Source organism: Streptococcus cristatus ATCC 51100, from assembly GCF_000222765.1.
In the GTDB taxonomy this organism is placed as follows: domain Bacteria; phylum Bacillota; class Bacilli; order Lactobacillales; family Streptococcaceae; genus Streptococcus; species Streptococcus cristatus.
In genome coordinates, this window is sequence record NZ_AFUE01000006.1 from 173,015 (window position 1) to 288,357 (window position 115,343).

108 protein-coding genes, 2 tRNA genes, 3 pseudogenes and 1 other annotated feature (2 of these 114 running past the window's edge) are annotated in these 115,343 nt (G+C 43.1%); of the genes and pseudogenes, 17 read left to right on the plus strand and 96 right to left on the minus strand.

The genetic code is table 11. The features are described 5' to 3' along the window. From murA to HMPREF9960_RS04400, 16 genes are all read right to left on the minus strand, one after another. A protein-coding gene (gene murA, locus HMPREF9960_RS04325) for a UDP-N-acetylglucosamine 1-carboxyvinyltransferase (RefSeq protein WP_005589744.1) crosses the window boundary here: on the minus strand, window positions 1-136 show its 5' end (the start). It extends 1,145 nt beyond the left edge of the window; only the first 136 of its 1,281 coding nucleotides appear in the window; the start codon lies at window positions 134-136; the stop codon falls past the left edge of the window. Between the two features lie 68 nt (window positions 137-204). Beyond that, complete coding sequence (locus HMPREF9960_RS04330) at window positions 205-435, minus strand: DUF1146 family protein (RefSeq protein WP_005589742.1); 231 nt, start codon at window positions 433-435, stop codon at window positions 205-207. An 87-nt stretch (window positions 436-522) separates the two neighbouring features. Beyond that, window positions 523-945, minus strand: coding sequence for a F0F1 ATP synthase subunit epsilon (locus HMPREF9960_RS04335; protein ID WP_005589741.1), 423 nt, complete (start codon window positions 943-945; stop codon window positions 523-525). Window positions 946-952: 7 nt separating this feature from the next. Further along, window positions 953-2,359, minus strand: a complete 1,407-nt coding sequence (atpD, locus tag HMPREF9960_RS04340; protein ID WP_005589740.1) for a F0F1 ATP synthase subunit beta — start codon at window positions 2,357-2,359, stop codon at window positions 953-955. Window positions 2,360-2,396: 37 nt separating this feature from the next. Further along, a complete protein-coding gene (locus HMPREF9960_RS04345; protein WP_005589739.1) occupies window positions 2,397-3,275 on the minus strand; it encodes a F0F1 ATP synthase subunit gamma in 879 nt (292 codons plus the stop codon). 15 nt (window positions 3,276-3,290) lie between these two features. After that, on the minus strand, window positions 3,291-4,796 hold the full coding sequence (atpA, locus tag HMPREF9960_RS04350) for a F0F1 ATP synthase subunit alpha (RefSeq protein ID WP_005589738.1): 1,506 nt from the start codon (window positions 4,794-4,796) through the stop codon (window positions 3,291-3,293). 15 nt (window positions 4,797-4,811) lie between these two features. Further along, complete coding sequence (locus tag HMPREF9960_RS04355; RefSeq protein ID WP_005589737.1) at window positions 4,812-5,348, minus strand: F0F1 ATP synthase subunit delta; 537 nt, start codon at window positions 5,346-5,348, stop codon at window positions 4,812-4,814. Continuing rightward, window positions 5,348-5,842 (minus strand): F0F1 ATP synthase subunit B, encoded by a 495-nt coding sequence (gene atpF / locus HMPREF9960_RS04360; protein WP_005589735.1) that lies wholly within the window; start codon window positions 5,840-5,842, stop codon window positions 5,348-5,350. Before atpF ends, HMPREF9960_RS04355 begins: the two co-directional genes overlap by 1 nt. A gap of 22 nt (window positions 5,843-5,864) precedes the next feature. Further along, window positions 5,865-6,578, minus strand: a complete 714-nt coding sequence (atpB, locus tag HMPREF9960_RS04365; protein WP_005589734.1) for a F0F1 ATP synthase subunit A — start codon at window positions 6,576-6,578, stop codon at window positions 5,865-5,867. Between the two features lie 33 nt (window positions 6,579-6,611). Further along, on the minus strand, window positions 6,612-6,812 hold the full coding sequence (locus HMPREF9960_RS04370) for a F0F1 ATP synthase subunit C (RefSeq protein ID WP_005589732.1): 201 nt from the start codon (window positions 6,810-6,812) through the stop codon (window positions 6,612-6,614). Window positions 6,813-7,162: 350 nt separating this feature from the next. Beyond that, window positions 7,163-8,539: a sensor histidine kinase gene (locus HMPREF9960_RS04375; protein ID WP_005589731.1), complete on the minus strand. Its 1,377-nt coding sequence runs from the start codon at window positions 8,537-8,539 to the stop codon at window positions 7,163-7,165. Next, the gene (locus HMPREF9960_RS04380; protein ID WP_005589730.1) at window positions 8,536-9,192 is read right to left on the minus strand and encodes a response regulator transcription factor; all 657 of its coding nucleotides are present in this window, start codon (window positions 9,190-9,192) and stop codon (window positions 8,536-8,538) included. Before HMPREF9960_RS04380 ends, HMPREF9960_RS04375 begins: the two co-directional genes overlap by 4 nt. 21 nt (window positions 9,193-9,213) lie before the next feature. Continuing rightward, window positions 9,214-10,431, minus strand: coding sequence for an ABC transporter permease (locus tag HMPREF9960_RS04385; protein WP_005589729.1), 1,218 nt, complete (start codon window positions 10,429-10,431; stop codon window positions 9,214-9,216). An 11-nt stretch (window positions 10,432-10,442) separates the two neighbouring features. Next, window positions 10,443-11,117, minus strand: coding sequence for an ABC transporter ATP-binding protein (locus HMPREF9960_RS04390; protein ID WP_005589728.1), 675 nt, complete (start codon window positions 11,115-11,117; stop codon window positions 10,443-10,445). Then, the gene (locus tag HMPREF9960_RS04395; protein ID WP_005589727.1) at window positions 11,104-12,369 is read right to left on the minus strand and encodes an efflux RND transporter periplasmic adaptor subunit; all 1,266 of its coding nucleotides are present in this window, start codon (window positions 12,367-12,369) and stop codon (window positions 11,104-11,106) included. Before HMPREF9960_RS04395 ends, HMPREF9960_RS04390 begins: the two co-directional genes overlap by 14 nt. Window positions 12,370-12,397: 28 nt before the next feature. Beyond that, entirely contained in the window at window positions 12,398-12,664 is a 267-nt protein-coding gene (locus HMPREF9960_RS04400; protein ID WP_005592220.1) for a hypothetical protein, read from the minus strand. A gap of 238 nt (window positions 12,665-12,902) precedes the next feature. On the opposite strand from HMPREF9960_RS04400, the gene HMPREF9960_RS04405 reads away from it, so the two are divergent. Continuing rightward, entirely contained in the window at window positions 12,903-13,913 is a 1,011-nt protein-coding gene (locus tag HMPREF9960_RS04405; protein ID WP_005589724.1) for a lactonase family protein, read from the plus strand. A 73-nt stretch (window positions 13,914-13,986) separates the two neighbouring features. Then, window positions 13,987-14,172: a hypothetical protein gene (locus HMPREF9960_RS04410; RefSeq protein WP_005589722.1), complete on the plus strand. Its 186-nt coding sequence runs from the start codon at window positions 13,987-13,989 to the stop codon at window positions 14,170-14,172. 58 nt (window positions 14,173-14,230) lie between these two features. On the opposite strand, the gene HMPREF9960_RS04415 is transcribed toward HMPREF9960_RS04410, so the two are convergent. Both HMPREF9960_RS04415 and eno read right to left on the minus strand, forming a co-directional pair. Beyond that, window positions 14,231-14,815 (minus strand): hypothetical protein, encoded by a 585-nt coding sequence (locus tag HMPREF9960_RS04415; protein WP_005589721.1) that lies wholly within the window; start codon window positions 14,813-14,815, stop codon window positions 14,231-14,233. Window positions 14,816-14,891: 76 nt separating this feature from the next. Next, the gene (eno, locus tag HMPREF9960_RS04420) at window positions 14,892-16,196 is read right to left on the minus strand and encodes a surface-displayed alpha-enolase (RefSeq protein ID WP_005589720.1); all 1,305 of its coding nucleotides are present in this window, start codon (window positions 16,194-16,196) and stop codon (window positions 14,892-14,894) included. 184 nt (window positions 16,197-16,380) lie between these two features. Between eno and HMPREF9960_RS04425 the strand changes: the two genes are divergently transcribed. Both HMPREF9960_RS04425 and HMPREF9960_RS04430 read left to right on the plus strand, forming a co-directional pair. Then, window positions 16,381-16,839: a DUF1694 domain-containing protein gene (locus HMPREF9960_RS04425; protein ID WP_005589719.1), complete on the plus strand. Its 459-nt coding sequence runs from the start codon at window positions 16,381-16,383 to the stop codon at window positions 16,837-16,839. Continuing rightward, window positions 16,836-17,186, plus strand: a complete 351-nt coding sequence (locus HMPREF9960_RS04430; RefSeq protein WP_005589718.1) for a nuclear transport factor 2-like protein — start codon at window positions 16,836-16,838, stop codon at window positions 17,184-17,186. Before HMPREF9960_RS04425 ends, HMPREF9960_RS04430 begins: the two co-directional genes overlap by 4 nt. A 130-nt stretch (window positions 17,187-17,316) precedes the next feature. On the opposite strand, the gene HMPREF9960_RS04435 is transcribed toward HMPREF9960_RS04430, so the two are convergent. From HMPREF9960_RS04435 to HMPREF9960_RS04475, 9 genes are all read right to left on the minus strand, one after another. Continuing rightward, complete coding sequence (locus HMPREF9960_RS04435) at window positions 17,317-18,450, minus strand: glycerate kinase (protein WP_005589716.1); 1,134 nt, start codon at window positions 18,448-18,450, stop codon at window positions 17,317-17,319. Between the two features lie 14 nt (window positions 18,451-18,464). Then, window positions 18,465-19,106: a phosphoserine phosphatase SerB gene (gene serB, locus HMPREF9960_RS04440; protein WP_005589714.1), complete on the minus strand. Its 642-nt coding sequence runs from the start codon at window positions 19,104-19,106 to the stop codon at window positions 18,465-18,467. Window positions 19,107-19,205: 99 nt separating this feature from the next. Then, the gene (ezrA, locus tag HMPREF9960_RS04445) at window positions 19,206-20,930 is read right to left on the minus strand and encodes a septation ring formation regulator EzrA (RefSeq protein WP_005592227.1); all 1,725 of its coding nucleotides are present in this window, start codon (window positions 20,928-20,930) and stop codon (window positions 19,206-19,208) included. 85 nt (window positions 20,931-21,015) lie between these two features. Continuing rightward, a complete protein-coding gene (gyrB, locus tag HMPREF9960_RS04450; RefSeq protein WP_005589710.1) occupies window positions 21,016-22,965 on the minus strand; it encodes a DNA topoisomerase (ATP-hydrolyzing) subunit B in 1,950 nt (649 codons plus the stop codon). A gap of 1 nt (window position 22,966) precedes the next feature. Then, on the minus strand, window positions 22,967-23,545 hold the full coding sequence (locus HMPREF9960_RS04455; RefSeq protein ID WP_005589709.1) for an HAD-IA family hydrolase: 579 nt from the start codon (window positions 23,543-23,545) through the stop codon (window positions 22,967-22,969). A gap of 122 nt (window positions 23,546-23,667) precedes the next feature. Beyond that, window positions 23,668-24,216, minus strand: coding sequence for a DJ-1 family glyoxalase III (locus HMPREF9960_RS04460; RefSeq protein ID WP_005589708.1), 549 nt, complete (start codon window positions 24,214-24,216; stop codon window positions 23,668-23,670). Between the two features lie 41 nt (window positions 24,217-24,257). After that, window positions 24,258-25,490: an FtsW/RodA/SpoVE family cell cycle protein gene (locus HMPREF9960_RS04465; protein WP_005589707.1), complete on the minus strand. Its 1,233-nt coding sequence runs from the start codon at window positions 25,488-25,490 to the stop codon at window positions 24,258-24,260. A gap of 12 nt (window positions 25,491-25,502) precedes the next feature. Continuing rightward, window positions 25,503-26,477, minus strand: a complete 975-nt coding sequence (locus HMPREF9960_RS04470; protein ID WP_005589706.1) for a YeiH family protein — start codon at window positions 26,475-26,477, stop codon at window positions 25,503-25,505. Between the two features lie 114 nt (window positions 26,478-26,591). Continuing rightward, a complete protein-coding gene (locus HMPREF9960_RS04475) occupies window positions 26,592-29,036 on the minus strand; it encodes a bifunctional DnaQ family exonuclease/ATP-dependent helicase (RefSeq protein ID WP_005592146.1) in 2,445 nt (814 codons plus the stop codon). A 132-nt stretch (window positions 29,037-29,168) separates the two neighbouring features. On the opposite strand from HMPREF9960_RS04475, the gene HMPREF9960_RS04480 reads away from it, so the two are divergent. Both HMPREF9960_RS04480 and HMPREF9960_RS04485 read left to right on the plus strand, forming a co-directional pair. Continuing rightward, window positions 29,169-29,804, plus strand: coding sequence for an MBL fold metallo-hydrolase (locus HMPREF9960_RS04480; RefSeq protein WP_005589702.1), 636 nt, complete (start codon window positions 29,169-29,171; stop codon window positions 29,802-29,804). A gap of 187 nt (window positions 29,805-29,991) precedes the next feature. Continuing rightward, entirely contained in the window at window positions 29,992-30,189 is a 198-nt protein-coding gene (locus tag HMPREF9960_RS04485) for a hypothetical protein (RefSeq protein WP_005592257.1), read from the plus strand. 133 nt (window positions 30,190-30,322) lie between these two features. Here HMPREF9960_RS04485 and ftsX read toward each other — a convergent pair whose 3' ends face one another. From ftsX to prfB, 3 genes are all read right to left on the minus strand, one after another. Beyond that, window positions 30,323-31,249, minus strand: a complete 927-nt coding sequence (gene ftsX, locus HMPREF9960_RS04490) for a permease-like cell division protein FtsX (protein WP_005589699.1) — start codon at window positions 31,247-31,249, stop codon at window positions 30,323-30,325. Beyond that, entirely contained in the window at window positions 31,242-31,934 is a 693-nt protein-coding gene (gene ftsE, locus HMPREF9960_RS04495) for a cell division ATP-binding protein FtsE (protein ID WP_005589698.1), read from the minus strand. The genes ftsX and ftsE overlap by 8 nt, the downstream gene beginning before the upstream one ends. 54 nt (window positions 31,935-31,988) lie before the next feature. Continuing rightward, window positions 31,989-33,084 (minus strand): peptide chain release factor 2 gene (gene prfB, locus HMPREF9960_RS04500; protein WP_111705360.1). Its coding sequence is split into 2 segments (ribosomal slippage): window positions 31,989-33,011 and window positions 33,013-33,084, totalling 1,095 coding nucleotides; the frame shifts between segments, so codons are not numbered across the junction. 280 nt (window positions 33,085-33,364) lie between these two features. Between prfB and HMPREF9960_RS04505 the strand changes: the two genes are divergently transcribed. Then, complete coding sequence (locus tag HMPREF9960_RS04505; protein WP_005589696.1) at window positions 33,365-34,225, plus strand: metallophosphoesterase; 861 nt, start codon at window positions 33,365-33,367, stop codon at window positions 34,223-34,225. Here the strand turns inward: HMPREF9960_RS04505 and HMPREF9960_RS04510 are convergent. From HMPREF9960_RS04510 to HMPREF9960_RS04520, 3 genes are all read right to left on the minus strand, one after another. After that, window positions 34,219-35,010 carry a DUF2785 domain-containing protein gene (locus HMPREF9960_RS04510; RefSeq protein WP_005589695.1) on the minus strand — a complete coding sequence of 264 codons (792 nt, stop codon included), beginning with the start codon at window positions 35,008-35,010 and terminating at the stop codon, window positions 34,219-34,221. The genes HMPREF9960_RS04505 and HMPREF9960_RS04510 overlap by 7 nt on opposite strands. A gap of 88 nt (window positions 35,011-35,098) precedes the next feature. Further along, entirely contained in the window at window positions 35,099-37,795 is a 2,697-nt protein-coding gene (locus tag HMPREF9960_RS04515; protein WP_005589694.1) for a cation-translocating P-type ATPase, read from the minus strand. A gap of 191 nt (window positions 37,796-37,986) precedes the next feature. Further along, window positions 37,987-38,391: a YwiB family protein gene (locus HMPREF9960_RS04520; RefSeq protein WP_037586177.1), complete on the minus strand. Its 405-nt coding sequence runs from the start codon at window positions 38,389-38,391 to the stop codon at window positions 37,987-37,989. Between the two features lie 117 nt (window positions 38,392-38,508). Here HMPREF9960_RS04520 and HMPREF9960_RS04525 point away from each other — a divergent pair, with 117 nt between their 5' ends. Genes HMPREF9960_RS04525 through HMPREF9960_RS04540 form a run of 4 tightly spaced genes read left to right on the plus strand, consistent with a single transcriptional unit; the run spans window position 38,509 to window position 43,085 of the window. Then, on the plus strand, window positions 38,509-39,810 hold the full coding sequence (locus tag HMPREF9960_RS04525; RefSeq protein ID WP_005589692.1) for an HD domain-containing protein: 1,302 nt from the start codon (window positions 38,509-38,511) through the stop codon (window positions 39,808-39,810). 1 nt (window position 39,811) lies between these two features. Continuing rightward, on the plus strand, window positions 39,812-40,621 hold the full coding sequence (yidA, locus tag HMPREF9960_RS04530; protein WP_005589691.1) for a sugar-phosphatase: 810 nt from the start codon (window positions 39,812-39,814) through the stop codon (window positions 40,619-40,621). Next, the gene (locus tag HMPREF9960_RS04535; RefSeq protein ID WP_005589690.1) at window positions 40,621-41,835 is read left to right on the plus strand and encodes an aminoacyltransferase; all 1,215 of its coding nucleotides are present in this window, start codon (window positions 40,621-40,623) and stop codon (window positions 41,833-41,835) included. Before yidA ends, HMPREF9960_RS04535 begins: the two co-directional genes overlap by 1 nt. A gap of 14 nt (window positions 41,836-41,849) precedes the next feature. Continuing rightward, on the plus strand, window positions 41,850-43,085 hold the full coding sequence (locus tag HMPREF9960_RS04540) for an aminoacyltransferase (protein WP_005589689.1): 1,236 nt from the start codon (window positions 41,850-41,852) through the stop codon (window positions 43,083-43,085). A gap of 32 nt (window positions 43,086-43,117) precedes the next feature. Here HMPREF9960_RS04540 and HMPREF9960_RS04545 read toward each other — a convergent pair whose 3' ends face one another. From HMPREF9960_RS04545 to parE, 22 genes and pseudogenes are all read right to left on the minus strand, one after another. Beyond that, a complete protein-coding gene (locus tag HMPREF9960_RS04545) occupies window positions 43,118-46,633 on the minus strand; it encodes a GBS Bsp-like repeat-containing protein (protein ID WP_037586179.1) in 3,516 nt (1,171 codons plus the stop codon). Between the two features lie 64 nt (window positions 46,634-46,697). After that, window positions 46,698-47,456 (minus strand): triose-phosphate isomerase, encoded by a 759-nt coding sequence (gene tpiA / locus HMPREF9960_RS04550; RefSeq protein ID WP_005589685.1) that lies wholly within the window; start codon window positions 47,454-47,456, stop codon window positions 46,698-46,700. A gap of 158 nt (window positions 47,457-47,614) precedes the next feature. Then, a complete protein-coding gene (locus HMPREF9960_RS04555; RefSeq protein WP_005589683.1) occupies window positions 47,615-48,376 on the minus strand; it encodes an HAD family hydrolase in 762 nt (253 codons plus the stop codon). Further along, window positions 48,357-48,761: a PaaI family thioesterase gene (locus HMPREF9960_RS04560; protein ID WP_005589681.1), complete on the minus strand. Its 405-nt coding sequence runs from the start codon at window positions 48,759-48,761 to the stop codon at window positions 48,357-48,359. Before HMPREF9960_RS04560 ends, HMPREF9960_RS04555 begins: the two co-directional genes overlap by 20 nt. 256 nt (window positions 48,762-49,017) lie before the next feature. Continuing rightward, window positions 49,018-50,199: an MFS transporter gene (locus tag HMPREF9960_RS04565; RefSeq protein WP_005592234.1), complete on the minus strand. Its 1,182-nt coding sequence runs from the start codon at window positions 50,197-50,199 to the stop codon at window positions 49,018-49,020. Window positions 50,200-50,277: 78 nt separating this feature from the next. Beyond that, on the minus strand, window positions 50,278-51,141 hold the full coding sequence (locus HMPREF9960_RS04570; protein WP_005589678.1) for an Rgg family transcriptional regulator: 864 nt from the start codon (window positions 51,139-51,141) through the stop codon (window positions 50,278-50,280). Between the two features lie 84 nt (window positions 51,142-51,225). Then, window positions 51,226-51,675: a hypothetical protein gene (locus tag HMPREF9960_RS04575; RefSeq protein WP_005589676.1), complete on the minus strand. Its 450-nt coding sequence runs from the start codon at window positions 51,673-51,675 to the stop codon at window positions 51,226-51,228. 16 nt (window positions 51,676-51,691) lie between these two features. Further along, the gene (locus HMPREF9960_RS04580) at window positions 51,692-52,573 is read right to left on the minus strand and encodes a hypothetical protein (protein ID WP_005592182.1); all 882 of its coding nucleotides are present in this window, start codon (window positions 52,571-52,573) and stop codon (window positions 51,692-51,694) included. A 265-nt stretch (window positions 52,574-52,838) separates the two neighbouring features. Beyond that, complete coding sequence (locus HMPREF9960_RS04585; protein ID WP_005589673.1) at window positions 52,839-54,734, minus strand: ABC-F family ATP-binding cassette domain-containing protein; 1,896 nt, start codon at window positions 54,732-54,734, stop codon at window positions 52,839-52,841. Between the two features lie 251 nt (window positions 54,735-54,985). Beyond that, a pseudogene (locus tag HMPREF9960_RS04590) lies at window positions 54,986-55,350 on the minus strand (hypothetical protein). Window positions 55,351-55,354: 4 nt separating this feature from the next. Beyond that, complete coding sequence (locus HMPREF9960_RS04595; protein WP_005592258.1) at window positions 55,355-56,074, minus strand: matrixin family metalloprotease; 720 nt, start codon at window positions 56,072-56,074, stop codon at window positions 55,355-55,357. 169 nt (window positions 56,075-56,243) lie between these two features. Next, entirely contained in the window at window positions 56,244-57,446 is a 1,203-nt protein-coding gene (rpsA, locus tag HMPREF9960_RS04600) for a 30S ribosomal protein S1 (protein WP_005589669.1), read from the minus strand. Window positions 57,447-57,609: 163 nt separating this feature from the next. Next, window positions 57,610-57,681 (minus strand) — tRNA-Gln (locus HMPREF9960_RS04605). A gap of 9 nt (window positions 57,682-57,690) precedes the next feature. After that, a tRNA-Tyr gene (locus tag HMPREF9960_RS04610) sits at window positions 57,691-57,771 on the minus strand. Between the two features lie 50 nt (window positions 57,772-57,821). Next, on the minus strand, window positions 57,822-58,052 hold the full coding sequence (locus HMPREF9960_RS04615) for a DUF2969 domain-containing protein (RefSeq protein WP_005589668.1): 231 nt from the start codon (window positions 58,050-58,052) through the stop codon (window positions 57,822-57,824). Between the two features lie 93 nt (window positions 58,053-58,145). Then, a complete protein-coding gene (locus tag HMPREF9960_RS04620; protein WP_005589667.1) occupies window positions 58,146-59,249 on the minus strand; it encodes a branched-chain amino acid aminotransferase in 1,104 nt (367 codons plus the stop codon). A gap of 62 nt (window positions 59,250-59,311) precedes the next feature. After that, the gene (parC, locus tag HMPREF9960_RS04625) at window positions 59,312-61,762 is read right to left on the minus strand and encodes a DNA topoisomerase IV subunit A (RefSeq protein ID WP_005589666.1); all 2,451 of its coding nucleotides are present in this window, start codon (window positions 61,760-61,762) and stop codon (window positions 59,312-59,314) included. Window positions 61,763-61,814: 52 nt separating this feature from the next. Continuing rightward, window positions 61,815-62,549, minus strand: a complete 735-nt coding sequence (locus HMPREF9960_RS04630) for a CPBP family intramembrane glutamic endopeptidase (RefSeq protein ID WP_005589665.1) — start codon at window positions 62,547-62,549, stop codon at window positions 61,815-61,817. Then, window positions 62,530-63,363, minus strand: coding sequence for an aminoglycoside 6-adenylyltransferase (locus tag HMPREF9960_RS04635; RefSeq protein WP_005589664.1), 834 nt, complete (start codon window positions 63,361-63,363; stop codon window positions 62,530-62,532). Before HMPREF9960_RS04635 ends, HMPREF9960_RS04630 begins: the two co-directional genes overlap by 20 nt. 124 nt (window positions 63,364-63,487) lie before the next feature. After that, a complete protein-coding gene (locus HMPREF9960_RS04640; protein WP_368085725.1) occupies window positions 63,488-64,315 on the minus strand; it encodes an AbiH family protein in 828 nt (275 codons plus the stop codon). Further along, window positions 64,300-64,482 carry an AbiH family protein gene (locus HMPREF9960_RS10785; RefSeq protein WP_005592178.1) on the minus strand — a complete coding sequence of 61 codons (183 nt, stop codon included), beginning with the start codon at window positions 64,480-64,482 and terminating at the stop codon, window positions 64,300-64,302. The genes HMPREF9960_RS04640 and HMPREF9960_RS10785 overlap by 16 nt, the downstream gene beginning before the upstream one ends. A 31-nt stretch (window positions 64,483-64,513) precedes the next feature. After that, window positions 64,514-66,463, minus strand: coding sequence for a DNA topoisomerase IV subunit B (gene parE / locus HMPREF9960_RS04645; protein ID WP_005589662.1), 1,950 nt, complete (start codon window positions 66,461-66,463; stop codon window positions 64,514-64,516). 223 nt (window positions 66,464-66,686) lie between these two features. On the opposite strand from parE, the gene plsY reads away from it, so the two are divergent. Then, window positions 66,687-67,331: a glycerol-3-phosphate 1-O-acyltransferase PlsY gene (gene plsY, locus HMPREF9960_RS04650; RefSeq protein ID WP_005589661.1), complete on the plus strand. Its 645-nt coding sequence runs from the start codon at window positions 66,687-66,689 to the stop codon at window positions 67,329-67,331. A gap of 181 nt (window positions 67,332-67,512) precedes the next feature. On the opposite strand, the gene nt5e is transcribed toward plsY, so the two are convergent. The 14 genes and pseudogenes from nt5e to HMPREF9960_RS04715 form a co-directional block, all read right to left on the minus strand. Continuing rightward, entirely contained in the window at window positions 67,513-69,762 is a 2,250-nt protein-coding gene (nt5e, locus tag HMPREF9960_RS04655) for a cell surface ecto-5'-nucleotidase Nt5e (RefSeq protein ID WP_005589660.1), read from the minus strand. A gap of 141 nt (window positions 69,763-69,903) precedes the next feature. Further along, window positions 69,904-71,172, minus strand: a complete 1,269-nt coding sequence (locus tag HMPREF9960_RS04660) for a dihydroorotase (RefSeq protein WP_005589658.1) — start codon at window positions 71,170-71,172, stop codon at window positions 69,904-69,906. Between the two features lie 12 nt (window positions 71,173-71,184). Continuing rightward, window positions 71,185-71,649, minus strand: coding sequence for an NUDIX hydrolase (locus HMPREF9960_RS04665; RefSeq protein WP_005589656.1), 465 nt, complete (start codon window positions 71,647-71,649; stop codon window positions 71,185-71,187). An 8-nt stretch (window positions 71,650-71,657) separates the two neighbouring features. Then, window positions 71,658-72,311 carry a uracil-DNA glycosylase gene (locus tag HMPREF9960_RS04670; RefSeq protein WP_005592226.1) on the minus strand — a complete coding sequence of 218 codons (654 nt, stop codon included), beginning with the start codon at window positions 72,309-72,311 and terminating at the stop codon, window positions 71,658-71,660. 10 nt (window positions 72,312-72,321) lie between these two features. Continuing rightward, entirely contained in the window at window positions 72,322-72,954 is a 633-nt protein-coding gene (locus tag HMPREF9960_RS04675) for a hypothetical protein (RefSeq protein ID WP_005589652.1), read from the minus strand. Window positions 72,955-73,004: 50 nt separating this feature from the next. Continuing rightward, window positions 73,005-73,109: pseudogene (locus tag HMPREF9960_RS10440) on the minus strand (DUF4336 domain-containing protein); the annotation flags it as partial. A 62-nt stretch (window positions 73,110-73,171) separates the two neighbouring features. Next, entirely contained in the window at window positions 73,172-74,698 is a 1,527-nt protein-coding gene (locus HMPREF9960_RS04680) for a glycosyltransferase-like membrane protein (protein WP_005589650.1), read from the minus strand. Between the two features lie 112 nt (window positions 74,699-74,810). Beyond that, window positions 74,811-75,440, minus strand: a complete 630-nt coding sequence (pyrE, locus tag HMPREF9960_RS04685) for an orotate phosphoribosyltransferase (protein ID WP_005589648.1) — start codon at window positions 75,438-75,440, stop codon at window positions 74,811-74,813. A 47-nt stretch (window positions 75,441-75,487) separates the two neighbouring features. After that, window positions 75,488-76,180, minus strand: a complete 693-nt coding sequence (gene pyrF / locus HMPREF9960_RS04690; protein WP_005589646.1) for an orotidine-5'-phosphate decarboxylase — start codon at window positions 76,178-76,180, stop codon at window positions 75,488-75,490. Between the two features lie 203 nt (window positions 76,181-76,383). Further along, window positions 76,384-77,322 carry a dihydroorotate dehydrogenase gene (locus HMPREF9960_RS04695; protein WP_005589644.1) on the minus strand — a complete coding sequence of 313 codons (939 nt, stop codon included), beginning with the start codon at window positions 77,320-77,322 and terminating at the stop codon, window positions 76,384-76,386. 12 nt (window positions 77,323-77,334) lie between these two features. Beyond that, the gene (locus HMPREF9960_RS04700; RefSeq protein ID WP_005592250.1) at window positions 77,335-78,141 is read right to left on the minus strand and encodes a dihydroorotate dehydrogenase electron transfer subunit; all 807 of its coding nucleotides are present in this window, start codon (window positions 78,139-78,141) and stop codon (window positions 77,335-77,337) included. Between the two features lie 213 nt (window positions 78,142-78,354). Beyond that, window positions 78,355-79,320 (minus strand): hypothetical protein, encoded by a 966-nt coding sequence (locus tag HMPREF9960_RS04705; RefSeq protein ID WP_005589640.1) that lies wholly within the window; start codon window positions 79,318-79,320, stop codon window positions 78,355-78,357. Between the two features lie 27 nt (window positions 79,321-79,347). Further along, window positions 79,348-80,193 (minus strand): hypothetical protein, encoded by an 846-nt coding sequence (locus tag HMPREF9960_RS04710; RefSeq protein ID WP_005592141.1) that lies wholly within the window; start codon window positions 80,191-80,193, stop codon window positions 79,348-79,350. A 145-nt stretch (window positions 80,194-80,338) separates the two neighbouring features. Next, on the minus strand, window positions 80,339-81,154 hold the full coding sequence (locus HMPREF9960_RS04715) for a hypothetical protein (RefSeq protein WP_005589636.1): 816 nt from the start codon (window positions 81,152-81,154) through the stop codon (window positions 80,339-80,341). A 110-nt stretch (window positions 81,155-81,264) separates the two neighbouring features. Here HMPREF9960_RS04715 and HMPREF9960_RS04720 point away from each other — a divergent pair, with 110 nt between their 5' ends. Beyond that, entirely contained in the window at window positions 81,265-82,173 is a 909-nt protein-coding gene (locus HMPREF9960_RS04720) for a LysR family transcriptional regulator (RefSeq protein WP_005589634.1), read from the plus strand. A 48-nt stretch (window positions 82,174-82,221) separates the two neighbouring features. Here HMPREF9960_RS04720 and HMPREF9960_RS04725 read toward each other — a convergent pair whose 3' ends face one another. The 7 genes from HMPREF9960_RS04725 to rpiA all read right to left on the minus strand — a co-directional run bounded on the left by HMPREF9960_RS04725 (window position 82,222) and on the right by rpiA (window position 88,761). After that, the gene (locus HMPREF9960_RS04725) at window positions 82,222-82,953 is read right to left on the minus strand and encodes an NAD-dependent protein deacylase (RefSeq protein ID WP_005589631.1); all 732 of its coding nucleotides are present in this window, start codon (window positions 82,951-82,953) and stop codon (window positions 82,222-82,224) included. After that, window positions 82,946-83,722, minus strand: a complete 777-nt coding sequence (locus HMPREF9960_RS04730; protein ID WP_005589630.1) for a Gbs1250 family HEPN protein — start codon at window positions 83,720-83,722, stop codon at window positions 82,946-82,948. The genes HMPREF9960_RS04725 and HMPREF9960_RS04730 overlap by 8 nt, the downstream gene beginning before the upstream one ends. A gap of 2 nt (window positions 83,723-83,724) precedes the next feature. Further along, complete coding sequence (gene deoD, locus HMPREF9960_RS04735; RefSeq protein WP_005589628.1) at window positions 83,725-84,432, minus strand: purine-nucleoside phosphorylase; 708 nt, start codon at window positions 84,430-84,432, stop codon at window positions 83,725-83,727. Between the two features lie 301 nt (window positions 84,433-84,733). Next, window positions 84,734-86,017 carry a chloride channel protein gene (locus HMPREF9960_RS04740; RefSeq protein ID WP_005589627.1) on the minus strand — a complete coding sequence of 428 codons (1,284 nt, stop codon included), beginning with the start codon at window positions 86,015-86,017 and terminating at the stop codon, window positions 84,734-84,736. A 2-nt stretch (window positions 86,018-86,019) separates the two neighbouring features. After that, window positions 86,020-86,832 (minus strand): purine-nucleoside phosphorylase, encoded by an 813-nt coding sequence (locus HMPREF9960_RS04745; protein WP_005589626.1) that lies wholly within the window; start codon window positions 86,830-86,832, stop codon window positions 86,020-86,022. Window positions 86,833-86,858: 26 nt separating this feature from the next. Further along, complete coding sequence (locus HMPREF9960_RS04750) at window positions 86,859-88,070, minus strand: phosphopentomutase (protein WP_005589625.1); 1,212 nt, start codon at window positions 88,068-88,070, stop codon at window positions 86,859-86,861. A 13-nt stretch (window positions 88,071-88,083) separates the two neighbouring features. Beyond that, window positions 88,084-88,761: a ribose-5-phosphate isomerase RpiA gene (gene rpiA / locus HMPREF9960_RS04755; RefSeq protein ID WP_005589624.1), complete on the minus strand. Its 678-nt coding sequence runs from the start codon at window positions 88,759-88,761 to the stop codon at window positions 88,084-88,086. Window positions 88,762-88,987: 226 nt separating this feature from the next. Between rpiA and HMPREF9960_RS04760 the strand changes: the two genes are divergently transcribed. From HMPREF9960_RS04760 to HMPREF9960_RS04770, 3 genes are all read left to right on the plus strand, one after another. Further along, the gene (locus HMPREF9960_RS04760) at window positions 88,988-89,605 is read left to right on the plus strand and encodes a CD20-like domain-containing protein (protein ID WP_005589623.1); all 618 of its coding nucleotides are present in this window, start codon (window positions 88,988-88,990) and stop codon (window positions 89,603-89,605) included. 230 nt (window positions 89,606-89,835) lie between these two features. Then, window positions 89,836-91,209, plus strand: coding sequence for a tRNA uridine-5-carboxymethylaminomethyl(34) synthesis GTPase MnmE (gene mnmE / locus HMPREF9960_RS04765; protein ID WP_005592145.1), 1,374 nt, complete (start codon window positions 89,836-89,838; stop codon window positions 91,207-91,209). 1 nt (window position 91,210) lies between these two features. Next, window positions 91,211-91,396 carry a hypothetical protein gene (locus tag HMPREF9960_RS04770; RefSeq protein ID WP_005589621.1) on the plus strand — a complete coding sequence of 62 codons (186 nt, stop codon included), beginning with the start codon at window positions 91,211-91,213 and terminating at the stop codon, window positions 91,394-91,396. A gap of 105 nt (window positions 91,397-91,501) precedes the next feature. On the opposite strand, the gene HMPREF9960_RS04775 is transcribed toward HMPREF9960_RS04770, so the two are convergent. The 9 genes and pseudogenes from HMPREF9960_RS04775 to trpX form a co-directional block, all read right to left on the minus strand. After that, entirely contained in the window at window positions 91,502-92,167 is a 666-nt protein-coding gene (locus HMPREF9960_RS04775) for an ABC transporter ATP-binding protein (RefSeq protein ID WP_005589619.1), read from the minus strand. Continuing rightward, a complete protein-coding gene (locus tag HMPREF9960_RS04780) occupies window positions 92,168-93,229 on the minus strand; it encodes an ABC transporter permease (RefSeq protein WP_005589617.1) in 1,062 nt (353 codons plus the stop codon). Window positions 93,230-93,486: 257 nt separating this feature from the next. Next, window positions 93,487-93,918: an SP_0198 family lipoprotein gene (locus tag HMPREF9960_RS04785; RefSeq protein WP_005589616.1), complete on the minus strand. Its 432-nt coding sequence runs from the start codon at window positions 93,916-93,918 to the stop codon at window positions 93,487-93,489. Between the two features lie 161 nt (window positions 93,919-94,079). Continuing rightward, window positions 94,080-94,495: pseudogene (locus tag HMPREF9960_RS04790) on the minus strand (YbgA family protein). A gap of 26 nt (window positions 94,496-94,521) precedes the next feature. Next, window positions 94,522-95,244, minus strand: a complete 723-nt coding sequence (locus HMPREF9960_RS04795) for a hypothetical protein (RefSeq protein ID WP_005589614.1) — start codon at window positions 95,242-95,244, stop codon at window positions 94,522-94,524. A 116-nt stretch (window positions 95,245-95,360) separates the two neighbouring features. Continuing rightward, window positions 95,361-97,814 (minus strand): phenylalanine--tRNA ligase subunit beta, encoded by a 2,454-nt coding sequence (gene pheT, locus HMPREF9960_RS04800; RefSeq protein ID WP_408641180.1) that lies wholly within the window; start codon window positions 97,812-97,814, stop codon window positions 95,361-95,363. A 94-nt stretch (window positions 97,815-97,908) separates the two neighbouring features. After that, window positions 97,909-98,421: a GNAT family N-acetyltransferase gene (locus tag HMPREF9960_RS04805; RefSeq protein ID WP_005589612.1), complete on the minus strand. Its 513-nt coding sequence runs from the start codon at window positions 98,419-98,421 to the stop codon at window positions 97,909-97,911. Window positions 98,422-98,588: 167 nt separating this feature from the next. Continuing rightward, on the minus strand, window positions 98,589-99,635 hold the full coding sequence (gene pheS / locus HMPREF9960_RS04810) for a phenylalanine--tRNA ligase subunit alpha (protein WP_005589611.1): 1,047 nt from the start codon (window positions 99,633-99,635) through the stop codon (window positions 98,589-98,591). 312 nt (window positions 99,636-99,947) lie between these two features. Continuing rightward, a complete protein-coding gene (trpX, locus tag HMPREF9960_RS04815) occupies window positions 99,948-100,955 on the minus strand; it encodes a tryptophan ABC transporter substrate-binding protein (protein WP_005592170.1) in 1,008 nt (335 codons plus the stop codon). A gap of 124 nt (window positions 100,956-101,079) precedes the next feature. Then, window positions 101,080-101,313, minus strand: a binding site (T-box leader). Window positions 101,314-101,483: 170 nt separating this feature from the next. On the opposite strand from trpX, the gene fbpA reads away from it, so the two are divergent. Next, window positions 101,484-103,133 (plus strand): Rqc2 family fibronectin-binding protein FbpA, encoded by a 1,650-nt coding sequence (gene fbpA, locus HMPREF9960_RS04820; RefSeq protein WP_005589607.1) that lies wholly within the window; start codon window positions 101,484-101,486, stop codon window positions 103,131-103,133. Between the two features lie 167 nt (window positions 103,134-103,300). Here the strand turns inward: fbpA and budA are convergent, their stop codons facing one another. The 11 genes from budA to HMPREF9960_RS04875 form a co-directional block, all read right to left on the minus strand. Then, window positions 103,301-104,020 (minus strand): acetolactate decarboxylase, encoded by a 720-nt coding sequence (budA, locus tag HMPREF9960_RS04825; RefSeq protein ID WP_005589606.1) that lies wholly within the window; start codon window positions 104,018-104,020, stop codon window positions 103,301-103,303. 114 nt (window positions 104,021-104,134) lie between these two features. Further along, window positions 104,135-104,884, minus strand: coding sequence for a PHP domain-containing protein (locus HMPREF9960_RS04830; protein WP_005589604.1), 750 nt, complete (start codon window positions 104,882-104,884; stop codon window positions 104,135-104,137). A 159-nt stretch (window positions 104,885-105,043) separates the two neighbouring features. Beyond that, complete coding sequence (locus HMPREF9960_RS04835; RefSeq protein ID WP_005592171.1) at window positions 105,044-105,349, minus strand: DUF4298 domain-containing protein; 306 nt, start codon at window positions 105,347-105,349, stop codon at window positions 105,044-105,046. 47 nt (window positions 105,350-105,396) lie between these two features. Next, window positions 105,397-106,626: a tetratricopeptide repeat protein gene (locus tag HMPREF9960_RS04840; RefSeq protein ID WP_005589602.1), complete on the minus strand. Its 1,230-nt coding sequence runs from the start codon at window positions 106,624-106,626 to the stop codon at window positions 105,397-105,399. After that, on the minus strand, window positions 106,619-107,788 hold the full coding sequence (locus HMPREF9960_RS04845) for an AI-2E family transporter (RefSeq protein ID WP_005592177.1): 1,170 nt from the start codon (window positions 107,786-107,788) through the stop codon (window positions 106,619-106,621). The genes HMPREF9960_RS04840 and HMPREF9960_RS04845 overlap by 8 nt, the downstream gene beginning before the upstream one ends. Window positions 107,789-108,129: 341 nt before the next feature. Continuing rightward, on the minus strand, window positions 108,130-109,071 hold the full coding sequence (gene manA, locus HMPREF9960_RS04850; RefSeq protein ID WP_005589600.1) for a mannose-6-phosphate isomerase, class I: 942 nt from the start codon (window positions 109,069-109,071) through the stop codon (window positions 108,130-108,132). A 149-nt stretch (window positions 109,072-109,220) separates the two neighbouring features. Then, a complete protein-coding gene (locus tag HMPREF9960_RS04855) occupies window positions 109,221-109,721 on the minus strand; it encodes a phosphatase PAP2 family protein (protein WP_005589599.1) in 501 nt (166 codons plus the stop codon). A gap of 142 nt (window positions 109,722-109,863) precedes the next feature. Beyond that, window positions 109,864-112,260, minus strand: coding sequence for a glycogen/starch/alpha-glucan phosphorylase (locus tag HMPREF9960_RS04860; protein ID WP_037586184.1), 2,397 nt, complete (start codon window positions 112,258-112,260; stop codon window positions 109,864-109,866). A 133-nt stretch (window positions 112,261-112,393) separates the two neighbouring features. Further along, complete coding sequence (glgA, locus tag HMPREF9960_RS04865; protein ID WP_005589597.1) at window positions 112,394-113,824, minus strand: glycogen synthase GlgA; 1,431 nt, start codon at window positions 113,822-113,824, stop codon at window positions 112,394-112,396. After that, on the minus strand, window positions 113,821-114,960 hold the full coding sequence (gene glgD, locus HMPREF9960_RS04870) for a glucose-1-phosphate adenylyltransferase subunit GlgD (protein WP_005592169.1): 1,140 nt from the start codon (window positions 114,958-114,960) through the stop codon (window positions 113,821-113,823). Before glgD ends, glgA begins: the two co-directional genes overlap by 4 nt. Next, window positions 114,950-115,343, minus strand: the 3' end of a protein-coding gene (locus tag HMPREF9960_RS04875) for a glucose-1-phosphate adenylyltransferase (protein WP_005589595.1). It continues 749 nt past the right edge of the window; only the last 394 of its 1,143 coding nucleotides appear in the window; the start codon falls outside the window, past its right edge; the stop codon is at window positions 114,950-114,952. Before HMPREF9960_RS04875 ends, glgD begins: the two co-directional genes overlap by 11 nt.

The following is a 115,343-nucleotide window of genomic DNA, read 5'->3' on the forward strand; positions in this document are numbered from 1 at the left end:
CATTCTTGAGTATTGTTTTTCCCTCGCTGGCTAAAACAGTTGCTGCTAACAGTGGCAACACCGCATTTTTAGCTCCTTCAATCTTAACTCTGCCAACCAGACGGTTATTTCCACCCTGAATAATAATTTTTTCCATACTAACTAGTTACTCCAAATCTTAAAAATTAATCCTTACTATCATACCATAAAATCAAGATTCTGACCTTATAAAGTTCCATTAAAGATTGCCCGACTCATATCATAAATACCGATAAAAAATAGGCTAGCCATGTAGCCCAAGGCAATACTTAGCAATAAAATCAAAAAACGAATTTTGATGGCATTATCAGCATTTACTTTTAGAAATCTTTCCCAACTGACCACTGTAGACAAAAGATGAAAAGACATAAAGATAAAGAGAAGATGACTGCATAATCGAAACATTAATTCTATCATAGATTTTATTATACCATAAGAAAAGCTGTTTCTAGCGAAAAGGAGTATGGGACAATAAAAAAGAATGGAAACTCCATTCTTTTTTCATTACATTCTTGTTCCAACGTTAATACGGTTGATGGCACGCTGGAGGGCGATTTTAGCGCGTCGCTCTTGGTCAATCAAATGCTTGTCTTGGGCTTCTTCGATCTCTTTCTCAGCACGCAGCTTAGCTCGCTCGGCACGGCTGATATCAATATCACGCTCACGCTCAGCTGAGTCCGCGATAATGGTAATCACATTATCAGCAATTTCTATGATGCCACCGTTGACCGCAATCCAGTCAATATGTTTGTCATCATCGATTCTGCGTACCTTGACTTGATCCACTTCCAAAACAGCAATTGTATTGATATGGCGAGGCAAAATCCCCATTTCTCCGTCAATCGTTTTTACGGAAACAAATGCAGCACGGTGGTCGTAAATCAGACCATCCGGTGTAACGATTTGTACTGTCATTTGAGCCATCATTCACCTCTTAGAATCCCATTTTTTCCGCTTTAGCAATGACATCCTCAATCGAACCGACACCACGGAAGGCATCTTCTGGTAACTTATCGTACTTGCCTTCGAGGATTTCTTTAAAGCCACGAACCGTCTCAGCTACAGGCACATAAGATCCTGGCTGGCCAGTAAATTGCTCCGCAACGTTGAAGTTTTGAGACAGGAAGAATTGAATCCGACGCGCACGCGCAACCAAAGTCTTTTCTTCATCTGACAACTCATCCATACCTAGGATGGCAATGATATCTTGCAACTCATGATAACGTTGCAATACGCGTTTCACTTCGGCAGCTACTGCATAGTGCTCTTCACCAACAATCTCAGGAGAAAGAGCTCGAGAGCTTGAAGCAAGTGGATCCACGGCTGGATAAATCCCCAATTGAACCAATTTACGTTCCAAGTTGGTTGTAGAGTCCAAGTGGGCGAAAGCCGTTGCTGGAGCTGGGTCAGTATAGTCATCGGCTGGCACGTAGATGGCCTGGATAGAGGTTACAGAACCCTTCTTAGTCGATGTGATACGCTCTTGCAATTGCCCCATTTCTGTCGCAAGTGTTGGTTGGTAACCAACGGCTGACGGCATCCGACCCAAAAGGGCAGAAACTTCAGAACCTGCCTGCGTGAAACGGAAGATGTTGTCAATGAAGAGCAAGACATCTTGACCTTCCACATCACGGAAGTATTCTGCAATCGTCAAACCAGTCAAAGCAACCCGCATACGCGCTCCTGGCGGCTCATTCATCTGACCGAAGACCATGGCTGTTTTCTCGATAACACCAGACTCTTTCATTTCCCAATAAAGGTCATTCCCTTCACGGGTACGTTCCCCAACGCCAGTAAATACAGAAATACCACCGTGTTCTTGGGCAATGTTGTGGATCAATTCTTGAATCAGGACGGTCTTACCAACTCCGGCACCACCGAAGAGTCCAACTTTACCACCTTTCAGATAAGGGGCTAACAGGTCGATAACCTTGATACCTGTCTCTAAGATCTCTGAAGAAGTAGACAACTCATCAAAGGTTGGAGCTTTCTTATGGATTGGCTGGCGCTCTGCATCATCCGCAAAAGGAGCATCCAAGTCAATGGTATCTCCCAAAACGTTAAAGACGCGACCAAGTGTTTCTTTGCCGACTGGCACAGAAATTGGACGGCCAGTATCTAGCACTTCCATGCCACGAGTCAACCCATCCGTTGATTCCATAGCGATGGTCCGAACCACTCCATCACCAAGCTCAAGAGCTACTTCAAGGACGATTTTTGATTTTTTTTCGTCATTTTTATAGACTACAAGTGCATTATTGATCTCAGGTAGCTTGTCGCCAGCTGCAAACGCTACGTCTACAACCGGTCCGATAACCTGAGTAATTTTGCCTGAGCTCATTCTTTTCTCCTCTTTATACTATTTATTTTCTGTGACACTATTCCAGTGCACTTGCACCCGCCACAATTTCAGTAATTTCCTGCGTGATAGCTGCTTGTCTAGCACGGTTATACTGAATGGTCAAATCATTGATAACTTTTTTAGCGTTATCTGTTGCTGTTTGCATGGCTGTCATACCAGCAGCATTTTCAGCAGTTTTTGCGTCAATAATCGCCCCGTAAATCATACTTTCAGCAAATTGAGGCAAGAGCTGATCTAAAATCGCGTTTCGACTAGATTCTAATTCTAGATTGAGAATATAATTCTCATCCGCTTCACTAGGATCCAAATCGACGATTGGCAACATCTGCTCTACCCGCATCTGACTGGTCAAACTGTTGACATGGTGGTTATAACACACATAAAGTTCATCAAAAAGCTCATTCTGATACATTTCAATCGTCTTGGAAATGATTTTCCGAACTTCATCAAAACTCGGATGATTGGCTAAGCCGCGCAATTCATAAATTGGCTGAATGCCCCGTGCTCGGAAGAAATCCGCTCCCATTCCACCGATCGAAATAATGACATAGTCATCTTTTTCGTGGTATTCCGAAATCAATTCCATCATGGATTTGAGGATGGTTGCGTTATAGCCACCGACCAAACCACGATCAGATGTAATGACGATATAAGCCGTTTTCTGAACCGGTCTGCTCTTTAAAAGTGGATGATGGCTAACATTTTCTTCCTCATGACCATGCAAAAGGTCGGTCAAGAGTTTCCGAACCTTAGAAGCATAGACTTGAAAGTTCTTTGCTGCTTCTTCGGATTTTCCCAACTTAGATGCAGAAACCATCTGCATCGCATTAGTGATTTGACTGGTGTTTTTTGTGGATGCAATTTTATTTTTGATATCATTTAATGAAACTGCCATCTGACACCTCTATTCTTATTTGAAGTTAGACTGATTAATAAATTCAGTAATAGCGGCGTCCAGCACTTCTTCGCTCGGCAAATCTTTTGTCTGACGAATTGTTTCATAAATGTCTTCATGATGAGCATCAAAGTAAGCGAAAAGCTCTGCTTCAAACTGAAGAATCTCATCCACTGGTACTGTATCTAGGAAACCATGAGTCAGTGCATAAAGGATCACAACTTGTTTTTCAACTGGCAGTGGCTCATGAACTGGCTGTTTCAATACTTCTACCGTACGGCGTCCACGGTTCAACTTAGCCTGAGTTGCTGCATCAAGGTCACTACCAAATTTGGTAAAGGCTTCCAGCTCACGATATGAAGCAAGGTCAATACGCAGAGTTCCTGCAACCTTCTTCATGGCCTTGATTTGTGCAGACCCACCTACCCGAGATACAGAAGAACCGGCGTCAATAGCTGGGCGGATACCTGCATTAAAGAGGCTATCACTAAGGAAAATCTGACCATCCGTGATTGAAATCACGTTGGTCGCGATATAGGCTGAGATATCTCCTGCTTGTGTCTCGATAAATGGTAGGGCTGTGATTGAACCACCACCCAGCTCATCAGAAACCTTAGCTGAACGCTCAAGCAGACGGCTGTGAAGGTAGAAAACATCCCCTGGGAAGGCTTCACGACCTGGCGGACGACGAAGCAAGAGGGAAAGCTCACGATAAGCTACCGCTTGTTTAGACAAGTCATCATAAACGATAAGGACGTGCTTACCATTGTACATAAATTCTTCAGCCATTGCTACACCGGCATAAGGAGCCAAGAAAAGCAATGGAGATGGTTGTGAAGCTGATGCTGTTACCACGATAGTATAATCCAAGGCTCCATACTGACGGAGAGTTTCCACCTGTGTCCGGACAGTAGATTCCTTTTGACCAATGGCAACATAGATACAGATCATATCCTGCCCTTTTTGGTTGAGGATCGCATCGATGGCAATACTAGTTTTACCAGTCTGACGGTCACCGATAATCAATTCCCGCTGACCACGACCAATCGGTACAAGGGCATCAATAGCTTTCAAACCTGTTTGCAATGGTTCTGATACAGACTTCCGTTGCATAACTCCTGGAGCTGGTGCTTCTACAGGGCGTGTTTTAGTTGTAGCAAGCTCACCCAAGCCGTCAACAGGACGACCGAGCGGATCTACGACACGACCAATCAAAGCATCTCCGACAGGAACTTCCATGATTTTACCCGTACGGCGAATCGTATCGCCCTCACGAATATCTGTAAAATCACCCAAGATAATGATCCCGACATCGGTTGACTCCAAGTTTTGGGCCATACCATAAGAACCATTTTCAAAAATCAAGAGCTCACCACTCATGGCATTATCAAGGCCGTGGGCACGAGCAATTCCATCACCAATATAAGTGACGACCCCAGTTTCTGTGACGTCAAAATTTGGCTGGAAATTTTCAATTTGTTGCTTAATTAAAGCGCTGATTTCTTGTGCGTTAATCGCCAAAATTCACACCACTTTCTATTTCAAATTTTCTTTTACGAGTTGTAATTGACGTTTTATACTTGCATCAATTGTCTTATTATTGGCTGAAATGACGAAGCCACCAATCAGGCTAGCATCTAATTCCTGCTTGAGCGAGCGAACCTTGAGGCCCATTTTTTGCTCAATCATTGGTTTCAATCTTTCTTTTTGACTTTCTGTCAATGCTTGAACAGATTTAACCGTCACTTCAAATTCATTGCTTTGTTTCTCAATCTGATGCTGAATTTCTATCAACATATCGTAGAATAAATCTGCTCGATGATTGAGAATAACGACTTCGATAAAGTTATCAATCAGCTGTGAATCTGAGTTTTGAAAAAGTCGAAGAGCCTTCTCCTTTTCTCCCTCATCAACGCCAATATGTGATAAAAAGTCAGCAAGATTTGTTTCTTCAAACACAGCCTTAATTTGGCTTAGTTTTTCAAAAACATCTTGTTGCTGACCTTTTTCAAATACTAATTGAACAAAAGGCAAGGTATATTTTTCAATTACCGCATAGTGCTTTTTGTCCATTAAGCATCTCCTAATTTATCAATATAACGATCAATAAGCTCACTGTGTGCTTTTGTATCAAGCTGCTGGCTCAAGATCTTACTTGCAAGACTTACTGTTAGGTCAGCCACATCGTCTTTAATGCTATTCAAGGCTTCTGCCTTGCTTTGAGCAATTTCCTGATTGGCTTTTGCTTTCAAACGTCCAGCTTCTTCAGCTGCATCCGCTAAAATTCCAGCCTTATTTTTTTCAGCTGTTTCCTTAGCATGTTCGATAATCGTCGTTGCTTCCTGACGACTTCCTGCTAATTCATTCTCACGTTTTTGCGCAAGTTCCTCAGCCTTTTTGCGGGCTGACTCAGCCCCGTCAATATCATCCGTAATCTTTTTAGAACGTTCTTCTAAGATACTGGTAATATTGCCCCAGGCAAACTTCTTTACTAAAAAAATTAATAAAAGGAAGGAACCAGCGATGAGAATAAAGTCACCAATAATGGCACCGATAGTTACGTGCATTCCTTTTCTTCCTTTCTACTTACTATTCTTCACCGTTTATTTTCTTGCCGATATACATCGAAGACAGCATGGTAAAGACATAGGCCTGGATACATGAAATAAATATCGAGAAGGCTGTCCATAACATACTACCTAGGAAAGCAGCTGGATACCAATAAAATGCTTGTTGTGACAAGGTAAGCAACAAGCCAGCCAAAACTTCCCCTGCAAAAATATTTCCGAAAATCCGCAGAGCCAGAGAAGCAAAATTGGTAAATTCTTCCAAGATATTCATTGGAGTCATAAATCCAGGTGTTGCAAAAGCTTTTAAGTAATCTTTAAAACCACGACGACGGATTCCTTCAACATGACTAATCAATGTAATGATAAAGGATAAGGCTAGGTCATAGCCCAAATTTGCCGTCGGAGAAGTCCAGAGATTATAGCCATTGGTGGTCTGAACTTTAGCCATCAAACCGATATTATTGGCAACTGCAATAAAGAGAAATAGAGAGAACATAAACAAAGAGTAATCCTTGATATACCGTTCTCCGATATTATCTTTTGTAAAACCAATGACAAAATCATAGACATATTCTAATAAGTTTTGCTTTCCTTGAGGTCGGATGGACATTTTTCTACTGCCCCAGTAGATAAAGCCAAAGACCATCAAAACGGTCACAAGTGACATAGCAAGCAGGGTCAAATCAAAGGATATTGGGCCTAGCTGAATAGTCGGATTAAGACTTTCTTCCAAGGTTTGACACCCCCTTTTCTAAAATAGAAAAAACTATTTGATAATGAAGGACATAACCAAAGTAACGAAGAAAGTACCTTCAACAAAAGCGACACCCATGATGAGCAAGCTTCTTAATTGATCAACCATTTCTGGCTGACGTGAAGCTGCTTTAAACAGATTGCTCATAATCAAACCTTCAGCTAATGAGACGCCAAAACAGGCAATACAAAGTCCTAAAAATGTTAAATTCATGATGAATTCTCCTTTTATATTTTTTAAATGTACCCCATTAGTTTACTCCTAATAAAGTTAATAGTCAATTATTTTGTGATATTGTAAGCGTTTTTCGCACTTTTCTTTTAAATTTAAAACAAAACTTGAATAAAAGTGCTTTTCAAACATTTATCCTATAAAAATCCAAGCAAAAATGAGAGTGGGACAGAAATCAGTAATTCGTTAGAATTCGATTTCGTCGTCCCACCTCCGCACAGTTGAGTAGGGCTGTAAAAGCTGATGAAATAAGCGTAATAGAGCCCACTCAACCACTGCGTCTTGCTCGACAATCCAAAGACAATTAAGAGACTAGGACTTTTGTCCCAGCCTCATATCTGTTCCATTTGAGGTAAAAAAATCGTGAAGCGCATCCACCTATTCTCAACTGCTTCAAAGCGATAAGCGAGATGGTGCTTTTCTAAAATCTGCTGCACGATGAAGAGCCCCAGCCCCGTACCACCATCCTTGCGATTGCGACTGTAGTCTGGTCGATAAAATGGCTGGAAAATCTGCTGGATCTGTGAGTCATCCAGCACTCGCTCAGCTTCATTTTCTACAATTAATAGCCCATCTTCTAAACGAACCAAGATTTCTCCGCCTTCTACTGTATAATGGAAGGCATTGTCAATCAGATTTTTAATAGCTTTCAGTAAATAGGTCTTATTTCCTCGGACTTTTGTTTCTGAAAGTTGGACATTAAATTGATAATGCTTGAGGTCAGCCAGAACCTTGTAGGTACTGATATTTGCTTCAAGCAACTCTTTGAGAGAGAAGATTTCCCGCTCTGTCTCCATGGTCATTTCTAGTTTTGAAATGGCTAGGATAGACTGAACTAAGCCTGATTGCTCTTCCAATATTTCGCGGCACTTCTGTAGGTATTTGTCCCGATCTTTAAAATCACCCACTCCATAAATCATCCCGTCAATCATTCCCATCATGCTAGTGATGGGGGTCTTGAGTTCGTGGGAAGTCATTCGAAGAAATTCTGCCTTTTCGCGCTCGCTTTCTGCGACTTTCTCATTTTCTAATCGCAGAGCTTCCATACTTGCTAGGAGGTTAGCATATAAGTGATTGATGTCTTGAGCCAGATCAGCAATCTCGTCATGCCCTTTCACCTGACAGGAAACGTCTGGAAGCAGACTTGTCATTTGCCGAGTGCTAGAGGAGATATCCTTAATTCTCTGACTAGAGGTCCGACTATAGAGATAGGCGGCAAGCCCACCCAGACTCAGCGACAAGAATAATACAAAAGGATAGAGATTGAGCAAGATTCGACTGGCATCCGAAACGGGCTGCAGAGAATACTCGCCTCGTAAGACCACTTCTTTGCCGTCCGACGTCCGAAAACTTTCTGACAGAGTCTTGCTTTCATAATTGCTATTGGCAATGGTCGGAACAATTGTCAGCTGGAGAGAACTTTCTCCATTCGTTTCAAGTGCTGGGTAAAGAATCGTATTGTCTTTCGCCAGCAAGGTGAACCAGATCTGATTGCTCTTTTTGCTATAATTGCTCAAGAGCTCACTGATTTCTTGGCTGGACTTCCCCTTGACCTGCTTGGCTACCTGAGCAAACTCACGCTGGGCTTCTCCTCCCTTGACCTGCTGGTAGTAAACCGGCATGGCAAAATAGAGAGTGGATAGAACAATCGTCACAACGACAAAGATGATGAAAGTCGTCAAGAGGAAGTTCTTTTTGACAATCTTCACGTGTCTTCTCCTCCAAGCTGATAGCCCATACCTGTAATGGTTTTTAGAGGGATACCTGGGATTTTCTTACGAATGTTCTTGATGTGATTGTCCAGCACCCGGCTGTCCAGCTCGCTATAGCCCCAGATGGTATTCATGAGCTGATCGCGGGTCACTAAGTGATCCTTTCTCTTGGCTAGAGCCTGCAAGATTTCGTACTCTTTCTTAGTCAGTGGCATCTTTTCTTCCTGCCAATAAACAGTACAATCATCGATAGAGACGGTCAATTCACCGACAGTAATCTCTGAAGAAACCGTATTTCGTCGCAGAATATTCTCAATTCGTTTGACTAAGATCAGTGGTGAGAAAGGCTTGGTCACATAGTCGCTGATGAGATGGTTAAAGCTGACTAGCTGAGTGTACTCATCATCTAGTGCTGTCAGGATCATGACCGGAATCTGAGAAGTCTTGCGAATTTCCTTGAGAACATCCAGTCCACTCATGGTTGGCAACATCATGTCTAAAATAACTAAGTCAAAAGACTCTGCTTCAAATTGAAGCAAAGCCTCGCCTCCATCAAAGACTGGTGTAACCGCATAGTTACTTTCTTTTAAAAATTCACAAATGACTTGATTGATCGTAGTATCGTCTTCCACTACTAAAATCTTGTGCATATATGCTTGATTCTCCTTTATTTATTCAAATCGCAGGGCTTCAATTGGATCCAGCTTGGATGCTTTCACAGCCGGCAAGAGCCCAAATACTACTCCTATTATACAACAAAAGAGCAAACTTACAAAGACCGAAAATAGAGATAAAATATATGGGTAGGCCAGAGACTGGGTAATAGCAAAGCCAGAGGCGATACCTGCTACCACACCAATAATTCCTCCCATCAGAGTCAGGATGACCGCTTCGATCAGGAACTGCTTGAGAATGATCTTTCGCCGAGCTCCCAGAGCCTTTTTAATCCCGATTTCACGTGTCCGCTCTGTCACTGAAACCAGCATGATATTCATAACCCCAATACCTCCGACTAAGAGGGAGATGCTGGCAATACCCGCTAGCAAAACAAAGTTAGACTGGTTGAGGTTATCCAACTGACGTTCAAATTCTTGCAGATTTAGTACACCAAACATATAGTCTGACTGAGGCATCTGCTGATTGAGATAATCACTAACTTTCTTGGCCACCTTCTTCAAATCATCGGCTTTGTGGGTCTGAACGGTTACTTCTGGACTGACATTGATGGTATCAAAAATCCGATGCCATTGTTGTAGAGGAATATAGGCCATCTTTTCCGAACCAGAGGTTAAGCCACTCTGCTCAGTCGACTCAAAGACGCCGATAACTTTAAAAGGATTGCCCATGACTTCTACATACTTGCCGATACCATCTCCCTTTGGAAAGAGGGTATCATAAAGGGTCTTTTCTAGGTAGGTTACTTGCTCTTGATTTTTGAAGGCTTCAGAGTCAAAGCCCTCCCCTTCCAACAGTCGTTGCTGCTTGATATCAGCTACTGACTGGGAAACTGCCTGAACCTTGCCAGATGACTTTTGACTGAGATAGTAAATCTTTTCGTCCGCCCCATAGGTCATCAAAGCATTTTTAACTCCAGGAATTTCCTTGATTTTGGATAAGACATCCTCTCCCATGAAGGGAATGTAGGAAGGCTTCTGCGCTTGGGATTTCTCTGGGATAGAGGGATCGATGGCGCTTTTCTTATCGTAAACAACCTTAATGGTATTATTAGTGCCACCGATCAGCTGGCGCTTGGTATTTTCTGTATTTCCTTCAATGATGGAAAAGATAGCAATAATAGCGCCAATCCCGATGATAATTCCTAGCATGGTCAGCATAGAGCGCATTTTGTGGGACAGGATGGAGTTTAGAGCTACAAAAATATCTTCCATATAGCCCCCTTCTATCCTAATGCCCGAGTCTCTATATTACCGTCCCGCAAGACAACCGTTTGTTTGCAAAGCTGAGCCACTTCCGGCTCGTGGGTAATGATGACAATGGTCTTGCCTTGTTCGTTAAACTGCTTGAACAGCTCCATGATCTGAACACTGGTCTTGGTATCCAGCGCCCCAGTCGGCTCGTCTCCCAAGATAAAGCTGGGATTGGTTACCAAGGCACGCGCAATGGCTACCCGTTGCTTTTGACCACCGGACAGCTCCATAGGCTTAAAGTCGCTTCTTTCTTCCAGACCGACCAGTCGCAGCATTTCCAAAGCACGCTCGCGTCTCTCTTTTTTAGGGACTTTCATGTAAGTCAGAGGCAGTTCAACATTCTGACAGGCTGTCAACTTAGGCATAAGGTTGAAATTCTGGAAAACAAAGCCAATTTTCTGATTACGCAAATCAGATAGTTGGTTGTCGGATAAGTCAGAGACGTCAGTTCCTTCGATATGATATGAACCTGCGCTAGCCTTGTCCAAACAGCCGATAATGTTCATCAAAGTGGACTTACCTGATCCAGACGGCCCCATAATCGCTAGAAAATCCCCCTCTTTCACATGCAAATCAATTCCTTTCAAAATCGGAAATTCCTGACTGCCCTGTTGATAAGATTTGTGGATGTTCTTAAGCTTTAACATTCTGTCCTACCTCCATTCCGTCTTTCATGCCTTCTCTAGGCGTCGAAATGGTATCCTGCATAGTCAGACCCTCTGTAATCTCTACCAAACGGTCAGAGACTTTCCTGGTCTTGACTTCCTTCATTTTCACCTTTTTACCTTCTACCCTCCAGACATAGGTCTTACCATTTTTGCTGAAAGTATAGGCCTTGTTGACGACAACCTTGCCGGCTTCAGGAGCATTTTCTACGACATTGACATAAGAATGGGAGCCTACAAGCGGCATTTCACCGCCTTGGTCCAGTTCGACAGTATAAGGATACTTGCCTTGGTTGGGATTTTCCTGTTGTTTATTTCCACCATTGCTATTTCCGGTATTTGCAGTTGTCAAGGTGCCGACTTGCGTCACGGTACCACTCCAACGTTTCTTAGGATCCTTGCGGTCCACAACATCTACTCTCTGACCCACATTCAGCTTCTCACGGTCAAATTCACTAACGCTCCCTTTGATCAAAGTTTTGGACTTGTCCATGATTTCGATAAAGGTTTCTTCTTCCTTTTTAGCCTTGGACTGAGTTGGAAGATCTTCGTTCATAGAGGTAATGGTTCCCGCTGTATCAGCCGTCACAGTATCATATTTCATACGGTCTGATTCCGTCTGAGCTGTCACCTGAGCCTTTTCAGCCTCAATCTGCGCATTCGTTACTTCATTGTCAGCAGTCTTAGCGTCACTTAGCGCTTGAGCCAGCTCATCTTCAGCAGACTTTATCTGATCCAACAGAGACTCATCCTTACTAGAATTGTATTTATTCTTAAGAGTATTGAGATTAGCTAGCTTTCGGTTATAGGTTTCCCATTTGATAGATGCGCTAGTTTGTGCAGCCGTAATGCTATTGGCCTTAGCTTGAGCATCATACTGAGCAGACTGAGCTGTCAATTCCTGAGAGGTCACATAGGAAAAGAGGGGCTGGCCTTGTGTAACAGTATCGCCATTTTTAACGAATACTTCCTTAACTTCACCTTTTGATGGGTCAATCTTGACCTTACTACTATTGTTAGCAACTACTTCTCCAGATAAAACTAGGCTTGTTTTTTTACTGTTATTAACAGCATCTTGGACCGTCAGTGAATCAATCTTATTATCGACCATTTTCATGGCTTGTTGTTGATTAACCTGATGAAGAAGTACATAGCCTCCCAGCCCTGCACAAGCAAGAATGACCGTGCTTCCCAATAGAATGGTTTTACGATTCATTTTTTTTATTTGAAACATATTGCCTCCAACCTACAAGTTCTAACTTTTATTTATCAGTTGATTCAGATTCATCTGTTGGTAATTCTTCTCCATCCGCTGGGATTTGAATCACATTTCCGTCCGGCATGGTATACTCTGTCACTTCCTTGCCGTCTACTGTTTTCGTTTTTTGATCAACAGCATCTTTCTTAAAATCTACTTTTTTCCCATCGCTAATTTCTTTATTATCAGCATTCTTAGAACCACATGCAGCTAGGAAGAAGACAGACATTCCGATAAGAGTTACAAGCATAGCGAATTTTTTTACGTTCATTTGATTTCTCCTTTGTTTTAGAAAACAGGAATTTTGAGCTTTCCTGATCGTATTTGTTTTTTTGAACAATTCCATTCTATCAAAGTGGTCTATCCCCTTCCTACCTACCATCTGTTTTTTATCTATTTTTTGATAAAATTTGGAATTTTCCTCTAGATGCAGGACTTTTCCTATCCAAACAGCTTCTTAAGTCGTTTTATGGTATAATAGATTGATTTTAAAAGAATGAGGTGGAAACATGACTCAAACAGTTTATTTTGGAACATACACCCGACGAGTTTCCAAAGGAATTTACAAGGCAGAGTTTGATACTGAAAAGGGAGAGCTCTCAAACTTAGAATTAGTAGTCGAAGAACCAAGTCCCACTTATCTAGCCTTTGACCAAGCTGATCATCTGTACACCGTTGGTGCCAAAGACGGACAAGGGGGGATTGCAGCCTATGACCAAAAGAGACAGCTTCTCAATCATGTGGTTGAAGAGGGCGCACCGCTTTGCTATGTTGCTGTAGATAACGAAAGAGGACTTGTCTACGGAGCTAACTACCACAAGGGGCAAGTGCTGGTCTACAAGCAGCAAGAAGATGGCAGTCTAAAACTGGCTGATTCAGATACTCATGTCGGGCAAGGACCTCACGCCAATCAAGCCTCTGCCCATGTCCACTATGCTGACTTGACTCCCGATCAATATCTGATTACTTGTGACCTCGGAACAGATCAAGTCACTACCTACGATGTGACGGAAGACGGACAACTGAACAAATTGGCCACCTACACATGTGCTGCTGGAGCCGGGGCACGCCACATTTTCTTTCATAACCACTATAAGATTGCTTACCTTATCTGCGAACTAAATTCTACCATCGAAGTATTGATTTATGATGGCGTTGGTCAGTTTGAACACCTGCAAACCATCTCAACTCTCCCAGCAGGATTTGAAGATTTTAACGGCACTGCAGCCATCCGCATCTCTGATGACGGAAAATTCCTCTATGGCTCTAACCGCGGCCATGACTCAATAGCTGTTTATCAAATTCTAGCTGATGGAAGTTTACAGCTCGTTGAAATCACGCCAACAAAGGGCAAAAATCCACGCGATTTCAATATTACACCTGACCAAAACTACCTCATCGCTGTCCACCAAGACTCGGACAATGCAACTGTCTTCAAACGCGATCCTGAAACAGGTCGATTAACAGAAATCTCTCATGATTTCTATGTGCCAGAAGCTGTCTGCGTGACCTTCCGATGAGCAAATAGCTTGCTTTAAACCTATATATTTGATCAAATAGTATCAAAAGAAAATTATCAAAGGAGCATTTAAGATGAATCCAGTAGAATTGTTTAACCAAGTAAAAGAATTGATCGAAAAGAAAGATTTTGATGCAGCTAAGAAGTTTGTCGAAGACCACAAGGATGAGCTGGGCGAATACTTAGATAAGGCAAAAGATTTAGTGGCAAATTCAAAAGGGCTCAACGACGTCATCAACAAAGTTAAGTCTATTTTCTAAAATATTATTTAAAAAACTGTTGGATAAAATTCCAACAGCTTTTTTATTTGATTAGGCCTTATCTAGTCCATTTCCTATTCATAAAATCATATAATTCTTCCAGTCGTTCCCTTGTCAAGGGTTGAGCAAGAAAAATATCTTTATTGACATCTTTATTCTTATTAAAATCATGTAAAGCAACCTTTTTATAAACTATCTTATTGGCAAGAGGGAGTTGACCATTTACATAGGTCGTGATTTCTATATCGCTTTCACTAAAAAATGCTCCATAGTAATCTTCCCGAACCACTACTGTCTGCCCTTTTTCCTCAAGATAGGCATAATGGTTCACCGGAACATAAACAGTAAAAAATATCCCAAGAATAGGAGAAAATGCCACTAACAAGGCTCCTAGAGCAAGAGCAGGATAAAGAACCCACCTATATCTTTTGACCAATAAATAGAAAACAAGAAATAAAAAGGGAAAAGCAAACCATGGGCTGAACTGAGGATACCAGAATATACTGGTGATTGTAAGAAATAAAAGAACTGCCAAAAGCGCCAGAGAGCTTGATTTGCGTTTATAAGCCAAAAAGAGGCCTATAAATAAAACAGTAAGAGCTAGCCACTCTCTGCTTAGGATATACAAAATGAAATAAAACATCCCAAAAGTCTCCCCTTATTTATTAAAAATCCCTTGAGTTGACCTCAAGGGATTTGCTTCATTCCATTAGAAGGAATTATTTTTTCAAGTTGTAGAATGATTTCAATCCACGGTATTCAGCAACTTCACCAAGTTGATCTTCGATACGAAGCAATTGGTTGTATTTAGCAATACGGTCTGTACGTGAAAGTGAACCAGTCTTGATTTGTCCTGCGTTTGTTGCAACTGCGATATCAGCGATCGTTGAATCTTCAGTTTCACCTGAACGGTGTGATACAACGGCAGTGTAACCAGCTTCTTTCGCCATTTCGATAGCGTCGAATGTTTCAGTAAGAGTACCGATTTGGTTAACTTTGATAAGGATTGAGTTAGCTGCGCCTTCTGCGATACCTTTTTCAAGGTAAGAAGTGTTTGTTACGAAGAAGTCGTCACCAACCAATTGAACTTTACCACCAAGACGTTCAGTAAGAGCTTTCCAACCATCCCAGTCGTTTTCGTCCATACCATCTTCGATAGTGATGATTGGGTATTTGTTTACCAATTCTTCAAGGTAGTCGATTTGTTCTGCAGCAGTACGTACAGCAGCTCCTTCACCTTCGAATTTAGTGTAGTCGTAAACTTTACGTTCTTTATCGTAGAATTCTGATGATGCACAGTCAAATCCGATAAATACGTCTTTACCTGGAACATAACCAGCAGCTTCGATAGCAGCAATGATAGTTTCTACGCCATCTTCAGTTCCTTCGAAACGAGGAGCAAATCCACCTTCGTCACCAACAGCAGTTTCCAAACCACGTGATTTAAGGATTTTCTTAAGAGCGTGGAAGATTTCAGCACCCCAACGAAGAGCTTCTTTGAATGATGGTGCACCAGCAGGTACGATCATGAATTCTTGGAAAGCGATTGGAGCGTCTGAGTGAGAACCACCATTGATGATGTTCATCATTGGAGTCGGAAGAACTTTAGTGTTGAATCCACCAAGGTAGCTGTAAAGTGGGATTTCAAGGTAGTCAGCAGCAGCACGAGCTACGGCGATAGACACACCAAGGATTGCGTTCGCACCCAATTTACCTTTGTTTGGAGTACCGTCCAAAGCGATCATTGCACGGTCGATAGCTTGTTGGTCACGTACATCGTAACCGATAATAGATTCAGCGATAACGTTGTTCACGTTGTCAACTGCTTTTTGTGTACCAAGACCGCCGTAACGAGATTTGTCACCATCACGAAGTTCAACTGCTTCGTGTTCACCAGTAGAAGCTCCTGAAGGAACCATACCACGTCCGAAAGCACCTGATTCAGTATAAACTTCTACTTCAAGTGTTGGGTTACCGCGTGAGTCTAGGACTTCGCGAGCGTAAACATCAGTAATAATTGACATTTTGACTCTCCTTATTGTTTAAAATTATTTACTAGTCTATGATACCTCAAAAGCGCTTTTTTTTCAAGGAAAAACAGCAGCTTTGCTTGAAAAATCACAATTTTTGAAATGCAATCGGTTACATCCTATCATTTTCTTAACAGTTTGAAAATCAGAAATCCTTTATTTATGATATACTAGAAATATGACAGATCTTAATAATATTATCATGGAAAAATCTCAGGGAAATGCTAAGCTCAATCCTGATGAACAGCGCAAATTTTTGGAAACTTTTGAAGAGCGGGTGATTGCTTACTGCTCTATTTCGGATGCCAATTCCTCGCTTCTAAAGAAGCATTTTAAAGAAATAGTCGAATACATCACTGAAAGCTACCATCCCGTCACAGTCAAAATATCGCCTGAAGTCATATCCAGCCAGCAGGTTTTCTACCTAAAAACCGCCAAAGATTTAGGCTGCGAGGCCACCATCGTCTCTGCTTTTTGCCAATCCTCTCCTTTCGGTTTGGTGATTCATAGCGATCATCCTGTGACCATAGAAGAAAAGGACTTGAGCAAGCAATTTGCTGACGTCCTCCACCAATCAGAGAATAAACCATCTATCCGCAAGAAAACCTCCCTTTGGAAAAAAATGTTTCATAAATGACAAATTTAGAGAAATTATTTATCTTTTTCGAGGCAGAAAATCAGCGCGACTGGGACATTTATCAAACTTTTTTAGACGAGCATATCGTCTGGGAGCTACATGGAGAATCCTCAGAAATCATTCAGGGAAAAGAAGCCTATCTCCACAGGATACAGGAAGCCTATCAGAACAGTTCCGCACAGTTTTGTTGCCAATACTATCACTGCAATTCCGAGCAAAGTCGGATTCTAACAATTTTGGTCAATGACCATGGGGAACTTTCCTGCGATCTATTTGAATTTGCAAACGGCTTAATTGTCAAAGAAATCGAATATTTACTGAAAAAGAGGCTGGGACAAAAGTCCTAGCCTCTCAATTGTCTTTAGATTGTCGAGCAAGACGCAGTGGTTGAGCGGGCTCTACTACGCTGATTTCATCAGCTTTTACAGCCCTGCTCAACTGTGCGGAGGTGGGACGACGAAATCGAATTCTAACCAATTACCGATTTCTGTCCCACTCTCTTTTTTTGATGGCTAATAGGTTGCCAATATTGCAAGCTGTACGAACCAGATTTTCCCTCGCTTGAGCTAAGGTTACGTCCAAATCTGCCACTTGCGAGATAATGGGAAAAGCTGCATGGATATTCTCCCTAGGAAATGGAGGCAAGTCATCAGCTAAACTGCCACAGATCGCAAGAACGGGAATCTCTTTTGGCGTCCTCCTTGCTACTCCGACTGGAGCCTTTCCTGCCAAAGACTGCTTATCCATGCGCCCCTCACCAACAACAACCAAGTCCGCTTCTTTAACCCTGCGGTCAAAATCCAGCAAATCCAGACAGGTATCAATTCCTGACACGACTTTCCCCTTGGCAAATGTGACCAGCCCTGCTGCCATGCCTCCTCCTGCACCAGCACCAGCTTGGGTGAAAATCTGCGGATTGGCCAGTTCATAGAACTTCCTCATTTCCTGATCGACAGATGAAAGAAGCCATTCAGACAGGCCTTTCTGTCGTCCAAAGACCTGAGTTGCTCCCTGCTGCCCACATAAAGGATTGGAAACATCTGTCAAAATTTCGATGTCAATATCATCCAAGCAAGTTGGAACACGTTCCCCAGAAATTCGGGCAACTCTCCCTAGAGAAGAGCCGACAGGCCGCAGTCGATGATTTTTTTCATCAAAAAATTCATAGCCCAGACCGGCTGCCATACCGATTCCCCCATCATTCGTTGCCGAGCCTCCAACACCGACTAAAATCTTTTTGACTCCATCTTCTGCCAAATGAAGAATCAGCTCTCCCAGGCCTCTGGTTTCCAAGCCTAAGGGATTGCGTTTTTCCTTAGGAATTAAAGCCAGTCCCACTAAATCTGCCATTTCAAAAAGAGCTAGCTGGTCTTGTCTTGCATATTTCATTTCGACTGGCTGGCCGAAAGGTCCGGTCACCCAATGGCGAAACTCTTTTAGCTTCATAGCCGAAATCAAGGCAGCCACAGTCCCCTCGCCGCCATCTCCAATAGGCAGCAAGTCAAAAGTCGCCTCTGGCAAGGCTTGGGAAAAGCCTTCTTTCAAGGCTTCTGCTACCTGAACAGAAGACAAACTTTCCTTAAAAGAATCTGGTGCTAACAAGATATGCATCGTACCTCCTATTTTTACTTCCCATCTAAAATATCCATTACCTGATAGAGGTCATAAACATTGATTTGATAGGGCGCTTGCTCTCTTACAATTGGCTTAGCATTAAAAGCAATTCCAATGCCTGCTGTTTGAATCATAGGCAAATCATTGGCGCCATCCCCCATTGCAATGGTTTGATTTAATTCCAAATTATTTTCTTGAGCCCATGCTTTCAGCATCTGAACTTTAGTATCTTTACTAACAATATCTCCCAAAACATGACCTGTAAGCAAGCCATTCTTGATTTCTAAGCGATTGGCCTTTACATAGTCAATTCCTAGCTCCTCAGCCAGTCTATCCACTGTTTCATGAAAACCACCTGACACCAAGCCAACCTTGTAGCCGCGGGCATGCAGCTCATCTACTAATTTTTTAGTACCAGGTGTGAAATGAATCTTGTCAGCTATCCGCGAAAAGATAGTTTCTGGAAGCCCCGCTAAAAGTGAAACCCTTTCCCGTAAGGCGGCCTCGAAATCCAATTCCCCTCGCATAGCTCGCTCGGTGATAGCAGCCACTTGCTGCCCAACTCCAGCTTCCTCGCCTAGCAAATCAATACCCTCTTCCATAATAAGAGTGCTATCTACATCCATAACCAATAAACCTTTGACCTGACTCATCTGTTCACCTCATATTTTCTGTGATTTGTTGTATTATACAGGATTTTTAAGTGCAAAACAAGCTAGATTGCAAAGAAAAAAGTTCCCGAAGGAACTTTCTTAGAAGCGAATATTTTCGCGTGTTTTTTCATATGAGTTGATGAAACGAGCTGAAACTCCAGGCTCAACAACATCCAAGGCTTTTGAAATAATTTCCAAAGATTTTGCGTAATCAAATTCAACTTCAAAGGCATGAAGGGATTCATTAAAGGCTGCCTGCACATTATCATCGAAGGAACGATAACGGTTAGAGTATTGTAGCAACTGCTCTGTTAAGGTAGAATTTCGAACGATTCGATATGTCTCTTCTTCCAATTCATTCATTGTATTTGCCAGAATCTCTAACCAGCGGTTAACAGATTCGATATTCACACGAGTTGCCTCCAACTCTCTTGCCAGCTCCTCAATATAGTCGCTTGCTCCAAAGAAAATTGTTAAGAAGGACTCTGGAATACCTGGTAAATTACGTTTTTCCATAAATCGCTTAATCGTATGCAATTTATTGGCGTAAATCGTAACTTTTTGACGGGCATTGACATCGTCTTTTTCGATCTTTTCTAGCTGCTCACCAAGTTCAATCTGTTCATCTTCGATTTCTTTCAATCGGTCTTGAATAGCTTCCAACTCTTCTCTAACCAATGAGAAAGGTTTCTTCATTTCAGCTGTATCTTCAAGTGAAGAGTGAACGACTGCTTCTTGAGCAGATAATTCAGATTTCAAATCCTTGATATGATTAATTTCAGGTTCTGGTAGCAAGAAGGAATGTGATAAACGTTCCATTTCACTTTGAAGATGTTGGTTATTCTCTTTAGTGTGTTCTAGATAGTCAGGAAGGTAGTTCACCAACTTCTCAACGACTTTATGAGCTTCAATTTCTCGAGTAAAGATGGCATACAGGGCATCGATTTCCTCTTGAATTTGTTCATTCTCATACAAGGCATTATCCAACTCCAAAGCCGCAAGATTTTCTTCATTTCGTTTCAAACTAGCACGAAGTTGTTGGAAACGCGCCTCTAAGTCAGTCTCAATAAAATGATAATTGGTTTCCAATAATTTACGGTAACCAGATTCCAAATCTTCTAATTGATCTGGTAATTTCTCAGTCAAGTCTTCTACAATTGCTGGAACTTTTTCGACGATCTGTGTCAGTGCCAGGATGCGATCTTCTGTTTTGTCTAAGATCTCTGCCGCTTCCACAGGATCCCCTGAAGAATTGAGAGTAACAAATTGAGAGAAATCAGACTCAATATTTTCCATTTGCTTCTGAATTTCTGCAAGAGCTCGTCCATAAGCATCAGGATTGCTAGCCACAGTATGCTGCAAATTTTCAAATAGATCTAGGGCGTGTAAAACTCGTCCGCTATTTTTAGATTCTTGTTTTTTCAGATCTTCTAAAGCTTGACGAATCGCATGAATATCCTCACTGATTAAATCAATTTGACTTTCAATGTTTTCAATCGCATGCTTGGCTTTGAGGAAACGGAAAGAATTATTGTAGCCCTCTGCCTCAAAGAGATTGTTCTCAATATCAGCAAATGAATTTAAAGAGAGATCTACCCATTTTTGATTCCATTCACGGAAAGTCACTTGACTTTGCCCAATCAAATGTAAATTTTTAACTTCTTCCACTTCATCATTCACGGGAAGATTGTAAAGCTCCTCTTTTTTCTCCTCCAAACTTCGAAGCTTCGCTTCATTTCGTTTTCTCATATAGATAGCAGTAAAATAGCCTAAAATTAATAGTGCTGCTACTACAATAATGAGAATAATCAGTCCATTAGACATATAAAACTCCTTCATTCTTTTACTAAAAAGCAAACATATTGATTATATCACAAATTCATTTGTAATGGTTGTTTTTTCTAACTTTTTAGACATCAAGTGTGCTATATACCGCATTTTTTTCGATAAAGTCACGACGAGGTTCAACACGGTCCCCCATCAGCATGTCAAAAATCTTGTCAGCTTCCGCAGCATCATCAACAGAAACTCGCGCCATTAAACGGTGTTCTGGGTTCATGGTCGTTTCCCACAACTGATGGTCATCCATTTCTCCCAAACCTTTGTAGCGCTGAATCGTCGGCTTAGAGCGACCTTCACTATAGTGCTCGAGAGCAGCTTGCAGTTCTTCTTCTTGATTAGCACCTGGCTGGATGTATTCTTTTACCTCACTGCCGACCTTGACACCATAGATTGGTGGTTGGGCGATGTAGACATATCCTGCTTCCAGAACCGGCTTCATGTAGCGGTAAATCAAAGTTAGGAGCAAAGTCCGAATGTGAGCTCCATCCACATCCGCATCAGTCATGATGACTAATTTATGATAGCGAGCCTTGCTGACATCAAAGTCAGCTCCAAAGCCCGTTCCCATAGCAGTAAAGAGACTGCGGATTTCTTCATTAGCCAGAATCTTATCCATGCTGGCTTTTTCAACGTTGAGAATTTTACCGCGAATCGGCAAAATAGCCTGAAATTCACGGTTACGCCCAGATTTAGCTGAACCACCCGCTGAGTCTCCCTCCACGATGAAGAGTTCTGTTTCCTGTGGGTTGTTGGACGAACAATCAGCCAATTTTCCTGGTAGATTAGAGATTTCTAAACCAGACTTCTTGCGGGTTACTTCCCGAGCTCGCTTAGCAGCAATTCTAGCCTTAGAAGCCAAAATTCCCTTTTCAACGATTTTTCGAGCCACCGCAGGATTTTCTAAAAGGAAATCTGAGAAGGCTTCACTGAAGAGGCGGTTGGTAATCTTGACTACTTCACTATTGCCCAGCTTGGTCTTGGTCTGACCTTCAAACTGTGGGTTGGGATGCTTAACAGAGATAACTGCTGTCAGTCCCTCACGCACATCTTCCCCAGTCAGATTGTCCTCATTTTCTTTGAGAAGCTTGTTTTTCTTGGCATAGTCATTGATGACTCGTGTCAGGGCTGTCCGGAAGCCTTGCTCATGTGTTCCACCCTCGTGGGTGTGGATATTATTGGCAAAGCTCATGACTGTTTCATGGTAGCCGGTCGTGTACTGCATAGCGACTTCAACCGTAATGTCGTCCATTTCGCCATCAGTGTAAATCGGCGTTTCAAAGATTACATCCTTGTTTTCATTGATGTATTGGACATAGCTGGCAATCCCACCCTCATAGTGGTAATCCTTGACCTGCTCCATTCCATCTCGCTTATCTGTGATGGAAATTCTGAGACCACGATTGAGGAAAGCTAATTCCTGCACCCGTTTATTAAGCTTCTCAAAGTCAAATTCTACTGTTTCAGTGAAAATCTCTGGATCTGGCGTAAAGTGAACGGTCGTACCTGTACGGTCAGTCTCACCAATGATTTCTAAGTCAGCAACGACTTGACCGCGACGGTATTCTTGGTAATGAATCTGACCGTTTTTATAAACGCGGACATCCAGCTGAGTGGACAGGGCATTTACAACGGAAGATCCCACACCGTGAAGACCTCCTGAAACCTTGTAGCCGCCACCGCCGAATTTTCCTCCTGCGTGAAGGACAGTAAAGACGGTTTCTACAGCCGGACGGCCTGTCTTCTCCTGAATGTCAACGGGAATGCCTCGACCATCGTCAACAACTGTAATCGAATTATCTTTTTCAATAAAGACTTGAATGTGAGTGGCAAAGCCAGCCAAGGCCTCATCAATCGAGTTGTCAACAATTTCCCATACTAAGTGGTGCAGACCTTCCTTGGAGGTCGAACCGATATACATACCAGGGCGCATTCGAACGGCTTCTAAGCCCTCCAAGACCTGAATCTGACTGGCGTCATATTCTTGCGCTTGTATGTCTTGTTGCTTTTCTTCTGTCATGTTATTCCTTTTCTAGTTCAATATCTACAAATTCTTCAAGATTTCTCATATTATCAAAGAGATAGCAGCTAAATCCTGCCGCCTGACCAGCCTCGATATCAATCGGCCGATCTCCGATAACCAGCCCAGACTCAATCTGGTATTTATCTTTTAAATACAGCATAGACTCAGGGTCTGGCTTGCGTTTAAAACCATTAGTAGCTGTCACTACTTCTGTAAAATAACCACTGATCTGCGTCTTCTGCAAAATCTCTAACACCTGATCATCTCGGTGAGAAATTAAAAAGTTTCTGCCACCCTGCTGAATAATTTGTGCTAATAATTCTGAAGCTCCCTCAAACAAAATCGGATGTTCTAATTCCTTGGCCTCATTCGCCTTATAAGCCTTTAAAAATTCCTTATTTTCAGGGGCAAACTGGCGGACTGCATAATCTGTTGAGACCTTGAGAGCCTTATAAACTTCATCATGACTCCCAGTCAGACCAAAGTCCTGCAATGTATGGACAAAAGCTGCGGTTGAAGTCTCATAATTATCCAAGAGAGTCCCACCCAAATCCCAGATGTAATCTTGATAATTCATACCCTTTATTATATCATATTTTTTGAAAAAAAGGGCTTTTATTTATGATGAAATAGCATATTTTCATAGATTTTTCATCCAACTTAGACAGAAAAAATTCACTCGAAAATCGAGTGAATTTTTTACTTCTCAAAAACATCTTTAAAAAGCATAGAACTTGCCAATTGATCCGCATCTCCGCCTAGCTGGTGAACCAACTCATAGGCAAAAGGTAGGGCTGTAGATGGGCCACGGCTGGTGATTAACTTTCCATCTACGACAACGGTCTGCTTCTGATAGCTACCGTTCTCAATGTTGGCTTCCACTCCATCGTAGCAAGTAAAGTTCTTGCCATTTAGCAGACCTGCGCGGTCAAGGGCAATCGGAGCCGCACAAATCGCTGCGACAAATTTATCTTCTGCTTGAAATTCCTGTAGAACTTCCATCAAGCGCTCATCATCTCGCAGATTTGTTGATCCTGGCATACCGCCTGGAAGAACAACCATATCATAAGCAGATAGATTCCCATTCCAGACTTGATCGGCTTTGACAGTAATCTGGTGAGAGCCTGTCACAGACTTCTCAAAACCAATCATATCACAGATAAAACCTGCACGACGCAAGACATCGACAACAGTGAGGGCTTCAATTTCTTCAAAGCCATTGGCTAACATGAGAGCTACTTTTTTCATGTAAAACACCTTTCTAGGATACAAGGTATCCACTTCTTATTTTATTTTATTTTTCTAAGTACAATTTTTTTACGAACAGGCGGAGTCACCGCATGCTTCTCCTCTTCTAGGCTATTTTGATAAGAGACAGACAGTAGGAGACCGATTCCGATGAGATTGCTGACGATGGAGGAGCCACCTTGGGAAATGAAGGGGAGTGGAATCCCTGTCAAAGGCAAAATCCCTGTCACAGCACCAATATTTTCAAAAATATGAAAGAGCAGCATCATAATGAGACCGGTCGAGATATAGGTGTAGAACTGATTGTTGGACTTAATAGTAATCTGAAGCATACGATGAATCAAGAACAGATAAATAACAATCACCAAACTCGAACCAAGAAAACCAAAATCCTCTGCAATCACGGTGAAAATCATATCACTTTCACGGACAGGTACTAGAAGATTTGAGACATTAAATCCTTGACCTAATAAACCTCCACTTCCAATAGCAATCTGTCCTTGTGCCTGCTGATAGGTTACTGTCTGAGCATATTCAAAAGGATGGAGCCAAGCTGAGATTCGATTGATCTGGTAAGTCGGCATCCCTAAACCATGGAGAAAAGCACGGCCACCATTTGAGATAAAGATCAACATAAAGACAGTAAAAAGAAGGGATACTGTCAAGAAAACCGGTAGAATAATCTTCCACGAAACACCAGATAAGAGAACAATGCCGCAGTAAATTGCAGCAAATACTAGAGCTGTCCCCAAATCACTCTGCAAGGCCAAAAGCAACAAAATCGGCAAGGTATATAATGCTAATTTTACAATCAAAAAGAGATCTAAAGCAATAGTCCGCTCATAGTTCTTATTTTGCTGCAGAAACTTTACTACAACTCGCGACAGCATCAAAATATATGAAATTTTCATAAATTCAGATGGCTGAAAGAGGGTAACACCGCGAATAGATACCCAGTTTTTCGCCCCTGTAGAAGCCACTAAGCTCTCACTATAAAATACAAGTGGAAGAACCATAAGTCCTAAGCCTAAAACATACAGAAAAGGCGTCATTTTCCAAAGAAACTTAGTGTTAAAAAACATAACGATAAAGCTAATCAGAAAGCCTAATAAAATCCAAACCACTTGCTGACCAACAATCTGCAAGACATTATTTGGGTAATCATGACTAACCGCTATATAAATAGCCGTAACTCCGATTGATAGTAAGAGCAAGACAGGTAAAAGCAAGCTGTAATCAATCCGAGACTCAAATGTTCTTCGCTGTGAAGGCATAATTTTCCTTTCTTACAAAAAATATTGGATAATCAAGCTAGAAACTGCGACGCAGAACCAAGCAAAAGCTCCGGTTAATAAAGGTCCCGCTCCAGCTTCCTTGAACTGTTTGAATGAAACCTTGGCTCCAATCCCGGCTAAGGCCATAGCCATCAGCCATTGGGACAACAGCTTTGTGTAAGGGACTAGATTTGATGGGAAAATTCCCAAGCTGCTCACCACAGAAGCCAAGACAAACCACAAAATAAACCAGGGAAAAATCTTCTTGAGGTCTACTTTTTGAGCTGACCGCTTATCTCGGACATATCGATAGCCTGCAAAGATGAGGCAGGCTGGTACAATCATCAAGGCTCGGCTTAGTTTGACAATGGTTGCCAAATCTCCCGCCGCTTGACTGTAAGTATAACCTGCCGCAACGACTGACGAAGTATCATTGATGGCCGTCCCTGCCCAAGTTCCAAAATATCCATCGGACATTTGCATGAGATGCCCTAAAAAAGGAAAGATGAAAACGGCTAAAATATTGAAAAAGAAGATAGTTGAAATAGAAAGTGCAATCTCCTCTTCTTCTGCTTCTAAAATGGGCGAAGCTGCTGCAATAGCTGAACCACCGCAGATAGCCGTTCCAAAGCCAATCAAAATGGTTAAAACGCGTCTCATCTTAAAGAACTTTCCAGCTGCATAGGCCGCCAAGAAAGCGATCAAAATAGTCAAAATACTAATCTTCAGAGAGGATAAGCCCGTTGCAGAGACCTTTCCGATTGACATAGAAAAACCTAAAAAGATAATAGAATATTGAAGTAGTTTCTTTCCTGAATAGGTCAAGCCCGGCTGAAAGGCATCTGGAAGTTTCCATAAATTACTAAGCAAAATTCCTAAAACAATGGCAAACACACTGGATCCAATCAGCGGAAACCAATTCCCTAAACAAATGGAAAGAGCTGCTATCGCAAACGATAGAGCAATTCCTGGTAGATTCTTTTTCACGTCATAACCTTCTTCCTATTCTTTTCATTATAGCAGATTTTTGACATCAGTAGCCCAGAAAATTTGCAATCATTTAGAAAAACAGCCAGATAAATTGACTGTTTTAAAGCAGTTTTAGTCGAAAAATTCTCTTAATTCCTTTAAAATATCCTGTTCCGAAAGCATTTCTAGAGATGCCAGCTGGTTTAGATTTTGCTGGATCTGACGGCCGTAGCGCTTGGTTGAAATACGCTTGTCCAGAAGAATAACAGCCGACTTCTGGTGTTCATTGCGACGGGTTCGCCCCATGGCCTGCTTCAATCGTAAAATAGCTGACGGCAACTGATAATCGTAAAAAGGATTTTTGCCTTCTGCCTTCAGATGATGATTGATTTTTTGCACAAAGAAATCTTTGGGATTATCAAAAGGAATCCGCGTGATGAGCTGAATGATTTGCTCTTGCTGAGCAAAATCCGCTCCTTCCCAGAAACTGCCCGCTCCTAGCAAGATAGGCGCCTCTCCTTTGTCAAAGCGCCGCTTGATATTGGCTGGCTCGCCGTTCTTATACTGGGCCAAATGCGGCATGGTCAGCTGGTCTGAAGTGGCCAGCAATAAATCCTTGGAGGTAAAGAGAACCACCATCGGCAAATCCAGTGGAGCTAAATTTTCCAAGCTTGCAACAATCCTCTCAGCGTATTCCTGCGTTGATAACTCCACCACATCTGGAAAATCTAGATCTAAGAAAAGTTTCTGCAGGGGCTTCTTTTGCTGAGGAAGTTTATAAAAATGATAATCCTCAAAACCTAGTAATTGAGGCAAATTCACCTTGGAACTAATCTCCAAAGTAGAAGAAACCAAGATCACCTTAACTGTCTCAGGCAGGAAATCCTTAAATCTCATGAGTTCTGAGCGCCCAGCATGAAGCTTAATTAGCCGATGATCTGCAAAATGTTCTTCCGTTAGCCAATAGTATTGGTACTTGGTTGAAAACAATTCCCTGAGCTCTGGCAATAAACTCTCATCCAGCTCAGACACATCCTGACGCAGCTTGGCTATCTTCTGTGAATCCAATTCACTGGTCTTACCCCGCTGCTTTTCAGCAGCATCCGCCAGTTCAAATTGGATACTTTGCAAAAGGCGTTCTTGTAAAATCTGTTTTTCTGTCTGCAAAGCTTGGCTGATAGTTTGCAATTGCTTGGTCAAATTGATACTGGCCTGCGAGAAACTTTCCAAGGCAAAAAACATTTTTTGAGCCTCGTCCACCACCAGCATCCGATTGTCCAGCAAAGACTGGTCATCTTCAAGGCGCGTCAAAAGATAAGCATGATTGGTAATCACGACACGACTGCTAGCCGCCTTGACCTGCCCCAGTCGCCAAAAATCCTCTTCATAAAAGAGTGAATGCTTACCTAATTTCCCATCATGGCGTATCTGGCTAAAATAAGACTCAAAACGATAAGCCTGGCCGATTTCATTTAAATCACCAGTCTCCGTTTCTGTCAGCCAAACCAAAAGCTGCATTTTGCAACGATTAACAAGCCGATTATCATCCAAGACCGAGAGACTTTGATAAAAATGATCTAATTTCAGATAATTTTCTGGACTTTTGAGATTATGAAAAGAAATATGAAAGACTTCCTCTAAGAGTCGGCCTTCCTTTTGCATCAGCTGATCCTGTAAAATTTTCGTCGGAACGGTTACCAAGACCCTTTCCTGACCATGAGCCAAAATAGGCAATAAATAGCCAAAGGTCTTGCCAAGCCCTGTCTGGGCCTCCAAAAAGCTAGCCGCAGTCTGACTAAGCGCCTCACTAACATACTGTGCAAATCTCAGCTGGTCAGGGCGCTCGTCCAGCCCCAGCAGATAAAGGTTGGTCAGAAAGTCCTGTGAAAGTTTCTTCTCAGACGGCAAGATTTTCGGCCTTTTCAAAAAGATACCATGCGTCTCCTGCAAATCCTGACCAGAATAGTCTGGCATCGACTGAAAAATCTCTTCGATCGCTAGCCGTGACTCATAGATGAGACTATCGGAAAATTCCAGCACCTTCTCTAGCAAAGCCTTTGGCAGTCGTGCCATCTTTTTTTGGATTTTTAGAAATAGCTGAGCTGTTGCCTGAGCATCTGCTAAAGCGGTATGAGCATTTTCCAGAGGAATCTCCAGAAGTTCGCACAGATTGCCTAAGGCATATTTATCAAAAGTCGGATAGAAAACCTGAGCTAGTTCAACCGTATCCACTCTCGGAGTCAGCAGGTCAAAGCCTTCCCAAAAGAGAGCTTCTGCCAATAGATTGGCATCAAACTTGACATTATGGGCGACAAAAATCGCATCCTCAATCAGCTCGTAAACTTCACGTGCAACCTGTGAGAAATCCGGAGCTTGACGCAAGCGCTGATCATCCAATCCTGTCAGCTGTTTAATATGCTCATCCAAGTCCTCATGCGGATTCACATCTGTTTCATACGTTTGGCAAATCACCCCGTTTTCAATGATGACAATGCCGATTTGAATAATTTTTGCATTGCTGCTCGCACTTGTAGCCTCCAAGTCGATAACAGCATATTTATAGTTCGATTGTGCCATACTGCTATGATTATATCACAAATGCTAGCCTGAGACATCTGAAAATAAGCTGAGCCCCAAAATTAATTTTGTGCAAAATTTCTGCTTTTTTGTTACACTCTTTATTGAGAAAACATACACAGAGGAAGCCCAATGAAAGTTCACAAAATTGTCAATCTCATCGCCTTTGAAAACACTTATCTCCTTGAAAATGACCGTCATGTTATCGTAGTTGACCCAGGCAGCGACTGGCGGAAGATCCAACGCAAGCTAGAAGAAATTGCTAAGCCCATCACTGCTATTTTGCTGACTCATACGCATTACGATCATATTATGAGTTTGGATAAGGTCCGAGATAACTTTGCCAATCCGCCCGTCTATGTAGCGGAGAGCGAAGCAAGCTGGCTCTATACTCCTACTGATAATCTATCTGGCCTTGACCGCCATGCAGATTTGGAAGACGTCATTCTCAGACCTGCCGAACATTATTTCACCTATCACCAAGACTACCAACTAGACGACTTTCATTTCTATGCTGTTCAGACACCTGGTCATTCTATTGGAGGAGTTTCCATTATTTTCCCAGAAGATCAGGTCGTCCTGACTGGTGATGCTCTCTTCCGTGAAACCATCGGCCGTACAGATCTACCGACTGGTAATATGGACCAGCTCCTTGCTGGCATCCGCGAAGAGTTATTTGTCTTGCCCAAAGACTATCGTGTCTATCCCGGCCATGGAAATGACACAACGATTGGCCACGAAAAGAATTTCAATCCATTTTTCCAATAAACTGATAATGAGGCAGAAATCAAGACTGCCTCATTTTTTTATATAGTAAATAACTGTTTCTATGTAAGAATGAAAAAAGGGCTTTTAGAAAAAGTCAGGAAATAGGCTCTACAATCTGACTTCCATGTCTTGTCGCTTTTTGCTTATTATGATATACTTAGTCCATAGAAAACAAAGGATGGTCTTCATGATGGATAAAAGAAAAATTTTGTTAATTCTGCTGGCTATTTCAGCTATACTAACCCTCCTTGGATTAGGTTTTTCTGCTTATATTTTTTATGTTTTTGACAAGCCTTTTCTAAACAGTACCACAAAAGGCCTCTTGTCTGCATTCTTTTTTACCCTCATTATAATCAGCCTTGCCCTATCGAAAACAAAGCGATAGTAGTAATTTGTATGAATAAAATTATGCTACTTTACTCCTTGCCCCTCTCTCCAATTTGTTAGTGCAATAAAAAAAACAAACACCAAATGATGTTTGTTTTCAATCCGAACGGCCTTTGTAGGCTGTTTTTTTATTAAATCTTCAAGAAGCGTCTCATAGAAATGGATGAACCAAGTGAACCGATAAAGATTCCCAAGACTGATACAGCCCCAATCATAGCAGGGACAAACAGGTGTGGCTCAATCATGGAAAGATTTTGCGCAACGAGATTTTTATTCATGGTTTGATAGGCCATATTATAACCAAAATAAACTAAAACTACTGGCAAAACTGAACCTAGCAAACCGATCCAAGCGCCTTCAAATAGGAAGGGACCGCGGATATAGCTATTTTTTGCACCCACTAAGCGCATAATCTGAATCTCACGACTCCGCGAAATAATAGTAATCCGAATGGTATTGGAAATCAGGAAGACTGCAATAAAGATGAGCAAGCCTGCCCCTACCAGTCCCCATACTCGGATAAAATCAGATAAGGCAAAGAGTTTTTGCGTATTAGCTCCACCATCCTGCACTTCCGAAACGCCTTCCAGTTTCTTGGCTTCTGCCGCAACGGAATCTACGTATTTATGCTCTGTCGTATCGACAATGTAAGCATCATAAAGTGGGTTTGAATCCCCCTCAAAAACCTTCCATTCACTTCCCATCGTCTCTGTCAGCTTTTCGTACTGCTCTTCCTTACTTGAGTAAGTAACCTTTGAGACATGATCCATCGAAGTTAGGGCGTCATAAATCTTGTGGTAATCATTATTTTTAACTGTCTGACCTTCTTTAACGATTGTTTTGCTGTTGTCAGCGATGTCTTTGCGCATATAGACAACAATACGAACGTTGTTTGAAATATCAGACGCTAGCTTTGCGGTATTTAAAATAACAGAGGCAAAGATAGCAACTAAACTGAGAGTAATCGTAACTGAACTCACAGCTGCGACTGTCATCCAACCATTCCGCTTAAGGCTCTTAAGCGATTCAATCAAATGACGGAAAAACCTTCTAATCATCGTATCCGTATTCTCCTTCCGCCTCATCACGCACCACACGACCATTTTCGATAGCAATGACGCGGTGACGTAGGGTATTTACAATCTGACTATTGTGAGTCGCCATCAGGACTGTAGTTCCTTGCAGGTTAATGCGCTCCAGCAAATTCATGATTTCCCATGAATTATCTGGATCCAAGTTACCAGTCGGCTCGTCAGCAATCAAGACCTGAGGGTTGTTAACAATGGCACGCGCAATTGCAATCCGTTGCTGTTCTCCCCCTGATAACTCATTCGGGAAGGAGCGAACCTTGTGCTTAAGGCCAACCAGATCCAAAACTTCCATGACGCGTTTCTTGATATTTCTACGACGCTCACCGATAACTTCCATAGCATAGGCAATATTCTCATAAACGGTCTTTTTAGGAAGTAATTTATAGTCTTGGAAAACCACTCCAACTCTACGACGTAGCATTGGAATATCCCGTTTCTTGATTTTTCCCAAGTTAAACCCTGCTACAGCAAGGTTTCCTTTATCGATTTTAATTTCACGATAGAGGAGTCTAATAAAGGTTGATTTTCCTGCTCCTGATGGTCCTACAATATAGGCAAATTCACCTGGTTCGATATGTATAGATACACCACGTAGAGCAGTTGTCCCGTTGTCATACTTTTTAACAACGTCTTTCATTTCAATCATTGACATGAATTAGTACAATTCCTTTCATCAGAGTTTTTATCTAGCGATTTCACTCTGTTTTTAGTTGAGTCTCCATTTTAAATAGGCATCAATAAATCCGTCTAAGTCTCCGTCCATAACCTTATCTACCTGAGCTACTTCATAGCTGGTTCGATGATCTTTGACCATGGTATAAGGAGTGAAGACATAAGAACGAATCTGACTGCCCCAAGAAATCTCTTTTTTATCTCCCTTGAGCGAGTCGACTTCTGCTGCTTTTTTCTCTTGCTCCAACTGATAGAGCTTAGCCTGCAGCATTTTCATAGCTCGGTCACGGTTGCCATACTGGGTCCGGTCAACGGTAGACTGTACGACAATTCCTGTCGGAATATGGGTCAATCGCACACCAGTTGATACCTTATTGACATTCTGTCCGCCGGCTCCGCCTGAACGGAAAGTATCCATCTTAATGTCATCATCACGGACTTCTACTTCAATAGTATCGTCCAACTCTGGCATGACCTCTACTGAAGTAAAGGAAGTATGACGGCGTTTCGCTGAATCAAATGGCGAAATCCGAACCAAGCGGTGAACACCCATTTCTGACTTAAGCAGACCATAAGCATGCGGCCCTTCAAAGGAAAGAGTCACTGACTTAATCCCAGCCTCATCACCAGCCTGATAATCCAAGACTTCTACTTTGAAGCCCTTGGCATTGCCAAAGCGTGTGTACATCCGCAGCAGCATATCGCCCCAATCTTGAGCCTCTGTTCCACCAGAACCTGGGTGAATTTCAAGAATGGCGTTGTTATTATCATAAGGCTCTGACAGCAAGAGAGTCATCTCATAGCTAGTCATCATCTTCTCAAGCTCGGTCAACTTTTCTTCCAGCTCTTCCTGAACCGAGTCATCCTCAGCAAGAAAATCAAGCAAGATTTCCGATTCATCAAAAAGCTCGGTCATCTGATGGAAATTTTCATAGGTTTGCTTGAGTTCATTGAGCTCTTGAGATGTCTTCTGGGCTGCAATGTTGTCGTCCCAAAAGTCGGGTTCCGTCATCTTATTTTCTAAGATAGCAATTTCTTCTTCCAGACCTTCTAAGTCAAAGAGACCCCCTGAAAGAAGCTAATTTTTCACGATTTGCGTCAATCTTTTGACGAATTTCTGAAATGTCCATAAATACCTCTTTTCATATATCGTTTTATTATAACACATTTTCAGACATTTGCCTAATCGGATAATGAAGCACCTTCATTTTATACAATTTTTAGTAGATAGGCAAGAATGGGAGCGGCTTGTTACGGAATTGTTAAAAAAGTAATATAATGACATGGGGTTGGAAGAAGTATCCCAGATTACAAGGTTCTAATAATCTATTAGGTATTCGAATAGAGGTGAGACTCTCCATAAGACGCTTAAATATTTTCAAGTTTTGCAAAATATGCTAGACTAAAATCATGACAAGAATCGGATTTATGAGCGACCTCCATCTGGACTCCAATCAGTTTGGAGATTTTGAGCGGCAAACTCTTCTCCAGCTTTTAAAAGAGGAAGGGGTTGGCCACCTACACATTGCAGGAGATTTGTCCAACGACCTGACCAAGATTAGTTTGCCCTTTCTTGAAACTTTGAAGCAAGAGATTCCCCTTTCTTTTAATCTGGGAAACCACGATATGCTGGGACTTTCTGAGCAAGAAATTGGAGACTACGATTTTCAGGTCCAGCAGTTTGGTCAGACCAAGCTCGTCAGCTTTTCTGGCTGGTATGACTACAGCTTTGTTCCAGAAAAAAGCAAGGAAGAGCATCTGAGAACTAAGACTAATTTCTGGTTTGACCGCAGATTGGAACGTCAACTCGACGACCCTAGCATTACAGCTCAGACGCTGCAAGAGTTAGAAATACTGCTGGCGACTTTAGATGGCCCTATTATCGTTGCTCTGCATTTTGTCCCCCATCAAGACTTTCTATACGACCATCCCTATTTTCAGCGCTTCAACGCCTTCCTAGGAAGCCAAGCTTTTCATTGGCTCTTTGTCAAATACAAGGTGAAAGAGGTTGTTTTCGGCCATCTTCATCACCGCCACCAAAGCCGTGTTATCGAAGGCGTCCGCTACCATATGCGTCCTCTAGGCTACATCCGTGAATGGGAACTGACTCGGAACTTTTTTAATGACTTTCCTCAGTATAAGATTCCCCAGATGTACCGCCTGCACAAGCGTTATAATGCTGTTAAAGATTTAGTCGAATTTCGAGACTATAAGAAAAAACACCTAGCAGACGAATTGCGAGATGCTTTAACGGTGATTGAAGTTCAGTAATGGAATGTTTGAATAGCAGTTCTCAGCTCATCTGAGAGCTGTTTTTTGCTGTCCAACTGCACGTAGACTTCTAATAAACAGGAACGAAAATTGGAAAAAGCAATGAAGTCTTGCTTGCTTTCCAATGGGAAATTCTGTGATTGAAGCCACAGTCTGAATTCATGCTGCAACAGTTTTTCCTTTAAAACAGCTTGATAGAGCACCTGGGCTAAGCGCCAGTCCTCATCATTTCCGAAACGGACCGAAACTCTTTTAAAAACTTGATAAATGACCTCTAAAACCTCTGGCATCCTACTGGAGGGAAAGTCCGGATGACAAGCCACTTCTGTCAATAAGTCTGCTCCATGAGCGAAGGCATGAACCCAACCGTATTTCCTGGAGTAACCTCTTGTGTCTCTTTCTACTGACAAATAGCTTAGCCCCTTATCTAGTAAATAGGTTCTTTCTTGCACTGATAAAGCCTGATAATACGAAGAGTTTGGATTCCCATCACAGTTTAAGAGATTAGCATAAAGTAAAGCCGTGAAGGAACGTGTTAAGGTGGCTTGACCATTTTCGTCACTCTTGTAAAAAAGTCCTTGTCTTTTGACTGCTCCTTGAGTCAAGAAATGAAACTGGTCAACTGAAAACAGGTCGGCCTGAAGTCCCCTTGCTAAGGACGAAAAGACTAACTCATCACGGATTGTCGCTTCTGGATGACCAATATGATCCAGCAACCATAAGATTTCTTCCTCACAATATAAAGGAGAAGCTTCTTCCAACTTCTTTCGTAAGTTTTGATACATTCTTTCACCGTCCTTTCGAGTTGAACTCTTTGAAATTGATTATAACCCCTTGTACTAAAAAAAGCCATCCGTAGATGACTTTTTGCTGTTAAATAGCATTCTTGTCCATACCTAGCTTGCGTTGGATGAACTTAACAATTTCAACAATGACAATCATAGAGAAACTGCCGATCAGGACAACAGCCCATTGAGTCACATCTAACTTGGTCACATGGAAAATCTTTTCCAACGGATCAATCACAATGGTTGAAACCAATAGAATGAAAGAAACCAGAATAGACCAGTTAAAGGTCTTAGACTTGAATGGCCCAACTGTAAAGATAGATTGGTAAACAGATTTCACATTGTAAGCATGGAAGAGCTGAATAAGGCCAAGAGTTGCAAAGGCCATGGTAAGGGCATCCGCATGGATCGCTTTTACATCACCAATATGTACAGGATTGGCAATAGCATAGCCATAAACTGCCAACACCAGAGCACCTTGCAGCAATCCTTGATAGATGATGGAGCTCATGACACCACCTGAGAAGAAGCTAGACTTACGACCACGAGGCTTGTGAGTCATGACACCTGGCTCAGCAGGCTCAACACCCAAAGCAATAGCTGGGAAAGTATCCGTTACCAAGTTAATCCAAAGCAGGTGAACTGGTTGCAAGACATCCCAACCAAACAAGGTAGCTAGGAAGATGGTCAGCACTTCAGCTGTATTAGCTGAAAGGAGATACTGGATGGTCTTTTGAATGTTTGAGAAGACCTTCCGTCCTTCTTCAACAGCAACGATAATGGTCGCAAAGTTATCATCTGCGAGAATCATGTCAGAAGCTCCTTTAGAAACTTCTGTGCCTGTAATTCCCATACCGATACCGATATCAGCTGTCTTCAAAGCTGGCGCGTCATTAACACCGTCACCTGTCATGGCAACGACCTTACCTTGGTTTTGCCAAGCTTTCACGATACGAACCTTATGCTCAGGAGAAACCCGGGCGTAGACAGAGTATTGGGCAACAACTTTTTCAAATTCTTCGTCTGAAAGTTCATTGAGTTCAGCACCAGTCAAAACATGGTCTTCCGTATCTCCAGCTTCAATGATTCCCAAGCGCTTAGCAATCGCTTCTGCTGTGTCTTGGTGGTCACCCGTAATCATGATTGGACGGATTCCCGCTTCTTTAGCAACACGAACCGCTTCTGCCGCTTCGGCACGTTCAGGGTCAATCATACCGATCAAACCAGTGAAGATCAAGTTGTTTTCAAGTTCTTCAGAAGTGAGGTTTTCTGGAATGCTATCAATAATCTTGTAGGCACCAGCCAGCACGCGCAGAGCTTGGTGAGCCATTTCTGAGTTATTAGACTTGATCAACTGTGAAGTAACATCATCAATCGCCGCAATAGCTCCAGCCTTATCACGAGAAACACAGCGTTTCAAGAGTTGGTCAGGAGCTCCCTTGACCGCCACGAGGAACTTCCCGTCTGGCAATGGATGGACAGTAGACATGAGCTTACGGTCTGAGTCAAATGGCAGCTCAGCTACACGAGGATATTTCTCTAAAAATCCTTTGACATCATAACCCTTGTCCAAAGCATACTGGATGAAGGCTGTTTCTGTTGGGTCACCAATTAGCTTCCCTTCTTGGTCAATCTTGGTATCATTGGCTAAGACAACAGAACGTAAGAGTGGCAGTTCCAAGCCAAGTTCAATATCTTGTCCAGCTTCATTCAGAACTCCGTCATAAAAGACTTTTTCGACCGTCATCTTATTCATGGTCAGGGTACCGGTCTTATCTGAAGCGATAATTTCAGTTGAACCAAGCGTTTCTACTGCTGGCAACTTACGGACAATCGAATTTCGCTTAGCCAGAACCTGTGTTCCCAAAGCCAAGACGATAGTAACGATAGCAGGCAGACCTTCTGGAATAGCTGCAACTGCAAGAGCAACCGAAGTCATCAATTCACCAAGCGGATCTTTTCCTTGAATGAAAACACCGACTACAAAGGTCACCGCAGCAATCACTAGGATCGCATAGGTCAGAACCTTAGACAGGCTATTGAGATTTTGCTTGAGTGGCGTATCAGTCTCATCTGCATCTTGCAACATGCCTGCGATATGACCGACTTCTGTGTACATACCTGTATTGACAACAACCCCTACTCCTCGACCGTAAGTGACATTGGAGTTTTGGAAGGCCATATTCACACGGTCGCCAATACCAGCATCTGCTGCTACGTCGACAGTCAAATCTTTCTCAACTGGCACAGACTCACCTGTCAGAGCGGCTTCTTCGATCTTCAGGGAATTAGCTTCCAACAGTCGCATATCTGCTGGGACAACATCGCCGGCTTCCAGTCTGACAATATCGCCAGGCACCAAATCCTTAGAATCAACCTCTGTGACATGGCCATCACGCAGGACACGCGCAGCTGGGCTGGACATAGATTTGAGAGCCGCAATGGCTTCTTCAGCCTTACCTTCTTGGTAGACACCAAAGATAGCATTGATGATGACAACAGCTAAGATAATCACAGCATCCGCAATATCCTCACCACCTGACGTCACAACAGACAAGATAGCCGCTACCAACAAGATGATAATCATCAAGTCCTTGAACTGCTCAATGAATTTCATCAAGAGAGTCTTTTTCTCCCCTTCTTCCAATTCATTACGGCCGTAGTCCGCCAAACGTTGCTGGGCTTGGCTGCTGGTCAACCCTTGTTCGGAAGCTTCCATTGCTTGCAAAACTTCCTCAGGACTTTGCGTATAAAAAGCTTGGCGCTTTTGTTCTTTTGACAAAATGTCTCCTCCTTTTGATGGGCCTCTTTCAAAATAAACAAAAAAGAGACCTGTTTATTAACAAGTCTCGCTATTTCATACAAGGCCGGAAATTTCTTTCGTATTGACGACCTTGTAACGGTAAAACCGTTAGCTACTCCCTTGAGTGTATTTATTATACCAAAATTTTTGTATTTTTCAAGGCAGAGCTGTTATTTTTCAAACTTTTCTTCCGTCCATTCGATTTTCATCTGATAGGAAGCAAAAAGCTGATCATCGTCGGCCCTTTTCAAATCATAATGAAGTTCCAAAGCCTGATTTTCTACATCTAACTGATAGTGCTGAGTGTCTGTCACAAACTGTTGAGCCCCCAGCGGAGTCGGGATAGATACTAAATGCTGACCATTCTTGATAAAATGAAGAATGGTTTTCGGCTCAGAAAAGCGGGTCATGGTCAGCTTGTCTTCATTAAATTTCAGAACGACCTTTTCCTGCTCTTCACTCTGATAAACCAAATAGTGATTGCTTCCTTTTTTTGTCCACTCTACATCATAGACTTGGTCAATCAACTCCATTTGCTCATCTAATTTGATTTGATTTCTCATTCTAATTTTCATGATTTTCTCACATTCCTTGTTTCTTTCCTCTATTTTACCAAAAATTTCTTGAGAATTCTTCCTTTCTACTTCAGGCTTTGAATGTCGTCCACTGAGCATTTATGATATAATAGGACTATGATTGAAAAAGTATTTCGAGATCCCGTCCATAATTATGTGCATGTGGATCATCAGGTCATTTATGATTTAATCAATACCAAAGAATTTCAACGGCTGCGTCGCATCAAACAGCTGGGCACTTCTGGCTATACTTTTCACGGCGGGGAGCACAGCCGTTTTTCGCATTGTCTGGGAGCTTACGAGATTGCCCGACGCATCACCAAGATTTTCAATGAAAAATATAGCGATGTCTGGGATAGTCACGAAAGCCTGCTAACCATGACAGCCGCTCTCCTGCATGACTTGGGACATGGCGCTTATTCACATACTTTTGAGCGTCTCTTTGATACCGATCATGAGGACATTACGCGGCAAATCATCACCAGTCCTGAAACAGAGATTCATCAGGCCTTGGTGCAGGTTTCGCCAGATTTTCCAGAAAAGGTAGCTAGTGTTATTAACCATACCTATCCCAATAAGCAGGTGGTCCAGCTGATTTCCAGCCAGATTGATGTGGATCGGATGGATTATCTCTTGCGGGATTCCTTCTTTACTGGTGCTTCCTATGGGCAATTTGACTTAACCAGAATTTTACGAGTGATTTGTCCAGTAGAAAATGGCATCGCCTTCAAGCGCAATGGCATGCATGCGGTAGAAGATTACGTTGTCAGCCGCTACCAGATGTACATGCAGGTTTATTTCCACCCGGCCAGCAGGGCTATGGAAGTTTTGCTGCAAAATCTGCTCAAGCGGGCCAAGTTTCTCTATCCGGCTCAGAAGGATTATTTTGCGCTGTCATCGCCCAATCTCATTCCATTCTTTGAAAACAGAGTGACCCTGCAGGATTATCTGGCTTTGGATGATGGTGTTATGAATACCTATTTCCAAGTTTGGATGACGAGTCCCGACAAGATTTTATCTGACTTGGCTCAGCGTTTTATCAACCGCAAGGTCTTTAAGTCTATCGTCTTCTCTCAGGAAAACGAAACACATTTGGATATCATGCGAGACCTAGTTGGACAGGTTGGCTTTGACCCTGATTACTATACTGCTATTCATCGTAATTTTGATTTGCCTTATGATTTCTACCGACCTGACGTTGAAAAACCCCGGACCCAGATTGAAATTCTGCAAAAAGATGGCAGCCTAGCAGAACTGTCCAGCCTGTCTCCTATCGTTCATTCGCTAGCCGGGACCAGACAAGGCGATAATCGCTTCTACTTCCCCAAGGAAATGCTAGCAGAGACCGGACTTTTCAGCGAAAAAAACCAGACCTTTATGCACTATATCAAAAACGACCAATTTACCTACGGAGAATAATATGTCTATCAAATTAGTTGCCGTCGACATTGACGGCACCCTTTTAAATAACCAAAAAGAAATCACTCCTGAAGTCTTCAGCGCTATTCAGGATGCCAAGGCTGCTGGTGTCAAGATCGTCATTGCAACCGGCCGTCCTATTGCAGGAGTTCAAAAGCTTCTCGAGGAGCTAGAGCTTAATCAGCCAGACAACTATGTCGTTACCTTCAACGGCGGACTGGTGCAGGATACTGTTACAGGTCAAGAATTAATCAAGGAAACACTGACTTATGACGACTATCTCGATATCGAACTGCTCGGGCGAAAATTAGGCGTTCACATGCATGCCATCACCAAGGACGGCATTTATACTGCCAATCGCAACATCGGCAAGTACACTGTTTACGAGTCCAATCTTGTTAACATGCCTATCTTCTACCGCACGCCTGAAGAAATGACTGATAAAGAAATCGTCAAGTGCATGTATATTGATGAGCCAGAAATTCTGGATGCGGCCATTGCCAAGCTTCCACCAGAATTGGCCGAAAAATATACACTGGTTAAATCCGCTCCTTTCTATCTAGAAATTGTCAAAAAAACTGTCAATAAAGGAGCTGCTATCCTCCATCTAGCTGAAAAACTTGGCTTGAGCAAGGAGCAGACCATGGCTATTGGTGATGAAGAAAATGACCGTGCCATGCTGGAAGCAGTCGGATCTCCTGTTGTCATGGAAAACGGCAGAGAAGAACTCAAGAAAATCGCCAAATACATCACCAAGTCGAACGAAGAATCCGGCGTAGCACACGCTATTAGAGAGTGGGTTTTAAAATAATGTTTAGCTACAAAATTGGAATTTCAGCTCAGGAACACGATGATTTTGTCACGGCTCATCCGCAGGCCAATCTCCTGCAGAGCTCTGCTTGGGCTCAAATCAAGGACAACTGGGGAAATGAACGCTTGGGCTTCTACAAAGACGGCCACTTGGTTGCTGCAGCCAGTGTCCTGATTAAACCACTGCCCTTGGGGATGACCATGCTTTATATCCCTCGCGGTCCTATTATGGACTATAGTGACAAGGAGCTGCTGACCTTTGTTTTGGCGTCGCTCAAGAAATTTGCCAAGGAGAAAAAAGCGCTCTTTGTCAAGTTTGACCCTAGCCTCTTTCTGGCAGAAAGCAAGATGGGTGGCGAATTGCAAGACAAAGCCGAGACGGTTGAGCTTATTCAACAGTTGCAGCAGGCAGGCGCTGTCTGGGTCGGACGGACTGAGTCTCTGGATGAAACCATCCAGCCTCGCTTGCAGGCCAATATCCATAAAGAAGATTTCAGCGAGGATTTGCTTTCTAAGAGTACTCGCCAGGCTATTCGTACAGCCCGAAACAAAGGCATCCAAATCCAATTTGGCGGAGCAGAATTACTGGATGACTTTTCAGCCCTGATGAAGAAGACAGAAAACAGAAAAAACATCCACCTACGCGGCAAAGACTATTATCAAAAACTCTTGGATACTTATCCTGATCACTCCTACATCACCTTGTCCAGCATTGATCTAAAGGCACGATTGGAAGACTTGCAGGCTCAGCTGACCAAGACACTCAAGGAAGCAGAGAAATTTACCGAAAAAACCAAGCCTGGCAAGATTGAGAATAACCAGCAAGAACAGAAACGCCTCCAAGAAGAGATTGACTTTCTGCAGGACAAAATCAGCCAAGGTGCTACTGTCGTTCCCCTGTCTGGCACACTGGTCTTGGAATACGGCAAAACCTCGGAAAATATCTATGCCGGAATGGACGAGGAATACCGTCGTTATCAGCCTGCCATCATCACTTGGTACGAAACGGCCAAACATGCTTTTGAGCGCGGAGCAGATTGGCAAAATATGGGCGGAATCGAAAACGACCTCAAGGGTGGTCTCTATAGCTTTAAATCCAAGTTCAATCCGACCATTGAAGAATTCGCTGGTGAATTTAACCTACCAACTAATCCCCTCTACCACCTCTCCAATCTGGCCTACACTCTCAGAAAGAAACTGCGTAGCAAGCATTAAAAGAAAGGAAGCCTATGACCTTTAAACTTCTCAGCCAAGAAGAATTCATCCAGCATACCTCAGCTAGCTCCCAACGCTCTTTTATGCAGACCGTAGAAATGGCAGAGCTACTGAGCAAGCGGGGCTTCAGTACCCAGTATGTCGGCTACACCGACCCGCAGGGACAGGTAATGGTGTCTGCTGTCCTCTATAGTATGCCTATGACTGGCGGCCTTCATATGGAAATCAACTGCGGTCCTGTCTCTACTGATGCTCAATACCTGACTCCTTTCTATCAAGCTTTGCAAGCCTATGCTAAAAAAGAAGGTGCCCTAGAGCTGATCATCAAGCCCTATGAGACTTATCAGACCTTTGACAGCAATGGCCAGCCTACATCTGAAGAAAAAGTCGAGCTTATCCAGCAACTGACTGATTTGGGCTTTGCCTTTGACGGCCTACAGACGGGCTATCCAGGCGGGGAGCCTGATTGGCATTATGTCAAAGACTTAGCTGGTCTGACGGAGAAAGACTTGCTCAAGTCCTTCAGTAAAAGCGGTAAAGCGACAGTCAAAAAGGCGAACACCTTTGGTATCAAGCTTAAAAGACTGGAACGCGACCAACTCAGCATTTTCAAAGATATCACGGCTGCTACCTCTGACCGACGAGAATATGATGACAAGTCACTAGACTACTATCAAGATTTTTATGATAGCTTTGGTCAGCAAGCAGACTTTATGACAGCCAGTCTCAACTTCAAGGACTATCTTTACAACTTACAAAAAGATCAAGAAAAACTGGGCCAGAAAATTCAGAAACTGAAGGCAGACTTGGAAAAGACTCCTCAATCTGAAAAGAAGCAAAACCAGCTGCGAGAGCTTTCCAGCCAGTTTGATAGCTTCGAAACTCGCAAAGCAGAGGCCCAAGAGCTGATTGACAAGTATGGTGACCAAGACCAAATTCTGGCTGCCAGCCTCTTTATCTACACCCCTCAGGAAGCAACCTATCTCTTCAGCGGCTCCTATCCTGAGTTTAATAAATTCTACGCCCCTGCCCTGCTGCAGGAATACGTTATGACTGAAAGCATCAAGAGAGGTATTCCATTTTATAATTTCCTCGGTATTATAGGAATTTTCGACGGTTCTGACGGTGTTCTGCGCTTCAAACAGAACTTCAACGGCTTCATCGTTCGAAAAATGGGAACTTTCCGTTATTATCCCAACCCACTCAAGTTTAAGCTGCTTCAGCTCATAAAGAAAATTCTAAGACGTTAAAAAACCAAGGTTCCCCTTGGTTTTTTGTGTGTCTATTTATAACGAGGTGTCGCAAAACCACGGATATTTCCATGACCAATACGGTAAGTATTACGTTTAACTTCGTTGTTACTGTTGCCTTCAATCGTGTGAATGATGCCATTTTCGACTTTTTCGACAATACCGATATGATCAGCCCAGCCATCATTTTGCTGGCTATTTTGATCCCAGTTAAAGGTGATGATATCGCCCGCTTTAGGTGTAGAATTACCATCTTCATTCCAGATACCTAGACGTTTAAAGATATGAATATGGCGCTCAACACCGCATTCACGACCAATAAGATCGCTCAAGCCTTCTCTTTGGAAAATAACTGTCGTGAAAATGTCGCACCAGTCATCTGAATTCTTCACAGCATAACCGACTGGTAGAGGTCTAACGCTATTATAGTCATTGACCAGACGGTGGTGCTCAGCACTGCCTCCCTTGACGCCAACCATCGCTGCTGCTGCTGCAAGAACACGATCACGCTGACTGCTAGGCGATTGAGGATGTTTAATAGAAACCGTAGTTTTCTCTCCACCAGCTCCTTGCAGCTGATTGCGATTGTTCAAGTAATATAGGTGAACATTGTACTCGCCTTGGCTATTTTTATGGTCTCTTGCATAAACATGCTTGCGATAAGTACCATCAGCTTGGCGTTCCGCCGTATACCATTGAATATCATCTTGTCCGTTTTCACTGGACCAAGTTGGAAGGTAGACTTCTTTGACCCCTTCTGGAGCTACAACACCAGAAACGACAATATCAAATTCACCAGTTTCATTATTTTTATTTTGGATACTGATTTTGCCCTGTGGTTTCTCCCCTATCGCAATGGACACCTTAGTCGTTGTACCACCAACGCCAACTAACTTGCCGTCGTTTTGGACATAGTACAAGTGGACACTATAGTCGCCGACAGAGTTCTTATGCTCACTAGCACGAACAGTGAATTTATATGTACCGTCTGACTGTTTCTGTGCCTTGTGCCAGATGATGTCATCCTGACCCTGTTCATTTGACCAAGTTGGAAGTAAGACTTCACGAACACCTTGCGGGCTAGAAACCTCGGATACGATCACGTCGAATGTACCGGTCTTAGGATCGTTGTTGGCAATAGTCAGCTTGCCCTCTGGTTTCGCAACTGAAGCAAGGCTAACCTTAGTCGTTGTACCACCAACGCCGACCATCTTGCCGTCGTTTTGGATATAGTACAAGTGGACACTGTAGTCACCAACGGAATTCTTATGCTCGCTAGAACGGACGGTGAATTTATATGTACCGTCTGACTGTCTTTGTGCCTTGTGCCAGATGATGTCATCCTGATCTTGTTCATGCGACCAAGTTGGAAGCAAGACTTCACGAACACCTTGCGGGCTAGAAACCTCGGAAACGATCACATCGAATGTACCCGTCTTGGGATTGTTGTTGGCAATAGTCAGCTTGCCTTCTGGTTTCGCAACTGAAACCTTAGTCGTTGTACCACCAACGCCGACTAACTTGCCGTCACCTTGAACGTAATACAAGTGAACACTGTAGTCACCAACAGAATTCTTATGCTCGCTAGAACGAACCGTGAATTTATATGTACCGTCTGACTGTTTCTGCGCCTTGTGCCAAATGATGTCGTCCTGACCTTGATCATTTGACCAAGTTGGAAGCAGTACTTCACGAACCCCTTGTGGGCTAGAAACCTCGGACACGATCACATCGAATGTACCGGTCTTGGGATCGTTGTTGGCAATAGTCAGCTTGCCTTCTGGCTTCGCAACTGAAACCTTAGTTGTTGTACCACCGACACCGACTAACTTACCGTCGTTTTGGATATAGTACAAGTGGACACTGTAGTCACCAACGGAATTCTTATGCTCGCTAGCACGAACGGTGAATTTATATGTACCGTCTGACTGTTTCTGTGCCTTGTGCCAGATGATGTCATCCTGACCTTGCTCATTTGACCAAGTGGGAAGTAAGACTTCACGAACGCCTTGTGGGCTAGAAACCTCAGAAACAATCACATCGAATGTACCGGTCTTGGGATTGTTGTTGGCAATAGTCAACTTACCTTCTGGTTTCGCAACGGAAGCAAGACTAACCTTAGTCGTCGTACCACCAACGCCAACCAACTTGCCGTCACCTTGAACGTAATACAAATGAACATTGTATTCGCCCATAGAGCCTTTATGGTTGGCAGAATTCACTGTCAGCTTATAAGTTCCGTTGGCTTGCTTCGTTGCAGTGTACCAAACAATATCATCTTGTCCACGCTCACTAGACCAAGTCGGAAGTTTAACTTCCTGAACTCCATGTGGTGCGGAAACTTCGGAAACAACAACATCAAATGTACCAGTTTTTGGATTATTATTTTGAATACTAATCTTACCTGTCAGCGGTTGTTTAACCAAAGTAGCTCTAGCAGTAAATCTACCAGAGTAGTCAATACTTTGATCGAAAACATGCTTACCAGAAAGCAGCTGCGCTTGAGAAGTAAATTGCCAAGCTCCTGCTCTGCTATTGTACTTCAAACTTTTAGCATCATTTGCACTTAGCTTCGGTGCTGGATACTGAGCAATCCAAAAATTATCAAGGCCAAAGAGAGATGTATTGATTGAACCTTTGTGGCGTAGGTTGTTCTGGTCAACCCAGCTAGCGCTCGTGTAATACATCAGATTTGCATATCCCTGCTTGCGCATTTCATCTGCCCAAGCCTGAGTATGCTGGTTGATCCCCGTTTGCATTTTAGGGTCTTCCATATCATTGACCATGACTGTATTTTTAGGCAAGGACAGTTTATTAGCAAAAGCAGCATAGTAACGGGCCTCTGCTCTCGCTTCTGCATCATTTGTATAATGCGAGAAGGCATAGGTTGATACTTGCAAACCAGCTGCTTGCGCATTTCGAACCTGCGACTCAGCAAAAGGATTAGTATAGTGGGTTCCTTCTGTCAGTTTGACAACGACACCGCCAACACCTTTGGATGCTAATTGGCGATAATCTTCTACGCTGATATGGCCGTTATGACTACTCACATCCACAAAGGTAGAGCCCTTGATTTCTGCTTGTGAATTCCCACGCGCTGTTTGTCCAGATAAAGAAGCTGCATTATAAAAAGAAGTACTGCCTTTTTTGGATGCAGGACTGGCGCTGATCGCTGGGGAAGTCTGCTCAGCCTTTACTGGATTCTGAATCGCTTCAGAAGTAGCTATCTTTGCTTGTTCACTCGCTTTATTTTCTGGTACATTTTCCTTGACCAGACTAGCAGCAGGTGCCAGATTTTCTGGTGCCTTGTATACTGTACTAGCTTCAGATTTTTCGGCCGAGCTTTCTTGTTTGACTTGACGATCTGTGGATACCGCTTCTGGTAAGGATACCTGCTGAGGTTGATGATCCTTTTCTACTTGAAGTTCTGCCTTAGCTACTTCAGGGGCTGTGGTTGTCGGAGTATTTTCTTCTGCCTGTACCACGTTAGCCGTTGCTGCTAGCAATATGGCAGTGCTGGCTAAATAGATAAGTTCCTTTGATTTCACCTTTTTTCTCCAAACTTTCAAAAAGCTTGCCACCTTTAGGGCAACAAGCCATTTATTGTTATTCTTATTTCACAAAATCAAGAAGAGCTAGGAAGCTTTCAGCTTCAAGTGACGCTCCACCAACAAGGGCACCATCAACGTCTGGGCAAGCCATGTATGAAGCAACGTTCTCAGGTTTAACTGAACCACCGTATTGAACGCGAACTTTGTCAGCAACTTCTTGACCAAAGTCAGCAGCTACAACGTCACGAACAACTTTACACATTTTTTGTGCGTCGTCTTGTGAAGCTGATTTACCAGTACCGATAGCCCAGATTGGCTCGTAAGCGATAACTGATGCAGCAACTTGTTCAGCTGTCAATCCAGCCAATGCAGCTGATACTTGAGCACCTACGAATTCAGCAGCTTTACCAGCTTCATAAGTTTCAAGTGACTCACCACAACAGATGATTGGAAGCATACCATTTGCAAAAATTGCTTTTGCTTTTTTGTTGATATCTTCGTCAGTTTCATGGAAGTAGTCACGGCGTTCTGAATGACCGATAACAACGTAGTCTGTACCGATTTCTTTCAAAACTTGTGGGCTAGTTTCACCAGTAAAAGCACCTGCATTTTCAAAGTAGCAGTTTTGAGCAGCAACCTTAAGGTTTGAACCTTTTGCAGCAGCAAGAACAGTTGTCAAATCAACTGCAGGAGCTGCGATACCTGCTTCAACAAGGTCTGATGAAGGAAGTTTTGATGCAACTGCTTCAACGAATGCTTTTGCTTCTTCTGGATTTTTGTTCATTTTCCAGTTACCAGCGATAAATGGTTTACGTGACATTTCACATACCTCTTCTATTTTTATTTATATGGGCTATTATATCATAAGTAAGCAAATTAATAAAGGTTATCCACAATTTTTCATCAAATCGTAATGTTTCTAGGAGTTATCCACAGTTTTGGCTGTGAATAAACCATTCAAAGACCTTGCGACATCCTTTACCGCCTATTTTCCAGCAGTTCTTCTATATCTGTAATGACTCTGGCCTGCATTTTATTGAGCCTGTTTATCTCTGCAGCTGAGTATGGGAAAGTGTTCAGCAAAATGCCATCAATCCCAACAGCTTCAGCGATAGCCATATCCGTAGAAAAATCATTGCCAACCATCACCGTGTCTTCTGGATTGAACTGATTCTCTTCCAACACAAGCTCTAACCATTCTGCTTGTGGTTTTTTGATCTGATAATCCGAAGAAATATAAACTTTGTCCAGATAAGCAGCACAACCCGTCAATTCAATTTCTGGCATTGTAAAAGCCTTTTGAGCATTAGAGAGCAATATAACATCGCCTCCTTGGTCCTTAATGGCCTTTAAAACTTTCAGGGTATTGGGATAGGCATGGAGCTGACGACGGGACAAACTCCGAAACGTTACGGCCAACTGCTCTCCCCAAGCCTGCAAGTTAGGAAGCGGAGTCTGGGTTTCATGCTTAGTTGGAGCTTCCTGCAAAAGCTGAATGAAAACCGCCACCAAATCAACCTCTGGATAGACAACGCCTTTCTCTTGAGCTATCTTGTTTTCCTGCTCTACTATTAATTGTCCATACTTCTTTTTCAAGTCTTCTGGCTGATAATCTGCTCCATATGCTGCATAGATGCGGGAAAGATACAGCCATAAAGTCGGTTCATCTTCGTCAGTCCGGATATCTACTAGTGTTCCGTAAAAGTCAAAAAGATAATGTTTATATTCTAACTTGTGCATTTTCGCCCCTTTCGCCAGTGACAAACATGGTAAAGGTCCCCTTGCAGACATTCTTCCCATCTTGATTGACAATATCCACATCCACCACTCTAGTCGTCCGGCCGGCATGGATACAGTTCCCCTCAATGCTCAGAGTATCGCCTAGTTTAGCCGCTTTTAGATAATTGATAGAAGATTGCAAGGTCACAGCGTCAGCTCCTTGTGAAATGACAACCAAACCACTTATCTGATCGCACAAGGTGAACAAGTAGCCTCCATGTGCATTGCCATAATAGTTTAGAGAAGAGGGGACGACCTCTGTCGTTACTAAAACATGGCCATCTTTGGCCTCCTCAATTTTATAGTTTTCAAATGCTGAAATTGCATCAAAATGAAAATCTTTCATTCCTCACTCCATTAATTTTGCTTATACTTCATCATACTACTTTTACTAGCAAGGAACAATGATTATATGTACATTCCAATGGAAAAATTTTTTCTACCAGCTCTTCAAATCTCCAGCACTCCTAATCTATCAGCCGATTTGAGCTGGTAGATTGGAAATAGAGTTCTGATCCAAATTAGGCTGGTAATGAATTTAAAAATTCTCAGCTGAAGATTCGCAAGACAAAACATCAAACTAGGTTGGAAATCGCTCCAGCCTAGTCTTTTTGTATTCTCTTTTGATAAAAGTAGGAAATCAAAGCCAATCCCATCACTCCGAAACCAATCAGGAGAAAGGAAAGGGTGCGGACACTCGGAAGCAGCGTCATCAGAAAAGTCGCAGGAGGCATGAAAAGAATTGCCAGCGTGTAGATTGTTGAGAAAACGCGGCCTAGATACTGCTTGTCCACCTTGGTCTGAACCTGGCTGAAGAAATGAATGTTGAAAACAGTCATAAAGAGCTCGCAGATTAGATTACCAGAATAAGAAAAATAGGGATGTACCGGTAGCAAGGCAGAGACACCCATGACTGCTACCCCAACACCAGTCAATAGCAGAGCTACAAGTAAATTTCCCATACTAGCCTTAACCTTGCTAGCTAGAATGGCTCCGATGATTGAGCCTATCGCACCCAAACTCAGAATAGTTGCATAAGAGCCTGCCTTTTCATAGAGCTGATTAGTAAAAGGCAATAGATAATTAAAGGCCGCAAAGAAAAAGTTGACTGCAGAAGCTACCAAGAGCAGAAAGTAGATTTCTTTTTGCTGACGGATATAAACTAAACCTTCCTTGATATCTCTCAGGATATTTCCAAGATTGATGGGAGACTTCTGCTTACTCGGCTCATGATTGGGCAGAAAGTAAACCAAGGCAAAAGCCTGAAAAAAGCTAAGAGCATCCAGCTGAAGAGTGATGCGCAGACTTGCATACTGCATCACGATAAAAGACAGAACTGGAGCTGAGACACTGATAACCTGCAAGGCCAGTTCCAGATGAGAATTGTAGGCCACGATGTCTTCCTTGTCCACAATCTCGGTAATGTAGGATTTATTAGCTGGTCGAGAAAAGGCAAAGGCTATGGCCTGAACCACATTGGCAAAAATCAGCGCTCCAATCATGAGCTGCTCATTAGAGATAAAGGAAATCAGCAGACAAAGACCGGCACAAATCAAATCTGTTACCATCAGCACCTTCCGTCTGGAAAAGCGGTCCGCAATGGCTCCTCCAAAAGGATTGAATAAGATAGAAGTGATTAGCTCCGATATCTGATAAATGCCCAAGACCGTCTGTCCCAGAGCTCCCAAAGAAGCAAGCCAGATGCTGTTCCCATAGTCATAGAGCATATTTCCAATTTTATTAATAGCAGCCCGTGTAATCAGCTGTGCTGCATGTCGATTCATAAAAATACCTCCTTCCATTTCTGAAACTATTGTATCAGGAATGGAGGGAGGCTCTTTATTTTTCCCATATTTGGGAAATTATACTTTCACAAACTTATCGAAATGCTCTTGATAATAGGCAACTTGCTCTGGTAAATTCAGCACTTCAAAGATATGCATGGCTTCCTGCATTTGCTTGATTCCCTGCTTCTTCTGTCCCTTCTGATAAGCCGCAAAACCCTTGAGATAGAGGAAGACATTGCGTTCATAGAGTTTGATGCCCTTACCAATGATTTTCTCCACGTAAGCCTCAAAATAACTAGCCTTATCAAAAGAACAACTTTCCAAACAATGCTGGTAACAATTGAGCGCTAAAATTAAGACCAGTCTCTTATGGCGACCGATTTCTTTGTAGTAGTCCTCCCGCTCCATAACTTCCTTGCCCAGACGGTAGACATAGTCCACATCATAGAAGCTATAGAGATTTCCAAAGAGAATCAGCTCATACATAGTCCATTCTTCCACTTGGAAGAGATAATCAGCCACCTTATCTAAATCTTCTTGCCTCATGCGAAACTGACCGTCTCGCTGACAAATTAAGCCCTGCATCAAAATCCAATTCAGCTCATAGTAAAGAGGCGCACTGCTGGCTTTGGCCTTTTCCAACTGCTCTGCTTGCAAGTCCTGAAATCCCTTGATGTCATTTGAGTAGTAAAGAGGGATAATCTTACCCATCATGGCCACGTGCTCATGCTGCTGGAAATTCCGAGCCTTGTCCATAAAATTTTCAAGAGTCACATGAATATTATCCAAAAGATCTAAAAATTTCGAGAGGGTCATGTCCGACTCCCCCAGCTCAAAACGAGACAGCTGAGAAGTCGAGCAAACCTGACCCGCCGCTTCCTTCAAAGAATAATGCCCATTTAAACGAAAATCGCGAAAAACTTTACCTAAATCTTCCATTTGTTTACCACTTTAATTTCTTTAATTGCTGTTCTGCTAAAAACTCTATTCACTTATCTCTATTGCCCACACCAATCGTTCTTTTTACCTATTTTGCAATAACTCCTTGTGTTTCTTTAGATACTTTTTCCCATACCATTCTTCCACAGTTTTACCTTCCCACTCACGGTATTCTTCGGGATATTTCCATTTGTAATATCCTTCTAGAAAGTAAGGAAACTCCATAAATACAATCATGGCGATTACACCAATATTTATCAGAATCCACCATATAAAGAGACCAAAACCAGTTATGGAAGATGAAAAATTAATAGAAAAAGCTTTGAAAATATAATTAACAATCACAGCCAAGCCCAATAGACCTGCTCCATAAATAGAAATTCCCTTAGCAATCTTATCTTGTAAAGAGGGTTTCCCTTTCTTAAAGGCTTTCCCAAGCTTATTATAATAATCTTTTTTCTGATACTGTAAAAAACCATCATCTTCCAAATTTAAACTCTCTTCAAAACTTGCTTTAAAAATTGATTTCTTCATACTTTTCACCCAAATCCTATTTTAATAACTCCTTGTGTTTTTTTAAATATTTTTTTCCATACCATTCTTCTACGGTTTTCCCTTCCCAGTCGCGATACTCTTCAGGATATTTCCATTTGTAGAATGCTTGTAAATAACTAGGAAATTCGATGTAAATTAGCATAGCAATCACAGCAATATTTAGGATAATCCATGTTATCAAAAGACCTAATCCTTCCAATGAAGTTGAAAATTTTATGGAAAAACTTTTTATAATAAAGTTTATAATTACTCCAATTCCAAAAAAACTCATTCCATAAATCGCTATCTTATTGGCAATTTTGTTGCGAAGAGAGGAGCCACTTCCATTACCATACATCAGTTTTTTAAGACTTTCAATTTCAAGGCTAAACATAAAATAGGCTAATATAGAGATAAAAACAAAAATAGCAGCAACCATCCAAATAGATAAAGTTGGTAATGACATATCAATCGCTAACAGATTAAATTCAAGACTAAGCCAAATTAGAAATGTGATGACATGAAAATGATTACGATAAGGCAGTATAAAAGCTTTTCTAAAAACTTTACCAATCAATATGATAAATACCCAAATTAAGAAACAGACTAGATATACCTCAGCTGTTAGTAATGGATGTTGATAGATAGGCAATCTTAAATCTTTAGGATCAGAGTCGTGCAAGGACAGCGAGAAAACAAGAATCATAAAGTTTATAATGACAGGACCGATAAGAGTGAAAACAATATTCTGAATATGAAGAACTAGTTTAGACTTTCCTTCCCTATAATATGTTTCTAACTTAGAGAAAACATTTCCTTTCTGATACTGTAAAAATCCATCATCTTCCAGATTTAAACTCTCTTCAAAACTAGCCTTAAAAATCGATTTCTTTTTCATTTCTAATCTCCAAACCCATATGTCATAGATTTCCACCCGCTCGAGAAAGCCCTAACAGCGTCTCCTAAAAAGGACTCAGCACGCATGAGAAAGTTTAAAACTTGCTCTAGGCGAGATGAGTCTTCAGGAAAAATCAAATTTTTTTTACAAAAACGAAAGATTTAGCATAAGAAAATTCGTTTTTTACTCTTTTTTGGCTGATTTCACATGTGAATTAAGCATTCTGAGCTCTAAGAAGCTCATTTCTCACAGAAACTGCATACTCCTACACCTTCTCCGCCAATTCTTCCCATTCCAGCATGGCTTCTTCTTGGGCAGCGGTCAGCTGGTCAATTTGCTGCTGGCTCTCCATGAGTTCGGCGGCATCATTAGTGGCCTGCATGGCTTCCTGAAGCTGATTGATCTGGCTGTCCAAGTCCTCGATTTGCGCTTCCAATTGTTCTAAGCGGCGGGCCAGCCGGCGCTGTTCTTTCTGGTTTTCCTTTTGAAGCTGATAGTCATTGGCAGGTGCCGGATTGTCAGGACTGGCCTGCTCCGCCTCCTCACGCAAGATTTCCTGCTCTGCCTTTTTCTCCAGATAATAGTCATAATCACCTAGATAAAGGGTAGAGCCTGTCTCTGAGAGCTCGATGATCTGCGTGGCCACACGGTTGATAAAGTAGCGGTCATGGCTGACAAAGAGCAGGGTGCCGTCAAAGTCAATCAGGGCATTTTCCAGCACTTCCTTGCTGTCAATATCTAGGTGGTTGGTCGGCTCGTCGAGGATGAGGAAGTTGTTGTTTTCCATAGACAGCTTGGCTAGAAGCAGCCGCGCCCGCTCTCCACCCGACAGCATGCCGACAGACTTCTTGACATCGTCTCCCGAGAAGAGGAAAGCGCCTAAGCGATTGCGAATTTCGACCTCTGGCGTCAGCTTGAAGTCATTCCATAGCTCATCAAGTACCGTATTGCTGGCAGTCAGTTTGCTCTGGGTCTGGTCATAGTAGCCCACTTCCACATTAGCCCCCAGCTGCTCCTCGCCTCTGATGAAGGGCACTTGACCGATTAGTGATTTAATCAAGGTCGTCTTTCCAATCCCATTTGGCCCGACAATAGCTACCGCATTGAACTTGCGAATGTCAAGGTTAATCGGCTCCGACAGGACTTCCTCACCGTAGCCAATAGCTGCATCTTCCAAGGTCAGCACAACATTGCCCGAAACTTTATCAGATTTGAAGGTCATATTAGCCGATCGACTGCCGGTCTCCGGCCTGTCCAAACGCTCCATCTTTTCCAGCTGCTTACGACGGGACTGAGCCCGCTTGGTTGTGGAAGCCCGAACCAGATTGCGATTGACAAAGTCCTCCAGCGCAGCGATTTCTTTCTGTTGCTTTTCGTAGTTCTTGGCTTCAGTAGCCAGCTTCTGCTCCTTTTGGACCACAAAGCTAGAGTAATTGCCCACATAGCGATCCAATGAATGCTTGGTCAAATCCAACGTGATAGTTGCAACCTTGTCTAAGAAATAGCGGTCGTGGCTGACGATGATCAAGGCACCGCTGTAGTTAATCAAGTAAGTCTCCAGCCAAGCAATGGTCTCGATATCCAAGTGGTTAGTTGGCTCGTCCAAGACCAGCAGCTCTGGCTTTTCCAAGAGCATCTTGGCCAGAGCTAGACGGGTATTCTGCCCGCCCGACAGCTCAGAAATCTTCATCTGCCACATGGACTGGTCAAACTTGAAACCATTCAAAATCGCTCGAATGTCGGCCTCATAGGTAAACCCACCTTTCTGGCGAAAGTCCTCTGACAGCTGGTCATACTGGGTCATGAGAGCCGTCAGCTCTTCTCCTGACAACTCTCCCATTTGCAGCTCCATCTGCCGCAAGCGCTTCTCCTGCTGGCGCAGACTATCAAAGACCAGCAGCATCTCGTCGTAGATAGTATTCTCCGACTCAAAGCGGCTATCCTGAGCCAGATAGGACAGGGAAAGATCTCGTTTTTTATTGATTTGACCAGACGTCGGCTCTTCCTCGCCCACCAAAATCTTGAGCAGGGTTGACTTACCAGCTCCATTTTTACCGACCAGAGCAATCCGGTCACTCTCATCCACCTGCAGGTTGATATTATCAAAAAGTAGCTCCCCTGCAAAAGAGCGTTCAATCTTGTTTGCTTGTAAAATAATCATAAAACCATTATAGCAGATTTCCAGAACTACAGCTATCAGAATTCAAGAGAAAGCGAACTCAGCTCCCCAAAAGAAAAAGAGAGTGGGACAGAAATCGGTAATTCGTTAGAATTCGATTTCGTCGTCCCACCTCCGCACAGTTGAGTAGAGCTGTAAAAGCTGATGAAATCAGCGTAGTAGAGCCACTCAACCACTGCGTCTTGCTCGACAATCCAAAGACAATTTAGAGGCTAGGACTTTTGTCCCAGCCTCTAAAGAAAACTATTGAGAATAGATTGATTCTGCAAAATCAGATAGATACCCAGCAAAATAATAAAACAAAAAGGCTTAGCTTTATCATCCCTTTGACAAAACGAACAATCCATAGCATAATCATGGAACCAATCAACCACATAATGGCTGAATGCTGGAAAAATCCTTGAATTATCTCAACATTCTCTCCAAAGAAGGCCTGAATGGGCGCTGGAACATGAGTTTCCCAAGCCGCTGTCACACCTAGCTGGTTAGCAATATCGCTGCCGCTTTTCCACAGCCAAGCAAAAATTCCTGAGTTAAAAAGAAAGAGGAAAACTTGCTCTGGGAAGCGTCTAATAAAATTAAAAATCGTTTTTAGCATACCTTTATGATTGATACAAGTCTTTTACAGCCTGGATATCTGCTGGCTGAATACTATAAAATGAGCCTGCCGACTGCATCACTGATTCCTCCTCATTATGGTCTAATCCGATAGCATGGCCCAATTCGTGCGCTGCTGTATTGACAATCCGCTCATGAGAATAACCATAGCGTCTGTCCAACAAGTAGTAACTATTGAGGCGAACAGTCACATGGCTGAAACGATTGATCAGCAGGTTGGTCTTGGACTCTGCCTCACCAGCTGCACTGACACTGCCATCATTCATTTCCGTCGCAACGATATCCGCTTCTTCTTTGTCATTGATAATTTGAAAGGTGAAAGCTCCTGTCTGGTTCCAGGAATTAATGGCCTCCTGATATGCTGAACGTAAAGTTTCATTCGTGGTATCAATATATACCGTAGCACTAGCCTTCTCCCAGCGAGCTCCCGTCCCTTTATGCTCATCTGTCAGCTGATGGGGCTGAATTCCCTCACTAGTCTGAAAACCAGTGGAAAGTCCTTGATGCGTTAAAAATTGATCCACTTGAGTAACCGCAGTTTTAACAGCCTTCGAAAGCCCCTCTGTCCCCGTCTCTGTCGAAGTAGTAAAATAAAAAACACCTACAAGAACAAGAAAACTAAGTGCCACAGACCAAACAAGCCCCCAGATAAGCCGCCAAATAAAGCGAAATATAAATCTAATACAATTGAAAATAAACTTCATGGCAAGCTCCTTTCTCATAGAATGCACGAGAGACTCAGTCTAGCATTTTTGGCTTAAACAAAACTAAATACGATTGAGAGGTATATCTCGTAAATAAATGGCTACGACACAAGCCCCACTTAAAAAGACGAAAAAAGAAGCTGAGAAACTCAGCCTCTTCTTAAGTAAATTACAATTCGATATCACCGAAAAGATCAGCCATTGAGAAACCAGTTTGAGTTTCTGGAAGCTCGAAGTCACGTTTTTCTTGACGACGTGTACGACGTGGACGAGATTGACGTTTTTCTTCTTTTTGGCCTTCTTCTTGAGCTGGACGCTCTTCAAGAGCCTTGATAGAAAGTGATACACGCTCAGCAGCAGCATTCACTTCAAGAACTTTAACAGTTACTTCTTGACCAACTTTAAGAGCATCTTTTGGATTTTCAACACGTTTGTGTGAAATTTGTGAGATGTGAACAAGTCCGTCGATACCTGGCAATACTTCAACGAAAGCACCGAAGTCAGTCAAACGTTTTACTGTACCTTCAACTACATCGCCAGCAGCAAGTTTTTGTTCAACACCATCCCATGGTCCAGGGGTTGTAGCTTTAAGTGAAAGAGACACGCGGCCTTCTTCTTCGTTCAAATCAAGAACCTTCACTTCGATTTCGTCACCAACTGAAACAACAGATTTTGGTGAAACGTTACGCTCGTGAGAAAGTTCAGTCAAGTGAACCAAACCATCAACACCACCAAGGTCAATGAAAGCACCGAAGCTTGTGATACGAGCAACTTTACCAGTTACAACATCACCAACATTCAATTTACCAAATACTTCTGCACGCGCTGCAGCAGCTTCTGCTTCCACAACTTCACGACGTGAAAGGATGAAGCGGTTTTCTTTTGGATCTACTTCTTTAATCTTAGCGTCAAATTCTTGACCTACAAAACGTTCAGTGTTGCGAACGAAACGAGTATCGAGCATTGAAGCTGGAATAAATCCACGAAGCCCTTCAAACTCAACAGAAAGTCCACCTTTAACAGCACGAGTGCCCTTAACAGTAACGACTTCTTCTTCACGACCAACCAATTTGTCCCATGCTTTGCGAGCTTCTAAACGTTTTTTAGATACTAGGTAAGTAACTGTATCTGTATCTTTACCTACTACTTGACGAAGAACAAGCAATTCAAGTGTGTCACCTGGTTTTACAAAGTCATTGATGTCAGCATCACGATCATTTGTCAACTCACGCAGAGTCAAAACCCCTTCAACACCAGTACCAGCAATGGCAACATTAGCTTGGTTAGCATCCACTGTCAATACTTCGGCAGTAACGACATCACCTGGTTCGACTTGGCTAACACTGTTTAGCAAATCTTCAAATTCATTCATCTAAAAAAATCCTCCAACAATCAAGTATAATACTTGACATACTTATAATTATTTTCCTAAGCACCCGCAAACGACATTTGATGTATCTTTAACGTTTTCCACCCTATAAAGAAATAAAATATCCGACGATATTTTATCCTTTATCTGATATATTACCTAAGAACTGGGGTAGCTGGATTCGAACCAACGCATGAGGGAGTCAAAGTCCCTTGCCTTACCGCTTGGCTATACCCCAATGATGAAATGGAGAGAGAGGGATTCGAACCCCCGAACCCGAAGGAGCGGATTTACAGTCCGCCGCGTTTAGCCTCTTCGCTATCTCTCCGACAATCAACGATATCAATTATATCATTAATCTAATAAAAGCGCAAGCCCTTATTTTCCTAAATTGTAGGTTTCAATCAAAGTTTCCACCGCTTTTTCAAGCTTTTTATATAAACTTTCAACATTGCCATTTTTAATAATAGCAAATTGGCCGTCAAATTCGGCAATCTCGCCAATGACCTTTTTCCCAATAGAAAGGGTGTAGCCAGCAAATTGATCAGCGCCAAGCTTCACCTTACTATCTGAAATCTGAATCTCAATTTTTTTATCTTTTTTACTCATTCTTTTACCTCTTTCAAGTCTCTATTTTACACAAAAATAGCAAAGCTGGCAAGTGATTTCCTCAATAAAAAGAGCCTCAAAGGGCTCTTAAAGTTATTCGTCTACTTTTACAATCCAACCTTCTGGAGCTTCCACATCACCAAATTGGATACCAGTCAGCTCATCATACAATCTGCGAGTCACTGGCCCGACTTCTGTTTCGCTATAGAATACATGGAAATCATCGCCATGCTGGATACCCCCGATTGGCGAAATAACGGCTGCCGTACCACAAGCTCCTGCTTCGACAAAGCGATCCAAATTGTTAATTGGAACGTCACCTTCAATTGGCGTCAAGCCCAAGCGGTGCTCTGCCAAGTAAAGCAAAGAATATTTGGTAATGGATGGGAGAATAGATGGGCTAAGCGGTGTCACAAATTCATTGCCCTTGGTAATTCCAAAGAAATTGGCTGATCCAACCTCTTCAATTTTGGTATGAGTTGACGGATCTAGGTAGATAACGTCAGAGAAGTTGCGAGACTTAGCCATCTTACCTGGTAGAAGACTAGCTGCGTAGTTACCACCCACCTTAGCAGCACCTGTACCATGTGGAGCTGCACGGTCATATTCATCTTGGATCAAGAAGTTGGTTGGAACCAAACCACCCTTGAAGTAGTTTCCAACTGGCATAGCAAAAATCGTAAAAATGTACTCCTCTGCTGGTTTTACCCCGATGATATCTCCGATACCAATCAAAAGGGGACGAAGGTAGAGAGTTCCTCCTGTTCCATATGGCGGTACATAGTCTTCGTTTGCGCGAACAACAGCCTTACAAGCTTCCACAAACATTTCAGTTGAAACTTGTGGCATCAAGAGACGATCGCAAGTGCGTTGCAGGCGCTTAGCATTCTCATCTGGACGGAAAAGCTGAACACTGTCATCCTTAGTCCGATAAGCCTTTAGACCTTCGAAAGCCTGCTGGCCATAGTGAAGGCTTGGTGAAGACTCAGAAATATGCAGGGTCGCATCTTCTGTCAGCTTGCCTTCCTCCCACTGACCATTCCGATAATAGGCGATATAGCGATAGGGCAATTTCATATATGAAAAGCCAAGATTTTCCCAATCAAGATTTACTGTCATAGTCTTTTTCCTCTTTTCCTTATCTTTCAATTTATAGATACTCCCTATTGTACACCTTTTTCTGAAAAATTCAATCATTATTTTCAATTTTCTGAAAATTTATTTTTTAAAAAACCAGTTCGTATGAACTGGTTTGGTGATTACTTGATATAAGCTGAGAAGACTTCTTCGTCTGAAATAGTATCAGAGATGAAGCTGCCGTTGCTGGTTCTCTCAGACAGGCTAAGATCAACTAGATTGATTTCATAGACCGTTCCTTTATTAGAAAGCACCTGCAAAATCTGCTCTTCAATGGCTTCAGCTTCTGTTGTAAAGAGGTCGAAGTCCACTGCTTGGCCATAGACTGGTCCAGCTGCAAAGACACGATGCGGCTTGGTCTTAAGCTCTCTCAGAACTTGAAGACCGCGATTTGCCCGACTGGTAACAGGAATATCTGCGACTGCCATACGCTTGATCGAACCGCGCTGAGTCAGGAGGTAGAGCGAGTCTGTATTGGCGATAAAGGCTGCCGCTAGGACATCGTCTTTCTTGAGGTTGATGGCTTTAACCCCAGCTGCCTTAGCTCCGATAACTGGTACTTCCTCAATATTGAAGCGGAGAGCATAGCCATTCTTGGTCACGAGCATAACATCATCCAGCTTAATCGGCGCCAGAGCAATAACCTGATCTTCTTCATTTTTCAGTTTAGCAAACTTGAGCGACTTAGACTTATAGGTCCGCCAAGGACTGAATTCCTTGCGCTCTACACGCTTGATTTGGCCCAGCTTGGTCGCTGCAAAGTAAGTACCCTCCTCAAAGCTGTCCAACAACTCTGCATAGATAACCTCTTCTTTGGTATCAAAGTTACTGATGGTCTGGCTGAGGTGTTCTCCGATTTCTTTCCAACGGATGTCCGACAGTTCATGAACTGGCCGGTAAATAACATTTCCCAGGCTGGTGAAAATCAATAAATGCTGAGTCGTCTTAGCTGGACTAACGAAAATCAGTCGGTCATCGTCACGCTTGCCCATCTCTTCTAAGGTTGAAGCAGAGAAAGAACGCGGACTGGTCCGCTTGATATAACCAGAACGAGTCACGCTGACATAGGTTTCTTCCTCAACGATAAGACTAGCTGTATCAATCTCAATGGCGTTTGCTGTATCCTGCAGCTCACTGAGACGCGGATTGCCAAACTTCTTCTTGACATCGCGGAGCTCCCTCTTCATGAGATTATACATAGTTCGCTCATCACCGATAATGGCTGCCAGCATGGCAATCTTCTCGCGCAACTCTGCTTCTTCCTCTTCCAGAACCACTACGTCTGTATTGGTCAAACGGTAGAGTTGGAGAGTGACGATAGCCTCAGCCTGCTCCTCAGTGAAATCATAGCTAACTTTAAGATTTTCCTTTGCGTCTGCTTTGTTTTCGGAAGCACGAATCAGGGCAATCACCTCGTCCAAAATAGAAATAACCCGAATCAGTCCTTCCACGATATGCAGCCGTTTCTCAGCCTTGGCCTTGTCAAACCGGCTGCGAGCCAGAATGATCTCCTTGCGGTGGGCAATATAGCTGGTTAAGATTGGCACAATCCCCACCAAACGAGGCGTGAAATTGTCAATCGCCACCATGTTGAAGTTATAATTGACTTGCAAATCAGTGTACTTGAAGAGATAGTTGAGAATTAGCTCAGTATTGGCGTCTTTCTTAAGCTCGATGGCAATGCGAAGACCATCCCGGTCCGATTCGTCCCGTACCTCAGCAATGCCAGCCACCTTATTGTTGACCCGCACATCGTCGATTTTCTTGACCAAGACCGCTTTATTAATCTCGTAAGGAATCTCGGTAATGACGATTTGCTCTTTTCCGCCTTTCAGCTTTTCAATCTCAGTTCTGGAGCGCACCACGACGCGACCTTTACCAGTCTCGTAGGCTTTCTTGATCTCATCACGACCTTGGACAATAGCTCCTGTCGGGAAGTCTGGTCCAGGCAGAAACTCCATGAGTTTGTCCACCTTGGCAGACGGATGGTCAATCATATAGATAACCGCGTCAATGACTTCTGCTAGGTTATGAGGTGGAATATCAGTCGCATAACCAGCGGAAATCCCAGTTGCTCCATTGACCAAGAGGTTAGGAAAGGCTGCCGGCAGAACAGTCGGCTCCTTTTCAGTATCGTCAAAGTTCCAAGCAAAAGGAACGGTATCTTTCTCAATATCCTGCAGCAGATAGCCAGCCATCTCAGACAGGCGCGCCTCAGTATAACGCATAGCCGCCGGTGGATCACCGTCCATGGAACCATTGTTCCCGTGCATCTCAACGAGAATCTCACGGTTTTTCCAGTCCTGAGACATGCGAACCATGGCATCGTAGATAGAACTGTCACCGTGGGGGTGGAAATTTCCCATGATGTTCCCGACTGACTTGGCAGACTTACGGTAGCCCTTATCAAAGGTGTTGCCGTCCTTATTCATGGAATAAAGAATACGGCGCTGAACAGGCTTCAAGCCATCGCGAATGTCCGGCAAGGCCCGCTCCTGAATGATGTATTTGGAGTAGCGACCAAAACGCTCTCCCATGATGTCCTCAAGGGACATGTTTTGAATGTTAGACATAATAATTCTCTTTTTAGTGTTTTATTGTAAAGTAAATCTATATTTTATAAATTTAACTGTTTCTTTGTAGGTAGTGAGAAAAGAAGAGCAATCCTACTAATCCTAGAATGAATAAAAGATTAATTTTAATAACAAATAAGCTAAGTAGGGTATTAATTAGGCCGTGAAAAATGGCGCAATAAAGGATCGACTTAGTCTTTTTGAAAACAGCTGCTAGAAGAATACTGAGATAAATTGCAAATAGACTGAATAATATAAAAGGCATCCTACTTTGGGAACTTCCAATCACAAACCATAAAGGTACATGCCATATTGCCCAAATACAACCTGTTATCAAACCGGAAATCCAAAAGGAGAATCTAGTTTCCAAAGTTGGTTGCAAGATGCCTCGCCATCCCAATTCTTCTTCGCCACCATAAACACAGACTGCACTCAAAAAAACAACAAACAAATTTCCTAGTGGAAAAGCCGGATTAAGCTCCTTAGATGAGAAAGCAATGACACCTGTCTGCACGAAAATTAGTAAAAGAAATAACAAAATATCTTTCTTTGAGTCCCCTAAGATAAAAGATACTATGCTTTTAATGGATTTTTGAGGCAAACAAGAAATGGCTGCAATGGTTGGACCGAAACCTCCCAGTAAATGGAGAAAGACTCCTAGTGGACTTGTTAGACTTAAGAGGCTCATTTGTGTCAGAAAAGCGAGCAATCCCCAACCAAATCCCCAAGAAATGAGAAAATTAATCAGTAAAAATTTTGTTATCTTATTATTTTGTAAATGTTTCATTTGTTTCGAGTCTCTCCTCAGCATACTCAATCATCTTCTCTGCAGTTGCTTTGTCATAGGGGAAGCCGATTTTGAGAGAGAAGGCTTGGGCTTCTTTGTGGAAAAAGTCCATGGTATCTAAGAGAGACTGGGTAATTTTTTTCTGGTCGGAAAAGTCAAGCAAGGCTGTAAATTCCTTCTCTTTCTCAGCAGGCAAATACTGAAAGAGGTACTTGTAGTTCTTGCCAACATCGACCGTCCCCTTATCTGCTGCCACTTGCCAAGCTAAAAGCTTGAGCAATTCTTGCTGGCAGATTCCATATAGATGATCCGTCGCATAGACAAGGTGGTTTCGATGAATGCCCTTGACTACATAAGCTGACACCCACCAGAATTCATTGCAGGATTTGTCAAAGTCAGTCGCACTGGCTGGTGCCGTCCAATAGCGCTTGGGTGTCGGTGCATAAGGAGCAAACAGTCCCTGCGGGTCATCCAGCACCGTGAAATCCGCTTCGCTATCCACCCATTCTTTGATGTATTCCTTTGGGCAAAGGGTCAAATCTATCCTATTGCCATCTTCAAAGAGCATGAGATAGAGGCGGCGATGGCCTAGTAGGACATGCTGCTCGATCATGCGCTTGCCAAACCTTTCCAACCAAGCAAGGTCAGCTATCAGACTATCAAAATTCTCCACAATATAGACCACATCATAGTCTTGGAACTCGTCCTTTGGAGCCTTTGGGTTTGTCCGCGAGCCGGACATAGCGACAGCATCAACCTGTAGCACTTTTGCGGTTTGCAAAATCACATCAAACATATCGGTTTCAGTTCTCATGGGAATACCTGCCTATTACTTCCAATTTTGTTAAGATTTTTCTCGATATTAAACAATTTGATTACAAAATATTGATTTATTTTCTTCAATCTCTGTATTACTTCCCGTTTAATTATTAATTTTCTTAAGTTTTTATAAATTCTATAGAGTGATAATTTTTTAATCCCCATTCTTTAAGAGTATTTTTAATGGATTTTTCATCGTTTTTGCTAAACTCATCAATATAAACTTTTACGTTTGGCAATATTTCAAATATCCTTTGGAAGTATAATTTATCTGGAGAATCTTGATCTTTAAGATTAAAACCAATAAAATAAATTTCTCTAACATCAGAAATTCTTTCTAAAAATTTTTTCATTTGTTTAGATTCTAGTCTATTCTTTACAGGCTTTCTAACCGCCTCAATGACAGAATTTATGTAAGAACCTAAAGAAAGCGGATTAAAATCCTCTTCAACATCCTTTTCTACATTATGACCTACCAGATACTCACCTGTAATAATACTTCCGTGTATGTGAAAAACATCCTCTTCTTCAACACCGTATTTATCTTCCAATATCGTTGTATAATTGAAAGTTAGATATAGTGCAATTCCTTTTGATTTTAAAACACTTTCCTTGATAGGTAAAAGACTTTTATACTCTTCCGATTTTGAGATGGTATTAATCCATTCACTAAATAAACTATTCGTTGCATATTGATAAAAGTTTTTTAAAGTTTCTGAGAAATCCTCTATATAGTTTGCTGTTCTAAAATAATCTATATCTTCTTCAGAATCATAGAAACTATTCAGTTCAAATTCGATATCACTTATCTTTGCTAAAGAATTTTCAAAATCTCTCCAATCTTCTTTGTATTTAACAATCGATGATATTAGCTCAAAATATTTACCTGCAACTTCTTGATCATTGTATACAATCTCTCCATGATTGCCAGTTAAATAGTCCGGAATTTCAAAATCATAAAAAAACGTACATCTATTTCAGGAATATTTTCCTCTTCTTCAATTTCTTTATAGTTATAAGCTTGCTGATATACAAATCTTTTAAACTGTAAATAACTTGTCTTTAAGCCGTGAGCAAGATCAAATCCATTTCCTATAACAAACAATTTTTTCATAATAATCTTTTAATTTTTACAATTTACTCTCTCAAAACACCATCTCCCCACTCTCTTCAAGCGTAAACTTGACATTATCCTCAATCCACTTGCGGCGTGGTTCGACCTTGTCGCCCATGAGGACATTGACGCGGCGTTCGGCGCGGGCCAGGTCTTCGATGGTGACACGGATGAGGGTGCGGGTTTCGGGATTCATGGTGGTCTCCCAGAGTTGGTCGGCGTTCATTTCACCGAGCCCCTTGTAGCGCTGAAGCATGGCACCCTTGCCAAACTTGCGGCGCAGGTCATCCAGCTCACCATCGGTCCAGGCATACTCGACAACTTCGCTCTTGCCCTTGCCCTTGGACATCTTGTAGAGAGGGGGCAGGGCGATATAGACACGGCCAGCCTCGACCAGCGGGCGCATATAGCGATAGAAAAAGGTCAGCAGCAAGGTCTGGATATGGGCACCGTCAGTATCCGCATCGGTCATGATGATGATTTTATCATAGTTGGCATCCTCAAGGGTAAAGTCTGTCCCAACACCCGCTCCAATCGTGTAAATCATGGTGTTGATTTCTTCGTTCTTGAGAATGTCGGCCATCTTAGCCTTGGCAGTATTGATAACCTTACCGCGTAGAGGCAGGATAGCTTGAAACTTACGGTCACGGCCTTGCTTGGCAGAGCCACCGGCAGAGTCTCCCTCGACCAGATAGAGTTCGTTCTTGGCTGGATTCTTGGACTGGGCAGGGGTCAGCTTACCAGAGAGCAAGCCCTTGTCTTTTTTATTCTTCTTGCCATTGCGGCTTTCGTCACGCGCCTTGCGGGCCGCTTCCCTAGCATCTCTGGCCTTGATAGCCTTGCGGATAAGGTTAGATGCTAGCTCACCATTTTCCAAGAGGAAGAAGGTCAGCTTGTCAGAGACGATGGAGTCCACGGCAGGACGAGCCAAAGGGCTGCCCAGCTTGTCCTTGGTCTGGCCTTCAAACTGCAGGTGCTCCTCTGGAACTAGGATAGAAAGAACAGCAGCTAGACCCTCGCGGTAGTCCGAGCCTTCCAGATTCTTGTCCTTTTCCTTGAGCAGGCCGGTCTTTCTGGCATAGTCGTTCATGGCCTTGGTAATCGCGGTCTTGAGTCCCGTCTCGTGGGTACCACCGTCCTTGGTGCGGACGTTATTGACAAAGGACAGGATATTGTCTGAGTAGCCGTCGTTGTACTGGAGGGCAACCTGAACTTGGAAGCCACTCTCCTCCCCCTCGAAATAGAGGACAGGCGTCAGGGTTTCCTTGTCTTCGTTGAGATAGCTGACAAAGTCTTCAACTCCGTTCTCATAGTGAAACTCTACTTCTTCGCCAGTCCGCTCATCTGTCAGCGACAGGCGGACATTCCTGAGTAGGAAAGCTGATTCCTTAAGACGCTCTGCAATGGTGTTGTACTTAAAGTCCGTCGTTGAAAAAATCGTATCATCCGGCATAAAGGTCACTTTGGTCCCAGACTTAGACTTAGGAGCCGTACCGATTTTCTTGAGCGTGGTGACAGGTTTTCCGCCATTTTCAAAGCGCTGCTTGTAAACAGCCCCGTCGCGCGTAATTTCCACTTCCAGCCAGCTGGACAGGGCATTGACGACAGAGGAGCCTACACCGTGGAGACCGCCTGAAGTCTTATAGCCGCCTTGGCCGAACTTACCGCCGGCGTGGAGAACGGTGAAAATAACCTCAACTGTGGGAATGCCCATCGCGTGCATGCCGACCGGCATCCCGCGTCCGTGGTCTGCGACGGTCAGACTGCCGTCTTTGTTTATCGTCACATCGATCCGGTCACCGAAACCTGACAAGGCTTCATCGACTGCATTATCCACAATCTCCCAAACCAGATGGTGGAGTCCCGCTCCGTCGGTCGATCCGATATACATCCCTGGACGTTTGCGGACCGCATCCAACCCTTCTAATACCTGAATGGCATCATCATTGTAATTGTTAATATTGATTTCCTTTTTTGCCACAAGGAACCTCCTGCATGATAGTCATCCTTATTATCTTACAAGTTTTTGATAAATTTTGCAAAGTTTTTTTCTAAAAAATACCCTTTAAAAGGCTGATAGAATCTGGATTTCAAGTGATTTTGGAGAAAGGCAGCCTAGCTGCAAGCGTCAGACTAGACAATTCTATAAAAATATTCTTATCATAGTTCTTTGTCCAAGTTCCAAATCATGGTATAATAAAATCATGATGAACACGATAATTGGATTAGTACTAGCATATTTACTGGGCTCCATCCCGACAGGTTTGTGGATTGGGCAGATTTTCTTTAAAAAGAACCTCCGCGAATATGGCAGTGGCAATACTGGCACGACCAACACTTTCCGTATCTTGGGAAAGACGGCGGGGACGGCTACTTTTGCTATCGACTTTTTCAAAGGTACACTGGCAACGCTGCTGCCGCTTTTCCTACATATTGAAGGGATTTCACCACTGATTTTTGGTCTCTTGGCCGTGATTGGCCATACCTTTCCAATCTTTGCTGGCTTCAAAGGCGGCAAAGCCGTGGCGACCAGTGCAGGAGCTGTTCTGGGCTTCTCGCCCGCTTTCTTTATCTACCTGATATTTGTCTTTGTGACAACTCTCTATCTGGGAAGTATGATTTCTCTAGCCAGCGTGGTTTCTGCAAGCGTGGCTATCCTGTCTGTCTTGATTTTTCCTGCTTTAGGCTTTATCCTACCTAGCTATGATTTCCTCTTTACCCTGATTATCATTCTCTTAGCGGCTATTATCATCCTTCGTCATCGGGACAATATCCAGCGGATTCGAAATAAAACTGAAAACCTAATCCCTTGGGGCATCAACTTGACCAAGCAAAATCCAAAAAAATGAGAGTGGGACGGAAATCGGTAATTCGTTAGAATTCGATTTCGTCGTCCCACCTCCGCACAGTTGAGTAGGGCTGTAAATGCTGATGAAATCAGCGTAGTATAGCCCACTCAACCACTGCGTCTTGCTCGACAATCCAAAAAAACAATTGAGAGGCTAGGACTTTTGTCCCAGCCTCATTTTTTTAATCTTTTTGAATTTTTTTCAGGCTTGATACGCCTAAGGTTCCCAGAACCAGTCCGAAGAGGGAAAGAAGGATAGGATTCTTGCTTCCTGTTTTTGGAAGAGTTCCTTGTTTGCTTGCTACTTCTGTCGGACGAACCTGTGCTGGAGCTTGATAGGTTGCCTTATTTGCTGCTGGCTGAGCTGTATTTGGCTTCTCAACAGAAGGTTCTTCTTGTGGTTTTGTCTCAGGCACAACTGGATGATTAGGTTGGCTAGGAACTACTGGACTGCTTGGTCTTGTTGGAACTTTTGGATTAGTTGGGTTAGTTGGGTTAGTCGGATTGGTTGGGTTTGCTGGATTGCTCTGTCCAGGCTTAGAGGCAGCATCTTTTGGATCAGTGCCCTGCTGGATTTCCTCGATATCTGTGTAACCATCTCCATCTGTATCCTTGCTAGCAGACATAGAAATCGTGCGAGAATTTGGATTGATTGCTGCATAAGCGGTCAAATCTGCACTTTCCAGATATTCTGCAAAGGCCACGTCCATAGATGGCCCTTCCTCACGCGCACCACCCAGCATGGTATAACCATCACCACCAGCTGCTAGGAAGTCATTGGTTGTCAGGTAATAAGTCTTAGCCAAGTCAAGGGCTTCATAAGCACCTGTTTCTTTATTTTTGATTTCAATGCGAAGGATCCGTTTCTCTGCTGGCAGAGTTGTGTCATAGTAAACTTTGGCACCAGAGACTTGCAAGAAACCGCCGCTTGGCTCTAGCAATGGTTGGCCGTTTTCATCCAAGACAGGTTTTCCATCTTTTTCTTGCAGGATTGAGCCTAAAGATTTGGCAAACATATCTGCGATATTCTGACCTGTTACCTTAATTTGAGAAATGGTGTTACCGAATGGCAATACAGCGATGACATTTCCCTTTGTGATGGGCTTGTCTTTGGCAATGGTTTCCCGTAGGCCGCCACCATTGGTCACAGCCAAGTCTGTTTTGTTGGCAAAGCCTGTTTGGCCGTATTTGTAAAGGGCATCTGCTACTACATTTCCCAGATTGGTTTCTCGAACACGGACATTTTCACGGTCACCATTAAGCTCCACAGGGCTATTAGACACGATTACCTTGGCATTTTCTGCATCGTATTTTTCCTTAATCTTCTTAACCATCTCTGCTACAACTGGGTCTGGATTAGCTTTTTTAGCTGTTTCAGCCGGGATTTGCTGAGGATTGCCCAGAAGTTGGTTGGCCTTGAAAGTAACTTTACCGATATTATGCAAATAACTACCAGTCTGGTTGTAGGTTACATTTTCACCATAAGTAGTGGACTCTACTGTGTGAGAATGGCCGTCAATCACTGTTACGCGCTTGCCCTTCAGCTTGGCATTTTTAGAAAGAGCTTCAGCCAAGGTAGAACCGCGCCATTCAACTGGTGTCGTAGTATCCACACCCAAGTGAGCCAGAACGACATAGTTTTTGTAAGTCTTGCCTTCAGCTGCTGCACGCGCTTCAACTTCGTCAATCACCCGATTAACCTCTGTAATTGGATCCGCGAAAGTCACACCTTGAATATTTTTTGGGTGAGTTTTTGTAGCTGTCTCAGGAGTAGTTACCCCGATTACGACAAATTCATCACCTTCTACATTCTTATCCTTGTCCACAATAGTGGATGCTTGGAAGACACGGGCATTGTTGGCATAAGTATTAGCACTGAGAAGGGGGAAATTGAGGATTTCTTTGTATTTTTTAGCCTCATCCAAACCAAAGTCAAATTCATGGTTACCGACCGCCATAGCATCATAGCCGATTTCATTGAGGATCTTCGCACGTTCTTCCCCTTTTGAACTATTTGAAATTGGCAGACCTTGGAAAGCATCTCCTGCATCTACAACCAGCGTTTGAGGATTTTTCGCACGTTCTTCCTTGATAACTGTTGCGAGTTTGGCATCTCCGATAACACCTTTTTCTTCGACGATACGACCATGCACATCGTTTGTATGAAGAATGGTAGCTTCAGGCAAGCTTGCGTCGGACGCTCCTGATACATCTTGAGCATTAGCTGCGATGGCCGCATTAACACTAGCTTCATCGGCAGAAACTCCACCTGCTTGTGCCAAATCCGTTTCAGCCGGTTTTTGAGCTGGTTCGTTCACATTTGCCACAGCAGTTGCTGGCTGAACCTCATCCGCAGCAACTTGATGATCCAAAAAGGCAGGTGCCAACAGAACCGTCGACAAAACAGGTAAAATAAGATGCTTCTTTTTCATAAATAAAAGCTCCAGTCTATGTTTTTTCTACTATTATACTGTTTTTATTGTAAAAAGGGAATGCCTTTTCAAAGAATCCTTCTTCTTAATACGAAAAACGTTCCAAAATGAAATGGAACGTTGAGTTTATATGAATGTCTGCTAGGCTTGGAAGACGATTTCTCCATCGCAGATAGTATATTTGACTTGGCCTTTCAGCTCTTCTCCAACAAAAGGTGAATTAGCTGCCTTGGAGGCAAAATGGTCGGAAACCAGACGGTCAGCCTTAGGATCGAAAATAGTGATATCAGCAGGGCCTTCTTCGGCTAGAAAACCAGCATTAAAATCATAGAGACTAGCTGGATTGACCGTCATCTTTTCTAAGAGCTCCATGAGGCTAAGATGACCAGCCTCTACCAAGTAGGTCAGTCCCAGAGAAAGCGAAGTCTCAAGACCAGTCATACCAGAAGGCGCCTGAGTGATATCTGCTACATTTTTCTCATCAGCGTGATGCGGAGCATGGTCCGTCGCAATAACAGAAATGACACCAGACTTGAGTCCCTCGATAACTGCCAGACGGTCCGATTCTAAGCGCAGAGGCGGATTCATTTTAGCATTGCTACCCTTGGTCAATAGCAGAGCTTCTGTCTTAGAGAAGTGCTGAGGTGCTGCTTCAGCAGTGACTTGAGCACCTAGCTTCTGAGCGAATTCGACCACCTTTACACTCTCAGCCTTGGACAAATGCTGGATATGCACATGAGCCTTGGCATCATAAGCAATCATGACATCGCGGGCAATCATGCTGTATTCTGCCACACCTGTCGCGCCACAGATATGAAAATGCTCTTTGGCGATATGCTCATTGAAACCGAGTATGCCATTGAGATTAGGGTCTTCCTCGTGCAAGCTGATAAAGGTGTTATTTTTACGCGCTTCTACGAGGGCTTGGCGGACAATGCCAGCATTGGTCAGCGGAATTCCGTCATCTGAGAAACCTACTGCACCAGCTGCCAAGAGATCTTTGAAGTCTGTCAAATGCTGGCCATCAAAATTCTCTGTAATTGTTGCAACCGACTTGATATGGATATTTTCCCGACTAGCCGACTCCAGTACTTCTTTCAGAGTTTCAACCGTAGAGATAGTCGGATTAGTATTGGCCATCATAACAACTGTCGTAAAGCCACCTGCTGCTGCTGCCAAGGCTCCCGTGTGAATGTCTTCTTTATGAGTCTGACCTGGCTCCCGGAAGTGAACGTGAATGTCGACCAGACCGGGGGCAACGACCAAACCACTAGCATCTAGGACTTGGGCATCAGCCGCTTCCAGATTTTGGCCGATTTTGACAATTTTCTTGCCCTCCACCAGCACATCGCACACTTGATCCAGACCAGACTTAGGATCCATTACACGGCCATTCTTGATTAGTAGCATTTTGTATCTCCTTTATTCGTAAAAATCGACCTGCGTGTCGAGCAGTTTATCACCATCATAAACAAATTTGGCTGAAAAGAAGGGCTTATCCTCCAGTAGCCACTCAACAAAGGTATGATCTCCTTCCCAAGTCGGCTTTGAAAGAACCTGATCGTAAGGCACCCATTCCAAAGTACCTTCATTGCAATCAATCAACTCTCCTTCAAACTCCGTCACCTTGAAAACATAAGTGTACCAGTCCAAGTCGGGAGTGAATTCTGGAAAAGTAATAATACCTTTTAGGACAGGCTTGGCCTTTAGTCCTGTTTCCTCTAGAATCTCGCGTGCCGCGCATTCCTGCGGGGTTTCTCCTCGCTCTAACTTACCACCGACTCCAATCCATTTCCCAGCATGAACATCGTTGGGCTTTTTGTTGCGATGCAGCATGAGAAACTCCCGGCCATTATCGATATAACAAATCGTTGCTAACTGAACCATACTACCTCCTAAGCTAACCAATCAATAGGTTCCAAGCCATTAGCCACTAAAAAATCATTAGTCCGTGAAAAGGGTTTGCTGCCAAAGAAGCCACGGTAGGCAGACAGCGGACTTGGGTGAGCCGACTCGATAATCAAATGTTGGGAATTGATAATCAGGGCTTTTTTCTTGCGGGCGTAAGACCCCCATAGTATAAAGACAACTGGATCTGACTTTGCATTGACAACCTTGATAATAGCATCTGTAAAAGGCTCCCAGATTAAGCCAGCATGCGCATTGGCTTGACCAGCAGGCACTGTCAGCCCAGCATTGAGCAAGAGAACACCTTGCTGAGCCCAAGACGTCAAATCATGCGACTCCTTCACGCCGATATCATCGGCCAGTTCTTTGAGAATATTCTGTAAAGAAGGCGGAGCTGGAATGTCATCAGGCACCGAAAAACTCAAGCCCTGTGCCTGTCTCGGTCCGTGGTAGGGATCCTGCCCCAAAATAACCACCTTAACATCTGCTAAATCTGTCGTCTGAATCGCATTAAACACCTTTTCCCGAGGTGGGTAAATGGTTCCCGAAGCATACACTTCGTCTAAAAAATGATTGATTTTTGCAAAATAACCTTCTGGCAGCTGCTCCTTAATCAAAGCGTGCCAAGCTGAATGCTGCATATCTGTCTCCTTACGTCTCAATTTCACGAACTTGTTCATCTAGCTCTATGGCCGAATAATGGTCAGCTAGATAAGATCTAAAGCGACTCCAATTTTTCTCTTTATATTTAAGTGGCATAAACTGTTCCCTATAGTCTTGATTTCTGACAATAAGGAAGAACTTCGGTGGCAAAAAAGACTTGGATTTCTTGCCCTTGTATCGACTATATTTCTGATATTTATTCAAGAAAATCTGCCAAATTTGAGAATCCATCTTCCTAAAACAGAAATAGTTGTGATAAGTAATGAGGCAATTCTTATAAGTCAAAAGCTTTAATTCTTTGTCATAAAAGTCAGCCTCCTCTTCTATTGTTTCAAAATCAGGAGTTGGGGATAATTCCTCCGTCATTCTCTTAAGATATTTTCTATGCCTGCTGATATGCTCAGTTAATTCAAGAAATCGAACAAAAGCGAAACCAGAAATAATAATTCCACAAACAACCTCTACAAAAGCACTTTTTCTCTCGCTCTTACTTGCTGCTTCCCATACAAATCCACTTCCTATATAATTCAAATAGGAAAAAGCAAAAACAGTCAGCAAGATCAAAAGTAATAGAAAGAAAATTTTATATATAAAATTTAAAAATAAACTTCTCTTTATCATAATATTTTAGAGACAACCTCCTTGGAACAAGGCAATAAGCATTTCTTTTTCTATCTAATCCATCTAAGCGCTCTTCTTAGTTCTGTGGTGCCATTTTCTAGAAAACAAGAACCATGGGCTAGGATGATTTTTTCTGGTTGCCAAGCTGAATGCTGCATATCTGTCTCCTTTTTATTTTACATTCCATACCTATAGGCAACTAAGCTGACAAGTCTAGTTAGACCTTCTTTTCCCAAAATTTCATGCGAGTCAAGTCGAGCGGATATTGGGTCAAGCCAACAGCAGATAAAATCAAAATCTGTGGCAAAAACTGAATCAGGTATCGCGTCTTGCCTCCTTCGAAAATCTGCAGAAAGAGCAGGCCACCGAAAACTGCCAAGCTTAAAAAATTCAAGGAATCGTTTGGTCGATATTTCCAAAGGGCAAAGACCAGCCCCAAAGCCATGACAATCCAAACTGCCTGCTTGAGTAGCGAATAAAATCGAAAACTATTCTTATCAGAATTGAGGAAAAAGTCACGGATAAACTGGGCGAATGCATTGTCTTTTGTGAACTCATAAAGCGGTGAAATATAAGGTGTCTTTTCATTTTCAACACTGCGATAGAGCCAACCCAAGTTTCCTTCAGCAACTGTCAAAGAGTGTTTATAATACAGGTGTTGTAGAAAGGTCAGCGGGGTGTATTCTTTCAGACGGCGCTTGATTTCTTTGATGACATTTTCCTTGGCAAACATGCCGTTATTGTAGTCAGCTCGCTTGTCAGGTTCGACGTATTGCAAGAGCCCTTCCTTCATGTCTTCCTGATCGTGACCGATATTGGTTAGGCCCAGATTGATGAAAAGTAGTGGCCCTTTGGCCAGTCCTTGGCCTTGGATGATCGGCACTTCTGTCTGGTGAGCCAGACTATAATGAAGTGGAAGGTAGCCTGCTGAAAAGCTTAGAGCAAAGACCGCCGCAGTCAAGAAAAACTTGTTCCAGTTTTGTCTCAAAAACAAAACTCCAAAAACAGCAATCAATAGAATCATCACTGTCGGACGAATCAAAAAGGCAAGACTGGTCAGAATCCCTAATAAAAGGCCTCTAGAAATGATTTGGCGACTATTCCCCTTATTTTCCAACAGACTCAGAGCCAGAAAAATCTGTAGACTAATCAAAGGCAAGGGAGGAATGTCCGTGTACATAGACATGTAGTAAGGCGAAAATCCGACCAAGGTCACATAAAGACTAAAAACCGCATCGGCTGTAGCCTGCGAAAAATACCGTTGACAGCCTTTGTAGAGGATCCAAGACGCAATATTGACGTAAAAAAGATTGAGTCCCTGCATAATCCAAAGAGCCGCTTCACCAAAAAGATTAAAGAAAAAGCGCTCATAGAGAAAGAGGGGCAGATTATTAGGATTGCGCGTTAGATAGCTGGAAATAGAGGACTCCTTCAGGTACTTGAAAGCCCCTGTGAAAACCACCGCTGCGTCCCGTCGAATCAAAAGCTCAGCCGATAGGAGCATGATGAGCTGAAAAAGGAGAGCTGCTAAAGCAATGGCCAGCTTGTGCCTCATCAAAAAATGATAAGACTTTTTAAGCTGAAACCGATAGCGATTCGCTAGGATTGCCAAGACTCCAAACAAAATCAGAGCCAAGCTACTTAACTGCGACACATGAAAAATAGCTGTAAACAGCCAATGAAGACTCAATACCAGCATGATTTTTTGCAGAATCAAAAAAGTGATATGATAAATCTTAGACATGGCTTTATTATAACAAAATCAGCCACTTTTTGCTATTTTAAAAAGTGAGCAGAGGCCAAGTAAATCCTAAAAAGGAGACAGAAACATGCTAGTCCCGCCTCCTCGTACCTTCTTAATTTTGCCAGTTTTCTTGATCGTCTTTAAACTTCTTCAGCAAAGTCAATCCTTCTGCATTGATGTAGCCTTCTTGCTCAGCCAAGTGGATAAGCTCTGTGTAGTTAGACAAGGTCACCAACTTCACGCCTGCATCCGCAAAGTTCTTATCCGCCTTTGGCAATTCGTAGGTGAAAATGGCTGCGGCACCGATTACATCTGCTCCTTCACGCTTAGCTGCCGCAATAGCATCCAAGACAGAGCCGCCAGTGGAAATCAAATCTTCAATCACAACCATCTTTTGACCAGGAGCTACCCGGCCTTCAATCTGATTGCCCGCCCCGTGATCTTTTGGTTTACTGCGGATATAGGCAAAAGGCAGATTCATCTTGTCGGCAATGATAGCACCGTGAGGAATACCCGCCGTTGCTGTCCCCGCGATCACTTCCACATCAGGAAATTCCGCACGAATCTTTTCAACAAAGCCATTTTCGATCAAAGTTCTAGTCTCTGGGTAGGCCAAAGTCACTCGGTTATCTGTATAAATCGGTGATTTAATCCCAGAAGCCCAAGTAAAAGGCTCCTCTGGTTTCAAGTAAACCGCTTTGATTTTCAACAAGTCGCGTGCAATATCGTTGGCTAAAGTCATTTTTCACTCCTTATACATCTGTTATTCGTTTCATTTGAAATTCTTATTTAGCTATTCCACTGTTTCTTAATTTCGTGATAAGCATCCCAAGGATTTTCAGCCTGAATAATCGGGCGACCAACCACAATATAATTGCTGCCAATCTGATGAGCTTCCTGCGGCGTCATGACCCGTTTTTGGTCACCTATTTCAGCACCTGCTGGCCGGATACCTGGCGTCACGCAAAGAAAATCGTCCGCCGTAGCTGCCTTGATGAGTTCAACTTCCAAAGCTGAGCAAACAACCCCATCCAGCCCAGCTTCCTTGGCCTTGCGGGCATAGTTAACAACCGATTCCTGCACGGTTGTTTGGATATTTTGACAGTCGCGCATATCTTCTTCACTGGTCGAAGTCAACTGGGTTACCGCTACCAGCTTCGCATTGTCACCGAGAACTTTTTTGGCCTCCCGCATCATCTCAACGCCGCCAGCCGCATGAACCGTCACCATATCAATACCAAATGTTCCCAAAACAGACATAGCTGAACGCACGGTATTAGGGATGTCGTGCAATTTCAAATCGAGGAAAATACTATGTCCCAAGCCTTTCAGATAATGCACAATTTCTGGACCAATAGCATAAAAGAATTCCATGCCGATTTTGACGTACAGTTTTTCATCTTCAGGGAAATGCTCCAGAAAGTTTTTGACATCATCAAAAGATGGAAAGTCTAGGGCGATAATAGGACGTTCTTCACGCATGCAGTTCTTCTCCTTGCTTGTTACTTACTATAAAGATGATTACAATCATAGAAAAAACCTTGCCCGAGAGCAAGGTTACACGAAAATGTGGCAAAATCTGCCATTTTAAACGTATGCGCCTTAGAGCCTCTCTGGACTTCTTTAAAGGTTTTGTCTTAAACATTCTATAATTTACTGGGAAGTTTGTCAAGAGAAAATCAAGCTTAAAGTAAATTTTCTCTGACTTCTTTTCTCAAGCTTTCTAAGCTTTCAATGCCGTATTTATACATGACTTGCGGAAGCTTTTCTATAATGTTAGGACAGGCATAAGGGTCGGTAAAATTCGCTGTTCCGACGCCGATAGCTGATGCGCCAGCGATAAACATCTCCAGCGCTGCCTCTGCCGAGTCAACTCCCCCCATGCCAATGATTGGTAGTTTGGTGAACTGAGCGACCTGACGAATCAGCTTGAGTGCTACAGGAAAGACAGCTGGACCAGACATGCCACCTGTTCCATTAGCAATGATCGGCCGCTTCGTTTTCAGATCGAAACGCATTCCCACCAAGGTATTGATCATAGTCAGTCCGCTCGCGCCCGCATCTTCTGCCGCCTTGGCCACTTGGGTAATATCTGCTACGCTGGGGGTCAATTTGACATAGACTGGGACTTGGGAGGCAGCAACTGCTGCTTTTACCGCTTCATAGGCTAGATCAGTAACTTGCCCGATTAAAAGACCCGCATTGCCATGATCCACATTGGGGCAGGAAATATTGAGCTCAATCGCCTTGACATTGGGAGCTTGGGAAATTTTTCCAGATACATAAGCATATTCTTCATTGGAAAAACCGGCCACATTGGCAATAATCGGTAAGTCCGGATAGTGCTGAGCCAGCCAAGGAAGTTTTTCAGCCAAAACTGCATCGACCCCTGGATTTTGGAGACCGATAGCATTAAGCATACCAGCTGGCGTCTCAGCCACACGGGGCGTTGGATTGCCAAAGCGGGGATGTTGCGTCGTCGCCTTGATCATGATAGAACCCAGTAGATCCAAGTCATAGTATTTGGCATACTCTTGACCGAAGCCAAAACAACCTGAAGCTGGAATGATTGGATTTTTCAGCTCTAATCCTGGCAGAGAAATTTTTAAACGATTTTCAGGCATTTCCTTATCCTCCTAAAGCACGATGGTCCCAGTCTCAAAAACTGGACCGTCTTCGCAAACCCGCTTATTGACCGCTTCATCCTGGCCTGCCACATGAACGACGCAGGCATAGCAGGCACCCATACCACAAGCCATCCGAGACTCCATTGATAGATAGGCATGGGGATGATCATGAAATGTCCGATCCACATACTGGAGCATACCGAGCGCTCCACAAGAATAGACCGCAGCAAACTCTTCTGTCAGCTCGTCAACAATGGTTGATACATAGCCCTTTTGACCATAACTGCCATCATCTGTAGTGATAAACAACTGACTGCACTCACGAAATTCTTCTTCCAAAATAACCGCAGATTGATTGGCAAATCCTAATACTGCTGTAACGTGGGCACCCTTAGCATGCAGTTCTTTGGCCGTTTGTAAGAGAGGAGGCACACCGATACCACCACCAATGATCAAGACCTTGTCACCCTTTTCTACTGGAGACAAATCAAAACCATTTCCCTGAGGTCCCATGACATCAAGATAGCTACCGACAGGAAGCTGAGAGAAAATGGCAGTCCCGCCACCTTCGACCCGATAGATAATTCGACAGATATTTTTCTCCCGATCAATCTCCGATATAGAAATCGGACGTCGCAGCAGCTTGTTATCATCTGGCACTCGAATATGCAGGAATTGCCCGACCTGCATCTGGCTCACCATCTGGCCTTTCAGGCGCATCGAAAAAATCTGAGGCGCAATTTCTACCTGCTCCAGCAGCTCCATTTGCTCCAGCATAATCTTGCCAAATCTCTTTTTACAACTGTCACTAACCATGACAACCTCACTTTCTACAAGAAAAAACCTCGCCACAGCAAGGTTTTGCAAAAAACGAGGCAGTCAAATTGCCCCTTATACCGTTTTTCCTACCTTGCAGCCTCACTGGACTTGATTAAAGGTTAAATTGTAAACATTATATCGTTAGAGATGAGGAATGTCAAGGCATAAAAAATATTAGAATTTTCAAATGTTCTCTAAGGAATCACAGTCTTACCAGCTCTTGTCAAATTCACTATTTGCATTTGCCAGATAAAAACTGCCATCTTCCTGCCGCTTGAAAATCAAGGTTACTGAATCATATTTTCGTTCTATGTTTCGAAAGTTTCTATAATTGGCCTGTAGTGATAAGGGGCTATTGCTCATGCCACTTCCATAAATATTAAGTTCTGAAGGAAGTCCAAAACGCTCAACAACCTCTTGATATGTCATTCCACCTTTTCCATATTGACTATCACCCACTGTCAATGTATCCATATCTTCTGGCTTCCACTTAAAAACAAATTCGTCTTTCGTCGCTGAAGGATAGTTACTGTCATCTAAATATACTGCACTTTTACTTATCAAATAATAGTTCTTGCCATTCGAATCAGGGTCATAAAAAACCAAATTGATTTCCTGAGGATGTCCCGATGAGCCATATCTCGGAACATCTATAATTCTTGTCTTATAAGTTAGTATCAATTCTTTTGTAGCAAAATTCACATCTGAACCCTTACCGTATTTCGCAATGACTTCTTCTAAAGTTGGGCTATTAGTCCCCCCATTTCCCACTTTGAGTTCTACAAAATTATCCAATGTCCAATTAAAAGCAAACTTCTCTTCATCTTCCTCAACAATTTTCTTTTTCAGCTCCTTTTGTTCTTGGGTCAATGTTGATTCATCATCATTTTGCTGACTAGCCAAGCTGTCTCTACTAACTGACGAGGCTCTATCGTCATATTTGTACTTCAATTCAGCTTTATTAGGAACCTGTTGCGATAAATAATAGAAGCCAAAGAACAAAGCAAAAGAGATTGCCAAACAAAGAAGGGTAAAAGCCAAGCTAATTCTTTTTTTCTCCTCCTTCATCGTCATCATTCTGAGCTCTTCTCGTTTTAGCTTTTGTTGACGATAAAGGTCTCTTTTGATCTCTCTAAACGAATGAAGATCACGTTTTTTCTTGCTACTTCTCCTCATTTTCCTCCTCTTTCTTATCGATTTAGTTTACTCACTTTCTTTAGACACCAAACGCCATCTACCATCTCCTTGCTTGTAGAATTCTAAATGAACTCTTTTCAATTGTTCTGGATTTTGCCAAGAATGCGGATTAACATAATCAACCCGCATCTTCAGTTGATTGTCGTCTCCAGAAATCGTCTGATGTAGAGGTAAGCCGACTTTTAAAACAATCTCATCATATGGTGTACCTTTAGCTGTTCCTTCTCTAGCACCAATAACAAGACTATCGATGTATTCTTGCGTCCATAAAAAGGATCTATTAGGATTGTTATCCACCTGAATTTTATCACTTGAAAGGCTAAAATGGTATTTTGAAATGAGCTTATAGACACCATCAAATTCAGCAAAGGTTAAAGATACATAGCCCATACTACCATTTTTCGATTTCCAGATAAGGCGAATATGTTTTTGAACTTTATGATTTGGCAAAAAATCAATCCAAGCCCCACCTTGAACTGGTTTCCCAAATTCCTTTAAAACATCTTCCAAGACGGCTCCGCCCTTGTATTTGTTCATGGGAAGCGCGACTGCCTTTTCAACTGTCCAAAGAAAGGGACCGCTTTTTTCTGGAGAAACGATAAGACTTTTAGCGAATTGTTCTGCTTCAGCTTTCTCATCTTCCAAACTATTTGATGACGAACTAATCTGGCTAGACGGAGTTGGCGTCTGCTTGGCTTTGCTTTTTCCTGATAGAGAAAGTGTTAAAAAAACTGTTCCAATAATAGAAAATACAACAATAGCTACTACCATGAATGGTAAAAACTTAGATTTATAGGTTTGCTTTTCTAACTCGAAAGCAATATCTTCAAACGAATCTTCTTGTCTCTTCATCACTGCTCCTTATCAGTCTAAAAACTCATCATATCATGAATAGATCGAGATTGCAAAATGTACCTCAGTCTGTTTATATAGAGGAAAGCACAAATTCCTCGTCTTTTCTACTTGCTTTGGCTGCCTAAGGAGGCAATAAGTCCTCCTATCTTTCTCTTCTATCGATATGACTAGTAATTGTCGTCAACCGAAAGACGCCATCTTCTTGACGGTGTAAGATTAAATGAACCCATTCATTATTATATCTTTCATCTGAAGTTAAGTATTGGAGTTCCAAGCCAATATGTTGGCTATCTGCCGCATCCAAGCGCGAAATAAAAACTTCTGATTCTCTAGGTTGGCCAAATAATTGAATGATTTCTTCGTAGGACATACCAGGATTGCCTGTGCTCTCGTCACGAACTTGTAAACCAGCAATTTCATCCTTGGTCCAGAGATGGGGACTATCTCCCTGAGACAAAGTTGGATAGGCCTCATCGAAAATATTCGCTCTCTTCCCAATGAGATGATAGCCTGCTCCATCTTTTTCAAATGTCAACCTTAAACTACTATGACGGCCTTGAATACTCTCACTGACATAGCTTAATTCAATATTCCCATTGCTCTCAGTATAAAAAAAGCTTGAAGCCTTGCCATGCTTTTCAAGGATTTGATCCAGAGAAGCTCCGTTTTGACCAGCTGCAGTCTCCTTAATTTGCAGATTGATGATGTCATCAGTTGTCCATGTAAAACGATGGTTTCCTCTCTCTAAAACTTTCTCTTCTAGCCTAAGCTCCTCTGATGACTTTTGACGAACAGATGAAGACATGCTGCTTCGCCCAAGTCCCTCATAAGCTGATTTAAGTCCCCACATGATCATCACCTTCCCAAGTGGAATCATTAAGCAAATTGTCAAAAATACTATAAAAATAGTGATGGGTAGTCCTACCGAACGATTTTTATAGTCATCATCTTTGGCCATATCGCCCTCCTTATTTCCTTCATTTTAGCATAGGAAACTTTAGCAGGCAAACATTTGCTAAACTTCTGATTTATCAGGAAAAAATCCCCAGTTTATGATAAAATAGACCTATGAGAATTCAACAATTACACTACATTATCAAAATCGTCGAGACAGGCAGCATGAACGAAGCTGCCAAGCAACTTTTTATCACCCAGCCTAGTTTGTCCAACGCTGTGCGAGATTTGGAAAATGAAATGGGCATCGAGATTTTCATTCGTAATCCTAAAGGAATCACCTTGACCAAAGACGGCATGGAGTTTCTTTCTTATGCCCGGCAGGTGGTTGAGCAGACTCAGCTTCTAGAGGAACGATACAAAAATCCTGTCGCCCACCGCGAGCTTTTTAGCGTCTCTGCCCAGCACTATGCCTTTGTGGTCAATGCCTTTGTCTCATTGCTCAAAAAAAGCGACATGGAGAAATACGAGCTCTTTCTGCGGGAAACTCGGACTTGGGAAATCATTGATGACGTGAAGAACTTCCGCAGCGAGATCGGTGTCCTCTTCCTCAACAGCTACAATCGTGATGTCCTCTCTAAAATGCTGGATGATAGCCATCTGATTGCGACCCATCTCTTCACAGCACAGCCCCATATTTTTGTCAGCAAGTCCAATCCGTTGGCCAAGAAAAAGCTGGTACAACTGTCAGACTTGGAAGATTTCCCTTATCTCAGCTATGACCAAGGTACTCACAACTCCTTCTACTTTTCTGAGGAAATTCTCTCACAGGAGCACCATAAAAAGTCCATCGTTGTCAGCGACCGCGCAACCCTCTTTAACCTTTTGATCGGTCTGGATGGCTACACGATTGCGACTGGTATTCTCAACAGCAACCTCAACGGTGATAATATCGTCTCCATCCCTTTGGACATCGATGACCCAATCGAGTTGGTCTATATCCAGCACGAAAAGGCTAGCCTGTCCAAGATGGGCGAGCGCTTTATCGAGTATTTGATTGAGGAAGTACAGTTTGATAAATAAAGTAAAACACCTGAAACAAGCATCCAGTGCTCACATCAGGTGTTCTTTTTATTGTCGTAATTTCTCCAAAACTTCCCCTATCTTACCTTCGATGATGAGGTCAGCTTGCTTATCCTGTGGAATACTGGTCTTGTTGATAACGACCAGATGCTTGCCAGCAAAGTACTGGATGAGACTAGCCGCAGGATAGACCACCAAGGAGGTGCCCCCGATGATCAACAGGTCGGCTTGATGAATGGCCTGCGCAGCTTGCTGGAAGGTCTCCATATCCAAGGACTCTTCATAGAGGGTGACATCGGGCTTGATCACGCCGCCGCAGTCAGGACAGTAGGGCACCGTCCCAGACAGAGCTAGAAATGCCTCCAAATCGTAAAATCGCTGACAGTTTAGACAGAAATTTCTATCCGCACTGCCGTGCAACTTGAGGACATTTTTTGAACCAGCCATTTCGTGCAGGCTGTCAATATTTTGCGTCACCACAGCCTTGAGCTTACCTGTCTTCTCCAAATGAGCCAGATAGGCGTGAGCCGCATTGGGCTTGGCATCTGGATAGAGCAGGTATTTCTTGTAAAAGTCGAAAAACTCCTGCGGATAGCGCTCAAACATGGTATGCGAAACCAGCTGCTCTGCTGTAAAATGCCGACCCAGCTTGACACTGTAAATCCCATCCGAACTGCGAAAGTCAGGGATATTAGACTCGGTCGAGACACCCGCCCCACCGAAAAAGACGATATTCTGACTTTGGTCAATCATGTCTTGCAACTGCTGTATTTTATCCATTTTCCTCTCCTGTCAATAAAGCTCTAACCAAGCGGTTTGCCTCATCAAAATAAAAATGTTCCCGATCGTAGACAATCCCTGTGAAACGTGCCAAGTCCACCAAAATCTCCATAAAATGCTGGGAGGAAAAGCCCGTTGTCCGATATAATTCTGCCTCATCAAAGGGCTTAATCAGATGAGCCAGCGGATTTCGGACTGACTTTTCCAATTCCCGCAGCTGTCTGACCTCTTCCTTGACAGACTCTGGCAGATCCAAATGCAAAATCAGCTCTGTCAGACTGGATGAATTGACCGTGCTTTCTGCATGAAATACCTGTAAGGCAGCATAATCCGACTCCCGCATCCGCTCAAACTTCCAATGGTCATAGCTGGCCTCACGAGAATTATGGATAAAGTGCTCAATATCAGGAATTTCTAGCTTGATCAAGCGCATGAAAATCCGATAAATCGCTGGGCTGACCGCTCGAACGAAGTCAATAATCTGCTCATTGCGCAGCTTGGCTTCCAAATCATAGAGATAGTTGGCCAGTTGCTCATCAGGCAAATCGGTATGACAAAAAAGCTGAAAACCGCTTTGCGTCTGCAAGGCAGTCTTCAACTCTTCATCCATGGCTGGCAGAATATTGAGCTCTCTGCGCTCTGCCAGAATATGCAACAATTTTGTCAAAACTGGTGAGCCGCTCATCAACTGTTGCGCCAGCTTATAGGCATAAGCATAGTCATAACGGAAAATCGCAAAGAGAATTTCCTCTTTTAAATCTAGATTCATGCTTAATCAATCAAGGTTTCCAAACCAACCTTCATCATATCAGTGAAGGTGTTTTGCCGTTCCTCTGCTGTCGTATCTTCGTCAGGATTGACTAAGCTATCAGAAATGGTCATGATAGCTAGAGCATCTACTTGGTGCTGGGCAGCCAGATAGTAAAGGGCTGCAGCTTCCATTTCAACAGCTTTCACACCCCATTTGCCTAGCTCGATATTTTTCTCAAAATAGTTCGAATAGAAAACATCTGACGACAAAACATTTCCGACATGGGTCGTCATGCCCAGATCTTTAGCGATATGATAAGCCTTGTCCAGCAGGTCAAAGCTGGCAATCTGCGGAAAATCATACTGAGGCCAGTCATTGCGGATAATGTTTGAGTTAGTCGCAGCCGCTTGAGCTAGAACCAATTCACGAATGTGAACATCTGCATTGAGGGAACCAGCCGTTCCCACACGAATTAGCTTTTTCACACCGTAGTCCACAATCAACTCACGCGCATAGATGGAAATAGACGGCATTCCCATCCCTGTTCCCATGACAGAAACCCGCTGACCCTTATAGGTACCAGTGTAGCCGAACATGTTCCGCACTTCGTTAAAGCAAACGGCATCTTCTAGGAAATTTTCCGCAATAAACTTAGCACGAAGCGGATCACCCGGCAAGAGAATTTTATCAGCAATCTCACCTTGTTTAGCAGCAATATGGATAGACATAATTTATGATACAAAGAGCGACAAGAAAACGACTGAAAATTAGGAATCTGACGAGAAATCCTGATTTCTCAGTCAGATTATCTATTTTCCGAGTTTTCCGCTCGTGTTCAAATCAAAACACGCGCTCTACCTTTCTTTTTTATTTTTATATTTCATAGCTAGGAAAAATCGTATTCAATCATGACTCCGATGAGCCTACTACATTTTTATTTAAAACAGTTATTGATAAACTGACAATAGTTTTTAATCTTTTAAGATAAATCCTTGATTAGAAGAAACGGGCATTTCCTACCTAATTACTTTATTCTTTGACATCATTCTTTGACATCTTACACAGTATACTAGCCCAAGGAAAGCGATCTAACACTTTTGCAAAACCATAAGCTAGGAAAGCTGTTACTAAGAGATAAGGAAGAGAATCTAACCCTAACCCAGTGAAACCTATTACTAATCCAGTTGCAGACCAGGGCGCCCTCAAGGTCACAGATAAAAAGCAAACCGATCCCAAAAGCAAAATGCTTGGCTGGCTGTCCAAACCTAGAATCATGCCCAAGAGAGCAGCTCCAGCCATCCCCAAGGCAAAAGATGGCGTAAGAGTACCACCATAGGCCCCTGCCCAAAGGATAATAAGAACGACCACTGCTTTTAGGAAAAACATGAGAAGCACTGTTTTACCATCGCTACCATTTAAAATTTCCTGAGCCATCATGCGTCCATTGCCAAGTAGATGTGGAAAGTAACTTGCCATACCAACAAGAAACAGAAAAGCTGAGGGCAAAGTGAGAAGTATTCGTTGATCTTTTATCTTGTTTGAAGACACTTCTTTACTTAAGCGACCAAAAAGCCAAGCTAGGGGAGTTAAGAAAAGAAGTAATAAAGGGACAATCCACACTTCCTTTAATGACCATGCGATAGCTGGAAGCTGGTAAAGAGCATTATCTGAAATAACCAAGCCTGCTATATAGGTAGACACATAGGTAGTCAAACCGACTAAGACAAATCGCTTGATAGATAAAGTAATTCCTAGAGTCTCAAAAACGAAGAAAACACTTGTTAATGGAACCTGATAGACAGCTGCTAAACCAGCACCAGCACCACAAGCAAGGAGAAAGATACGATCCTTCATAGACAGTATACATATTTTTCCAATTGGACCTGCAAATAGGGCTCCAATCTCTCGTGGTGCAGCTTCTTTACCAATAGGTGCTCCCCCTCCAACTGCAATAATCTGCCAAATTGAATGAAATAGCTGTTTTAAAAAATGAAGCTTGTATTGTGAAGTCTCATCCTTCATCTGAGCTTTGATGGAATAAATCTTCGACCTTTTTTGCAAGAAGTACCAGACTAAGGACGAGCTAAGACCCACGATTATTAAACTTAGTCCTATCCGTGAGGAGGAAACTCCATCTGTCAAAAATCCATTATGATGCTCTGACTGACCAAAAGCTAGCCCCTCCGCCATCTCTAAAAGATAATGGAGAAATATACCAGATAAACCCGAAACTATTCCTTGCAGAATTACTGCTATGAATAATCTAAAATTATAAGGGATTTTTCGAAAAATTCTCCTCAATTCTATTAACATGATTACAATTCAGCAAGAATGGCTTTAAGTAATCGTTTGAAATCACCTTTGACACGCTCTGTCACTTCAACCACTTCCTCGTGATTAAGCTCTTCTTGGAATCCAGCAGCATGATTGGTAATGCATGAAATACCGAGGACTTTCAATCCTGAGTGGGCAGCCACGATCACTTCGGGAACAGTAGACATGCCAACTGCATCTGCTCCGAGCGTCTTATAAGCACGGATTTCTGCTGGCGTTTCGTAAGTTGGACCGGTAACACCAATATAGACACCGTCATCCAGCTTAATGCCAAGCTTATCAGCGACTTGATGAGCAGTTGCACGATATTCTGGTGTATAAGATTTAGACATATCGGGGAAACGTGGACCAAATTCATCCAAATTTGCACCAATCAAAGGATTTTGACCAGTCATATTGATGTGGTCAGTGATGGCCATAAGCGTACCAGGGCCATAGCCGATACCACCGGCAGCATTGGTCACAATAACACCTGTCGCACCGAGAGCCTTCATCACGCGCACTGGGAAGGTAACGACTTCTAATGGATTTCCTTCATAGAAATGGAAACGACCTTGCAGTGCCAAGACTTTGCGGCCTGCCAAGTCTCCATAGACTAATTTACCAGCGTGACCAACGACAGTTGAGCGGCCCCAGTTTGGAATATCCGCATAGTCAAGACTAACAGCATTTTCAATTTCAGAAGCCAATTCTCCCAAACCAGAGCCCAAAATCAGACCAAACTCAGGTTCTGCCATGCCTTTTTCTTTCAGAAAGGCTGCCGTTGCTTTGATTTTCTCAGATAATGTTGTCATAAAATATATTCCTCACTCTCTTATGCTTATACCAATTTGTCCAAGAAGCTTTCACCAATCATGGCCTTGTCCACACCGAAGTTGTCAGCGATGGTTGCTGAAATATCCGCAAAATGTCCAACAGGCAAGTGACCATTCCCCTTGAGTGATTTACCAAAAACCAAGAGCGGAATGTACTCACGAGTGTGATCTGTTCCGGCATAGGTCGGGTCATTACCATGGTCAGCGGTAATCATGAGCAAGTCGTCTTCCCGCATGTTTTCAATGATTTCTGGCAAGCGAGTGTCAAACTCCTGCAGACAATCACGGTAGCCATGCGGATTACGACGGTGACCATAAAGAGCATCGAAGTCCACCAAGTTGGTAAATGAGAAGCCGTACTTGAAGTCCTCAGACTGGATAGCCTTGACTAGATTGTCCACTCCATGATTATTGGATTGGTTGTGACCCATGTCGTGGTTGATACCAGCGCCGTTGAAGATATCGTTAATCTTACCAACTGAATAAGTATCAATGCCAGCTTCATTGAGCTTGTCCAAAACAGTTGGCTCAAATGGAGAAACTGCATAGTCATGGCGATTGGCTGTACGAGTGAAGTTGCCTGACTCACCTACATAAGGGCGAGCGATGATCCGTCCTAGAAGCGCAGGGCGTTCCAAGGTAATAGAGCGGGCGAATTCACAGATACGATAGAGCTCTTCCAAAGGAATCACTTCTTCGTGGGCCGCAATTTGAAGAACTGGATCTGCAGAAGTATAGATAATCAATTCGCCAGTTTCCATCTGACGAGGCCCGAAGTCGTCAATAACTGCCGTGCCAGAATAAGGTTTGTTCGCCTCACGAATAACTTTGCGACCAGAAAATTCTTCAATTTTAGTCAAGATTTCCTCTGGGAAGCCATTCCAGAAAGTATCAAAAGGCTCAGTAATGTTCAGACCCATGATTTCCCAGTGACCTGTCATGGTATCTTTACCTAAAGAAACTTCTTCTAATTTAGTATAGTAACCACTTGGATTTTCCTCAGCTGGTACAGTTTTCAGCGCCTGCTCACGCTCGATATTGCCCAAGCCCAGCTTAGCCATGTTTGGCACTTCTAGGCCGACTGCTTTGGAAATATGTCCCAGCGTATCGGAAGCTCCATCTGGCACCCCTGCATTAACAAAATTGTTAGCATCTGGTGCCGCCCCAATGCCGACTGAGTCCATAACGACTAAGTGAATACGATTAAATTTTGACATGAAAACCTCTTTTCTAGTTGTCTGTTTCTAAAATGTTCACGCCACCTTGACCAGCGACAATCACCTTGTTGACCATTTTGGTGAAAAGGCCGTGCTCAACAACGCCCACGATATGATCTAATTCTCGGCCAAATTCGACTGGATTTTCGATTACACCTAGATCTAGATCAATAATGAAGTTCTGCATATCCGTGATAAAACGTTGGCCATTTTTTTCACGGAAACTTGGCTTGTAGCCTGCTTGAGCAAAGTGACGGAAAACTTGCTCCGCACCATATTGCACTACTTCGACTGGTAGCTTGAAAGCACCTAGCTTTTGAACCAATTTGCTCTCATCAACCACCCAGATGTAGTCCTTGGAAGGTGTCGCGACAACTTTCTCCATCAACAGGGCCCCGCCTCCGCCTTTGATGCCGTTGAACTGAGGATCCACTTCATCAGCTCCATCAACGGTCACATCGACCTGATCCACTTCATCAATGGATTTCAGCGGAATGCCCAAGCCATCTGCTTGCTTGCTAGTCACGCTAGAGGTTGTGACTGCAGTAATCTGCAAGCCTTCCTCTTTGATACGTCGACCAATTTCCTCGACAAAATAGTAAGCAGTCGAACCTGTTCCCAGACCGACCACCATCCCGTCTTCGACAAATTCAGCAGCCTTGATGCCTGCTAGTTTCTTTAGAGTTTCCATAGCACCTCCTCAAATCAACTATGTTTAGTATATCACAATTCTTTGAAATTTGAAAGTGTTTTCAGATCTTTAAACGGTTCTTCGCGTTTAAACAGTGCTCCATTTCACGAAAATCTCCTTAAAATCTTGCTCCTAGTTCTATTTTACGCTACAATGAAGATAGGGAAATTACTAAAAGAAATACATATTTCAAGTAGTAAGCTATAGAAAATCTGAGGAGGTTGTTATGATGCAGCAAGAAAATAAAGTTCTAGGTATTTTAGCCATTGTCTTTGGAGCAATCGCTTTACTTGGCTCCTGGATACCAATCATCAATTATCTATCTTTTTTTATCGGTACTATTGCTCTTATCCTTGCTATTATCGGTCTCATTATTAACCAAAAGAAACCGAAAACTTTGGCTATAATTGGCTCTGTCATTTCCTTTTTCTCCTTAATCATCGCACTGGTCACTCTATCATTCTATTCCCGTATGTTCAATGAAATGGGAAAAAGGTTTGATACTCTTTCGAGCTCTTACCGTTCCTATATTGGTTCGTCAGAAAGAGAAGAAGAAAAGGAAAAAGAAGAAAATACGAAGTTTACATGGACAAAAGCAGAATTTGATGCACTCAAAGAGGGCGATATTTTGAAAAGAGGTGCAGGCGGAACAAAATACGACGACGTCATTCGCGACCACGGCAAACCAACTGACGAAACTACTTCCACTGTCAGCGGCTCTGAATTAAAAACCATCACCTACTTACCAGGAGGAAGCAAGTATCAAGCCGTCGTCCTAACTTTTTCAAAAAACGAAGACGGTTCTTTCCTACTGACTAGCAAGATAGGAACAGGTTTAGAATAAAATAAATTTCCTACCTGACAGCTGTTTATCTTCTACCAATATTGGAAAGAACTCTAGCCATCAATCGCATTTTACTAAGACACAAGGATTTAACTACCACTTTCCCACTATACTTATTAATCAATGCAAAGCAAGGACAAAATGATGCACAACTCTCAAAAACTTTTTGGGTGAATTTTGGGCGGAATATTAGAAAAAGCTTGTTATATAAGCTATTTGAAAGGATATACATGATAACACGAGAATTTGATACCATCGCTGCGATTTCGACCCCTCTTGGGGAAGGAGCCATCGGTATCGTCAGACTAAGCGGGACTGACAGCTTTGCTATTGCCCAAAAAATCTTTAGAGGTAAGGATTTAAGCAAAGTGGCCAGCCACACACTCAACTACGGCCATATCGTTGACCCTCAAAATCAAGAGATTCTGGATGAGGTCATGGTCGGGGCTATGCGTTCTCCCAAGACTTTCACCCGTGAAGATATCATCGAGATCAACACCCACGGTGGGATTGCGGTGACCAATGAAATACTGCAGCTGGCTATCCGCGAGGGGGCTAGACTGGCAGAGCCTGGCGAGTTTACCAAGCGGGCCTTTCTCAATGGGCGCGTGGATTTGACTCAGGCTGAGGCTGTCATGGATATCATCCGGGCCAAGACAGATAAAGCTATGAACAATGCTGTCAAGCAGTTGGACGGCTCTCTTTCCGACCTTATCAATAGCACCCGTCAGGAAATCCTCAATACACTGGCTCAGGTAGAGGTCAATATTGATTATCCTGAGTACGACGATGTTGAGGAAGCAACGACGGAAATCATTCGTGAAAAAACGCTAGAATTTGAGCAACTTCTGACCCATCTCCTCAAAACTGCTCGACGCGGAAAGATTCTTCGCGAGGGTATTTCGACTGCTATCATCGGTCGGCCTAATGTCGGCAAATCCAGCCTACTCAACAACCTTCTGCGTGAGGACAAGGCCATTGTGACCGATATTGAGGGGACAACTCGTGATGTGATTGAGGAGTACGTCAATATCAACGGCGTACCGCTCAAGCTCATTGACACTGCAGGCATTCGGGAAACAGATGATCTTGTGGAGCAGATTGGCGTTGAGCGCTCTAAAAAAGCCTTACAGGAAGCTGACTTGGTTCTCTTGGTTCTCAATGCCAGTGAGCCCCTGACCGACCAAGACAAACAATTGCTTGAAATCAGTCAAGATAGCAATCGCATCGTACTGCTTAACAAGACTGACCTTGAAGAAAAGATTGAGCTAGACCAGCTGCCAGCAAATGCTATCAAGATTTCCGTCCTCCACAACCAAAATATTGATAAAATAGAGGATCGTATCAACCAGCTCTTCTTTGAAAATGCTGGAATTCTCGAGCAAGACGCCACCTATCTGTCCAATGCCCGTCACATCTCTCTCATCAAAAAGGCTGTCGAAAGCCTGCAAGCCGTCAATCAAGGACTGGAACTAGGCATGCCTGTGGATCTCCTCCAAGTCGATCTGACCCGCACTTGGGAAATCCTAGGAGAAATCACTGGTGACGCCGCACCAGACGAACTCATCACCCAACTCTTCAGCCAATTCTGCCTAGGAAAATAATATGGGAATCACAGAGTTTATCAAAGCAAAAAATCTAGGCGAATACCTAGAAAGTCGAAAGAATGGGCAAGTCAGAGAGCGCATCCAAAAACGCAGCTGGTTGGTGGTCCTCCTCCACAAAGCCCGCACCACCAAAATAAATCCTGAAAATCACCAGAAAATGAAGAAAACGAAACACGGTTCCTGAACATGGAGCCGTGTTTGGTTGTCTATTCAATCAAGCTGATGCTTTGCCTGATCATGAATTGCGGTATTCTCCTTGTCCCAAACTATTTTTTGTTTGGCTACATCTTCATCGGACTTGAGTCAGCACTCCGTCTTGCATTTCATAGACCTTGTCAACCTCGTCCAGTAGGCGGGTATCATGGGTAATCATGACCACGCTCTTGTTAAATTTTTGAGTCACTTCTTTGAGCAGATGAACCACGCGCTTGGCCCGCTCCGTATCTAGACTAGCTGTCGGCTCATCAGCCAAGATAATATCTGGGCTATTGTAAAGCGCTCTGGCGATAGCAGCCCGCTGCCGTTCTCCGCCGGACAATTCTTTCGGATACTGCTTGAGAGTTCCTTTTAAATCTAGCAACTCAATCAGACTGTCTAGATCCGTCCTTTCCTTTTTAGATAAGCGGTCAATCAGCTGGAACTGGTCTTCGATTTTCAAAAAAGGAATGAGATTGGAAGCCTGCAAAATAAAGCCAAAATCATTGAAGCGTAGAGCAGCTCGTTCCTTTTCCTTAAGCTGGGAAGTATCTTTCCCATGCAGCAGAATCTGTCCTTTTGAAGGAGTTTGCAAATGCCCCAGCAAGGTCAGAAAAGTTGTTTTACCCGAGCCTGAGGGACCAATAATAGCTACAAACTGCCCTGCTTCCAGTTGGAAATCAGTTGGTTTCAGGGCTTGGACCAGCGTATGCCCCTGGCCATATTCTTTTGTAACTCCTTTTAGTTCTATGATTGACATTTACTCACCTCCGATCGCTGTGATAGGGTCAATTTTCAGAACCCGGTGAATGGACAAGAGCCCGCCAGCCAGTGACATGAAAACAATCAGGACAATCAATCCAGCATAAGCTCGCCAGTCACTGTAAAAAGGCATAGAAGCCGGCAAGACTAGCTGGGTTCCCAAGAGAGCCAAGACAGCTAAGCTGATCCCCAGAGTAGACAGGATGAAAATCTGCCAGAAAATAGAAGCAATAATCTTCCCACTGGCAATCCCTTGGGCACGCATAATACCGTAAAGTTGGGTCTTCTGAATGGTGATAATGTACATGAAAATCCCCAATACTAAAAAGGTAATCAGAACCATGGCCCCAATCATAAAGGAAAAAGTCAGTACCTGAGGCTGATAACCAGGGATATTTTCTATAAAATCACTCATAGAGAGCTGACTAAGCCCAGTTTCTTCAATCTTCTGACCATCCTTGACCACAAGTGCGCTGATATTCTTAACCTGACTAGAGCCGTACTTTAATTCCCTGAAATCATCTAGATCCATAAAAATTACAGGTTGCGTAAAGAAGCTATTATCCTCTGTGAAGCCAACAACTTGATAAAGGTGCTCACTACCATTGAGCTGGAGCTGGTCGCCCAGTTTCACACCTTTTTGTTGCAGACGCTTATCCGCAATGACTTCATGAGCATTCTCAGCAGGACGTCCCTCAATAATGTCAGGCGCTAGAAAACTATCCCAAGAGAGACCAAAAACCTGAGCATTGAGTTTATCCGTCCCATCTTCATAATTGGCCACTGCTGACGTCTGTCCCAAAGCCGCAATTGAGTCCCCTTGAAGCAGGCTACTATACTCCTCTTCCTTGAGAGTCGAAGCAACCAGATTCTTATTGGCATACTCTGACAAGACGATTGATTCAGCCTGCCATTGGTCCAAAGCCAAGCGATTGAGCCTAGCCAAGCCGACGGAAAGACTGGATAAAAAGAAAACCATATAGGTAATAAGAAAGACCACAGAAACCACTAAACGATAGCGTCCGCGGCTGTAGACAATCTCTTTAAAAGCTAAAAACAAAGCTATCCTCCTTTGAGATATTGAAGACCATTATATCATAAAGAAGCAAGCTAGAAAAACATATAAGACTAATAATGACTAGATTCAGGCAAAAAACGGTCATTAATCCGTATAGTCACTCACTAAGTCAGAAACATTCCGTGAAAGAAAATCGCAAAATAAAGGAAACAAGGGCTTCAGTTCATATAACGAAACCGTTCTTGTTTCTTTTTCTTTACGCTTCGCACACTCTTTTTCTGAGCAGATTGAGAAACGCTTTACTGCTTAGTAAAGGTCAGAGTATCTGGATCATCATCTAGTTCGTCCACAATCAGCTGATTGCCATTTTGTCGGTAACTTTTGACATCGTCACCGACAATCAATCTTTGACTAGCCGTATCTACCTGAACCTGTTTGATTTCCTTACTGCCATCGACCTCGGTTTCAGTCCAAGTACCAGTCCTACCGTTGATTTCTAGGACATGCTGGTCACCATCATGGTCGGTTGCTTGGTAGCGTCCGTCTAGATTGCTGGTCTGACCTGCATTGGATAAAGAAGTCTGTTCTTGCGCAGGCTGTGATGTTTGGCTTTGGGTATTCTGTGATGAGCTAGCATTTCCTCCCTGATTAGCATTGCCTGAGCAAGCAGTCAATAGAACTGCGACTGTTAATGATAAGATTCCAGTAAAGGCTTTTTTCGAAATAGTCATAGTGTTTTCTCCTTTTTTCTACATTTGTAGTTTACATATATATTCTACAATTGTCTGTTTTGTTTGTCAATCATATAGCATTTTTTATCTAAAAATAGAAAATTCTCCAGCCTAACTTGACTGGAGATGTAAAATCTATTGCTTCTTCTAGAGGATCAAAGCTAGTCATCCTTAATGGACGAGCCTTCTGCATCATCCCCAAATATCAAGGTTGACTGTTGCAGATAGGGATTGGGGTACTTTCTAAGCAAATCTTCTACAGCTTCTACCAAAACCTTCTGCTCCACCTGACCTACTTGGTATCGCTCTAAAAGAAGCATAAAATTTTCTTTTCAGCTGGGCTGGCTTTTTTCTTAAAATAGCCCCAAATATGCTGAAAGGCATTGCAGACCTGACCGCGATTTTCAGGCAGGGCTACCGCCTGGTCAATCAAGTCTTGGACATGTGCTGCTTCCACCAAGTCACTTTTCAGATACTGACGGATTTCCAGATAAATATTACTGGAATGACTGAGAACCAGATATTTATTTTTAGCCCAAAGAGTCTGACATTGGGAGATTTGGTTCAAATTTTCCATAATTACTTTTCCTACAATCTTTTCTTTTATTCTGGAAAAATCCATTCAATATGCGGAGCACGTTTACTGATTTCTTTATAAATGGTATTGAAATCAGCATCAACAAGATCATTCAAGTCAATCTCTTCCAGTGTTTTTCCTTCTTCGTCTTTAAAATAAAGTATGCGATAAGTTGATCTCGAATTTTTAGAATAAGCACGTCTAATTTCATACTCGATTTGCTTAATATTTGTTAAATTAATGTGATTTATATCTTGGAAAACAGAGGGTTTAACATCAATCTTATCATCAGAAATAGTAAAAGCTGCAGGCTCATGAGCTTTCTTATAAGCCGAAACACCTAAAATAGTAACTATAATACCTGCACCAATTAGAATTGGACCCACATATTCATTATTTTGATTGAGAATTTCTTGCTCAGATTCCTTTTCTCTTCGGATAGAAGCTTGTTCGGACTCTAATTGTTTATTATAGGTCTCTACAAAAGCTTGCAGTCTTTTTTGCTCTTCTTCTGGTGTTTCATTCTCAGGTGCAAAATCCGAATTAACCAAGGTTTTGGCTTTTTCAATAGTCATCGGGCTTTCATTCAACTTTGCATCTTTTCGTTCAGACTCTAGCTGTTCTAAGCGATCACTGTGGTTCCCACCACTACTATTTGGTGATTGCATTACTCCAATGAATATGAAGGTTCCAATAATAACAATAATAATAGCTACAATTTCAGCTGCATAACTTCTTTTATATCCCATTAAAATATTCTTTCTGTAAAATATTTATTGAGACTAGGATACCATAAATCAAGTTTTTTATAAAGTCCTACTATTAGATAAAAGCAGCCCTCAAGGACTGCTTCTCTTTGTATATACTAGCGCACTTCTGCGCCGACATTTTCTTCCAAGGATTTTTGGATTTTTTCCATGTATTTAGCGACTTCATCATCAGTCAGGCTGTCTTCTGGATTTTGGAAGGTCAGTGTGTAGGCCATAGACTTAAGGCCAACACCTAATTTTTCACCAGAGAAGATATCGAAGAGCTTGATATCCGTCAAACGTTTCACTCCGGCAGCTTGAATCGCTTCAACAACCTGTCTGTGGCTGATCTCTGCTTTGAGCAACAGGGCCACATCGCGAGTAACAGCTGGGAATTTGGTGATTTCTGTAAACGGCTGTTCTGGCTCAAGACTCGCCTCAATAGCCGTCAGATTGAGCTCTGCCACATAGGTTTCTGGGATATCATAAGCCTTGGCCGTCACTGGATGAACCTGCCCCACATAGCCCACTGGCTGACCTTTGATCGAAATCAGCGCTGTCCGACCCGGGTGCAGACTCTTAAGTTGATCAGTTGCTTGATAATCAGCTTCTAATCCTAGGCGGTCAAAGAGCGCTTCAACCACTCCCTTAGCGTGGAAGAAGTCCACAGGAGTCGCTGGCGTTTGGAAATCTTTTTCACTTACCAAGCCAGTTAGGGCAAAGGCAAAGCTATTGATTTCGTTAGGCAATTCTTCCTTTGGATTACCTGTTTGTTCAAAGATTTTCCCAATTTCATAAAGGGCCAAATCCTTATTTTTACGAGCAACATTGTAGCTGACAGTATCCAACATGCCTGAGAGCATATTTTGGCGAAGAACACTGCGCTCTGTTGTCATAGGCCACATAAGCTCAGTCAGATTTGTAGGATTAAGCGAAAATTCAACAGCTTTTTCTGGCGTGGTCAAGGCATAGGAAATAATCTCGGTCAGACCTGCTCCTTCAGCCACCGTCCGAACCTTGCGACGTAGCTTCTGAGTGGCCGTCAATTCACCAGCTGTTCCAGCATCTTGAGGCAGGGAAACTGGCAAGCGGTCATAGCCATAAATACGAGCAATTTCCTCATAAAGATCTGCTGGAATACTAATATCCCAGCGACGAGCAGGCACGCTGACTGTGAAGGAGTCCGCAGATCCGCTAAGACCAAAAACTAGACGACGGAAAATATCTTCAATATCCGCATAAGTCAAATCTGTTCCCAAAACTCGGTTAACATCAGAAAGGCTAGTCGAAACCTGTTTGTCAGTCGTATCTAACTGTCCTGCTTGAACAATGCCAGCATGAACAGTTGCACCTGCCAAGTCAGCAATCATGCTTGCTGCAGCATCTAGAGCTTCGGGTACTGTTGCAAGGTTAATCCCTTTTTCAAAGCGGGAAGAAGACTCGGAACGCAAGCCCAGACGACTGCTTGTCTTACGGATTGACTTGCCATTGAAGACTGCTGCTTCCAGAACGACACGAGTCGACTTGTCAGAGATTTCGGTTGCTGCTCCACCCATGACACCAGCCAAAGCCACTGGCTTATCTGCCACAGTGATAACTAAATCACCGACTTCCAGATCACGCTCTTCGCCGTCCAGCGTCACTAATTTCTCACCAGCACGCGCTTCTCGGACGACAATCTGGTCGCCCTCAAATGTATCCAGATCAAAGGCATGCATGGGCTGACCAAAGTAGAGCAAGATGTAGTTGGTCACGTCCACTACATTGTTAATCGGACGAATCCCTTCGTTCATGAGGAGATTTTGCAGCCACTGAGGACTCGGAGCAATGGTCACATTGTCCAAAATACGAGCTGCATAAAACGGTGCTTTTTCGCCTTCAATGGCAACAGACAAGCTAGCCGCAGCCTCTTTATCCCCTTCAGTCAAAGGAAATTCTTTGAACTGTACTGACTTGTCATAGATGGCAGCCACTTCGTGCGCTACTCCACGCATAGACAGAGCGTCAGCCCGGTTTGGCGTGATAGAAAGCTCGATAATTTCATCATCCAAGTCCAGATAAGAGAAAACCTCATCTCCTGGTACAGCATTATCGGGCAAAATTTGGATGCCATCCGCAAATTCCTTTGGCACGACCGAATCAGAAATGCCCAGCTCACCGAGAGAGCAAATCATTCCCAGTGACTCCAAGCCACGGATTTTTCCTTTTTTAATCTTATAATTATCTGCAATGCGAGCGCCTGGTACAGCCACCATAACTTTGATCCCAGCGCGAACATTCGGTGCACCACAGACAATCTGACGAGGCTCGTCTTCACCAACATTGACTTGACAGAGGTGCAGGTGGGTATCTGGAACATCCTCGCAGCTCAGAACTTCTCCGACAACAATTTTCGAAAGACCTTCAGCTGGCGAGCTGACTCCTTCTACTTCAATACCAGTTGTGGACATTTTCTCCGCCAGCTCAGCGCTCGTCACATCCAAATCAACCAGTTCTTTTAACCATTTATAACTAACTAACATATGTATGATTTTACGACCGACCAGACCTAACTCTGACTTCATAGACAAAGCCAGTCCATTCGTCTCTTCGGTCGTATTTGATTCCTCTCTATAAATTTCTGTTTTCACTAAAAGCCCAATAAGTAGTGATACTATCGTCTTTTTAATTTAATTTCTTCCTTAAAAGCCAGTCAATATCAACCGTATCACCAGTGATATATTCATGCTGGCTAAATCTTTCAAAGCCATATTTAAAGTAAAAATTCTGCGCCTTAAAATTTCTTTCCCAAACACCTAGCCAAGCCCAGCTAAAGCCACGTTTCTCAGCTTCTTCTAGGGCAAATTCAAACATTTCCTTGCCCAAGCCGAGGCCCTGATGGGAGGCAAGCACATAAATCCGTTGAATTTCAAAGGAAGCTTCCAACTCCTGCTCTGTCTGAGCCTGACCCCAGTTACACTTGAGAAAACCAGCGATTTTCTGCTCCTTGTCCAGCACAAAATAATGCTCAGACTCAGGATTCACCAACTCCAAATCCAGCCTTTCACGCGCCAACTCATGGGCAAAATAATGCTCTAAATCTTCCTGCTTGATGAAAGGACCAAAAGTTTCTTGGTAGGTCTGCACTTCCAAGTCCCGCAAAATATCCAGATCCTCTGGCCGAACTCTAACTAACATAGGGCACCCCTTTCTCAGAAGCGGCTGAGAGTAAGATTCCCAGCTAAAATGGCCTTATAAACAACTAAACTGCCGAACACCTTTTCTACGCATTTCAAGCTCGCAAATATTGCTAATCAGACTTGTCGTGGTGGAATTGTTCAAATCAAGTCTATTCTACTTCCCTCTTACTTAAATTGCTCTGAAAAGCGCACATCGCCTTGGTAGAAGCCACGAATATCATTGATACCGTAGCGAAGCATAGCCACCCGCTCTTGACCAAGCCCAAAGGCAAAGCCAGAATATTTCTCTGAATCAATGCCACTCATTTCCAAGACACTTGGGTGCACCATTCCGGCTCCCATGATTTCGATCCAGCCAGTCTTCTTGCAGACATTACAGCCGGCACCACCACACTTAAAGCAAGAGACATCCACTTCGACAGATGGCTCTGTGAATGGGAAGTAAGATGGACGCAGACGAATCTTACGATCCGCACCAAACATTTTTTGAATAATCAGCTGCAAGGTTCCTTGCAAATCAGCCATAGAGATATTTTCCCCTACGACCAGACCTTCAATCTGGTGAAACTGGTGTGAGTGAGTCGCATCGTCTGTATCACGACGGAAAACACGTCCCGGAGAGATCATCTTAAGTGGCCCTTGGCTAAAATCATGGGCATCCATCGCACGAGCCTGAACAGGAGAAGTGTGAGTACGCAAGAGGATCTCTTCAGTGATATAGAAGGTATCCTGCATATCTCGCGCAGGGTGGTCTTTAGGCAGGTTCATACGCTCAAAGTTGTAGTAGTCTGATTCAACCTCGAAACCATCCACAACCTGATAGCCCATACCGATAAAGATATCTTCGATTTCTTCACTCGTTTGGGTCAAAATATGGCGATTTCCAGCCGGAATCTTACGTCCTGGCAGGGTTACATCCAAGGCGTCATTGGCCAGCTGGGCTGCAACTTTCTGTTCTTCCAAGATTTGAGCTGCTTCTTCAAAGGCTGCATTCAGCACATCTCGTGCCTCATTGACGTGCTTCCCGATAATAGGTCGCATCTCAGCAGAAACATCCTTCATCCCTTTGAGAATCTCAGTCAGACTTCCTTTTTTCCCTAGGACAGATACTTTCAGTTCCTGCATATCCTTAGCATTTTCCAGAGTAATGGTCTGCAATTGGGCTAAAGTTTCCTCACGCAGACTCTGCAATCGTTCTTCAATTGTTGACATAGTTCCTCCAAAATAAAAACCGCGGTCTCACTCACACCGAAGCGGAGCGTTGACACGCGGTACCATCCGTTTTTTATCTGGCAAGCCAGACCTTAATTACCAATCCCAAAGCAAGTGAATTCGCCCAGCTTTCATCTAGAGAGCTCTCAGTCGCTGGCTCCCCTCCCTGTTAAACTTCCCCTAGGTTACTGGTCTTGCGGATTGCTATTCAATTATATTTCATTCTAACAGATTTCCCAACATTTCGCAAGCTCAGTTATAGAATTTACAAGAAGGAAAAGAAGTCCGTTGAGCAACAGACTTCCTTTCTTTCTATTTAATCACTTGTCCTGCTTCTTTGAGAGTATCTTCTGGTACAGTGATACCGAGTTCTTTGGCATTTTTAGTATTGATAACAGATTTACCTTTATCAAAAATATCTACTGCAGTGTCAGCAGGTTTGGCACCTTTAAGGACTTTAGCAGCCATTTTACCTGTCGCAACACCGAGGTCATATTGGTCTACAACGACAGAGGCAAGACCGCCTTCTTCTACCATAGCCGTCGCACTTGGATAAATCGGTTTCTTAGCTTCTTTATTGCTGGACACAACTGTCGCAAAAGCTGACGCAATAGTATTGTCAATTGGAATCCAGATAGCATCAACCTTACCAGTCATGACATTCATGGTTGAAGCAATCTCATTGGTTGAAGGAACAGAGTATTCCTCTACCTTGAAGCCTGCCTCTTCGGCCAATTTTTTAAACTCTTCTACCTGAGCTTTAGAGTTGTCTTCACTGCTAGAATAAAGGGCACCGATTGTTTTCACATTTGGCGTCAATTTTTTAATCAACTCTAGCTGTTGCTTAGCTGGATTGTGGTCAGAAACACCTGTGATATTACCACCTGGCTTTTCCAGATTTTTCACTAGGTTTGCTCCGACTGGATCTGTAATAGCTCCCATGACGATAGGCTTGTCCTTAGTAGCTGCAGCTAGTCCTTGCGCAGATGGAGTGGCAATCCCAATCAGCACATCATTGTCATTGGACACCAGCTGCTTACTCATAGTAGAAACTTTGCTCTGATCTCCCTCTGCATTCATAAAGTCAATCTTAATCTTGTCGCCCTTGTAGCCTTCCTCAGCCAGACCATCTTGAATTCCCTTGTAAATCAAATCAAGCGAAGGGTGGCTGACATACTGCAAGACACCAACCTTGACTGTCTTACTATCGTCGGCAGTCTTAGATCCGTTGCTCTTTCCGCTCAAGCTGGAATAAGCCATCCCACCGATTACCAAAATAGCCAAGAGGCCTAAAATAGTCATTAAACGTTTATTTTTCATATTTTTTCTCCATTTCTTTATTTCAATTTTTCTATTCAATCCCTAGGGACGCCATCGTTTAAACATAGGCAATTCTCCTTGTTTTTTATAATAAACAACAAAAAAACCTCACACAGGTATTCTGTGTGAGGGCGTAAATCGCGGTGCCACCTCAATTATGGAAATAGATAGTATTCTCCATATCTCTGTCTTGTCATCAAACAAGCTGCACTGTAAGGTGTGCCTACCGAATTCTTATTGTTTCAAATTCATTTTATCAATTAGCCCAATTTCGTAAAGATTTGCTGCTCATTTCCACCAACCACAAGCTCGCTAAAAACAAATGCATCTACTACTTTTCTAATTTCCTATATTGTAAATTTTTCCTGAAGGGATGTCAAGGCTTTTTTAAAAATTTTTATAAAATGTTCGGTTTTTGTTTATATCGATAATCATTGAAAAAAATAAATTTCTTTTTGATGAGACTTTAGAAGCTTTTGGCTTGGTTTTTTGTTATAATCTTCTTTAGCAACTTTCAAGGAGAAAAACATGTCTTTCGACGGATTTTTTTTACACCACATGGCAGAGGAGCTGCGCCGCGAACTGTTAGGCGGCCGCATCCAAAAGATTAATCAACCTTTTGAACAGGAGCTGGTTTTACAGATTCGCAGCAACCGTAAAAGCCACAAGCTGCTCCTATCAGCCCACTCGGTCTTTGGGCGCGTCCAGCTGACAGAGACCACGTTTGAAAATCCAGCTGTTCCAAATACCTTTATCATGGTCATGCGCAAATACCTGCAGGGCGCCGTCATTGAAGCAATCCAGCAAGTGGAGAATGACCGGATTTTGGAAATCAGTGTTTCGAATAAGAATGAAATCGGTGACAGCGTGGCTGTGACTCTGGTCATCGAAATTATGGGCAAGCACAGTAATATCATTCTCTTGGACAAATCTAGCGGTAAGATTATTGAAGCCATCAAACATGTCGGATTTTCACAAAATAGCTATCGAACGATCCTGCCGGGTTCAACTTATGTTGCTCCGCCTCAGACAGGTAGCCTCAATCCTTTCACTGTGGATAATGAAAAGCTCTTCCAAATCCTACAGACAGAGGACTTAGAGCCCAAACGCCTGCAGCAGATTTTTCAGGGCTTGGGTCGGGATACGGCTACTGAACTCAGTGGCCGTTTGACAGCTGACAAGCTCAAAAACTTTCGAGCATTTTTTGCCAGTCCGACTCAACCTAGCCTGACCGAAAAATCCTTCTCTGCTCTGCTATTTTCCGACAGCAAGACCCAAATGTCCACGCTATCCGAGCTTTTGGATACTTTCTATAAGGACAAGGCTGAGCGCGATCGGGTCAACCAGCAGGCCAGCGAACTGATTCGCCGAGTAGAAAACGAGTTGGAAAAGAACCGGAAAAAGTTGGGCAAGCAAGAGGAAGAACTCCTAGCAACGGGGAATGCAGAAGAATTCCGTCAAAAGGGGGAACTCTTGACCACCTTTCTCCATCAAGTTCCCAACGACCAAGATCAGGTAGAGCTGGACAATTACTACACGGGTGAGAAGATTATCATCGCACTTGACAAGGCCCTGACCCCAAATCAAAATGCCCAGCGCTATTTCAAACGCTACCAGAAGCTCAAGGAGGCCGTCAAACACCTGACCAGCTTGATCGAGGAGACTCGGGCTACGATTCTCTACCTAGAGAGCGTGGAAACTGCCCTTGCTCAGGCCAGCCTGACTGAGATTGCAGAAATTCGGGAGGAACTAATCCAGACTGGCTTTATCCGCCGACGCCAGAGAGAGAAAATCCAGAAAAGACAGAAACCGGAGAAATATTTGGCAACAGATGGCCAAACCATTATCCTAGTTGGCCGCAACAACCTCCAAAATGACGAACTGACTTTTAAGATGGCTAAGAAGGACGAGCTTTGGTTCCACGCCAAGGATATTCCGGGTAGCCATGTGGTCATCACCGGTAATCTTCAGCCCAGCGATGAAGTCAAGACAGATGCTGCCGAGCTAGCTGCTTACTTTTCCAAAGCTAGACTCTCAAACCTTGTCCAAGTGGACATGATTGAAGTCAGAAAACTCAACAAGCCAACTGGCGGCAAGCCGGGATTTGTCACCTATACGGGCCAGAAAACCCTGCGCGTCACACCAGATGAAGAAAAGATTAAAAGCATGAAAATGTAAACTAATCAGTTTCTAAAATATCGATTTGGCGGATATTGAAAAACAAAAGAGGAGCTTCGGCTCCTCAAACTTACTGAATTTAAAAATCTAGTTATCTTTCAGAGGTTGGGACAGCAGAGTCCTAGCCTCTTTTTTTATCAGAAGTAGACAATTGTCACAGTAATTGACTACTCAACCTTGTCCATATCTGATCTTACTTCATCGACATTGAATTTTGCAAAGAGGAACTTACGGTCTTGAACTGGGAAACGTTGATCCAACTGATCGACAGCACCTAGCTCCACAATCCCTTCCTTGATAACAAAGTCCATAACGTGACCACCAAAGGTATGGTCGTCTGAAATAAAGTGAAGATGATAGCCGGCTACACTGACACCGTGGAAAATTTCGGGTGTCCAAAAGCCAACAATAGTTCCAGAAACATTGTCCGCATGGTACTCAGGCTGACTCACGGCCACCTCAGCAAACTTCTTCTCTGAGGTTGATTTTGGAATCATTCGCACATGCATGTGGGAAAATTCTCCATGAATCTTGATGGAGCGAAATAGATTTTCCCCATCGTAATAGGATTCAATTCGCTTTTCCAGTTCTTTATCTGTCATTTCGAAGCGTTGGCGGAAAATGACCTCCGCTTGATGTGGAACAACCGCAGCGTAGGGCACTGTTACATCATCTGAAACCTCTACAACTTCAGGCACATCGCCAGATCCCTTAGCCTGATAGGCCTTACCATCAAGAACAATCAACTCCCCATCAATGGAATCCAGTGTACCAATCCCTAAATCGCCGTATTTCAGGAGCTCCCCAATCGTCATGCTCCCACCATAAAGTCCAGCCATCAAGGCTCCTAGGGTATTATACTGAAATAATTTCACTGGCTCTGCCATTTTTTCTCCTATATCAATAAACTTCTGTATTTTCTAAGATAATTAAGTATATCATATTCTGGTCGAAATTCAAAAAAATCGTTTAATGGAAATTTGAAAAACCGCACGGGATACCTAAATCAGCTGACTTTCCTCAATACCGGCATCAGCTAGGATTTGAGCCACACGGTCAAACTTAAGTCGAAAATGCTCCAGCTTGTGACCATCGGAGCCAACTGAAAAGCGCTGACCACCCAGCTCCTTGACCAGACCAAGAGCGTAGATATAGAGATCTTCATGACCGTAGAGATACATAGACTTGCAGTTGAGTTCAAAGGCCAAACCATGATCACTCATCTTTTGAAAAAGCTGTCGCAGCTGCGGTTCAAAAGTTTTTAACTCCTCTACGGTAAGGTCGAATTTCCGAAAGCCATAGTCAAAGTGGGCTAGGACATCCGCCGGAACAGCCTCGATTGCCTCTTCTAATTCTCTCAGGTAACGAGGAATTAACTCCATCTTGTCCAGCTGCAAGACAGGCTCTTCCAGATAGTCAAAACTGCCATTGTGGTGGACAGATAGGAGTTTGATGTCGTATTCCTTGTCCGCTAGGAAAGCTAGGATATCCTCTTTACGCGGAGCGTAATAGCCAATTTCAATGCCCTTTTTGATGCGGTTGCCATATTGCTGGTTCAGCTCTGCTATTTTTACTGAATAAGCCGCATAGTCAGGCACATCATCATGGGGCGAGGCAGCTTGGTAAGGGTAGGGATTGGACAGGTCATAGTGCTCGGTGGTGACAATCTCGCCCTCGTAATGGTCCAGATAGTCAGAAAAATCCGCCTCAGAATCATAGGAAAAATAGGTATGAAGATGGTTGTCGCGCATGCTCATCCGCCTTTCTGCAAATCTTGTGTTCCTTTAATAATGTCAACGGTTGATCGACCTTTGTTTTAGATTTCCCACATTTCCTATCCTTTCGTTGACGTTATCCATGCTCTTGCCTTTCGACAGAAGCCATTTTATTTCAAAAATCCTCCTAGGCCTTTACCTTTCTTTCAGCATAGCACTGGATAGGTCTAGCAGCTGCAGCGCCGTCTCAAAGTGCTCTCCCATCAGGTCATAAACAGCATCTTCGCTCAAAACGCCACAGGCCACATCCTTAGGAAAGTCTGGTCGATTGGAAAATTCCAAATCGTCAAAGAAAACTTGGCTGGTGTAATAATCTCGGAGCTGGATATAATTCTTCTGGCTGGCCTCCAGCACAGCCAAAGCAGATTGAGCTGCAGCCAGAGCCTGAGCGTATTTATTCAAATGCTCTTCCATTTCTTGGATTCGTTTCAGTTGGGACAATATCTCTACTCCTTCTTTAATCAAACTATCGTGTCCGTAAGAAAACTTTACAAACTTTCGTACAAATCTGCCATAGCAGTGTCATCTGGAACCAAACGCAGGTACTTACCAGCCTGTATTTTCGCTTCTTCCACACGCCCTAGTTCGCGTAATAAATAAACATATTCTTCCAGAAATTCAGGGTTTTCCTGCAAGTCAACTGCCAGCTCCTGATAAAGCTCCCCAGCTTTCTCCAGATTTTCCAAGGCCTGATAAGCACGCGCCAGATTCCAGCGAGTCAAGACATTGTCTAGCTCTTGTTCCTCAAAAGCTAAAACCTCATCGTAGCGTTCCTGCTCCAGATAGAGATTGGTCAGGCGTAGAGCAATTTCCTCCAAATCATCTGCATTTTCCTGAGCTGCCAGCAAGTAGTTTTCAGATTTTTCCACATCATGCAGTTCGTAAGATAGTTGCGAAGCAAGAAGCAAGAGGCGAGTCTCGAAAGGATTCTTGGTCAAACCTTGCTCTGCCATTTCCAAAGCTTCCTCCGTCTTATGCTCCGCATGGAGAGACTGCGCATAGGCATACTCATATCCTTCAAAATCTGGCGAAATCGTATCCAGCTGCTTGAAGTACAAATTAGCTTTTTGGTATTCCTCTTGCTCATACAAGATAGCTGCTAATTCATAGACCGTCTCTTCATCGTACTCCAGCTCCACGGCCTTTTCCAAAAATTCAATGGCTGCTTCGATTTTCCCCAGACTGGCATAGCAAAGGCCAATACGCTGATAAGTGGACACTCCTGTCTGCTCGTAGATAGAGCGATTATCTAGCTGAGCATATTCCTTGATGGCCTGGGCAAAATTTTCCAATTCAAACTCAATTTCTGCTAAACCAAAAGTCACCAAAGGTTCGTCCGACAGTTTGGCAGCTTCCAGCAATTTCTCCCGCGCCACATCTGGCAATCCCTCTAGCTGATAGAGGTCAGCCTTGGTCAAGAGAGCAGCCACATACCATTCACTTTCTGAGTCAATTTCCTCTAAATAGGCAAAAGCTTCTTCCAAGTCACCATCGTCAGCAGCAATCGTTGCCAGACTGATATAGGATTCCGGAAAGAGCGGAGCCAATTTTTCATAAATTCGTTTGGCTTGAGGGAAAAAGCCGATACTTTCTAAGTAATCGGCTAATTCTAATAACTTTTGATCGGTATCTTGGCTCAAAGCCTCTTCAAAATATTTCTCAGCCTGCGCTAAATCTTGATTTTGCAGGGCTGTTAACATTTGTTCACTCTTATTCACTGCCTTCTCCTAATTCTTGAACACTTTCTTCATACAAACCGCTAACCTTCTTGTACCACTTAAAGAGCGCTGTGATGGCAACCTTGGCTGATGCATAAGCTGGAATTCCCAGCAAGACACCCCAGATACCAAACATGGTTCCTGAAGTCAGCAAAACAAATAAAATCGTAATCGGATGGATGCTTAATTGGCTTCCCAAGATCAATGGAGACACGAAGCGTCCCTCAATGGTCTGCTCCACAATAAAGACGATAATGACTTTCAACAGCATGATCGGACCAGCAATCAATCCAAGAACCAAGGCTGGCAACATAGCAAGGAAGCTTCCCAGATAAGGCACTAAGTTCAAAACTCCTGCGACAACGGCTAGAGTTACACCGTAACGCAAGCCAATGATCTTGAAAAGAATCATAAACATAAAGGCCACAATAATCGCTACGGTCACTTGACCACGAACATAATTGGCCAACTGGGTATTGACATCTGTCATGACCTGACCAAATGACTCGCGGAATTTCGTTGGCAAGAACTGAACCACATAACCTTTGAGATTCTTCCCGTCGCGCAATAAATAGAAAAGAATAAAAGGCATGATGATAATAGCCACAATGATTTGTGAAGCCGTACTAATCAGATTGCTAGCCCAATTGACTGCCTTTGATGAAAAATTACTAGCCCATGAAGTGATCTGAGTCGAAAGCTTATTCGTAACTTGCTCGATTTGTGGCTTCAAATCATCTGAAATATGATTGGTCAAAACATCATCAATCATTTTATTGGCTTGCTTGAGATAAGCGGGAACATTTTTTGAAAAACTCACTACCTGATGCTGCAAGTTAGGAATAGCGACCGCCAAGCCCCACACAATCAAAACACCAATCAAGACAAGGACAATTGTAATCCCAGCCACACGGTTAATCTTGCGCTTTTCCATCCAGTCGACAATGGGATTAAGCAGATAGTAAAGCAGTCCAGCCAAAATCACTGGCAGCATGATAACACCAATAAACTCAATCACCGGTGTAAAAATAAAGCTAATTTTGCTAAGAATAAAAATATTCAAACCGATGAGCAAGGTCACCAAAAATACGGTAATGGCCTTATTATCCAAGAACCATCTAAAAAACCAGGATAAACTAAAATCTTTTTCTTTGTGTTCCATATTCGACTCCTTTGGATATTCCATTTCATTGTACCATTTTTCAAAAAAAATTCTTCAAGCAACCATGATGAAATGCCTCATTTATCGGACTTTTTCACTGATTGAAGTTAAAGTCCTGTTTTCTCTATTCATTCTTCGAAAATAAAGAAAAATGAGGCTGGGACAAAAATCCTAGCCTCTCAATTGTCTTTGGAATGTCGAGCAAGACGCAGTGGTTGAGTGGGCTCTACTACGCTGATTTCATCAGCTTTTACAGCCCTACTCAACTGTGCGGAGGTGGGACGACGAAATCGAATTCTAACGAATTACCGATTTCTGTCCCACTCTCATTTGTTTTTTCACTATGGATGGCTGACAATCAGTTGCAAGTCGCCAGACAAGGTCCACTCTGTGACATCGCTCGGCAGGATGAAATGAGATCCTTTTTTGATAGGATACACTAGTCCATCCACTGTCAGCTCGCCAGCACCTTCCAAAACGCTGAACAGACTGTAGTCTGCTGTCTTTTTAAATTCAACAGAACCAGCAATGTCCCACTTGTAAACAGCAAAGAAGTCATTGGCTACCAAAAGAGTAGAGGTCAAATCGTCTGCCTGAATAGTAACGGGACGGCTATTAGCAGGCTCTCCGATAGTCAAAACATCAATCGATTGCTCCAAATGCAACTCACGAAGATTGCCAGCATCGTCCTTACGATCAAAGTCATAGACCCGATAAGTAGTATCGCTAGACTGCTGAGTTTCTAAAATCAGAATGCCTGAACCAATGGCATGCATGGTGCCACTTGGTACATAGAAGAAGTCACCAGCCTTGACTGGAATTTTGGTCAAAAGATGATCCCAGTCCTTGCTCTCGATTTGCTGACGCAGCTCTTCCTTGCTCTTGGCATTGTGACCGTAGATAATCTCTGCCCCTTCGTCTGCAGCGATAACATACCAGCATTCAGTCTTACCAAGCTCCCCTTCGTGCTCTAGTCCATAGGCATCATCTGGATGGACCTGAACGCTGAGCCAGTCATTGGCATCCAAAATCTTCGTCAAAAGTGGAAAGACAGGCTCCAGGCGATTACCAAAGAGCTCACGGTGCTCAGCATAGAGAGCATTTAGCTTCTGACCTGCAAAACGGCCATTCTTGACGGTTGAGACACCGTTTGGATGAGCCGAAATTGCCCAATACTCGCCCACATGGTCGCTGGGGATTTCATAGCCAAAAACATCACGCAGCTTAGTGCCGCCCCAAATTTTCTCCTGCATCACAGACTCTAGAAATAACGGTTCTGACATAATAGTCTCCTTACATATTTTTCATCTTCCAAAATCAGGCAATCCTTGATGATAAAAGTTTGGTACTGCTTACATTATAATATAGACTCGGGCACTTTGTCTACTCCTCAACTTACTTTACAAAGAAAAATCTGGCTCTCGCCAGACATTTATAATAAAAAGATTAAAGCTCCCCAGCAAATGCCGCAAAGGTATCCTATCACTACATCCTTTGGATAGTGCACTCCGCCAATCACGCGCACTAGAGCCAGCCCTGCCGAAAGTAAGAGGCAGAGAAGCCCCGGCAGCCAAAAAAAGTAGAGCAGGCACATGGAAATGACAGTTGCCGAAAAGACATGGCGACTGGGCATGGACTTGCCTGATGTATCCTTGGCCAGCAAGGGCTGAATAGCCCATTTTTCGTAAGGCCGTGCTTGATTCAGCCATTTACGAATCGCTGACAAGAGACCAAATCCAATAGCTGGAAGGAGAAAAAAAGCAAGTAGCCCTTTCCAACCCTCCATCAGAAAGGCATCAATCAAGACCAATCCATACACCAGAGGCATAAAAACAGTCATCCCCCTATTAAAATAGGCCATCCCTTTCACTATTCTAGGACGACTGCGAAAGGGAGTTGTTAATTGTTGATAAAAAATCTCGTAGTCTTTCATGCTTGCTTACCCTGCTTTTCTAAAAGTTGGACTCTCATACTTTCTCTACTATAGCATATTTCTAGACAAGATGGTAGATGGATAACAAAAGAGACTGAGACCCCAGCCCCAATCTCTTAGTATTCATGTTTTCAGAAAAGGTTTATTTCTCCAAGTTCCAGATTTCCTTGGCATATTGCTCAATGGTATCATCTGAGGTGAACTTGTCAGATGTAGCGATGTTAATCAAGCTCATGCGGGCCCATTTTTCTTTGTCACGATAGAGAGCATCAATCTTCTCTTGAGCTTCTACATAGGCATGAAAGTCTTCTAAGAGGAAGTATTCGTCATTGTGGGTAATGAGGGCTTCGTAGATTTCAGATCCTTCTTCACGGACGTTTGGAATGGTGCCGTTGACAAAGGTATCGACCACTCGGCGAATATCTGGATTGCTTTCATAGACACCGCGTGAGTAGTAATCATGGCGAGCATAATGCTCGTAAACTTGGTCCTTGTCCATCCCAAAGATGACAATGTTGTCGTCACCGACCTCGTCTTTGATTTCGATATTGGCTCCGTCCAGTGTAGCTAGGGTAATGGCACCTGTCATCATGAACTTCATGTTGGAAGTGCCAGAAGCCTCCTTGGAAGCTAGGGAAATCTGCTCAGATACATCTGCCGCAGGAATGATGAGCTCAGCCAGGCTGACCCGATAGTTTTCTAGGAAAACAACCTTGAGTTTGCCTTGCAGACTTTCATCCTTGTTGACCAGATTGGCTACTTCATTGATTAGCTTGATAACAGACTTAGCAAAGTGGTAGCCTGGAGCAGCCTTGGCACCGAAGATAAAGACGCGTGGTACCATGTCCTTGTCAGGATTGTCCTTGAGATCCCAGTAAAGCTTGATGATATGAAGCAGGTTGAGCAGCTGACGCTTGTAGGCGTGGAGCCGTTTCACCTGCACATCAAAGATAGCTTCTGTAGAAACTTCTACTCCTGTTGATTCCTTGATGAAGTCAGCCAGACGAGCCTTGGCTTCTTGCTTCACTCGGTAGAAATCGCCCAGCACTTGCTGATTGTCCTTGAATTCCAAAAGCTTGCGCAGCTCATGGATATCACTTCTCCACCCCTTACCAATTAACTTATCAATCTCAGTCGATAAAGGTTCATCCGCAATCTGCAGCCAGCGGCGCTGGATAATCCCATTGGTCTTGTTATTAAACTTCTCTGGGTAAATACTGTAGAAATCACGCAAGGTGTCTTCTTTGAGCAGTTCTGTGTGGAGTTTGGCAACACCATTGATTGAATGACCACCGATGATAGCCAAGTGAGCCATGTGGACTTGATTGTCCTTGACAATCCGAGTGTTTTCGATGACCTTCGGATCAAGGCCACGTCCAGCCATTTCAGCCACATAGCGGTTGTCGATTTCTAGGATGATTTGATAAACCCGCGGCAGGACATTCTTAAAGAGCTCCGCATCCCATTTTTCCAAGGCTTCTGACAAAATGGTGTGGTTGGTGTAGCTCATGGTCTTGACCGTCGCATTCCAAGCATCTGCCCATTCGAGACCATAGTCATCCAGCAAAAGGCGCATAAACTCAGCTGGCGCAACTGCTGGGTGGGTATCGTTGATATGGACGGAAACCTTCTCATGAATATCCTTGAGCGGACGACCTTGCTTGAGATAAGATTTGATAATGGTTTGCAGCCCTGCGCTGGTCATGAAGTATTCCTGAATCAGGCGCAGTTCTTTTCCTTTGTAACTAGAGTCGTCTGGATAGAGAATGGCAGTGATATCCTGTACCCGTCGACGGGCTTCAATGGTTGGATAGTCCAACTCATATTCTTCTGGGATTTCAACATCCCATAGACGGAGATTGTTGATGTTGTCATTGCCAAAGCCAATCTGCGGCACATCGTAAGGAACGGCCCGCAGTGTTTTAGAATGCTCATAAACCGGCACAATACGGCCTTCTTCATTGGCACGGAGGTAAACATTACCAAAGATCTTGACATCCACAATGCCGTGATCCTTACGGGTTTCCCAGACATTGCCCAGACTGCCAAACCAATCGTCTGGAATTTCCACCTGATAGCCATCTACGATTCTTTGCTTGAAAAGACCGTAGCGATAGCGGATCCCATTTCCAAAACCTGGATAGCCAGTTGTAGCTAGCGAATCCATGAAGGCTGCGGCCAAGCGGCCAAGGCCTCCATTTCCCAAGGCCATGTCGTGCTCAGCATTTTTTACATCCTCAAAGTCAACTCCTAACTCAGCAAAACTTTCCTTGACCGTATCAAGAATACCTAAATTGAGCAGGTTGGTTTCTAGCATACGTCCCGGCAGAAACTCAATTGAGAAATAATAGGCTGTCTTTTGCTGCTGTTCCACGAGTTTATTGCGACGCTCCAGCCACAGTGGCGTAATATATTTACGAATGGTACTAGCGAGGGCTTGAAAAAGCTCGGCAGGCGTAGCATCCGCAATCTTAATCAGCTGTCGTTCGTGCAAAGTATCCTTGAAATCTCGGATAAACTGTTCTTTATTTAATTCCATTTTTACCAATCAACTTCCTTTCTTTTAGGGAAAAGCATCCGTCTGGATAAGATATCAACATGAGAAAGACCACTTACCCGACAAATCCTCTCTTGTCAGAAACAAGAGAGGATTGCTGTTCTAATGCAATATTCTAGAGCAGTGACTCATATAAATCACTATATGCTCGACTGGCTGTATCCCAAGAGAAATCTCTTTCCATCGCCTGTATTTGCAGATTATGCCAAGCTTCTTGGTCATGCCAGTAAAGATTGAGGGCTTCTTTGAAAGTCCATGTTAACCAATAACCAGAGAAGTTATTGAAGCTAAAGCCTGTTCCCCGTCCACTATAGACGTTGAAAGGTTCAACCGTATCGCGCAAACCACCAACTTCGTGAACAAGTGGCAGTGTCCCGTAGCGCATGGACATCATCTGAGACAGACCGCACGGTTCAAAGCGACTCGGCATAAGGAAAATATCACTAGCTGCATAGATTTCCTGAGCCAAAGTAACATCAAAAAGGATATTAGCGGATAACTTTTCAGGATAAGCCTGGCCAAACCAAGCGAAGGCCCGTTCAAATGCAGGGTCACCTGTTCCAAGTAGCACAATTTGCACATCTTCCTGAAGCAGATTATGCAACTCTTCCACCACCAAATCAAAACCTTTTTGACGTGTCAATCGAGAGACGATACCAACGACAGGAACATCGTCCCGAACTGGCAAGCCTACTTTTGCTTGAAGAGCTCGTTTATTTTCCAATTTCCCAGTCAAATCATCTTTATTAAAGTGGTAAGCCAGCAATTTATCTGTTTCTGGATTGTAGATATCTGTATCAATACCATTGACAATACCGACCAGCTTGCCAGACTCCATCCGAAGAACCTGATCCAGACCGCAGCCAAACTCAGCTGTCCGAATTTCGTTGGCATAGCTCGGTGAAACAGTTGTCACGCGATCCGCATAGAGAATGCCCGCTTTCATCCAGTTGAGACAGTCATTCCAACGGAGAGTGCCATCCGCATAACGTTCATAGCCGACACCAAAGAGTTCCCAAAGCATACTATCCGGAAATTGTCCCTGAAACTCTAAGTTGTGAATCGTCAGCACTGTCTTGATATTGTTATAGGCCTGAATCCAGCGATATTTTTCCTTGACCAAGAAAGGAATCATAGCTGTATGGTAATCGTGCACATGGAGAACATCTGGAATAAAGTCAATGCGCTCCATCAGTTCGATTGCTGCTAATTGGAAGTAAGCAAAACGTTCACCGTCATCAAAGTCGCCGTAGACATGTCCACGGAAGAAATAATGCTGATTGTCAATAAAGTAGAAGCTGACACCTTCCAACTCAATCTTTTTGACACCGACATACTCCCGACGCCAGCCGACACTGACTTCAAAGGAGAAGAGGTCTTCAACTTGATCACCAAATTTAGCATCCGTCATATCATAATAGGGCAGAATGACTCCAACCTCATGACCAGCTTTGACCAAGGATTTGGGGAGAGCGCCGATAACGTCTCCCAAGCCACCCGTCTTGGAAAAAGGTGCCCCTTCTGCTGCTACAAATAAAATTTTCATGAAACGATGTCCTCTGTAACTTTTTGACCTTTCTTCAGTACAACTGGATGTTCAGCTGTCCCTCGAACGACTACTCCTTCAGCAATCTCAACGCCCTTGTCCACAATTGCATATTCTACCACTGCATTTTTTCCAACGACAACGCGTGGGAAGAGGAGACTGTCTTTGACACTGCTACCTGCTAAAATTCTTGTATTCCGCGAAATAACAGAGTTTACAACTTCACCTTCTACAATACTACCTGACGCAAACTGAGAGCGATTTACTTTCGATCCTGTTGCATAGTAAGTCGGCTCTTCGTTTTTCACCTTTGTATAAATCTTTTGATTTGGTGAGAAGAGAGAGTAGAATTTCTGCCGATCAAGCATATCTTTATTGGCCTTATAGTATGATTCAACAGAGTAAATATTTGCCAAATAGCCTGTATACTCATAAGCAAAAGCTCCAACTTCAGCTGCCAAGTCCCGAAGAACATAGCGCAGTTTTTGTGGGAATTCTTTTTGGGCTTCTTCTTCCAATTTTTCAATCAACCAAGGCGTATCTACTACAAAAATATCTGTAGACATATTGAAGAGCTCGCCCTCGTCTCTATCACTATGTAGCTTGTGTCCTAGGACATGGTCTGTTTCACTGACTTGCAGAACTGCATTGACATCTGAAATATCTTTAGATGGCAATTTCTTGTAAACCACTGTCATCGGTTGCTGGGTTGTGTTATGTAAGTGGAAGACCTGATTTAGGTCAATGTTGATCAACACATCACAGTTCAGGGCTACAGTTTGGTTAGAGCCTGAGCGCTTCAGATAAGTCAGTAACTGTTCATAATATTCCTTACCAACTGTGCTGCTTTCTACACGAGTATTGTAAATGCCTAGATAGTAGTGGCTCAAAAGTGTAGACAAGCCCCACTCACGACCTGAACGAATATGGTCAAAGACAGAGCTGATATTGTCTTGTTGGAAGATACCAAAGACACTACGAACACCAGCATTAGCAAGACTAGACAGTGGGAAGTCAATCAAACGGTATTTCCCACCAAATGGCAAACTAGCAACTGGACGATGGTCTGTTAAGGTTGACATGTCGTGGAAACCGACCGTATTTCCTAAAATCGCTGAATATTTATCAATCTTCATCTGTTGGTACCCCCACTTTTTCATTATATCCGACTACTTGCACTTCATCTGTTCCGTCAATCTCTACACCATCAGAAATAACAGCACCCTCACCAATGATCGCACGTTTAATCTTAGCTCCTTGGCCAATGATAGCGCCACTCATAATGACAGAATCAATGACTTCTGCACCCTCACGAACTTGAGCGCCTGTTGAAAGAATAGAATGCTTAACAGTTCCATCTACAAAACAGCCGTCAACTACCAAAGAATCTTCAACATGAGCATTCGCACCAAGGTAGTTTGGTGGTGAAATCAAGTTACGTGAGTAAATTTTCCACTGACGGTCACGACTATCTAAAGCATTTTCTGGACTAATGTATTCCATGTTCGCTTCCCAAAGT

Coding starts and splice junctions, on each gene's coding strand:
- HMPREF9960_RS04330 (WP_005589742.1), bottom strand. CDS start 435: ATGATAGAATTAATGTTTCGATTATGCAGTCATCTTCTCTTTATCTTT.
- HMPREF9960_RS04335 (WP_005589741.1), bottom strand. CDS start 945: ATGATGGCTCAAATGACAGTACAAATCGTTACACCGGATGGTCTGATT.
- atpD (WP_005589740.1), bottom strand. CDS start 2,359: ATGAGCTCAGGCAAAATTACTCAGGTTATCGGACCGGTTGTAGACGTA.
- HMPREF9960_RS04345 (WP_005589739.1), bottom strand. CDS start 3,275: ATGGCAGTTTCATTAAATGATATCAAAAATAAAATTGCATCCACAAAA.
- HMPREF9960_RS04355 (WP_005589737.1), bottom strand. CDS start 5,348: ATGGACAAAAAGCACTATGCGGTAATTGAAAAATATACCTTGCCTTTT.
- atpF (WP_005589735.1), bottom strand. CDS start 5,842: ATGCACGTAACTATCGGTGCCATTATTGGTGACTTTATTCTCATCGCT.
- HMPREF9960_RS04370 (WP_005589732.1), bottom strand. CDS start 6,812: ATGAATTTAACATTTTTAGGACTTTGTATTGCCTGTTTTGGCGTCTCA.
- HMPREF9960_RS04380 (WP_005589730.1), bottom strand. CDS start 9,192: ATGCACAAGATTTTAGTAGTGGAAGACGATACTACGATCAATCAAGTC.
- HMPREF9960_RS04385 (WP_005589729.1), bottom strand. CDS start 10,431: ATGGAAGATATTTTTGTAGCTCTAAACTCCATCCTGTCCCACAAAATG.
- HMPREF9960_RS04390 (WP_005589728.1), bottom strand. CDS start 11,117: ATGTTAAAGCTTAAGAACATCCACAAATCTTATCAACAGGGCAGTCAG.
- HMPREF9960_RS04395 (WP_005589727.1), bottom strand. CDS start 12,369: ATGTTTCAAATAAAAAAAATGAATCGTAAAACCATTCTATTGGGAAGC.
- HMPREF9960_RS04400 (WP_005592220.1), bottom strand. CDS start 12,664: ATGAACGTAAAAAAATTCGCTATGCTTGTAACTCTTATCGGAATGTCT.
- HMPREF9960_RS04405 (WP_005589724.1), top strand. CDS start 12,903: ATGACTCAAACAGTTTATTTTGGAACATACACCCGACGAGTTTCCAAA.
- HMPREF9960_RS04410 (WP_005589722.1), top strand. CDS start 13,987: ATGAATCCAGTAGAATTGTTTAACCAAGTAAAAGAATTGATCGAAAAG.
- HMPREF9960_RS04415 (WP_005589721.1), bottom strand. CDS start 14,815: ATGTTTTATTTCATTTTGTATATCCTAAGCAGAGAGTGGCTAGCTCTT.
- eno (WP_005589720.1), bottom strand. CDS start 16,196: ATGTCAATTATTACTGATGTTTACGCTCGCGAAGTCCTAGACTCACGC.
- HMPREF9960_RS04425 (WP_005589719.1), top strand. CDS start 16,381: ATGACAGATCTTAATAATATTATCATGGAAAAATCTCAGGGAAATGCT.
- HMPREF9960_RS04430 (WP_005589718.1), top strand. CDS start 16,836: ATGACAAATTTAGAGAAATTATTTATCTTTTTCGAGGCAGAAAATCAG.
- HMPREF9960_RS04435 (WP_005589716.1), bottom strand. CDS start 18,450: ATGCATATCTTGTTAGCACCAGATTCTTTTAAGGAAAGTTTGTCTTCT.
- serB (WP_005589714.1), bottom strand. CDS start 19,106: ATGAGTCAGGTCAAAGGTTTATTGGTTATGGATGTAGATAGCACTCTT.
- ezrA (WP_005592227.1), bottom strand. CDS start 20,930: ATGTCTAATGGACTGATTATTCTCATTATTGTAGTAGCAGCACTATTA.
- gyrB (WP_005589710.1), bottom strand. CDS start 22,965: ATGACAGAAGAAAAGCAACAAGACATACAAGCGCAAGAATATGACGCC.
- HMPREF9960_RS04455 (WP_005589709.1), bottom strand. CDS start 23,545: ATGAATTATCAAGATTACATCTGGGATTTGGGTGGGACTCTCTTGGAT.
- HMPREF9960_RS04460 (WP_005589708.1), bottom strand. CDS start 24,216: ATGAAAAAAGTAGCTCTCATGTTAGCCAATGGCTTTGAAGAAATTGAA.
- HMPREF9960_RS04465 (WP_005589707.1), bottom strand. CDS start 25,490: ATGCCTTCACAGCGAAGAACATTTGAGTCTCGGATTGATTACAGCTTG.
- HMPREF9960_RS04475 (WP_005592146.1), bottom strand. CDS start 29,036: ATGGCACAATCGAACTATAAATATGCTGTTATCGACTTGGAGGCTACA.
- HMPREF9960_RS04480 (WP_005589702.1), top strand. CDS start 29,169: ATGAAAGTTCACAAAATTGTCAATCTCATCGCCTTTGAAAACACTTAT.
- HMPREF9960_RS04485 (WP_005592257.1), top strand. CDS start 29,992: ATGATGGATAAAAGAAAAATTTTGTTAATTCTGCTGGCTATTTCAGCT.
- ftsX (WP_005589699.1), bottom strand. CDS start 31,249: ATGATTAGAAGGTTTTTCCGTCATTTGATTGAATCGCTTAAGAGCCTT.
- ftsE (WP_005589698.1), bottom strand. CDS start 31,934: ATGTCAATGATTGAAATGAAAGACGTTGTTAAAAAGTATGACAACGGG.
- HMPREF9960_RS04505 (WP_005589696.1), top strand. CDS start 33,365: ATGACAAGAATCGGATTTATGAGCGACCTCCATCTGGACTCCAATCAG.
- HMPREF9960_RS04510 (WP_005589695.1), bottom strand. CDS start 35,010: ATGTATCAAAACTTACGAAAGAAGTTGGAAGAAGCTTCTCCTTTATAT.
- HMPREF9960_RS04520 (WP_037586177.1), bottom strand. CDS start 38,391: ATGAAAATTAGAATGAGAAATCAAATCAAATTAGATGAGCAAATGGAG.
- HMPREF9960_RS04525 (WP_005589692.1), top strand. CDS start 38,509: ATGATTGAAAAAGTATTTCGAGATCCCGTCCATAATTATGTGCATGTG.
- yidA (WP_005589691.1), top strand. CDS start 39,812: ATGTCTATCAAATTAGTTGCCGTCGACATTGACGGCACCCTTTTAAAT.
- HMPREF9960_RS04535 (WP_005589690.1), top strand. CDS start 40,621: ATGTTTAGCTACAAAATTGGAATTTCAGCTCAGGAACACGATGATTTT.
- HMPREF9960_RS04540 (WP_005589689.1), top strand. CDS start 41,850: ATGACCTTTAAACTTCTCAGCCAAGAAGAATTCATCCAGCATACCTCA.
- tpiA (WP_005589685.1), bottom strand. CDS start 47,456: ATGTCACGTAAACCATTTATCGCTGGTAACTGGAAAATGAACAAAAAT.
- HMPREF9960_RS04555 (WP_005589683.1), bottom strand. CDS start 48,376: ATGCACAAGTTAGAATATAAACATTATCTTTTTGACTTTTACGGAACA.
- HMPREF9960_RS04560 (WP_005589681.1), bottom strand. CDS start 48,761: ATGAAAGATTTTCATTTTGATGCAATTTCAGCATTTGAAAACTATAAA.
- HMPREF9960_RS04565 (WP_005592234.1), bottom strand. CDS start 50,199: ATGAATCGACATGCAGCACAGCTGATTACACGGGCTGCTATTAATAAA.
- HMPREF9960_RS04570 (WP_005589678.1), bottom strand. CDS start 51,141: ATGGAAGATTTAGGTAAAGTTTTTCGCGATTTTCGTTTAAATGGGCAT.
- HMPREF9960_RS04575 (WP_005589676.1), bottom strand. CDS start 51,675: ATGAAGAAATCAATTTTTAAAGCAAGTTTTGAAGAGAGTTTAAATTTG.
- HMPREF9960_RS04580 (WP_005592182.1), bottom strand. CDS start 52,573: ATGAAAAAGAAATCGATTTTTAAGGCTAGTTTTGAAGAGAGTTTAAAT.
- HMPREF9960_RS04585 (WP_005589673.1), bottom strand. CDS start 54,734: ATGATTATTTTACAAGCAAACAAGATTGAACGCTCTTTTGCAGGGGAG.
- HMPREF9960_RS04595 (WP_005592258.1), bottom strand. CDS start 56,074: ATGAAGTTTATTTTCAATTGTATTAGATTTATATTTCGCTTTATTTGG.
- rpsA (WP_005589669.1), bottom strand. CDS start 57,446: ATGAATGAATTTGAAGATTTGCTAAACAGTGTTAGCCAAGTCGAACCA.
- HMPREF9960_RS04615 (WP_005589668.1), bottom strand. CDS start 58,052: ATGAGTAAAAAAGATAAAAAAATTGAGATTCAGATTTCAGATAGTAAG.
- HMPREF9960_RS04620 (WP_005589667.1), bottom strand. CDS start 59,249: ATGATTGAATTTTTCAGAAAAAGGTGTACAATAGGGAGTATCTATAAA.
- parC (WP_005589666.1), bottom strand. CDS start 61,762: ATGTCTAACATTCAAAACATGTCCCTTGAGGACATCATGGGAGAGCGT.
- HMPREF9960_RS04630 (WP_005589665.1), bottom strand. CDS start 62,549: ATGAAACATTTACAAAATAATAAGATAACAAAATTTTTACTGATTAAT.
- HMPREF9960_RS04635 (WP_005589664.1), bottom strand. CDS start 63,363: ATGAGAACTGAAACCGATATGTTTGATGTGATTTTGCAAACCGCAAAA.
- HMPREF9960_RS10785 (WP_005592178.1), bottom strand. CDS start 64,482: ATGAAAAAATTGTTTGTTATAGGAAATGGATTTGATCTTGCTCACGGC.
- plsY (WP_005589661.1), top strand. CDS start 66,687: ATGATGAACACGATAATTGGATTAGTACTAGCATATTTACTGGGCTCC.
- nt5e (WP_005589660.1), bottom strand. CDS start 69,762: ATGAAAAAGAAGCATCTTATTTTACCTGTTTTGTCGACGGTTCTGTTG.
- HMPREF9960_RS04660 (WP_005589658.1), bottom strand. CDS start 71,172: ATGCTACTAATCAAGAATGGCCGTGTAATGGATCCTAAGTCTGGTCTG.
- HMPREF9960_RS04665 (WP_005589656.1), bottom strand. CDS start 71,649: ATGGTTCAGTTAGCAACGATTTGTTATATCGATAATGGCCGGGAGTTT.
- HMPREF9960_RS04670 (WP_005592226.1), bottom strand. CDS start 72,311: ATGCAGCATTCAGCTTGGCACGCTTTGATTAAGGAGCAGCTGCCAGAA.
- HMPREF9960_RS04675 (WP_005589652.1), bottom strand. CDS start 72,954: ATGATAAAGAGAAGTTTATTTTTAAATTTTATATATAAAATTTTCTTT.
- HMPREF9960_RS04680 (WP_005589650.1), bottom strand. CDS start 74,698: ATGTCTAAGATTTATCATATCACTTTTTTGATTCTGCAAAAAATCATG.
- pyrE (WP_005589648.1), bottom strand. CDS start 75,440: ATGACTTTAGCCAACGATATTGCACGCGACTTGTTGAAAATCAAAGCG.
- pyrF (WP_005589646.1), bottom strand. CDS start 76,180: ATGCGTGAAGAACGTCCTATTATCGCCCTAGACTTTCCATCTTTTGAT.
- HMPREF9960_RS04695 (WP_005589644.1), bottom strand. CDS start 77,322: ATGCCTGAAAATCGTTTAAAAATTTCTCTGCCAGGATTAGAGCTGAAA.
- HMPREF9960_RS04700 (WP_005592250.1), bottom strand. CDS start 78,141: ATGGTTAGTGACAGTTGTAAAAAGAGATTTGGCAAGATTATGCTGGAG.
- HMPREF9960_RS04705 (WP_005589640.1), bottom strand. CDS start 79,320: ATGAGGAGAAGTAGCAAGAAAAAACGTGATCTTCATTCGTTTAGAGAG.
- HMPREF9960_RS04710 (WP_005592141.1), bottom strand. CDS start 80,193: ATGAAGAGACAAGAAGATTCGTTTGAAGATATTGCTTTCGAGTTAGAA.
- HMPREF9960_RS04715 (WP_005589636.1), bottom strand. CDS start 81,154: ATGGCCAAAGATGATGACTATAAAAATCGTTCGGTAGGACTACCCATC.
- HMPREF9960_RS04720 (WP_005589634.1), top strand. CDS start 81,265: ATGAGAATTCAACAATTACACTACATTATCAAAATCGTCGAGACAGGC.
- HMPREF9960_RS04725 (WP_005589631.1), bottom strand. CDS start 82,953: ATGGATAAAATACAGCAGTTGCAAGACATGATTGACCAAAGTCAGAAT.
- HMPREF9960_RS04730 (WP_005589630.1), bottom strand. CDS start 83,722: ATGAATCTAGATTTAAAAGAGGAAATTCTCTTTGCGATTTTCCGTTAT.
- deoD (WP_005589628.1), bottom strand. CDS start 84,432: ATGTCTATCCATATTGCTGCTAAACAAGGTGAGATTGCTGATAAAATT.
- HMPREF9960_RS04740 (WP_005589627.1), bottom strand. CDS start 86,017: ATGTTAATAGAATTGAGGAGAATTTTTCGAAAAATCCCTTATAATTTT.
- HMPREF9960_RS04745 (WP_005589626.1), bottom strand. CDS start 86,832: ATGACAACATTATCTGAGAAAATCAAAGCAACGGCAGCCTTTCTGAAA.
- HMPREF9960_RS04750 (WP_005589625.1), bottom strand. CDS start 88,070: ATGTCAAAATTTAATCGTATTCACTTAGTCGTTATGGACTCAGTCGGC.
- rpiA (WP_005589624.1), bottom strand. CDS start 88,761: ATGGAAACTCTAAAGAAACTAGCAGGCATCAAGGCTGCTGAATTTGTC.
- HMPREF9960_RS04760 (WP_005589623.1), top strand. CDS start 88,988: ATGATGCAGCAAGAAAATAAAGTTCTAGGTATTTTAGCCATTGTCTTT.
- mnmE (WP_005592145.1), top strand. CDS start 89,836: ATGATAACACGAGAATTTGATACCATCGCTGCGATTTCGACCCCTCTT.
- HMPREF9960_RS04770 (WP_005589621.1), top strand. CDS start 91,211: ATGGGAATCACAGAGTTTATCAAAGCAAAAAATCTAGGCGAATACCTA.
- HMPREF9960_RS04775 (WP_005589619.1), bottom strand. CDS start 92,167: ATGTCAATCATAGAACTAAAAGGAGTTACAAAAGAATATGGCCAGGGG.
- HMPREF9960_RS04785 (WP_005589616.1), bottom strand. CDS start 93,918: ATGACTATTTCGAAAAAAGCCTTTACTGGAATCTTATCATTAACAGTC.
- HMPREF9960_RS04795 (WP_005589614.1), bottom strand. CDS start 95,244: ATGGGATATAAAAGAAGTTATGCAGCTGAAATTGTAGCTATTATTATT.
- HMPREF9960_RS04805 (WP_005589612.1), bottom strand. CDS start 98,421: ATGTTAGTTAGAGTTCGGCCAGAGGATCTGGATATTTTGCGGGACTTG.
- pheS (WP_005589611.1), bottom strand. CDS start 99,635: ATGTCAACAATTGAAGAACGATTGCAGAGTCTGCGTGAGGAAACTTTA.
- trpX (WP_005592170.1), bottom strand. CDS start 100,955: ATGAAAAATAAACGTTTAATGACTATTTTAGGCCTCTTGGCTATTTTG.
- fbpA (WP_005589607.1), top strand. CDS start 101,484: ATGTCTTTCGACGGATTTTTTTTACACCACATGGCAGAGGAGCTGCGC.
- budA (WP_005589606.1), bottom strand. CDS start 104,020: ATGGCAGAGCCAGTGAAATTATTTCAGTATAATACCCTAGGAGCCTTG.
- HMPREF9960_RS04830 (WP_005589604.1), bottom strand. CDS start 104,884: ATGCGCGACAACCATCTTCATACCTATTTTTCCTATGATTCTGAGGCG.
- HMPREF9960_RS04845 (WP_005592177.1), bottom strand. CDS start 107,788: ATGGAACACAAAGAAAAAGATTTTAGTTTATCCTGGTTTTTTAGATGG.
- manA (WP_005589600.1), bottom strand. CDS start 109,071: ATGTCAGAACCGTTATTTCTAGAGTCTGTGATGCAGGAGAAAATTTGG.
- HMPREF9960_RS04855 (WP_005589599.1), bottom strand. CDS start 109,721: ATGAAAGACTACGAGATTTTTTATCAACAATTAACAACTCCCTTTCGC.
- HMPREF9960_RS04860 (WP_037586184.1), bottom strand. CDS start 112,260: ATGGAATTAAATAAAGAACAGTTTATCCGAGATTTCAAGGATACTTTG.
- glgA (WP_005589597.1), bottom strand. CDS start 113,824: ATGAAAATTTTATTTGTAGCAGCAGAAGGGGCACCTTTTTCCAAGACG.
- glgD (WP_005592169.1), bottom strand. CDS start 114,960: ATGAAGATTGATAAATATTCAGCGATTTTAGGAAATACGGTCGGTTTC.